At 39.3% G+C, this 85,426-nt stretch carries 76 protein-coding genes and 1 other RNA gene; 25 read left to right on the forward strand and 52 right to left on the reverse strand.

Annotated features, from left to right (window positions below):
* Positions 1-98: 98 nt before the first annotated feature.
* Both gcvH and gcvT read right to left on the reverse strand, forming a co-directional pair.
* On the reverse strand, positions 99-491 hold the full coding sequence (gene gcvH, locus ACTH6U_RS13930; RefSeq protein ID WP_294102823.1) for a glycine cleavage system protein GcvH: 393 nt from the start codon (positions 489-491) through the stop codon (positions 99-101).
* A 50-nt stretch (positions 492-541) separates the two neighbouring features.
* Complete coding sequence (gene gcvT / locus ACTH6U_RS13935; protein WP_441829355.1) at positions 542-1,636, reverse strand: glycine cleavage system aminomethyltransferase GcvT; 1,095 nt, start codon at positions 1,634-1,636, stop codon at positions 542-544.
* A gap of 559 nt (positions 1,637-2,195) precedes the next feature.
* Here gcvT and ACTH6U_RS13940 point away from each other — a divergent pair.
* Entirely contained in the window at positions 2,196-2,765 is a 570-nt protein-coding gene (locus ACTH6U_RS13940; RefSeq protein WP_294102817.1) for an NleF caspase inhibitor, read from the forward strand.
* A gap of 90 nt (positions 2,766-2,855) precedes the next feature.
* On the opposite strand, the gene ubiI is transcribed toward ACTH6U_RS13940, so the two are convergent.
* The 4 genes from ubiI to ACTH6U_RS13960 form a co-directional block, all read right to left on the reverse strand.
* Positions 2,856-4,085, reverse strand: coding sequence for an FAD-dependent 2-octaprenylphenol hydroxylase (ubiI, locus tag ACTH6U_RS13945; RefSeq protein ID WP_294102815.1), 1,230 nt, complete (start codon positions 4,083-4,085; stop codon positions 2,856-2,858).
* Between the two features lie 27 nt (positions 4,086-4,112).
* Complete coding sequence (ubiH, locus tag ACTH6U_RS13950; protein ID WP_441832455.1) at positions 4,113-5,291, reverse strand: 2-octaprenyl-6-methoxyphenyl hydroxylase; 1,179 nt, start codon at positions 5,289-5,291, stop codon at positions 4,113-4,115.
* A gap of 44 nt (positions 5,292-5,335) precedes the next feature.
* Positions 5,336-6,652, reverse strand: a complete 1,317-nt coding sequence (gene pepP / locus ACTH6U_RS13955) for a Xaa-Pro aminopeptidase (protein ID WP_294102807.1) — start codon at positions 6,650-6,652, stop codon at positions 5,336-5,338.
* Between the two features lie 144 nt (positions 6,653-6,796).
* A complete protein-coding gene (locus ACTH6U_RS13960) occupies positions 6,797-7,375 on the reverse strand; it encodes a YecA/YgfB family protein (protein ID WP_294102804.1) in 579 nt (192 codons plus the stop codon).
* A gap of 227 nt (positions 7,376-7,602) precedes the next feature.
* Between ACTH6U_RS13960 and zapA the strand changes: the two genes are divergently transcribed.
* The 3 genes from zapA to ACTH6U_RS13975 all read left to right on the forward strand — a co-directional run bounded on the left by zapA (position 7,603) and on the right by ACTH6U_RS13975 (position 8,965).
* The gene (zapA, locus tag ACTH6U_RS13965) at positions 7,603-7,932 is read left to right on the forward strand and encodes a cell division protein ZapA (protein WP_294102801.1); all 330 of its coding nucleotides are present in this window, start codon (positions 7,603-7,605) and stop codon (positions 7,930-7,932) included.
* A 112-nt stretch (positions 7,933-8,044) separates the two neighbouring features.
* A non-coding RNA gene (ssrS, locus tag ACTH6U_RS13970) (6S RNA) lies at positions 8,045-8,226 on the forward strand.
* A gap of 148 nt (positions 8,227-8,374) precedes the next feature.
* Entirely contained in the window at positions 8,375-8,965 is a 591-nt protein-coding gene (locus tag ACTH6U_RS13975; RefSeq protein ID WP_441832456.1) for a 5-formyltetrahydrofolate cyclo-ligase, read from the forward strand.
* Positions 8,966-9,020: 55 nt separating this feature from the next.
* Here the strand turns inward: ACTH6U_RS13975 and serA are convergent, their stop codons facing one another.
* Entirely contained in the window at positions 9,021-10,271 is a 1,251-nt protein-coding gene (serA, locus tag ACTH6U_RS13980; protein ID WP_294102795.1) for a phosphoglycerate dehydrogenase, read from the reverse strand.
* Positions 10,272-10,650: 379 nt separating this feature from the next.
* Complete coding sequence (gene rpiA / locus ACTH6U_RS13985; protein WP_294102792.1) at positions 10,651-11,310, reverse strand: ribose-5-phosphate isomerase RpiA; 660 nt, start codon at positions 11,308-11,310, stop codon at positions 10,651-10,653.
* Positions 11,311-11,512: 202 nt separating this feature from the next.
* On the opposite strand from rpiA, the gene ACTH6U_RS13990 reads away from it, so the two are divergent.
* Positions 11,513-12,427, forward strand: coding sequence for a LysR family transcriptional regulator ArgP (locus tag ACTH6U_RS13990; protein WP_294102789.1), 915 nt, complete (start codon positions 11,513-11,515; stop codon positions 12,425-12,427).
* Here ACTH6U_RS13990 and ACTH6U_RS13995 read toward each other — a convergent pair.
* From ACTH6U_RS13995 to ACTH6U_RS14010, 4 genes are all read right to left on the reverse strand, one after another.
* Positions 12,424-13,158 (reverse strand): oxidative stress defense protein, encoded by a 735-nt coding sequence (locus tag ACTH6U_RS13995; RefSeq protein WP_294102787.1) that lies wholly within the window; start codon positions 13,156-13,158, stop codon positions 12,424-12,426. The two genes, ACTH6U_RS13990 and ACTH6U_RS13995, sit on opposite strands and share 4 nt — an antisense overlap.
* 117 nt (positions 13,159-13,275) lie before the next feature.
* Positions 13,276-13,896, reverse strand: a complete 621-nt coding sequence (argO, locus tag ACTH6U_RS14000; RefSeq protein ID WP_294102784.1) for an arginine exporter ArgO — start codon at positions 13,894-13,896, stop codon at positions 13,276-13,278.
* A 261-nt stretch (positions 13,897-14,157) separates the two neighbouring features.
* The gene (gene mscS, locus ACTH6U_RS14005; RefSeq protein ID WP_441832457.1) at positions 14,158-15,030 is read right to left on the reverse strand and encodes a small-conductance mechanosensitive channel MscS; all 873 of its coding nucleotides are present in this window, start codon (positions 15,028-15,030) and stop codon (positions 14,158-14,160) included.
* 153 nt (positions 15,031-15,183) lie between these two features.
* Positions 15,184-15,549 (reverse strand): YacL family protein, encoded by a 366-nt coding sequence (locus ACTH6U_RS14010; protein ID WP_294102774.1) that lies wholly within the window; start codon positions 15,547-15,549, stop codon positions 15,184-15,186.
* Positions 15,550-15,735: 186 nt separating this feature from the next.
* Between ACTH6U_RS14010 and ACTH6U_RS14015 the strand changes: the two genes are divergently transcribed.
* The gene (locus ACTH6U_RS14015) at positions 15,736-16,113 is read left to right on the forward strand and encodes a VOC family protein (RefSeq protein ID WP_294102771.1); all 378 of its coding nucleotides are present in this window, start codon (positions 15,736-15,738) and stop codon (positions 16,111-16,113) included.
* 82 nt (positions 16,114-16,195) lie between these two features.
* Here the strand turns inward: ACTH6U_RS14015 and acnB are convergent, their stop codons facing one another.
* From acnB to ACTH6U_RS14030, 3 genes are all read right to left on the reverse strand, one after another.
* Positions 16,196-18,793, reverse strand: a complete 2,598-nt coding sequence (acnB, locus tag ACTH6U_RS14020) for a bifunctional aconitate hydratase 2/2-methylisocitrate dehydratase (protein WP_434719350.1) — start codon at positions 18,791-18,793, stop codon at positions 16,196-16,198.
* A gap of 440 nt (positions 18,794-19,233) precedes the next feature.
* Positions 19,234-19,587 (reverse strand): glyoxalase/bleomycin resistance/dioxygenase family protein, encoded by a 354-nt coding sequence (locus ACTH6U_RS14025; RefSeq protein WP_434719351.1) that lies wholly within the window; start codon positions 19,585-19,587, stop codon positions 19,234-19,236.
* A gap of 105 nt (positions 19,588-19,692) precedes the next feature.
* Positions 19,693-21,879 (reverse strand): extracellular solute-binding protein, encoded by a 2,187-nt coding sequence (locus ACTH6U_RS14030; RefSeq protein WP_441832458.1) that lies wholly within the window; start codon positions 21,877-21,879, stop codon positions 19,693-19,695.
* Positions 21,880-22,347: 468 nt separating this feature from the next.
* Between ACTH6U_RS14030 and ACTH6U_RS14035 the strand changes: the two genes are divergently transcribed.
* The 3 genes from ACTH6U_RS14035 to ACTH6U_RS14045 are packed head-to-tail and all read left to right on the forward strand — an operon-like array spanning position 22,348 to position 25,154.
* On the forward strand, positions 22,348-23,169 hold the full coding sequence (locus tag ACTH6U_RS14035; protein WP_294102761.1) for an MBL fold metallo-hydrolase: 822 nt from the start codon (positions 22,348-22,350) through the stop codon (positions 23,167-23,169).
* An 11-nt stretch (positions 23,170-23,180) separates the two neighbouring features.
* The gene (locus tag ACTH6U_RS14040; protein ID WP_294102759.1) at positions 23,181-24,404 is read left to right on the forward strand and encodes an MFS transporter; all 1,224 of its coding nucleotides are present in this window, start codon (positions 23,181-23,183) and stop codon (positions 24,402-24,404) included.
* Between the two features lie 36 nt (positions 24,405-24,440).
* Positions 24,441-25,154, forward strand: a complete 714-nt coding sequence (locus tag ACTH6U_RS14045; protein WP_441832459.1) for an MgtC/SapB family protein — start codon at positions 24,441-24,443, stop codon at positions 25,152-25,154.
* A 328-nt stretch (positions 25,155-25,482) separates the two neighbouring features.
* On the opposite strand, the gene ACTH6U_RS14050 is transcribed toward ACTH6U_RS14045, so the two are convergent.
* The 9 genes from ACTH6U_RS14050 to nadC form a co-directional block, all read right to left on the reverse strand.
* On the reverse strand, positions 25,483-25,767 hold the full coding sequence (locus ACTH6U_RS14050; RefSeq protein WP_441832460.1) for a hypothetical protein: 285 nt from the start codon (positions 25,765-25,767) through the stop codon (positions 25,483-25,485).
* A 175-nt stretch (positions 25,768-25,942) separates the two neighbouring features.
* Positions 25,943-26,245 (reverse strand): DUF3969 family protein, encoded by a 303-nt coding sequence (locus ACTH6U_RS14055; RefSeq protein ID WP_441832479.1) that lies wholly within the window; start codon positions 26,243-26,245, stop codon positions 25,943-25,945.
* Positions 26,246-26,511: 266 nt separating this feature from the next.
* Positions 26,512-26,835: a hypothetical protein gene (locus ACTH6U_RS14060; RefSeq protein ID WP_294102753.1), complete on the reverse strand. Its 324-nt coding sequence runs from the start codon at positions 26,833-26,835 to the stop codon at positions 26,512-26,514.
* A 16-nt stretch (positions 26,836-26,851) separates the two neighbouring features.
* The gene (locus ACTH6U_RS14065) at positions 26,852-27,286 is read right to left on the reverse strand and encodes a hypothetical protein (RefSeq protein ID WP_441832461.1); all 435 of its coding nucleotides are present in this window, start codon (positions 27,284-27,286) and stop codon (positions 26,852-26,854) included.
* Between the two features lie 278 nt (positions 27,287-27,564).
* The gene (gene lpdA, locus ACTH6U_RS14070; RefSeq protein WP_294102748.1) at positions 27,565-28,992 is read right to left on the reverse strand and encodes a dihydrolipoyl dehydrogenase; all 1,428 of its coding nucleotides are present in this window, start codon (positions 28,990-28,992) and stop codon (positions 27,565-27,567) included.
* Positions 28,993-29,197: 205 nt separating this feature from the next.
* Positions 29,198-31,060 carry a pyruvate dehydrogenase complex dihydrolipoyllysine-residue acetyltransferase gene (gene aceF / locus ACTH6U_RS14075; RefSeq protein ID WP_441832462.1) on the reverse strand — a complete coding sequence of 621 codons (1,863 nt, stop codon included), beginning with the start codon at positions 31,058-31,060 and terminating at the stop codon, positions 29,198-29,200.
* 13 nt (positions 31,061-31,073) lie between these two features.
* Positions 31,074-33,740 carry a pyruvate dehydrogenase (acetyl-transferring), homodimeric type gene (gene aceE / locus ACTH6U_RS14080; protein ID WP_294102744.1) on the reverse strand — a complete coding sequence of 889 codons (2,667 nt, stop codon included), beginning with the start codon at positions 33,738-33,740 and terminating at the stop codon, positions 31,074-31,076.
* Positions 33,741-33,913: 173 nt separating this feature from the next.
* On the reverse strand, positions 33,914-34,684 hold the full coding sequence (gene pdhR, locus ACTH6U_RS14085; RefSeq protein WP_294102742.1) for a pyruvate dehydrogenase complex transcriptional repressor PdhR: 771 nt from the start codon (positions 34,682-34,684) through the stop codon (positions 33,914-33,916).
* Positions 34,685-35,237: 553 nt separating this feature from the next.
* The gene (gene nadC, locus ACTH6U_RS14090; protein WP_441832463.1) at positions 35,238-36,137 is read right to left on the reverse strand and encodes a carboxylating nicotinate-nucleotide diphosphorylase; all 900 of its coding nucleotides are present in this window, start codon (positions 36,135-36,137) and stop codon (positions 35,238-35,240) included.
* A gap of 106 nt (positions 36,138-36,243) precedes the next feature.
* Here nadC and ampD point away from each other — a divergent pair, with 106 nt between their 5' ends.
* From ampD to yacG, 7 genes are all read left to right on the forward strand, one after another.
* Positions 36,244-36,792, forward strand: coding sequence for a 1,6-anhydro-N-acetylmuramyl-L-alanine amidase AmpD (gene ampD / locus ACTH6U_RS14095; protein WP_294102734.1), 549 nt, complete (start codon positions 36,244-36,246; stop codon positions 36,790-36,792).
* Between the two features lie 259 nt (positions 36,793-37,051).
* Positions 37,052-37,477 (forward strand): prepilin peptidase-dependent pilin, encoded by a 426-nt coding sequence (gene ppdD / locus ACTH6U_RS14100; protein WP_441832464.1) that lies wholly within the window; start codon positions 37,052-37,054, stop codon positions 37,475-37,477.
* 12 nt (positions 37,478-37,489) lie between these two features.
* Entirely contained in the window at positions 37,490-38,887 is a 1,398-nt protein-coding gene (locus ACTH6U_RS14105; RefSeq protein ID WP_441832465.1) for an ATPase, T2SS/T4P/T4SS family, read from the forward strand.
* Positions 38,888-38,889: 2 nt separating this feature from the next.
* The gene (locus ACTH6U_RS14110) at positions 38,890-40,077 is read left to right on the forward strand and encodes a type II secretion system F family protein (protein ID WP_441832466.1); all 1,188 of its coding nucleotides are present in this window, start codon (positions 38,890-38,892) and stop codon (positions 40,075-40,077) included.
* Positions 40,078-40,257: 180 nt separating this feature from the next.
* Positions 40,258-40,863 (forward strand): dephospho-CoA kinase, encoded by a 606-nt coding sequence (gene coaE, locus ACTH6U_RS14115; RefSeq protein ID WP_441829368.1) that lies wholly within the window; start codon positions 40,258-40,260, stop codon positions 40,861-40,863.
* Between the two features lie 8 nt (positions 40,864-40,871).
* Positions 40,872-41,630, forward strand: coding sequence for a cell division protein ZapD (zapD, locus tag ACTH6U_RS14120; RefSeq protein ID WP_434719362.1), 759 nt, complete (start codon positions 40,872-40,874; stop codon positions 41,628-41,630).
* 32 nt (positions 41,631-41,662) lie between these two features.
* Positions 41,663-41,866, forward strand: coding sequence for a DNA gyrase inhibitor YacG (gene yacG, locus ACTH6U_RS14125; protein ID WP_294102718.1), 204 nt, complete (start codon positions 41,663-41,665; stop codon positions 41,864-41,866).
* Between the two features lie 105 nt (positions 41,867-41,971).
* Here the strand turns inward: yacG and mutT are convergent, their stop codons facing one another.
* The 3 genes from mutT to secM form a co-directional block, all read right to left on the reverse strand.
* On the reverse strand, positions 41,972-42,364 hold the full coding sequence (gene mutT, locus ACTH6U_RS14130; RefSeq protein WP_441832467.1) for an 8-oxo-dGTP diphosphatase MutT: 393 nt from the start codon (positions 42,362-42,364) through the stop codon (positions 41,972-41,974).
* A gap of 98 nt (positions 42,365-42,462) precedes the next feature.
* Positions 42,463-45,174 (reverse strand): preprotein translocase subunit SecA, encoded by a 2,712-nt coding sequence (gene secA / locus ACTH6U_RS14135; RefSeq protein ID WP_441832468.1) that lies wholly within the window; start codon positions 45,172-45,174, stop codon positions 42,463-42,465.
* Positions 45,175-45,268: 94 nt separating this feature from the next.
* Entirely contained in the window at positions 45,269-45,796 is a 528-nt protein-coding gene (gene secM / locus ACTH6U_RS14140) for a secA translation cis-regulator SecM (RefSeq protein WP_294102711.1), read from the reverse strand.
* Positions 45,797-45,880: 84 nt separating this feature from the next.
* Between secM and ACTH6U_RS14145 the strand changes: the two genes are divergently transcribed.
* Positions 45,881-46,414, forward strand: coding sequence for a DUF721 domain-containing protein (locus ACTH6U_RS14145; protein WP_294102704.1), 534 nt, complete (start codon positions 45,881-45,883; stop codon positions 46,412-46,414).
* 42 nt (positions 46,415-46,456) lie between these two features.
* On the opposite strand, the gene lpxC is transcribed toward ACTH6U_RS14145, so the two are convergent.
* The 21 genes from lpxC to leuO form a co-directional block, all read right to left on the reverse strand.
* Entirely contained in the window at positions 46,457-47,374 is a 918-nt protein-coding gene (gene lpxC, locus ACTH6U_RS14150; protein WP_441832469.1) for a UDP-3-O-acyl-N-acetylglucosamine deacetylase, read from the reverse strand.
* 100 nt (positions 47,375-47,474) lie between these two features.
* Positions 47,475-48,632 carry a cell division protein FtsZ gene (gene ftsZ, locus ACTH6U_RS14155; RefSeq protein ID WP_042845111.1) on the reverse strand — a complete coding sequence of 386 codons (1,158 nt, stop codon included), beginning with the start codon at positions 48,630-48,632 and terminating at the stop codon, positions 47,475-47,477.
* A 56-nt stretch (positions 48,633-48,688) separates the two neighbouring features.
* A complete protein-coding gene (gene ftsA / locus ACTH6U_RS14160; RefSeq protein WP_294102643.1) occupies positions 48,689-49,945 on the reverse strand; it encodes a cell division protein FtsA in 1,257 nt (418 codons plus the stop codon).
* A 36-nt stretch (positions 49,946-49,981) separates the two neighbouring features.
* Positions 49,982-50,794 (reverse strand): cell division protein FtsQ, encoded by an 813-nt coding sequence (gene ftsQ, locus ACTH6U_RS14165; RefSeq protein ID WP_294102641.1) that lies wholly within the window; start codon positions 50,792-50,794, stop codon positions 49,982-49,984.
* A 1-nt stretch (position 50,795) separates the two neighbouring features.
* On the reverse strand, positions 50,796-51,716 hold the full coding sequence (locus ACTH6U_RS14170) for a D-alanine--D-alanine ligase (protein WP_441832470.1): 921 nt from the start codon (positions 51,714-51,716) through the stop codon (positions 50,796-50,798).
* 2 nt (positions 51,717-51,718) lie between these two features.
* Positions 51,719-53,137, reverse strand: a complete 1,419-nt coding sequence (gene murC, locus ACTH6U_RS14175; protein ID WP_434719650.1) for a UDP-N-acetylmuramate--L-alanine ligase — start codon at positions 53,135-53,137, stop codon at positions 51,719-51,721.
* A gap of 104 nt (positions 53,138-53,241) precedes the next feature.
* Positions 53,242-54,321 (reverse strand): undecaprenyldiphospho-muramoylpentapeptide beta-N-acetylglucosaminyltransferase, encoded by a 1,080-nt coding sequence (murG, locus tag ACTH6U_RS14180; protein ID WP_441832471.1) that lies wholly within the window; start codon positions 54,319-54,321, stop codon positions 53,242-53,244.
* On the reverse strand, positions 54,318-55,511 hold the full coding sequence (ftsW, locus tag ACTH6U_RS14185) for a cell division protein FtsW (RefSeq protein WP_336428707.1): 1,194 nt from the start codon (positions 55,509-55,511) through the stop codon (positions 54,318-54,320). The genes murG and ftsW overlap by 4 nt, the downstream gene beginning before the upstream one ends.
* Positions 55,511-56,851, reverse strand: a complete 1,341-nt coding sequence (gene murD / locus ACTH6U_RS14190; protein WP_441832472.1) for a UDP-N-acetylmuramoyl-L-alanine--D-glutamate ligase — start codon at positions 56,849-56,851, stop codon at positions 55,511-55,513. The genes ftsW and murD overlap by 1 nt, the downstream gene beginning before the upstream one ends.
* 1 nt (position 56,852) lies before the next feature.
* On the reverse strand, positions 56,853-57,935 hold the full coding sequence (mraY, locus tag ACTH6U_RS14195; protein WP_294102627.1) for a phospho-N-acetylmuramoyl-pentapeptide-transferase: 1,083 nt from the start codon (positions 57,933-57,935) through the stop codon (positions 56,853-56,855).
* A complete protein-coding gene (murF, locus tag ACTH6U_RS14200; protein WP_441832473.1) occupies positions 57,929-59,293 on the reverse strand; it encodes a UDP-N-acetylmuramoyl-tripeptide--D-alanyl-D-alanine ligase in 1,365 nt (454 codons plus the stop codon). The genes mraY and murF overlap by 7 nt, the downstream gene beginning before the upstream one ends.
* The gene (gene murE / locus ACTH6U_RS14205; protein ID WP_441832474.1) at positions 59,290-60,777 is read right to left on the reverse strand and encodes a UDP-N-acetylmuramoyl-L-alanyl-D-glutamate--2,6-diaminopimelate ligase; all 1,488 of its coding nucleotides are present in this window, start codon (positions 60,775-60,777) and stop codon (positions 59,290-59,292) included. Before murE ends, murF begins: the two co-directional genes overlap by 4 nt.
* Positions 60,764-62,530 carry a peptidoglycan glycosyltransferase FtsI gene (gene ftsI, locus ACTH6U_RS14210; RefSeq protein WP_294102619.1) on the reverse strand — a complete coding sequence of 589 codons (1,767 nt, stop codon included), beginning with the start codon at positions 62,528-62,530 and terminating at the stop codon, positions 60,764-60,766. Before ftsI ends, murE begins: the two co-directional genes overlap by 14 nt.
* A gap of 13 nt (positions 62,531-62,543) precedes the next feature.
* The gene (ftsL, locus tag ACTH6U_RS14215; RefSeq protein WP_294102617.1) at positions 62,544-62,864 is read right to left on the reverse strand and encodes a cell division protein FtsL; all 321 of its coding nucleotides are present in this window, start codon (positions 62,862-62,864) and stop codon (positions 62,544-62,546) included.
* On the reverse strand, positions 62,864-63,817 hold the full coding sequence (gene rsmH, locus ACTH6U_RS14220; RefSeq protein ID WP_294102616.1) for a 16S rRNA (cytosine(1402)-N(4))-methyltransferase RsmH: 954 nt from the start codon (positions 63,815-63,817) through the stop codon (positions 62,864-62,866). Before rsmH ends, ftsL begins: the two co-directional genes overlap by 1 nt.
* Positions 63,818-63,819: 2 nt before the next feature.
* Positions 63,820-64,278: a division/cell wall cluster transcriptional repressor MraZ gene (gene mraZ, locus ACTH6U_RS14225; protein ID WP_294102614.1), complete on the reverse strand. Its 459-nt coding sequence runs from the start codon at positions 64,276-64,278 to the stop codon at positions 63,820-63,822.
* A 697-nt stretch (positions 64,279-64,975) separates the two neighbouring features.
* Positions 64,976-65,986, reverse strand: a complete 1,011-nt coding sequence (gene cra / locus ACTH6U_RS14230; RefSeq protein ID WP_434719371.1) for a catabolite repressor/activator — start codon at positions 65,984-65,986, stop codon at positions 64,976-64,978.
* A gap of 84 nt (positions 65,987-66,070) precedes the next feature.
* Positions 66,071-66,562, reverse strand: a complete 492-nt coding sequence (ilvN, locus tag ACTH6U_RS14235) for an acetolactate synthase small subunit (RefSeq protein WP_336428699.1) — start codon at positions 66,560-66,562, stop codon at positions 66,071-66,073.
* A gap of 2 nt (positions 66,563-66,564) precedes the next feature.
* A complete protein-coding gene (gene ilvI / locus ACTH6U_RS14240) occupies positions 66,565-68,292 on the reverse strand; it encodes an acetolactate synthase 3 large subunit (RefSeq protein WP_441832475.1) in 1,728 nt (575 codons plus the stop codon).
* A gap of 290 nt (positions 68,293-68,582) precedes the next feature.
* Positions 68,583-70,415, reverse strand: coding sequence for an AMP-dependent synthetase/ligase (locus tag ACTH6U_RS14245; RefSeq protein WP_441832476.1), 1,833 nt, complete (start codon positions 70,413-70,415; stop codon positions 68,583-68,585).
* A 208-nt stretch (positions 70,416-70,623) separates the two neighbouring features.
* Positions 70,624-71,583 carry a transcriptional regulator LeuO gene (gene leuO / locus ACTH6U_RS14250; protein ID WP_294102608.1) on the reverse strand — a complete coding sequence of 320 codons (960 nt, stop codon included), beginning with the start codon at positions 71,581-71,583 and terminating at the stop codon, positions 70,624-70,626.
* A gap of 916 nt (positions 71,584-72,499) precedes the next feature.
* Here leuO and leuA point away from each other — a divergent pair.
* The 7 genes from leuA to ACTH6U_RS14285 all read left to right on the forward strand — a co-directional run bounded on the left by leuA (position 72,500) and on the right by ACTH6U_RS14285 (position 81,456).
* Positions 72,500-74,080 (forward strand): 2-isopropylmalate synthase, encoded by a 1,581-nt coding sequence (leuA, locus tag ACTH6U_RS14255; protein WP_294102605.1) that lies wholly within the window; start codon positions 72,500-72,502, stop codon positions 74,078-74,080.
* 2 nt (positions 74,081-74,082) lie between these two features.
* Positions 74,083-75,174 carry a 3-isopropylmalate dehydrogenase gene (leuB, locus tag ACTH6U_RS14260; protein ID WP_294102603.1) on the forward strand — a complete coding sequence of 364 codons (1,092 nt, stop codon included), beginning with the start codon at positions 74,083-74,085 and terminating at the stop codon, positions 75,172-75,174.
* Position 75,175: 1 nt separating this feature from the next.
* Positions 75,176-76,579, forward strand: a complete 1,404-nt coding sequence (gene leuC / locus ACTH6U_RS14265; protein ID WP_294102601.1) for a 3-isopropylmalate dehydratase large subunit — start codon at positions 75,176-75,178, stop codon at positions 76,577-76,579.
* Positions 76,580-76,591: 12 nt separating this feature from the next.
* Complete coding sequence (gene leuD / locus ACTH6U_RS14270; RefSeq protein ID WP_294102598.1) at positions 76,592-77,194, forward strand: 3-isopropylmalate dehydratase small subunit; 603 nt, start codon at positions 76,592-76,594, stop codon at positions 77,192-77,194.
* Between the two features lie 496 nt (positions 77,195-77,690).
* The gene (sgrR, locus tag ACTH6U_RS14275) at positions 77,691-79,358 is read left to right on the forward strand and encodes an HTH-type transcriptional regulator SgrR (protein WP_294102596.1); all 1,668 of its coding nucleotides are present in this window, start codon (positions 77,691-77,693) and stop codon (positions 79,356-79,358) included.
* Positions 79,359-79,968: 610 nt separating this feature from the next.
* On the forward strand, positions 79,969-80,652 hold the full coding sequence (mutH, locus tag ACTH6U_RS14280; protein ID WP_294102595.1) for a DNA mismatch repair endonuclease MutH: 684 nt from the start codon (positions 79,969-79,971) through the stop codon (positions 80,650-80,652).
* Between the two features lie 84 nt (positions 80,653-80,736).
* Positions 80,737-81,456, forward strand: coding sequence for a TerC family protein (locus ACTH6U_RS14285; RefSeq protein WP_294102592.1), 720 nt, complete (start codon positions 80,737-80,739; stop codon positions 81,454-81,456).
* Positions 81,457-81,472: 16 nt separating this feature from the next.
* On the opposite strand, the gene ACTH6U_RS14290 is transcribed toward ACTH6U_RS14285, so the two are convergent.
* On the reverse strand, positions 81,473-81,712 hold the full coding sequence (locus tag ACTH6U_RS14290) for a helix-hairpin-helix domain-containing protein (protein ID WP_294102591.1): 240 nt from the start codon (positions 81,710-81,712) through the stop codon (positions 81,473-81,475).
* Between the two features lie 189 nt (positions 81,713-81,901).
* Here ACTH6U_RS14290 and ACTH6U_RS14295 point away from each other — a divergent pair, with 189 nt between their 5' ends.
* On the forward strand, positions 81,902-82,771 hold the full coding sequence (locus tag ACTH6U_RS14295) for an alpha/beta fold hydrolase (RefSeq protein WP_294102588.1): 870 nt from the start codon (positions 81,902-81,904) through the stop codon (positions 82,769-82,771).
* Positions 82,772-82,907: 136 nt separating this feature from the next.
* On the opposite strand, the gene ACTH6U_RS14300 is transcribed toward ACTH6U_RS14295, so the two are convergent.
* The 3 genes from ACTH6U_RS14300 to ACTH6U_RS14310 all read right to left on the reverse strand — a co-directional run.
* On the reverse strand, positions 82,908-83,687 hold the full coding sequence (locus tag ACTH6U_RS14300; RefSeq protein WP_441832477.1) for an acetoin reductase: 780 nt from the start codon (positions 83,685-83,687) through the stop codon (positions 82,908-82,910).
* Positions 83,688-84,025: 338 nt separating this feature from the next.
* Complete coding sequence (gene speB / locus ACTH6U_RS14305) at positions 84,026-84,955, reverse strand: agmatinase (protein WP_294102583.1); 930 nt, start codon at positions 84,953-84,955, stop codon at positions 84,026-84,028.
* A 269-nt stretch (positions 84,956-85,224) separates the two neighbouring features.
* Positions 85,225-85,426 (reverse strand): hypothetical protein (locus ACTH6U_RS14310; protein ID WP_441832478.1); only part of this gene is annotated, 202 nt, incomplete at its 5' end.

Raw genomic sequence — 85,426 nt, forward strand, 5'->3', positions numbered from 1 at the left:
ACGGATATGTGAAGCTAAGCCCTAGGAGCATACATAAGTATGTGACTAGGGTTAGTGAACGCAGCCAACAACGCTGCAGCTCGCAATATAACGAATATTTAGTCTTCTTCAGTAATCAACGCAATATAAGCATCAGCATCAATCAAATCCGCCAGCTCCGCTTCATCCGAAATCTTAATGCGGAAAATCCAACCATCTTGATATGGCTGTTCGTTTACCAGTTCTGGTGAATCATTAAGATCTTCATTTACTGCAATAATTTCACCACTTAACGGTGCATAAATATCTGATGCCGCTTTCACTGATTCAACAACCGCGCAATCATCACCCGCATCTACCACGTTACCGACGTCAGGCAAATCAACAAAAACCATATCACCTAATGTTTCTTGTGCATGCTCTGTAATACCCACAGTATATTCGCCATTACCTTCGTCACGCACCCATTCATGTTCACGGGTATATTTTAATTCTGCTGGTGTATTACTCATCATTAGCCTCTCTATTATTTTGAATATTTATTAATATAATTAAATCGAAATTAAACCAAACGTTGACCTTCACGAACAAAACCGGGTTTTACGACTTCCACTGGCATTTCGCGATGGCGAATTTCAACGATTGCTTTGTCTTGTATGCTATTAGGTACTCGAGCTAGTGCAATACTGAAACCTAAGGTTGGCGAGAATGAACCACTTGTAATGACCCCTTCTTGTAGTTTCCCTAACTCATCAGTAAAACGAATAACTTGCTCAGCACGCAGTATACCTTTATCGCGCATCACAATACCGACGAGTTTTTCGGTTCCTTGCTCACGCAGTTTTTCTAACGCTTCGCGCCCAATAAATTGACGATCTTCGGGCTTCCAAGCAATCGTCCACCCCATATTAGCGGCAAGAGGAGAGATAGTCTCATCCATATCTTGTCCATAGAGATTCATGCCCGCTTCTAGGCGCAAAGTATCCCTCGCACCAAGTCCGGCTGGATGAACACCCGCTTTTAGTAACTTGTGCCAAAAATCAACCACCTGCGTTTTTGGCATTGCAATTTCATAACCTTTTTCACCCGTGTAACCTGTAGTCGCAATAAACAAATCTCCCGTTTGGACACCATAGAATGGCTTCATATCTTTGATAGCCAAACATTGTTCATCACTTAGCAGTGAATGTACTTTTTGTGTCGCTTGTGGGCCTTGCACGGCAAGTAACGCCAGGTCATCACGAACTTGAATATCGACAGCATAGCCTTTGGCGTGTTGTTCCATCCAAGCTATATCTTTATCGCGAGTTGCCGAGTTAACCACTAAACGATAAAAATCATCTTCGAGGTAATAAACAATTAAGTCATCAATAACACCACCAGATGCATTAAGCATCCCTGTATACAGGGCTTTACCTTTATCTGTTAATTTTGCGATATCATTGGCGAGTAGATAACGAAGAAAATCACGACAACCTTCCCCATGAAAATCAACAATTGTCATATGGGAAACATCAAACATCCCTGCATCGGTTCTCACGAAATTATGTTCATTGATTTGCGAACCATAATGCAGTGGCATCATCCATCCATGAAAATCCACCATCTTTGCACCACAGGCTATATGTTCTTCATATAGTGTTGTTTGCTTTACCATGAATCCCCTCTTTGCATCATTGATATGGCAAAATTATGCCATAGGGTGATTGCGTGATTAAAAATACCCATTGGTAATAAGTCTGTTGGTACTTTTCACCTGACGCAAACGATAATATTGTTAAAAACCTACCATTGTTTATGGTTCGATTCTATAAAAAAAAATAGGGCAACTATTCTTCTGTATTACTAATTACGCTCTGACTTTACCAGTGCTTTTTGTTAAAAAATTGAGAATGATCACTCAAAAGCCGTACATCAGAGGTAGAACAGACTAAAAATTCATCAGTAGCTACTGATCACTAATAAAATGCCTAATAAAATTCAAACCTACAATATAAGTAAAACTAATGCGAAAAGTGCATGTAATTAGTTTTTCTCAGTTATAAATGAAATTTATTTTTTAGATGCCAATGAGCTTGAGGAAATTAAGATTTTAAAAAGAAAGGAATAAAGATGACGGTTTAATCCATCGAAATATGATATTTAAAAACAAAAAAATCAGCATAATTAACTAAGGATAAATACCTAATCGGTATATTAAACAATAGGAAGTTAATATGTATTCTATCAGTACAAGTTCAAATTCTTATGTAGCAAGACACAACAATCCTCAAAACATAGAAACTCAAAAGCAACGCAGTTCACTCCATCAAAACTCGTATGTAGTAGAACTAAGTGCGAATCACATCCCTACAGAAATACAAGAAAAACCAATGCTGCTATTAATTGATAATTTAAAAACTACAGATTCAAAATCAAAATCAGAATCATTAATTGATAAAATAAAAGTTAAATCCAAAGAACTAGCTAATAATATCGAATGGATGAGAGACACTTATTTTACCATAGAAAATAATGGCACAGATGACGTTTATGGGAGGATGTCCGACGGTTATACTGACACTGACCGTGATGCTTACATTCGAGCCTTAGTTCACTATCAACAGTGTGATAATAAATTAAAATCACTAATAAATGACCCTAATTTTTCTATGAAAAAAGAACTCACCCCACATCATAGTGGTCAAGTCCATGGTGATTGGGTAGCTCTTGAAAAGCTGATTGAAGGTAAAAAAGCGAAACTGCCTGATTTAACCTATAACTGTAGTGATCTCCAGTGTGGTTAATAAAATATATGGAAGCCCTAAAGTAACAAGATAAACACACTTAACAATATAAAGGGCTGCATTTGCAGCCCTTTAGCAAAAGATAGTGTATTAATTAGTCACTTCCACTTGTAGCTGCTCTAGCCATTTAGGCATATCCAAAAGCCCCATAGCATGGTTCAATAGCTGAGGTTTAACGCCCGGTAAACTATCTGCAAGCACTAATCCAATATCACGTAATAATTTCTTAGCTGGATTATTACCTTCAAACAATTCACGGAACCCCTGCATACCCGCGAGCATCACTGCTGCGCTGTGCTTGCGACTGCGTTCAAAATCACGTAGATAAAGGTATTGACCAAAATCTTTACCTTCACGATGTAACCTTTTGATTTCGCCTAGCAACATTGCCACATCCATGAAGCCAAGATTGACGCCTTGACCTGCTAATGGATGAATGGTGTGAGCTGCATCGCCCAGTAAAGCCAGACGTTGCGCTGCGAATTGCCGTGCATAGCGACCTGTCAGCGCAATCGTGAGTCTATCACTTTCAAGTTGGCATAAGCCTAAGCTCATATCCAATGCTACCGCTAATTCTTTTTCAAAACTGGCTTTATCAAGTGCTTGACGCCTTGCAGCTTCAGTTGCGGGCTGAGACCAAACAATAGAACAAAGGTGCGGATCGCTTAATGGTAAGAAAGCTAAAATACCTTCGCCATTAAATGCCTGACGAGCAATACCATCATGCGGAAATTCAGTCCTAATGGTAGCCACCAAGGCTGTATGTTCATAATCCCAAAAAGTTAATGGGATATCTGCATGATTTCGTAACCATGAATTAGCCCCATCAGCACCCACAATCAAGCGAGCCGTTAGCATGTTCTCATCATCAAGAGTGACAAACACATCATTTTCACCCCATACCACCTTTTTAATGGTGGCAGGCGACAATAAAGTGACATCGCGTAGCTCAGAAGCCTTTTGCCATAAGGCATCTCGTACCACATTATTTTCAATAATATGGCCTAAATGAGTAAGATTTCGCTCTTTTGCTGAAAAAGAAATGCGCCCGAAACTAGCGTTATCCCACACTTCCATTCCATTATAGGCAGACGCTCGCATAGACTTGATAGCAGACCAAACACCTAAATGGGTTAATAGTTTTTCACTCGCCGCATTAATTGCAGAGACTCTCAATGAATAAGGTTCACTGACTGAAAATGGCATTTTAGGGGGGTAATTTTCAATCACTGCAACGCGCAAACCACTACCTTCAAGGCCACAAGCAAGTGCAAGTCCCACCATACCACCACCGGCGATAACCACATCAAACGATTGCATATTTTTTTATTCCTCTTTGTTTCGTGGTTATTGGTGCGCAACCCAACCCAATGTCTGGCGAGCTAAAATATCACGTACTGGTGGCAATATTTCCATTGCCATTAAGCCCAAATTTCGGCTGACAACTAGCGGTAAACAACGGTTAGCAAATAGGCGAACCAAACCATCCGTCATGGTGACCGTTTTATCTCTATCAATTGCACGAGCTTGCTGATACTGACTCAATAATGAGTAACTACCAATATCTTGTTTGTTAGCATGAGCATTAACCACAATCTCAGCTAATTGCATCACATCGCGGATACCAAGATTAAAACCTTGTCCAGCGATAGGGTGTAAGGTTTGAGCCGCATTACCCACCAGCACCACACGGTGACTGACTGGATTCAATGCTTTCCTTAAGACTAAGGGGTAACAATTACGTTTACCAGTAAGTAAGATTTGGCCTAATCGCCAACCAAACGCCTGCTGTAATTTTTGAATAAAAGTCTCATCATTCCATTGATTAATAACATCTACGTGTTCTTGTTGATGACACCAAACTAATGAACTACGACCTTGAGACATTGGCAATAAAGCTAATGGTCCGAACTCGGTAAAACGCTCAAAAGCTTGGCCTTTCGGATCAATTGCTGTTTTTACATTGGCAATAATAGCTACTTGACCATAATCATCTTGCTGCCATTGCATATTACAGGCTTGACCGATTGCTGAATGGCTACCATCAGCGGCAACCAACAAGTCACCCGTGATGAGTTCACCATTATCTAATGTAACAGTGACACCTTCTTGAAAGCGATGAACATTTACCACTTTAGCTGGACAATGCAGGCTCACACCCGGCGCCTTACGCAGTAATGAGAACAAACGACTACCTGCATTATGTAGCTCGATAACATTACCTAATTCAGGAATATTATAATCACTGGTATCAATGTTAACGAAACCTGCATGGCCTCGGTCAGAGACATGAACGTGATTAATCGGCGTGACACAATCGGCGAACGCAGGCCAAATATTGATAGAAGACAAATATTGGCAAGTACCCTGTGCCAATGCGATTGCCCGTGCATCAAAACCCGGATGTTTTCCTTCCGGCAAAGCCGCTTCAATGAGCGAAACCGATAATTTTCCTTGGCTAAGTGATGATATGGCTAAAGCTAGTGTCGCTCCCGCCATTCCACCACCAACAATAATCACATTCATGCGCTATCTATTACCTTTTGAGATGGCATTTCACGATTGACTTACTAAGCCTTTTTCGCTTCAGCCATCAGTGATTCAATTTCGTCGGCATCTTTAACCACTAGAGCCGTCAGGTTTTCATTGCCGTTTTCTGTGATCACAATGTCATCTTCAATACGAATACCAATACCACGATATTGTTGCGGCACATCCGCATCCGGTGCGATATAAAGCCCTGGTTCTATAGTTAAAACCATTCCGACTTCTAAAATTCGGTCTCGTTCTATACCATAGGCTCCGACATCATGCACATCTAATCCCAACCAATGACTTAAACCATGCATAAAGAATGGATGATATGCTTTGTCTTCGATCAACTGATCGATATCTCCTTGCAAAATTCCTAATGCAACAAGCCCTTCAACTTTAATTCGTAGAATTTGGCGGGTCACTTCATGAATACTTGTTCCGGGACGGTATAACTCTAATGCGGTATTTAATGACTTTAATACAATGTCATAAATCTCACGTTGAGCAGGACTAAACTTACCATTTACAGGAAAAGTTCGAGTGATATCACCCGCGTAGCCTTCAAATTCGGCACCTGCATCAATTAATACCAATTCGCCATCTTTCATTTGGCTCTCATTCTCGGTGTAATGCAAAATACAAGCATTTTCACCACTACCGACAATCGAGTTATAAGAAGGGAAGCGTGCACCGTGACGTGTAAATTCATACTCAACTTCACCACATAGCTGGTATTCATACATATTCGGCTGGCAAGTTTTCATTGCTCGGATATGCGCGAGTGCTGAAATTTCTCCCGCTTTTCGCATAGCGGTAATCTCAGCATCTGATTTAAACAGTCGCATCTCATGAACAATAGGACGCCAATCAATGATTGTTTGTGGGGCGCGTAGATTACGACGACTACCACGACGTAAAATATCCAATGCATCAAAGACTAATTTATCCGCATAAGGAAATTCACCTTGCGCATGATAAATCACATCAAGTCCATTAAGCAGTTGATAAAGCTGATCCTCTATTTCGTCAAAAGGAAGTGCTTTATTGATACCTAATGCCTCAGGAGCGGCTTCTTGACCAAGACGACGACCAAACCAAATTTCAGCAGTTAAATCACGAATACGGTTAAAAATAACAGTATGACTATGTTTTTCATCACTTTTAATTAACACTAATACAGCTTCTGGTTCACTAAATCCAGTCAGATAAAGAAAATCACTATTCTGACGATATGGGTATTCACAGTCAGCATTACGCTGTGCTGGTGGCGCAGAAAAAATAACAGCGGCACTTGCTGGCTTCATTTGAGCCAATAGTGCGTTACGACGAGAAACAAATTCCTGTTTATTCATACCGTTTTTGCCTTATTATCTGAGCTAAATAGGTTAATTACACATTTCATTGCATATTATTTTAATCAAACTGAATTCACGCAACAAAATACAGCAAAGTCATGATAGTAATTTTTAAAATTACATTGGTTAATAAAGATTTGACTAGTGAAGAATAGGCTTAGTAACCTCAACCGCAGTTGGCCCATTTTTCGGCTCAACTAATGCTATATAGCACAACTGAACAGCAACTCTAACGTATTCAATAACTTCCTCAAGTGCTTGTTCGAGTTCTTCCTGATCTTCATCTTCATCGTAGCCAAGCATGCCAATATTTCGTAAATCAGTAATAACCTCAGTAATTTCTTTTTTATCAGCAAGTTTTGGCTGAGTAACACCTATACCAAGTAAAAAATGGTTAACCCAACCCGCTAAAGCGTCCGCATGATCAAAAATAGATGCATTTTCATCAGGAGACAGCATAGCAAAATTAAACTCGGTATCATCAAGTGCTTCAAAAGTTGTATCAAACAGCTCACGCAATGGTTGAGCAACTGCTTGAGGGAATGCTAACCCGTCGTTAGCAAGGTCATGTACTAGCGCTTGCCAGCCTTGGTCGCGACTTCCACCGCAAATCAACCCTGTAATTAGACCATGGATCTCGGCTGCGGTAAGTGCTATTGAGTGCTGTTGGAGCAGTTTGTCCAACGCGTCATAATTTGGTAAAGTTTTTTGTATAGACATCTGAATTCGTCATGTTAGCTTTTGATTCATGATATGCTACCATCAAGTCTAGCCGCTAGACCAGTATGCTTTTTATCTTAGCTATCAATAGTGCTTTTTAACTTAACTATCATAATGATTAAGTTAACGCCAATATCGCCCCTAATAGCATAAGCGAAGCAAAAATTAATAACTTTGCGCCAAACATAATTTATTTTATGGCGAGATCTATTCAGTATGGAGGTATCATGTCCGCACAACCTGTCGATATTCAGATTTTTGGGCGCTCAATGCGAGTTAACTGCCCAACAGAACAAAGAGAAGCACTGTTAGAATCCGCTAAAGAGCTTGAACAACGCTTGAGAAATCTAAAAGATAAAAGCGGTGTAACGAATACTGAACAGCTTATTTTTATTGTTGCATTAAACGTTTGTCACGAATTAGCACAAGAAAAGACAAAGACGCGCGATTATGCATATAATATGGAAGAAAAAATAAAAATGTTGCAGCAGACAATAGAGCAAGCATTACATGATCAGGTGAAAATCACTGAGAGAGTCGTATTGCCTATAGAGTAAATTAGCTTATTAATCATACACTAGAGAAAAAAATAAATAAATTTTTAGGGTTGCATTTTAAATTCAGTTTCGTACAATGAAATCACTGAGTCACGATAAGTACTCAAACCAAATTTCTCTGAGATGTTTGCAAGTGGGCGAGTCCCCTGAGCCGATATTTCGACTAAATAGAATGCGGTTGTTGCGCTGGTGAGCATGCCTGATTCGTCAGGAAGCCTAAAGGTTAGCTAAGCTGCGTTCACCTTGAACCAAGGGTTCAAGGGTTACAGCCTACAGCGGCATCTCGGAGATCCCCAATTTCATTTAATGAAATTATCTTATTATCTATTTTTACCCTACCGTTTTATCCTACTTAAATTACAATATACATCGTATACATAAGCATCCTATAATAATCATCTCTAACTAATATTTTCATATTGAGCCTATGAAGGGTTTTGTTATGCAAGATAAACTTTCCATCATGCGCCAACAGATACGAAAATCAGTTCGTTCCGCCCGAAAACAACTCAGTCGTGATGAGCAACACATTGCTGCGCAGCAAGTCATGCATAATGCACTACAGCAACCCGAAATCATTCAAGCAAAAAATATTGCTTTATTTCTCTCTTTTGATGGTGAAATTGATACAAGACCGCTCATCAATGCCTTGTGGCGGCAACAGAAAAATGTCTATCTTCCTGTATTACACCCTTTCAATGCGCATAATTTACTCTTTTTACAATATGCCCCTGAGACGCCTCTCGTTAAAAATCGTTTTAATATTGAAGAACCCCCTTTAGATGTTCGCTATGTTTTACCTCTTGAGCAGCTCGATATTATGATGATCCCGTTGGTTGCTTTTGATAATAAAGGTCAAAGATTGGGAATGGGAGGCGGGTTTTACGACAGAACGCTGGTGAATTGGCAAAAGAAAGGTTTTATCCCCATAGGACTTGCTCACGATTGCCAGCAAGTTGAAACGCTTCCCGTAGCACACTGGGATATACCGTTGCCGGAAATTATCACACCCCAAAAAATATGGCGCTGGTAATTTAGCGCCATATTCATTTCAAACTCATCAGTATTTATTAATACTATTACCGATACTAGAACAACAAACGTGCACGAATAGTACCCGGCAGTTCTTTTAATCTAATTAATACATCATCAGCTTGATTCGGTTTCTGAGTTAGAACATCAATGACGACATAGCCGACGTTACCTGTTGTGCGCAAGTATTGTCCGACAACATTAATATTATTATCCGTAAACACTTGGTTTATGCTATTCATCATACCAGGACGGTTTTCATGAATATGCAGTAAACGGTTAGTATCATCAGTGTGTACTGGCAGCGATACTTCAGGGAAATTAACCGCTGAAAGCGTTGAGCCGTTGTCAGAGTATTTTGCTAATTTGCTAGCAACTTCTAATCCAATATTTTCTTGAGCTTCTTCCGTTGAACCACCGATATGTGGCGTCAGAATCACATTGTCGAACTTAATCAGTTCAGACAAGAATGGGTCATTAGGATCTTTATTAGTCGCAGGTTCTGTTGGGAAAACATCCACAGCGGCACCTGATAAATGTTTACTTTCTAAAGCAGCGGCGAGAGCAGGGATATCAACGACCGTACCGCGAGCGGCATTAATAAAAATTGCGCCCGGCTTCATTCGATCAAACTGCTCTTTACCAATCATATTTTTAGTGCTTTGTGTTTCTGGCACATGCAAACTAACTACATCACTCATATTGAGTAACTCAGTTAATGAGCGCACTTGAGTGGCATTGCCTAAAGGTAACTTGTTTTCGATATCATAAAAATAGACATCCATCCCAATACCTTCGGCCAATATCCCCAATTGAGTACCAATATGACCATAACCGATAATACCTAAGCGCTTGCCACGTGCTTCAAAACAGCCTTTTGCTTGCTTGTCCCAAATACCGCGATGAGCTTGCATATTCGCTTCTGGAATACGACGTAACAAGAGCAGTAATTGCCCCAACACCATTTCAGCTACAGAACGTGTATTTGAAAACGGTGCGTTGAAAACAGGAATACCGCGTTTAGCCGCCGCATCTAATTCAACTTGGTTTGTTCCAATACAGAAACAACCCACTGCGACTAATTTTTCAGCTGCAGCAAAAATTTCTTCTGTTAAGTGAGTACGAGAACGAATACCAACAAAACGCGCATCTTTGATCGCTTCTTTTAATTCTTCGTCTGACAATGCGCCTTTATGATATTCGATGTTGGTGTAGCCTGCTGCCTTTAGATTATCAACTGCGCTTTGATGAACACCTTCTAGCAGTAAAAATTTAATTTTGTCTTTATGCAAAGATACCTTAACCATTTCCCCTACCCTATCGTGCTTAAAATTTATAACAGATGAATCTTCCGTGTACCAACATAACAAAAAACGGCGCAGTATCAATACAATCGTTTGCCTTGTACTCTCTAAAAAGTGCGAGGAAAAAGAAGTTAAACCACAGAAAATCAGGAGGGGTAACACAATATAAGGATTTTGCCTAAGTAATGCCCATTACTGTGACATATCTCACCAAAATAGGTTGTTATAAAAAAAATTAAAATAAATTTTAACTAGGTCATATCGATAAAACTAATTAGTAGTTTGATTTTCAAACGATAAAAAAATAAGCCAACTAATAAATTCATTAGCTGGCTTACATATTATTAGTTGATTTATATAATTTTATTTCAATAATTTGAAATTATAATTTAATAGTTTTCACGCCTTCTGAAGTACCCATTAAAACAACATCAGCACCACGATTTGCAAATAAACCTACTGTTACCACCCCTGCAATACCGTTAATTTTATTTTCTAACGCAACAGGATTAACAATATTTAAATTGTAAACATCTAAAATAACATTGCCGTTATCAGTTATTACGTTCTGGCGATATTCAGGTGTTCCGCCCATTTTAACGAGTTCACGCGCAACATAACTACGTGCCATCGGTATCACTTCAATAGGTAATGGAAATTTACCTAGCACATCAACTAATTTGGATTGATCAACAATACACACAAACGTTTTTGCGATAGCAGAAACAATTTTCTCACGAGTCAATGCCGCGCCACCGCCTTTGATCATATTCATATGATGGTCAACTTCATCTGCGCCATCAACGTATACATCCAATGAATCCACTTCATTGCAATCAAACACAGGAATACCCAGTGATTTTAATTTCTGTGTTGATGCCTCAGAACTGGATACTGCGCCTTCAATTTTATCTTTCATTGTTGCCAACGCATCAATGAAATGAGATGCCGTTGAACCTGTACCAACACCAACAATAGTGCCCGGTTTGACATATTCCAATGCTGCCCAGCCTACCGCTTTTTTCAATTCTTCCTGAGTCATGCTAGTACCTTTTGCTATTTAATTAAGTCGTCATTAAGTTCTATCAAACAATAGTATATACCGGACATGTTGTCAGTTGCAGTTTTGTTAGTGATGTTTGTGCTCTAGTTCTTGTGTTTTATCGAGTGTGGATAATAATTTCAGGTGTTATATGTAAAACTATGGCATAGTGCGCAATAGAATAACAAAAGGAGATTTCTCGATGAAGCGCCCTGATTACCGCGCGTTGCAAGCACTGGATGCCGTCATTCGTGAACGAGGTTTTGAACGTGCAGCCCAAAAACTTTGTATCACTCAATCTGCTGTTTCACAACGGATCAAACAGTTAGAGAACCTATTTGGGCAGCCACTGCTTGTTCGAACAGTACCGCCGCATCCAACGGAGCAAGGGCAAAAGCTATTAGCACTACTTCATCAAGTTGAATTATTAGAAGAACAATGGCTCGGAGATGAAAACGGTGGCTCAACCCCATTACTTTTATCACTTGCAGTCAACGCCGATAGTTTAGCAACTTGGTTTTTACCTGCACTGAATCCTGTATTAATCAATAGCCCTGTACGATTGAATATCCAAGTGGAAGATGAAACTCGCACTCAGGAACGATTAAGACGTGGTGAAGTTGTTGGCGCTATCAGTATCCAACCACAAGCGCTGCCAGGATGCTTAGTTGATAAGCTCGGCGCATTAGATTATATCTTTGTGGCCTCCCCAGGTTTTGCTGCGCAATATTTCCCCGAGGGTGTAACTCGCGCTTCCCTACTTAAAGCGCCGGCAGTAGCTTTTGACCATTTAGATGATATGCATCAGGCCTTCGTACAGCAAAACTTTGGTTTATCTCCAGGCAGTGTTCCATGCCATATTGTTAATTCATCAGAGGCATTTGTGCAGCTAGCCAAACAAGGTTCAACTTGCTGTATGATCCCACACCTACAAATTGCGAATGAATTAAAAAATGGTGAATTGGTCGATTTAACGCCAGGCTTATGTCAAAGACGTATGCTGTATTGGCATCGTTTTGCCCCTGAAAGCAGAACAATGAAGAAAGTGACTGACGCCCTACTCAAAACCGGGCGCCAGATGTTAAAACAAGATGATGATATGGCTATTGAAAACTAACGTTTCAGTTCAAATACAACGTCAACTTGATCATTAAAATCAATGCTTTCTTGCTCATAGGTCTCATTAACATTGAGATCTTGAGCACCTGCTGCATTCATTTTAGCACTAAGATTTCTTGGTGATATTGGGAACGGCACTGCGTTTGGCGCATTATAGTTAATGCTATAAACAGGTCCTAATTGCACATTGAACCCTTTCGCTAACGCATTCGCTTGCTCTATTGCGTTTTGCATCGCTTTAGTGCGCGCTTCATCACGATATTGCTGCGGGTTAATAACACCAAATTGAACCGAACTAATTTCATTCAGCCCTGATGCAAGTGCACCATCAAGCAGTGTATTAAGTTGATCTAATTTATTCACTTTAACTTCAACGCTACGCACTGCGGTATAACCGACAATAGTCGATTTTTGCGTTTCATTATTATATTCATATTTAGGTTGAGTTCGCACATTAGCAGCATTGATATCTTTCTTTTCAATACCATTTTTCTTTAAGAACTCAAAATATTCAGCAACACGCTTATCTACGCCAGCTTTAGCCGCGGCGGCATCTTTTTCGGTCACTTCAACGTTAATATTAAGTGTTGCCATATCAGGAGACGCTTTAATAATTGCATTGCCTGATGTTGTAATATGAGCCCCTGATGGAAGTGCATCAGCAAGGGACAAGGTAGGAACCGCAATACCTGCCATCATGGCAGCAAGAACTAAAGATTTTAATTTCACAGAACCTCCCAATTGGATTTTTACACTCTAAAAAGAGAGAATTCACCATAAACTCTCCCTTATACTTATTTTACATTACCACATTCACTAGAAAGTGCGATTCAGAATAAGGCTAAATTACAAATATTCTATTCCCTGCTTTGCCAGTTGAAAGGCAATAAACCACATGACCGTTCCCACAAATACATTAATAATGCGTTGTGAACGGGGTTTATTTAACACCGGCGAAAACCATGCGGCCAAAGCCGCTAGCGCAAAAAACCAAACAAAAGATGCCGTCAATGCTCCCGCCGTAAACCATGGGCGAAATGTGTCTTCTAATTGACTTCCTACACTTCCTAACACTACAAAGGTATCGAGATAAACATGCGGATTTAACCATGTAACTGCAAATAATGTCAGAATCACTTTCCAACGGGTCAAATTTTTCTTTTCAACTTGAAGAATAATATCATCTGGACTCATTGCGGTACGAAATGCACCATAACCATACCAAAGCAAAAAGACCACACCAGCCCAAGTAATCAACTGCATGAGAATTTCAGATTGGCTCAATAACGCACTGCCACCAAACACGCCGGCAATAATTAATAACGTATCACTTAAAGCGCATAGTAATGCACTCATCAAATGAAACTGCTTTCGACTGCCCTGTTGTAGAACAAATGCATTTTGCGGGCCTAACGGCAATATCATTGCAGCGCCGAGTAAAACACCCTGTAAATAAATCGTAAACATGCACTATTTCCAAATAATTATTCAATTAATATGAAATGAATATTATCGACAAAAGGCCATTAGTTAAAATTATTAAATCTAATAGCTCATAAGCAATACTTATTCATTTCAAGGGAAATAGTTATTAGGAAGATAACGAGACAACAGAGAAAGGGGTACAATTTAAGCGATTAAACTAGGTTACAATCATAAAGCTATTAAAAATTGGCATTACCCAAAGATAACACCAATTTTTTTAGTCATAATCAGCAGTAATAAAATTTACTCTGCTGAGATCTTTGATGCTTCTGAATTTTGCTTATGGACATGAACATCCATTTGCGGAAATGGGATACCAATATTATGTTTATCTAAAGCACGCTTAAATTCTTCCATTAAATCCCAATAAACTGGCCATGCATCGCCATTGGTTGTCCAAAAACGGACTAAATAATTTAATGAAGATGGCGCCATTTCATGTAAGCGAATAGTTACACCTTTATCATGCTGAATACGGCTATCAGCGGCAACAATGTCACCCAACACTTTTTTCACAACATCAATATCGGAATTGTAATCGACACCGACAGTGATGTCAGTACGGCGATTCGGTTCACGAGAAACGTTAATAATATTATCAGCAATGATTTTACCATTTGGGATAACAATAATACGATCATCCCCAGTTTTTAACGTGGTAGAGAAAATCTGTACGTTTTGAACCGTCCCTTCTACTGCACCAATAGTGACGTATTCACCCGCTTTTAATGGTCTAAAAATCACCAATAACACGCCCGCAGCAAAGTTACCCAATGAATTTTGTAATGCAAGACCAACGGCCAATCCCGCCGCACCCATCACTGCAATAACAGATGCAGTTTGAACACCAATCTTACCGAGTACAGCAATTAAGGTAAATGCGACAATGGTATAGCGTACGATAGCGGAAAGAAAATCACTAACAGTTGTGTCGATACCTTTCATCGTCATTATACGATGCAGACCGCGCCCAACCGCTTTTGCGATCACCATACCGACGATCAAAATAAGAAGCGCTGAAACTATATTCACGACATACTGGACTAACAGATCTTGGTTGGCCGCAAACCAATTCGTTGCATCATTCAACGCGCCTGTAACATCATCAGTATTCATATATTTGTTCCTTCGAATTAAATTATTTTATGGGTATAAATTTCAATTTTAAACACATTACTCAGCGATAATGAGTAAGCATTTGAGTTATCTTAGTCAAAGAATAACGAAAATGTATTAAAACATAAAATAAATCAATGAAAAAAAGTTATCTTATTTATTTTCAATTACAAATTCTCGATAATCTTTGAGCATTAAAATGAAATCATCAACACCACAAAACGCAATACTTTCATTATCATAATAGCTCATGCCTTCTTCTAGGCCTTCCGTTTCAAATGATAATAAATTTGCACGGATCATCACTTCTTCATCATCTAACAGTAAAGTATATTCATGACCAATCAGTTCCCACTGTTTTTCACTTCCTTTTAAGCGCTCATAATTTTCTTCGATAGTATCGAGCAAACTTAAATCACCTTTTACCTCTTCATTGAGCCAATATCCAACAGCTTCATGATCCATTGAAAAGCTTGCACTGACACTTCCTGCCATATCATGCGAAAATTGGTAGTCCATATACTCTCTCCTACTCGTTACTTCGTTATGATTAATTATAACGTGAGAAAAGCAATATTGTTGAGAGGTATTCACTACACAATAGATAAAACCCGCTATCATTGATTAAAAACAGAACTAGTCTCACTAAAAAACAATCACCAAGTTAATATCACGCACCAAATTATAATTATTGGAAATATCACTATGCTTGAACGCTTAGATCACCTAGTCCTCACTACAATGAATGTAGATTCTTGCCTAGATTTTTATCAAAGAGTCTTAAATATGAAGGTTATTACCTTTGGTGAACAACGCTACGCATTACAATTTGGTCAACAAAAAATTAATATTCATCAATATGGTAAAGAGTTTGAGCCAAAAGCACACTTACCTGTACCGGGCTCATTAGATTTATGTTTTATCAGCCAGTGGCCCCTAGAACAATTCCAAGCCCACATTCTGCAACAAGGTGTTGATATTATAGAAGGCCCTATTAAACGTACTGGAGCGGTAGGCGCAATTATCTCTATTTATATTCGCGATCCTGATTTAAATTTAATTGAGATATCAGAATATATTTAATATAGCGTCTAAAATAAAAAAGCACCCCTTTATGGAGAGGTGCTTTTAGATACCAAGTATTAAAAAGTTACTTGAATATCAATTAAACCGCTGTTTGGAAAATAACAGCATCTGCTTTTTCAGTGTACTGAGCTAATTGATCAAAGTTCAGATAACGGTAGGTATCTTCCGCCGTTTCATCCACTTTATTCATATACTGTAAATACTCTTCTGGCGTCGGTAGACGACCCAATAGAGAAGCCACAGCAGCTAGCTCAGCAGAAGCGAGGTAAACATTCGCACCCGTGCCTAAGCGGTTAGGGAAGTTACGAGTTGAAGTCGAAACAACCGTTGCACCATCGGCAACACGCGCTTGGTTACCCATACACAGTGAACAGCCAGGCACTTCAATACGTGCTCCGCTCTTACCAAAGACGCTATAATAGCCTTCTTCAGTTAACTGCGCTGCATCCATCTTCGTTGGAGGAGCAACCCATAAACGTGTTGGTAATTGGCCTTTATGTGAATCTAATAACTTACCAGCGGCACGGAAGTGACCGATGTTGGTCATACAAGAACCAATAAACACTTCATCGATTTTCGCATTTTGTACATCAGACAGTAAGCGCGCATCATCTGGATCATTAGGCGCACACAAAATAGGTTGTTTGATATCATTCAAATCGATTTCAATCACAGCCGCATATTCTGCATCTGCGTCACCTTCGAGCAGTTGCGGGTCAGCTAACCAGCTTTCCATGCCTTTAATTCGACGCTCTATGGTACGGCGATCGCCATAACCTTCCGATATCATCCATTTCAAAAGAACAATGTTTGATTGTAGATATTCAGTAATCGGCGCTTTATCTAACTTAATAGTACAGCCAGCAGCAGAACGCTCAGCAGAAGCATCCGCTAATTCAAATGCTTGCTCAACTTTGAGCTCAGGTAAACCTTCAATTTCCAAGATGCGACCTGAGAAAATGTTTTTCTTACCTTTTTTCTCAACAGTCAGTAAACCATCTTTAATTGCATACAATGGAATGGCATGAACAAGGTCACGTAAAGTAATACCTGGTTGCATTTCGCCCTTAAAGCGGACCAATACCGATTCAGGCATATCTAATGGCATAACGCCCGTTGCCGCAGCAAATGCGACTAAACCGGAGCCTGCAGGGAAAGAGATACCAATAGGGAAGCGAGTATGTGAATCGCCACCAGTACCTACAGTGTCAGGCAACAGCATACGGTTTAACCAAGAGTGAATAATACCATCTCCCGGACGTAGAGAAACACCACCGCGATTCATAATGAAATCAGGCAAAGTATGGTGAGTTGTAACATCAACAGGTTTTGGATAAGCAGCAGTATGGCAGAAAGACTGCATCACTAAATCGGCAGAAAACCCAAGACAGGCCAAATCTTTTAGCTCATCACGAGTCATCGGACCCGTAGTATCTTGAGAACCCACAGACGTCATCTTAGGTTCACAATATTCACCAGGACGAATACCCGCATGGCCACAAGCTCGACCAACCATTTTTTGAGCCAATGAATAGCCACGATTACTTTGTGCAACTGTTTTAGCATGACGGAAAATATCAGAAATCGCTAAACCTAATGACTCGCGTGCTTTTGCCGTTAGTCCACGACCGATAATCAGAGGAATACGACCGCCTGCACGAACTTCATCAATTAGAACATCCGTTTTCAGTTCAAATTTCTCAAGTAACTCGCCAGTTTCGTGGTTACGGACTTCACCTTTAAATGGATAGATATCAATTACATCACCCATATTTAGTTTCGATACTTCCACTTCAATCGGTAACGCGCCTGCATCTTCCATAGTATTAAAGAAGATTGGTGCGATTTTACTACCGAGAACGACACCACCGCCGCGTTTATTTGGTACGAATGGAATATCATCACCCATAAACCATAAAACGGAGTTAGTTGCAGATTTACGTGAAGAACCGGTACCCACTACGTCACCAACGTAAGCTAATGGGAAACCTTTTTTATTTAATGCTTCAATCTGTTTAATTGGGCCAACATTACCGGCCTCATCAGGCACAATACCTTCACGCTCATTCTTCAGCATTGCTAATGCATGCAGAGGAATATCTGGGCGCGACCATGCATCAGGTGCAGGCGATAAATCATCAGTATTGGTTTCTCCTGTCACTTTAAATACAGTGACAGTTATTTTCTCTGCTAGCGCGGGACGTTGAGTGAACCACTCAGCGTTTGCCCATGATTCAATAACTTGTTTTGCATGCACATTCCCAGCTTTCGCTTTTTCTTCTACATCATAGAAGTTATCGAACATTAATAAGGTATGGGAAAGTGCTTTCGCAGCGATTGGGGCTAATTTGGTATCATCCAAAGCATCAATCAATGCATGAATATTATATCCACCCTGCATAGTACCGAGTAGTTCGATTGCTTTTTCAGGGGAGATTAAAGGGGAGGCAGTTTCGCCTTTTGCAATTGCAGCTAAAAATCCAGCTTTTACGTACGCTGCTTCATCAACACCTGGAGGGACGCGGTTGGTTAGCAGATCTAACAAGAAATCTTCTTCACCTTTGGGTGGGTTTTTTAGTAACTCGACTAGTGCAGCTACTTGTGACGCATCTAATGGCTTAGGGACAATCCCTTGTGCGGCACGCTCGGCTACGTGCTTACGGTATTCTTCTAGCACGACGTTCTCCTCGCTTCATTGTAATTTATATACCCGGCTGTCCGCACCATGCTGAAAAATAATCATCCGGTGCCAGGTCAGAGGAATTTGCTCGCATAATCTCAATGGCGTTAAAATTATGTCCAGCTTCGGGCTCACAGCATAGCAGAATTTAAATAAAATGTTAATTCATTCACAAGAAAGCAACATTCATCTACTAACTTCAAGCCTTAACACTTAATTACAGGTCATTTTTTAGCTTAAGGTACTATAAATAATCATAAAAAGCCTAAAAGACCATACTTTTTATAATGCATTTTGACATTTAAATCACCCTATTTTGTCGCTTTTTTCCTCTGATCTCACAAATTATATTTATTATCGTAATTATATTTACATTGCTAATTGATAAAGCAAATCATTGCGATTGGTTTTAATTTTTTTAATGAATTTAATTGATTTTATTGGCCTTTTAGGCCGATTAAATTACCAAATGGATCCACAAGCTGGCACATTCTATTGTTACCATCGATTAACATTGGCCCACGGTACAATTTTGCCCCAATTGATGTTAAATACTCAAGAGCAGCATCTAGCGATTTCACTTGCCAATATAAAACGGTACCTTTTTTACCTTCACTCACTTTTTCATCAGCTTGAACAACTTCAATCGTGAAGTCTCCGACATGTAATAAGGTAAAATCGAATTCAGGCAAATACTCAGCCCTAGCTTGTGGAAAGGCTTGCTGATACCAAACCACCCCTTCAGCAACATTGGGAACATGAATTAAAATCGCGGTAGGTTTTATTAACATAATATTTTCAATTGATTCAATTTAATTATTAAAACATTCAAATCGGGATGAGCACTCATAAATGATTACATTCCACAAGAATGTCTTAAGTAAATACACCAGGTACTAGCTAAATTGCAGCCTCAACATTTTATTAATATTTTCAATCGCCTCATCAATAGACATAATTTTATACACAGCATTCATAATGCCTTGTCCGATAATATGTTCCACTTTTCGCAAATCAATCGTTTCTCCTGCCACGGTCACATTTTCTCTAATACCTTTACTTAACTCATTATAAGCAAGAGACAACCAAGGATAGCGATAACAAATAGGTTGGTTATCTTTTAAATCTTGATAAACACTATTTCCACCTAACATCACTAAATGATCCATTACATCAGGAGAATATAGCCATCGATAGAATTGTTCGGCAATATTGCCTTTTTGACTTTGTTTAGATAAACCAATGACCCCGCCCCCAATTTGTGGAATTTCACCTGGTACGGATGCGAAACCGATATTGGGTGACAGTTTGCTATGGGCTACATCATTAAATAAATTCATATAGGTTATCAACATAGCCAGTTCACTATTTTCAAAGCTTTTAACGGGTTCATCCCACCACATACCCTGAAAATTTTTATTAAATCGCAGTTGGTTAATATAAGCTTGCAATGATGCTACCGCTATTTCATCATTTAATTGTGGAGTTGATTTTGTTGATAATAATCGCCCACCATTTGCGTAATAGCGCTGTAGAAATTCAGTGGCAATTAACCGAGCACCGCCGATTGAAGAAGATGCACCTTCCGGTCTTTGCGGATCATCTGTACGATGAATTTCATTAAAAAATCGAGCAATTAAATCAAATTCATCAAAGGTTTTAGGAACACTAAGCTCTTTATTATTTTTCTCATAAAACATTCTTTTTAAGATTGGCGAATCGAAAATATCTTTTCGATAAAATAATAGTTGAATGCTGGTATCAAACGGTGTGGCATAGGCAAGATTATTGACATAACTAAATTTTAATTTGACCGCATCTGAAAAATAATTAAGTAAGTCATCGATTCCGTTACCAATTTGGTTTAATGGCGTGAGTATTTTTTCCGCCAGCCATGGAAAACTCGCTATATCAATACGCACTAAATCGAAATAACTGTATTGTTCTATATTATTGAGAATGTCTAAAACTTCCTCATAGGGCCGAATACTAACATTAAGCGTAATACCCGTTTGCTTATAAAAATGAGGTAGTAACTTAATTAAGGCATTGGTCGAAGGACTTGGTAATGTTAATAAATTCAGAGTCTGATTAGCATTTCTATCAAAGGTAATCAGTGAATGACGTTCAACAGAAACATTCAGGTTAGAAATTTCGACGATTTCTGTTTTACCGTCTGTCGAAGAAGAAAGTAATTGTTCAACAACCTCTTTACCTAATTGCGCATAATTAACAGGATAATCGAGTATTCCATTCGCAATAAATGATGCGCTATCAGACAAATAGATGACCTCAGGGCAAGAGTTTAACCCACCATAAAAACTTGCTTGCGTGATGCATTTTGCTCTCTCAGTATCCTGAGCAATAATGACATCCAATGCTGTTGAATCGGTGAAAAAATTGAACGCCTCTTTATACACTTCATTATCTGAGGAATATTGCATCGTAATTTTAGCATTCGATATTTGCTTTCTAATTTTCTCTTCTAACTTAGTAGCAAAGCTTTGATTTCCTACCCAATGATTTTCTTCTGCAATAACACCTATATTTGTTAGTCGTTTATCAAAAAGATACTCAACAATAGAGTCGATAGGTTGGTCATAATTTAAGGTAAAAAAACGTTGTGCATCAATCGGCTTTCGGTAAACAAAAATAATATCATCAGGCGATACCTGTAATGCATCGAAATAAATATTGGCATTATCCAAGCAGGTCACAGTAATAACTTGCTTATATTCTCCCGCCTGTACACGCTCTAATACTTTTAACTCGTTAAATTCTAAGCCATCGGTGATGAATAAATCATAAGTGATATCTGGATAATTAAGTAGCGTTTGTCTGATTGCATTAAAAAGCACGGTATATTTTTCAGACACTAACTGTGGCAATATAACAGCAATTTTATGATCATTTGACGATCGTAACTGCTGCCCTTTTACGCTTAATTGATACCCCATCTGCTTTGCCGCAGCCAAAACTGCTTCCATCTTTTTAACACTCACATTTCCTTTGTTATTTAACACATTAGAAACTGTGCCATGGGCAACACCAGCAAGCTTAGCGATATCTTTTATATTTGCCATCGATACATCCACCTCATGAAGTCGTCTGCAACAGAATACCGAATATTATAGATTCATCAATAATAATGAATGATTCGATCCAATCTCAATTCACAATGACATTTTTTCAAATCTTTTATTAAAATCACCATTAGCATTAAAAACTTACTTTGGCTTTATAAAACAATCAATTAAATAGACACCCCCACCATCACACCGCCTAAAAAATAGCATTTAAAAATCAAACAAATAAAAATTGGAACGATTCATTTTGAATGAAAAAAATATCACTTATAATCATATAAAAACAATTACAAAAATAATTCATATATTACAGTTAGTTATAATTCTCATTAAATAAGATCATGATCTTCATCACTCTTTTAAAATGATTCTCTTGGGATTATTAAACAACAAGATTAAATTGGAACGATTCAATTTACCAAAATTGTGCTATTTCCAGATTCAAAAAAGAGATGATTATAAAATATGAAAATAAAATTCTTAGGGACGGCAGCATCCGAAAGTGTTCCAAACCCATTTTGTCGATGTGAACATTGTCAAATGGCAAGAAGTGTTGGTGGGAAAGAGATACGAACACACTCGTCGGCAATCATTGACGATGTCATGTTAATTGATTTGTCGCCTACATTTACTCTTCAATTACTTATGCAACAAATGGATGCAACAAGTATTGAAAGTTTATTATTCACTCACACACATGCAGATCACTTTAATGCAGGTGAGTTATACAGTCGCATGGAAGGCTTTAGCCATACCGCTAATCATCCTCTGCATATTTTTGGTAATGATAAAGCGATTAGCGGGTGCATTTCATTATTACCTGGCTACACGCCAGAGCGCTTCGCTTTTCATTGCTTAGTGCCTTTTGTAACTGTTCAACACCAGGGCTATAACATCACACCATTGCTTGCAAACCATGCCAAGTGGGAGCATTGCTACGTTTATCATATTGAAAAAGAGGGTCACAGTTTGTTTTATGGCCATGATTCTGGATGGTTTCCAGAACTGACTTGGCAATGGCTATCAGGTAAACAATTAGATTTGATCGTATTGGAATGCACTTACGGCTTTAACGGTAATTCCCGCTCAGATAACCATATGAGTTTTGAAACTATCTTTGATGCTCAACAGCGCCTCATCGATATGGGTTGTATCAATCAAGATACCCAACTCGCACTTTCCCATATTTCACATACGAGTAATTTATCTCATAGTGCAATGGAAGAGTTTTGTACTCCAAAAAATATCCGCGTTGCATACGACGGATATACAATGACGTCACAATAGAGGGCGAAAGCATGGACTTTAAAACAACACCTAGATTACTTATCATGATGTTCGTCCAATATTTTATGCAAGGTGCATGGAATATGACGATGGGCTTAGTTCTTAGCACCTATGGAATGGCTGCAATCATTGGTGATGCCTATGCACTTTTAGGTGTCGCAACACTTATCTCGCCATTATTGATAGGTATGATTGCCGACCGTTTCTTTGCTTCACAAAAAGTCATGGCAATTCTTCACTTAATTAACGCTGCCGTGATCCTCTGCGTCCCTCAATTTGTTGAAGCGCAAAATACGACAATGACCCTCTTTATGATCTTTATTGTCGGCCTACTATTTTATCCAACAACTGCATTATCAAATAGCATCAGCTTCACCCATATAAATGGTGTTAAATACTTCCCTATTATTCGCGTATTTGGCACATTTGGCTTTATGACGATTGGCTTTATTTTAGGCGAAATGGGTTTTTCAGGCAGCACAATGACTTGGTATATTGCCTCCGGTGCCGCTGTGATCTTAGGCCTTTACTGTTTTACACTGCCAAATACACCACCAAAAGCAAAAGGCAAACCGTTCTCTATACGTGATTTACTGTTCCTTGATGCACTCTCATTATTTAAAGATAAATATTTTACTATTTTGATGTTAAGTATCTTTGTGTTAATGATCCCTAAAACTGCATATTCGGCGTATATCCCTGTATTTATCAAAGCTCTTGGCTTTAACAATGCAGCTTCTATTATGCAAATCGGTGTTGCATTTGAAGTCATGTTTATGTTTGTTTTATCATTTTTCTTATTAAAATTTGGCTTTAAATTTACCTTATTGCTCGGTGCAGTCTCTTGGATTATACGCTCACTATTCTTTGCTCATGCCGCTGTTGATGCCAGCTTAGTATATATTGTGATTGGTTTGGTACTGCAAGGTTTATGTTGGGATTTCTTCTTCACAGCAGGCGATATTTATGTGGACCGCAAAGCTAAACCAGAAATTCGCGCACAAGCTCAAGGACTGAGATTCATTGTTTCCAATGGTATTGGTTTGCTCTTTGCCTCTACTGTTTGCGGTGCAATTTTCAATAATACAGTCACTGAAACAGGTTCTGCTGCATTACCGCAATGGCAGTCATTCTGGTACATTCCGGCAGGTATTGCCGCTGTAGTTGCCGTTTTCTTCTTCATTTTCTTTAAAGATGATGTCAGCAAGAAATTAAAAGAAGTCAAAAACATATAACCCATATTTATTCCCAGAGGCAACGAGATATTTAATATGATAACAATGATGAGCTATTTAAATGGCACTAATTTAGTTTCTGTCTCCATTATCATAAAACTCGTTGCCTCATTTATATTGGGTGGATTACTTGGCTTAGAAAGAGAATCTAAAGGTAAACCAGTAGGATTCACGACCTGTGTCATCATTTCTGTTGCAAGCTGTCTTTTAACTATTGTTTCTATCCAATCTGCGGAGTACTACGCCGGAATTTCTGACAATATACGCAGTGACCCAATGCGTTTAGCTGCACAAATTGTCAGTGGAATCGGCTTTTTAGGCGCTGGCGTCATCATGCACAGAAGTGATGATGCTATCTCAGGACTAACAACCGCCGCAATTGTCTGGGCTTCAGCTGGGATAGGAATCGCTTGTGGTAACGGGTTTTATCTACAAGCTGTAATTGTCACCGTACTATTTTTTATTGCCATTATGATAAGGCCACAAATTGTGTTATTTCAATTTAAAAGGCAACGATTAGGGAAATTAAAGGTAAGAATGCTATTTGACAGTGATGAAGGTGTCCCTATATTAATAGACCATCTAAAGCTCACTCGAGATATAATTGATAATCTTAATATTCGTGATGTTAAAAAACAGCGTGTTGAAGTCAGTTTAAAACTGACTATCAGACAACGAATCACTCTACCTGAATTTTACCTTTCACTAAAAAATCTTGCTCACGTGCATTCTGTTTCTATTGAGCACTAATTATTTTCAAGGTGAGGTTAATTGAAATTATTAAAAATGTTCCTAAATTATAACTAAGATGGTTAAAATCAAAAAAACAATATTTATACTTTTTGTATATCTCTGTTTAAATTTTAACATTTCTATTAATTTAATAATCTACACTTCTAGTCAGGTAGAGATTCAGCCACTGCATACGTGATGCAAAGCTAACCCTTCAACAAAATTGGAAACATAAATTAAAATAGCGATAGAGATCAGCTTAGTTAGCAATTAAAAACCAGTTAATCAGTGTGTAAATAATGACCTAAATTGTCATGGCTTACACACTTAAGGTTATCAATTCAGATTATGCTGAATCTTTCTCAGCTAAATACCGAAAGATTATAGATATATTTTTTAAGTTATACTTTACTAGGAGCTCTTTTTCTTTAGCTTTGCATAAAGTTTCATAATCATCTTCCAACTGCCCAATGTCTAATCGAGGAGGCTCATTATAAACATCATAAATAAACTCTGAAGATACGTTCCAATAAAAATCTGAATCTAGGTCAATATCATCTACTCCCTGCTCTTTCATTTCTTTGAAAATGGTTACTACAGCCTCTTCCAGTAAACTAAGTTCTATTTTCATGTTTTAACCTTTACCATTTCCAATTTCATTTATATTATTTTCAAATATTTTAAATTTCTTCTTTAATGTTTAATACGCCCATCAATAACTCGCTTCCTAACTGTATTATGGGCTGTATTTTTAAGATAACCTTGACTATCAAAAATCCTGATTACGTCTATAAACTACTATAAAATCAATCTTCGACGATTTTAATTTCCCTATCAATTAACCGGCCAAAATTCTCACTCTGCGAAATTACTGTTAGTGATTTACTTAATAAGTCTTCAATTTGTGCTTGAAGATTTTCTGGATATAAACTTTCTACATCTTCAAGTTCACAAACTAGATTGATTATCTCAATCAATTTTTTCGTAGAACCAGCTTGCTCTAATAACTTGGCTAAATAAGGTTTAAAAATATCCCCCTCAGCTTCATCAATTGAAATTAGTTTTTTTCTAATGCCGTTAAAACACCCAGCACCAAAAAGCTGATAAATTTATCTGCATGTTTATCATTAATACTGTAGCAAATTTTCATCAAATATTACTCCAACCGGATTTTACTTTTACATTAATAACTCTACCGCTTTGACTCTGAAAATAATGAACTAATACTCGATTTCCAGACGCATCAAATCTATTCTTAGTTCGAGGAGGAAAGCAACTATAGCTTACCTCTAAGCCGGACAACTGATATCCGGCTGGAATAAGGGGAGTAAGACAGTTAAAGGTCCCCTAGAGCAGGGCTGGGATCTTTTAATTTTTAAAAATCAGACCACTCTGCATAACTAATGTCATCTTCTGTTAATTCAGTAAAACCATCTTGACTTAGCATTTTATTAAAATAGAGGATAGTGTCTTCTAGTGCCTCTTCAATAGTATCTCCATATCCAATAGCACATTCGGGAGAACCATCAAATTTTCTTTTTATTGCCAAGTCAGTCATTCCAGTAAAATTTCCGGATTGACTTTCATAAATTTTTACTTTCATTTTTGAATAAGGCAAAATAGGGATCATCGTAATCGTGAATTCAGCAACTGTTTTCTCTATACGGCCCACATTTTTAATGTTTAAATCATGCCACATAACGTATTCCTCTCTATTATTTTTTTCCAAACGATATTATCTTTCCTTCGGCTGTTTTAGAATGAAATTTCCATTGATATGTACAGGGGTATTTTTGAGGATCTGTTAAAACCTTCCATTCATGTGAGCTTTCAATACTACGAACTGTCCCTTTCAATGTTTCAATCTTATCTTCAAGTAATTCTTGGTTTGACCTTCGCGTGTTTTTATTTAAGTTTATCCCAACTTGTGAAGGTTCGGTCTTATGGTAGTAAATACGTTCATCACTCGATGCTGATTCTTTTTCATCATAATTATCATGTAAAATATTTTTCAAATTATCATAGTTATCAGTCAAATATGTTTCATCATGAATATCATCAGAAAAATTATTAAAATATGAATAGTCATTACTAGGCCGAGAATTACTTCCAACTACCGTCATCGATTCTACATGTTCCATTATTCCCATAAACTAATTTCCTTATTAGCTATAAATAAAAAGCAGAATAAGCAAATTAGAATTTAAAACTGTTATAGTCAACTAACCGTTGTTTTCATAATAGTTATAAACTTAAAAATTAAATAATTATTTTCAATTGATTAATTTAAATGAAATTATAAAGATGAATTTATCTTTTTTATTGCTATAAATACAAAAAAGCCAATGTGTTTCCACATTGGCTTCTATTCACTTTATAAATAAACAACACACTAGAGATGCTGTTTACTATTCGCTAATAAAGAAAATTACTTTTTCTTTTTCGCTTTAGCGTTTGGTAAATCAGTAATGCTACCTTCATAAATTTCAGCAGCCATACCAATTGACTCATATAATGTTGGGTGAGCGTGAATCGTCAATGCTAAATCTTCAGCATCACAACCCATTTCAATTGCTAGGCCGATTTCGCCCAGTAATTCTCCACCGTTAACACCAACAACAGCACCACCGATAACACGGTTAGTTTGTTTGTCGAAAATTAACTTAGTCATACCTTCAGCACAATCTGATGCTATCGCACGGCCAGATGCAGCCCATGGGAATGTTGCAACTTCATAGCTGATATTCTTTTCTTTAGCTTCTTTTTCAGTCAAACCAACCCAAGCGACTTCTGGCTCAGTGTAAGCAATTGATGGAATAACTTTAGGGTCGAAATAATGTTTCAGACCAGAAATAACTTCTGCTGCAACGTGACCTTCATGAACACCTTTGTGAGCCAACATTGGTTGACCGACGATATCGCCGATAGCAAAGATATGAGGTACGTTAGTGCGCATTTGTTTGTCAACATGGATAAATCCACGATCGTCAACTTCAACGCCTGCTTGACCCGCATCTAAGTTTTTACCATTAGGTACACGACCGATAGCGACTAATACAGCGTCATAACGCTGTGGTTCTGCGGAGGCTTTTTTGCCTTCCATAGAAACATAAATGCCGTCTTCTTTTGCTTCAACAGCTGTTACTTTAGTTTCTAATAGCAGATTGAATTTCTTGCTGATTTGCTTGGTGAAGACTTTAACTACGTCTTTGTCAGCCGCAGGGATGACTTGATCAAACATTTCAACAACATCGATTTGAGAACCTAGAGCATGGTACACAGTCCCCATTTCTAGACCGATGATACCACCACCCATAACTAGCAGACGCTCTGGAACTTCTTTCAGTTCTAACGCATCGGTTGAGTCCCAAATGCGTGAATCTTCATGAGGAATGAATGGCAACTGAATAGGACGTGAGCCCGCAGCAATAATAGCATTATCAAAATTAATTGTTGTGCTGCCGTTTTCACCGTCAACTACCAGTGTGTTTGCACCTGTAAATTTACCAAAACCATTAACCACGGTAACTTTACGACCTTTAGCCATACCTGCTAAGCCGCCAGTTAACTGATTGATAACTTTTTCTTTCCACATACGAACTTTGGTAATGTCAGTTTTTGGCTCACCAAAAACGATACCATGTTCAGCTAAAGCTTTAGCTTCTTCGATCACTTTTGCAACATGCAACAAAGCTTTAGATGGGATACAACCCACGTTTAAACAAACTCCACCTAGAGTTGAATAACGCTCAACCAAAACAGTTTCTAAACCTAAGTCAGCGCAACGGAAAGCCGCAGAATATCCTGCAGGGCCTGCACCAAGTACGACTACTTGGGCTTTAATTTCAGTACTCATCATGACCTCATTTTGTTTTGTCCAGCGGGGCTGCCGAATAAACGAATTTTCCACTGGAAAAGTACACACCGAAAGCAGTTTACAGAATTGTTAACACCCTGAAAAGGCTCATTACGTGATGTAACTCCCAACCTGTGGCAGCAACAGCAAAAAACTCTGCCCCAGCCTAAATAAAACAGACCGGCCTATAAGCCGGTCTTATTATTTACATCACTAGACGGCGAATATCGCTCATCAATTGTCCAACCAAAGTGATGAATCGAGCGCCATCAGCGCCATCAATTACACGGTGGTCAAATGAAAGTGACATAGGCAGGATCAGGCGAGGAACAAACTCGCTACCATTCCACACTGGTTTCATTGCTGAACGTGATAGACCCATAATGGCAACTTCTGGTGCATTTACAATCGGAGCAAAACCGGTTGTACCAATGCCACCAAGACTCGAAATAGTGAAGCAACCACCTTGCATATCAGCGGCAGTCAATTTACCTGCACGAGCCTTCTTAGACACTTCACCTAACTCGCGAGATAACTCCATAATGCCTTTTTTGTTCACATCTTTGAAAACAGGAACAACTAGGCCATTAGGGGTATCAACTGCGATACCGATGTTAATATATTTCTTCAGGAACAAACGCTGTGCATCTTCAGAAATAGAGCTGTTGAAACGTGGCATCTCTTCAAGAGCACGGGCCACCGCTTTCATGATAAACACCAGTGGTGTGATTTTCACACCAAGCTGTTTCTTCTCAGCTTCTTTATTCTGTTGTTTACGGAACTCTTCAACTTCAGTGGTATCAACATCTTCCATCAGTGTAACGTGTGGGATCATGACCCAGTTACGGCTTAGGTTAGCACCAGAGATTTTTTGAATACGGCCCAGTTCAACTTCTTCAACTTCACCGAACTTGCTGTAATCAATTTTCGGCCATGGCAACATACCTGGTAAGCCGCCACCCGCTGCTGCTGGAGATTCTGCACGTTTAACAACATCTTTAACATAAGCTTGGACGTCTTCACGAAGAATACGACCTTTACGGCCCGTACCTTTAACTTTCGCTAAATTAACACCAAACTCACGCGCTAAACGACGAATAACCGGCGTTGCATGAATATAAGCGTCATTTTCAACGAAGTCGTTTTTGCTATCAGCCGCTTTCACTGGTGCTGATGCAACAGGTGCAGCCGATGGTGCTGGTGCAGAAGCCGCAACTACAGGAGCTGCTGCTGGTGCTGAGCCTGCAACTTCAAAAGTCATCACCAGTGAACCGGTTTTAACTTTGTCGCCAGTCGCGATTTTAATTTCTTTAACTGTACCAGCAAATGGTGCAGGCACTTCCATTGAAGCTTTATCGCCTTCAACAGTAATGATTGACTGTTCAGCAGCAACTTTATCGCCAACTTTAACCATAACCTCGGTAACTTCAACTTCATCACCGCCGATATCTGGAACGTTAACATCTTTGATTGCAGAAGCTGTCGCAGCAACTGGTGCCGCAGAAACTGCCGCCGGTGCCGCTGTAGGAGCCGCAGAACCTGCAACTTCAAATACCATAATCAAAGAACCAGTTTGAACTTTATCACCAGTTGCAATCTTAATTTCTTTAACTGTACCAGCAAATGGTGCAGGTACTTCCATTGAGGCTTTATCACCTTCAACAGTAATGATCGACTGTTCAGCTTCAACTTTATCGCCAACTTTGACCATGATTTCAGTAACTTCAACTTCATCGCCACCGATATCAGGTACAGCAACTTCTTTTGCTTCAGCTGTAGCTGGTGCTGCGGTAGCCGCAGGAGCAGAAGCTGCTGCAGTTGGCGCTGCTGCGTCTTCCGCTGCTTCAAAAATCATAATTAATTTGCCAGTAGTGACTTTATCACCCACTGCAATTTTAATTTCTTTAACCACACCCGCTTGTGGCGATGGGACTTCCATAGAAGCTTTATCACCTTCAACTGTGATAATTGATTGTTCTGCTTCTACTTTATCACCAACTTTAACCATCACTTCGGTGACTTCAACTTCATCAGCACCGATATCAGGCACTTGGATTTCAATAGACATTGATTCTTACCTCTTATGCCAAACGTGGGTTAACTTTATCTGGGTTGATGTTGTATTTTTTAATCGCTTCTTCAACGATTTGAACATCAATTTCACCACGTTTAGCCAATTCACCTAGCGCTGCAACTATCACATAAGTTGTGTCCACTTCAAAGTGGTGACGCAGGTTTTCACGGCTATCTGAACGACCGAAACCATCGGTTCCTAGTACACGATACTCACTAGCAGGTACATAGGTACGAATTTGCTCTGCGAACAGTTTCATGTAGTCAGTTGATGCAACAGCTGGTGCGTCATTCATGACTTGAGCAACATATGGAACACGTGGCGTAGCAGATGGATGTAGCATATTCCAACGCTCACAGTCTTGACCATCACGAGCCAATTCAGTGAATGAGGTTACGCTATAAACATCAGAACCAATTCCATATTCAGTTGACAGCACATTTGCAGCTTCACGTACGTGGCGCATCATTGAGCCAGAACCTAATAACTGAACTTTACCTTTGCTACCTTCAACAGAAGCCAGCTTGTAGATACCTTTACGGATACCTTCTTCAACGCCTTCTGGCATTGCATGCATATGGTAGTTTTCATTAAGAGTCGTGATGTAGTAATACACGTTCTCTTGTTTCTCGCCATACATACGCTCTAAACCGTCGTGCATTATGACAGCAACTTCATAAGCGTAAGCTGGGTCATAAGAAATACAGTTAGGAATAGTTAGTGACTGGATATGGCTATGACCATCTTCATGTTGTAAGCCTTCACCATTAAGTGTTGTACGACCTGAAGTACCACCAATCAGGAAGCCACGTGCTTGTTGGTCACCCGCTGCCCACATCAAGTCACCAATACGTTGGAAACCAAACATTGAGTAGTAGATATAGAATGGGATCATTGGTAGGTTATTGGTGCTATATGATGTCGCCGCAGCTAACCATGAAGAGCCCGCACCTAACTCATTGATACCTTCTTGCAGAATTTGACCTTTAGAATCTTCTTTATAGTAAGCAACTTGCTCACGATCCTGAGGGGTATATTGCTGCCCTTTCGCACTGTAAATACCGATTTGACGGAACAGACCTTCCATACCAAAGGTACGTGCTTCATCAGCGATAATTGGGACTAAACGTTCTTTAATAGAGCTGTTTTTCAACATAACATTCAGAACACGAACGAATGCAATTGTGGTTGAAATTTCTTTAGATTGCTCTTCAAGTAATTGGCTAAAGTCTGACAGTGCTGGAATTTCCAGTTTCTCTTCAAACTTAGCACGACGAGCTGGCAAATAACCACCAAGCGCTTGACGACGCTCATGTAGATATTTGTACTCTTCTGAATCTTTTTCAAATGTAATGTACGGCAGTTTTTCAATTTGGTCGTCGGCAACTGGCACATTGAATTGATCACGGAAGTAACGTACGCCATCCATGTTCATTTTCTTCACTTGGTGAGCGATGTTTTTACCTTCAGCCGTTTCACCCATACCATAACCTTTGATGGTTTGAGCTAAAATGACAGTTGGTTTACCTTTCGTTTCTTCTGCTTTTTTAAATGCTGCATAGACTTTCTTCGGATCGTGACCACCACGGTTCAACGCCCAAATTTCATCGTCAGTCATGTCTTTAACTAATGCAGCAGTTTCTGGGTAGCGATTAAAGAAATGTTCGCGAACATAAGCACCATCACGTGACTTAAATGTTTGATAGTCGCCATCCAGTGTTTCGTTCATCAGTTGAACTAATTTGCCGCTAGTATCTTTGCGCAGCAATTCATCCCAACGATCGCCCCACATAACTTTGATAACTTGCCAGCCAGCGCCATTAAAGATGCCTTCTAGCTCGTTAACAATTTTACCATTACCAGTTACTGGGCCATCTAAACGCTGTAAGTTACAGTTAATAACGAAAACTAAGTTATCTAACTTATCGCGAGTTGCGATAGTAATCGCACCTTTAGATTCTGGCTCATCCATCTCACCATCGCCTAAGAAAGCATATACCGTCTGTGCAGAGGTATTTTTCAGACCACGGTTATCCAAATATTTTAAGAATTTAGCTTGGTAGATAGCATTGATTGGTCCCAGACCCATTGAAACAGTTGGGAACTGCCAGAAATCAGGCATTAATTTAGGGTGTGGGTAAGAAGATAAACCTTTACCGCCAATTTCTTGACGGAAATTATTCATCTGCTCTTCAGTTAAGCGGCCTTCTAAGAAAGCACGAGCATAGATACCCGGGGAAATATGGCCTTGGAAAAATACCAAGTCGCCGCCATCATTATTATTATGAGCGCGGAAGAAGTGGTTAAAGCAAACTTCATATAAGGTTGCAGCAGATTGGAATGAGGCCATATGGCCACCCAACTCTAAATCCTTTTTAGAAGCACGCAGAACAGTCATAACTGCGTTCCAACGAATTGCAGAGCGAATACGGCGCTCTAAATCCATGTTACCAGGGTATGCAGGTTCATCTTCAACAGCAATTGTGTTGATGTAATCAAAATGACCGGATGCACCAGCAGCAATGTTAACACCGCCTTTACGTGCTTCGCTCAATACCTGTTCGATAATGAACTGTGCACGATCAACACCTTCTTCACGGATCACCGATTCAATCGCCTGTAACCAGTCGCGAGTTTCAATCGGATCCACGTCATTTTTTAACATATCTGACATGGTGTATTCCTTATCTGTTATCTATTTTATGATGTTTATGTGGAGCCTATCTTCCCGTTATTTTCCCATTTCATTAAAAATAGCGGGAAGATAGGCCCTAATGTAGTTGCTGCGTTTAGCGCTCAAATAGAGCATTCACAGTAATATAGATGCAGCAGTCAGGTTCTATATTACTACTTTAAATCAGGATGTTGCTGTAACCTACGTAACGAACGTTCTCGTCTTGTCTGCTCTCGGCCAATATCCAAAAGCAAGTCTTCAATAAAGGCTAAGTGGCGATGAGAAGCTTCTCGTGCTTTTTCAGGTTCTCTTGCCATTATAGCGGAGAAAATTTGAGCTCTATGTTCACTAACTGCTTTATACATATCTTTACGCGTGTATAAAAACTCAAAATTTTGCTTAATATTTTGTTCCAACATAGGAACCATGCAGCGCAACAGGTGCAATAAAACAACGTTATGAGCAGCTTCTGTTACAATCAGTTGATATTGTAATACCGCGTCTGATTCAGCTTCAAGCCCGCCATTTTGCTGTGCAACTTCAATTAGTTCATAACTTTGACGAATTCTCACTAAATCTTCTTCAGTACCACGAAGCGCAGCATAATAAGCGGCAATACCTTCGAGTGCATGACGCGTTTCAAGGAGATCAAATTGAGATTCAGGGTTACCAGCAAGTAATTCAGCAAGTGGGTCGCTAAAACTTTGCCACATTTTTTTTTGAACAAAGGTTCCACCACCTTGACGGCGAGATAAAAGACCTTTGGTTTCTAAAGTTTGAATTGCTTCACGTACTGATGGTCTGGACACGTCAAACTGTTTAGCCAGTTCGCGTTCAGGAGGCAGCTTTTCGCCGGGGCGTAAAGTCCCCTCGAAAATAAGATGTTCGAGTCGTTGCTCTATAACATCAGATAACTTTGGTTGGCGAATTTTACCGTAAGTCATAATCTGCCATGTTCATTAGTGAGTAATTATTGATTACGTATTACCCAGTGTTAATTGGTAATACCAATTTATTTATGGGTTAATAAAGTAACAAAGTATTCACTATCTGTCCATAAAGACCTTGTGCTAAATCATAAAATCCTGCAAATTTTAACAAAAAATTTTAATATTTAGCATAATTTGATAACCAAACACATTTATACGCATATTGATATTTAACATTTAAATCGATTTTTTATGCCAAAATAACGATAACTGAAGCGTTACAGTTACAAACTAAGGTAAATCAAAGTCAATTATAATGCATAATTATTCAATAAATATATCTAAGCGATTACTGAAATACAAAACGCCATCTTTAACATAAAAAAATCGTTAAAATATCCATTAAGTCAAACTTAAATCAAATTTCAATTTAAAAAATAGCACTGAACTAAACCAGACAGCCTCATCAGCATTTGACTTCAATTTAAAAACCAGCAGAGATTGTTCAAATTATGTCCTTCACTTTACAATCTCTGCTGTTTAATCGTAATAACTAGCAAAGCTTCCGTTATTTCTCATTCACAAATCGCATGGATAAATCCATTGCTTTAATATGTTTAGTCAATGCACCGACTGAGATAAAATCAATTCCAGTTTTAGCAAACTCTTTGATTGTACTTAAGGTTACGTTTCCTGATACCTCTAAAGCGGCCTTCTCGGCTGTTAATACCACAGCATCTTTCATCATTTTAGTCGTAAAATTATCTAACATGATGATATCTGCATCAGCCTTTATTGCTTGAAGTAGCTCATCCAAATTTTCAACTTCAACCTCTATAGGGACTTCAGAGTGAGCTTTACGAGCAAGGTTGACGGCTTGTTCTACGGAACCCGCTGAAATAATATGATTTTCTTTAATAAGATAGGCATCAGATAAACCAAGGCGATGATTAAACCCTCCGCCCATCAAAACGGCATATTTTAATGCTGTTCTTAGTCCAGGAATGGTTTTTCTTGTGTCCAGAAGCTTAGCTCTTGTCCCTTTGAGCTGTTCCACATATAGAGCTGTCACTGTCGAGACAGACGACAATGTTTGAATAAAATTAAGTGCTGTCCGTTCTCCGGTTAAAAGTACCTGAGATGGCCCAGACATTTCACAGAGAATTTGATTTGGTGCAACGGTATCACCGTCTCGTACTTGCCAATGAACTTTAACCTGACCACCTAATTGATGAAAAACTTCATCAAGCCATTGTTGCCCACAAAAAACACCCTGCTCTCTTGTAATAATTCGAGCTGTTGCAAGCGTATTTTCATTGAGCAATTGCCCAGTAATATCTTGTTTATAATCAACCAACTGGCCTAAATCTTCTTTCAATGCAACACTGACCATGAAGGGAATATCTACAGACAATCTTTCAAGAAGAACTTCACGTCTTTGTTTCTCATCGTAACGTCGTATAGCCATTAGTAAACTCCAAAAATATCCACCCGTGTCATATCATCTATGCTAATCTTTCTAGCTATAGATAACGAGAGCTTAAAAAAGAAAAGAGAATACTATGGATACCGGTATGAAAATACATAATGGTTGGCTAAAAAATGTGACTCATATCCCTTCTCCCCATTATGATGAAAGACCTGAAACTACGGTTCCTTCTCTTTTAGTTATACACAATATCAGCCTTCCTCCTGGACAATTTGGTGGCCCGTATATTAATCAGCTTTTTACAGGGACATTAAATCCTGATGAGCATCCATTTTTTGACGAGATAAAACACCTTCGAGTTTCTGCCCATTGTCTAATACGCCGTGATGGTGAAATAATACAATATGTTCCTTTTAATATGCGTGCTTGGCATGCAGGACAATCAAGTTATCAAGGCCGAGAAAAATGTAATGACTTTTCAATTGGTATTGAACTCGAAGGAACCGATTTCGAACCTTTTACAGAAGATCAATATTTAGCACTAGCTCAAATCACAAAATTACTTATCGCTCAATATCCGCTTATTGCACACAATATTACCGGCCACAGTGATATTGCACCTAATCGAAAAACAGATCCTGGCCCTTATTTCAATTGGTCACATTACAAAGAAAAATTAAAAACATTTAAATAATTCAATATTTATTAACCCTCGTAATTAAACTTTAAAATATGATTACGAGAATTTTAAATTAAGCCAAAAAAATCATATTCTCTCAAGATTATATAAAAATAAATTTATATTTTTTCGAGTACGCTCCAAATAAAAATGAAACCCCACTTATTATCATAAATATTTTTCAAGACCGCTCGCATATAATAATGCAATGACTAAATGTAACGTAAAAACTCGTTCATGATATTCACTCACCTCAACATAGAAGGATTTAATCATGAATCAAAAAGGATTTTCGTTAATTGAAATAATGGTTGTTATTGCAATAATTTCTATACTTAGTGCAATAGCCATTCCAGGCTATCAAGGATATATGCAAAAAGCCGCAATGACAGATGTACTACAAACTATACTTCCTTATAAAAATAGCGTTGAATTATGTAGTTTCAATCAAGGCGATTTAACTCAATGTGCTAGCGGAAAAGACAATATTCCTAATAATGTTAAAGGTAAGTACCTTAGTGCAATAGATGTAAAAGCTGGTGTCATTACTTTTACTGCTGATAAAGCACTCTCTGGCCTTTCTGCTACATTAACACCTTTAAATACAAATAATAATATGCCTTTTCAATGGACAATTGTTTGTGAAAGCGACAGTGATGATAATTTAAAATCACTCTGTGAAAAAACACTCAATTTTTAAATAAGGGCTAAAATGAATTACACCAGGGAAAGGCAATATATTTTTAAAGAACTTAAAAATGTATGTGATAAAAATTATATAATAATAATTGATTACAACCATAAAAGATTATCAATTGCCGTATCGCAAAAACCTAATGATAACGTTATTTCAACACTAAGATTTATTGCTAGTGTACCGGTCTGTTATGATATTTGGCCAAAGGAAAAAATAGACCATTATTTTAATCATGATATTCACGAAGTTCAGGAAGAAGAAAAAACCTATCAAACAAAAGAAACCGAATCATTAAATACATCCTCGCCAGCAATTGACTTTGTTGAGGAATTACTTAAGTCCGCAGTTCGTAAGCGTTCATCAGACATACATATAGAACCAACTAAGCAAGGCATTAAAATACGTATTAGGGTGGATGGGAAACTACATTTTATGCCATCTCCTCCTTATGAAATCAATAATGAGATTATTGCTCGAATTAAAATACTAGCAAAAATGAATATTGCAGAAAAAAGGCTTCCTCAAGATGGACAATTGAATTGGTATTTTGATGGATACAATTTCAGTATACGCTTATCAAGTATTCCCACCTTATATGGCGAAAAACTGGTTTTAAGACTACTCAATACTCAACTTAAATATTCCATAGAGCACATCGGGATGTGCTCTACCCTATTAAACGTATTAAAAGAAAACTTACATAAACCACAAGGATTAATATTAGTCACAGGACCAACGGGGAGTGGCAAAACAGTCACCCTATATAGCGCTCTAGAGTATTTAAATCAATCCTCAAGAAATATTTCAACCATTGAAGATCCTATAGAAATCCCTCTTCAAGGAATAAATCAAATTCAAGTTAACGAAAAATATGGATTAAGTTTTGCATTTATACTTAGAGCCTTATTAAGGCAGGATCCGGATATTATTATGGTTGGTGAAATACGAGATGAAGAAACAGCTCAAATTGCAACCAGAGCAGCACAAACCGGTCATTTAGTGCTTTCAACACTACATACAAATTGCACTGTGAGTGCAATAGAGCGTATGGAGCAATTAGGTGTCAATAAAGCACAATTGAGGTCTTGCTTAAAAATGGTTATTGCTCAACGACTTGTTAGAAAACTCTGCTCTAATTGCAAACAACCAACAACAAAACAAACGGAAATCGATGAAAATACCCATGTTAATGAATCGATATCATCAGGATGTGACCAATGTTTTGCCGGCTTTATGGGAAGAACTGCAATCTATGAATACCTTCATCATGATAATTTGAAAAATGTCTTTGCTAATCAAAAGATTTGTTCGAGTAATTTTATCAATTTATTTCAATCCGGTATTAAGCTCATAGAGTCTGGAAATACGAGCTTACAAGAAGTTTACGCCATAGTAGGCAAAGGGGACTATTAATTATGTTTATATACTCCTATACGGCAATCAATAGCCATAATGATTTAATAAAAGACACATTAATTGCTAAAAATAAAAAACAGGCGCTATTAATTATTATTGAAAATAATCTAATACCTTTAAAAATAAAGCTAAAAGCCATTTTCAATTTAAATAAATTAAATTTGAATTATCGAATTCATTTCTTTCATCAATTAAGTATATTGACATCTTCAGGAATAAACTTACTTCAATGTTTGAGTATTTTAAAATCAAACTGTCAACTACCACTTTGGAACTATATTATTTCATGTTCAATCAATAACTTGAAAAAAGGTGAAAGTTTCGCTAAAAACCTAAAACAACATCCGACTATCTTTGACAGCACCACTTTAAGCCTAATAATAATTGCTGAAAAAACAGGACAGTATGAAAATAGTTTTACTATTATAACGACTATGTTAGAGCATAACATTGAAACAACGCAAATCATTAAGAAAGCCTTGAGATACCCAATTACTCTCATAATATTTTCAATTATTCTTTTATCAATTATGTTACTGTATGTTATTCCTCAATTTGAAAATATTTATTCGACATTTCAACATGAACTTCCATTCTTAACACAAATTATGATAGCTATATCTAACCGAATTAGAGATGAGTTTTATCTATTCTTTATATTAATCTCACTCGTTATATTATGTGTAATCAAATTTAGAATAGAATTTAAGAAATACCTCCATCAGCTTTCAACAATCATTCCCTATTTTGGACAATTAATACAATTTCACAATTTATCTATCTATTTTTTAACATTATCATCAACATTAAAAGCAGGTTTACCATTGCCTGAATGCTTAAATTGTGCAATCGGAACTATCACTAATAATCACTATCATAAAGATAGCCAGTTCATCCATAGTACTGTAATTAAAGGCGAGTCATTATCCAGGGCGATGAACCAAACCCCTTTTTTTCCGAGTTTAGCAATTCAACTTATATCTATCGCCGAAGAAACAGATAAGCTTCAATACTTTACACAGTATTTATTCAAATATTATTCTAAACAATATGCAGATATAACAAAGCAAAGACTTAAAAATCTTGAACCAATTTTACTTGTTTTAATTTCAAGTCTTATCGGTGTGATAATGTTAGCGATGTATTTGCCAATATTTAATCTAGGTAATGTAATTACCGGTGTTTAATAACCTATTCTAGGGATAAAATTTTTACCTTTATGTTATAAACAGAATGTAATTTGTATATGTCCCCCACTCTTGTTATATGTTATAAATTGTATGTCATATATGTTACAGTGAGAGCAGACAAATTCGAAATTTCAGTGTAATCTATTTTTATTAACAATATATAAATGAATAAATATTATGTCCTATATAGTCGCTTTAACAGGTGGTATTGGAAGTGGTAAAACAACCGTTGCAAATGAATTTGCGGCGCTTGGCGTGCCTGTTGTCGATGCTGATATCATTGCACGACAAGTTGTGGAACCCGGTACTCCAGCCTTAGATGCTATTGCATTGCATTTTGGAAAGGCAATCCTTAATGTTGATGGCTCCCTGAATAGAAACTATCTACGAGAAATTATTTTTTCTAATATTGAACAAAAGAAATGGTTAAATGCATTACTTCATCCACTAATTCAGAAAGAAACAAAAAAACAATTACAGCAAGTTAATTATCCATATGTCATATGGGTTGTTCCCTTACTAATAGAAAATAATATTTCTCACTTAGCGGATCGAGTACTTGTAGTTGATGTAACTGAAGAAGAGCAAATATTAAGAACCATTGAAAGAGATAACATTAGCCGTGAACAAGCTATTAATATATTAAATGCACAAGTCAGTAGAGAAAAGCGCTTATCTTATGCAGATGATATAGTTACAAATCATACAAATGATCCCAGCATTGCCAATAAGGTTGCAGCACTTCACAAACAATATTTAACACAAGCAAAAACTAAAAAATAGGAATTTTAATGGGCGAACTAACTTCAACAAACTTCATCACCTATGAATATCCAATGAATGAAAAAATCCGCTCTTGGTTGCGCCTTGAAACCCTTTTAGCACAAGTTTATGAACTTAGTCATATTACCTCCTATTCTTCAGGTATTGCTTTTTTTCGTGCTATTTCTGAATTAATTGAAATACTTGATAGAGGTGAAGTCCGCTCCGAGCTTGTAAAAGAACTCGAAAAACAACGATCTCGTTTATTAACTTGGGCTGAGTCACCAAATGCTGATAATCAATTAATTAACTCTTTACTTAACGAGCTATCGGAAAAAATCAGCCGATTAATGTCAGCATCTCGATCTGGGCATCAGCTAAGATCTGATAAAATCATCAGTATGGTTCGTCAACGCCTAAGTATTCCAGGAGGATGCTGTAGCTTCGATTTACCAACATTACAGCTATGGTTAAATATCCCTCAATCTCAAAGAGATAACACAATTAAAGGCTGGCTTGATAGCATTGAACCATTAAAAGACATATTGCAAACCATTCTAACCTTAATTCGCCAATCCGGAACTTTCGAAACTAAAGCATCACATAATGGATTTTATCAAGATAGCGTGGAAGGAAAAGAACTCCTTCGAATTAAGTTATCTGCAGAACATCTTATTTATCCTCAAATTTCAGGCCATAAAACACGTTTTGCTCTTCGTTTTCTCCACATAGATAGTGAGAATGGTATACTACCCGAAGTCATCACCTTTGAACTATCTTGCTGCTGATGAAAGCAAACATTTACGAGTGAAAAATTTTTATGAATGAATATATTGAAGTAAATTGTCCAACCTGCCAAAAAACAGTTGTTTGGAATGAAGATAGTCCCTTTCGTCCATTTTGCAGTAAACGCTGTCAATTGATTGATCTTGGAGAATGGGCAAGCGAAGAAAAATATATTGAAAGCCAAGGCGAGATATCAGACAGCGATAATTGGAGTGAACTACCAGAGAATAATGGTTAATTGCCTACTTATCTTTAAATTTAAAGTGGGAAGCATAAGTTGATACGATATGCTTTCCACTTACCATTATTTATTAAAATTTTTCAATATCATTGGTAGATGAAATTATTGAGTCAGCATTTCCACAATAATACGATTAGCAGGCGGAAATTCACTTGCGATCAAATCTTGCTGCTCTACCCAACGTGATTTTTGCCCTTCTTTTCCATAAGGCTCATTATGCCAGACCGATACGATAAAAAAGTAAAGTGTTATAAACCTATCGTCTAGTTCATGCTCAACCCGGTGAAATAATTGGCTTTCTGTAACTATAATACCAACTTCTTCCTCAAGTTCCCTAATTAAAGCATCTTCAGGCTGTTCACCTTGCTCTAACTTTCCTCCGGGAAACTCCCAAAATCCGGCCATATGAGTACCTTCTGGGCGCTCAGTTATGAATATTTGCTGCTTTGTATTACGAATAATACCTGCAGCGATATGCAGATGTTTTTTTTCCATAATTTCTTCGTTAAAAAGGCGGGAAGTCCCGCCTTTCTTATTTTTTATAATTGATCGTTTTACGATTTAATCGTTCAACTTAATCAGTAGATTGAACATTAATTCAATCGGCCATGACACTGTTTATATTTCTTACCTGAACCGCAAGGGCATGGATCATTACGACCTATTTTATGACCTTGTGTTGCAATCCTAGCTTCCGTTTCTGTCATTAAAGATTCAGCACTAGAATCATGACTTAGCTGTTGTTTTTTCGCTAAACGTTCAGCTTCTTCTCTGCGCTGTTGCTCTAATGCTTCAACTTCTTCAGGTAAGCGAACTTGAACTTTAGATAACGTGCTTATCACTTCATATTTTAAAGTTTCAAGCATATTAGCAAACATGCTAAACGATTCGCGTTTGTACTCTTGCTTAGGATCTTTTTGTGCATAACCACGTAAATGGATACCTTGGCGCAGGTAGTCCATTGATGCTAAATGTTCTTTCCATAAGGTATCTAAAGTTTGTAGCATGATACCTTTTTCGAAATTACGCATAGCTTCAACGCCAACAATTTCTTCTTTACGTTGATAAATTTCAACTGCTTTTTCCATAATGCGCTCACGAAGTGTTTCTTCATGCAGCTCTGGCTCTTTATCAAGCCACTCTTTCATTGGTAAATCTAAATCGAAATCGTTAACAAGACGCTGATGCAATCCGTCGATATCCCACATTTCTTCTAACGATTGTGGTGGGATATAGGCATCCATTGTCGTAGTAAAGACATCTTCACGAATACTATCAACGGTTTCTTTAATATCACCGCCATCAAGTAATTCATTACGCTGTGAATAGATTGCACGACGCTGGTCACTCGCAACATCATCGTACTCAAGTAGCTGCTTACGAATATCAAAGTTACGGCTTTCAACTTTACGCTGAGCATTAGCAATTGCTTTGGTAACCCAAGGATGTTCAATCGCTTCCCCTGGTTTCATACCTAATTTTTTCATCATCCCAGTAACACGGTCTGATGCGAAAATACGCATTAATGCATCTTCCATTGAAAGATAGAAACGAGATGAACCCGCATCCCCTTGACGACCGGCACGACCACGTAACTGGTTATCAATACGACGAGATTCATGGCGCTCTGTACCAATAATATGTAAACCACCCGATGCTAATACTGCATCATGGCGAATTTTCCATTGCGCTTTAATTTCATCAATTTGTTCTTGGGTCGGTTCTTCTAATGCGGCAACTTCTGTCTGCCAGCTACCGCCAAGCACGATATCGGTACCACGACCAGCCATGTTAGTTGCAATTGTTACCGCAGCAGATTGACCTGCGTTTGCAATAATTTCCGCTTCCATTGCGTGGAATTTTGCATTCAAAACGTTATGCGCAATTTTAGCTTTTTTCAGTGCATTAGAAATAAGCTCTGATTTTTCGATTGAAATTGTACCAACCAGAACCGGTTGACCATTAGCCGTTCTTTCACGAATATCTTCAATGATAGCCTCAAATTTATCTGCTTCGTTCATATAAACTAAGTCAGGTAAATCTTTACGTACCATAGGGCGGTTAGTTGGAATAACAATGGTATCAAGCTTATAGATTGAGCTAAACTCGAATGCTTCTGTATCAGCAGTACCTGTCATACCCGCTAATTTTTCATATAAACGGAAATAGTTCTGGAATGTTATCGAAGCCAGTGTTTGGTTTTCATTTTGAATTTCAACACCTTCTTTCGCTTCTACTGCTTGATGCAGACCATCAGACCAACGACGGCCTTCCATTGTACGACCTGTATGCTCATCGACAATAACAACTTGGCCATCTTTAACAATGTAGTCAACATCAAGGGTAAACAATGCATGAGCCCGCAGACCGGCCATAACATGATGCATTAACATAATGTTCGCAGGCGAATACAGCGACTCACCCTCAGTCATCAAGCCCTCTTCGGCCAATAACTCTTCAACCAATACTAAACCACGCTCTGTAATCGTAACTTGACGCGCTTTTTCATCAACAGAAAAGTGACCTTCACCATGGAAAGTATCTGAATCTTCTTTCTCTTGGCGAATAAGCTTTGGTATTAATTTATCAACTTTTTGATACAGTTCAGAGCTATCTTCCGCAGGCCCTGAAATGATAAGTGGTGTACGCGCCTCATCGATTAAGATTGAGTCAACTTCATCCACCAATGCATAGTGTAGTTTGCGTTGAACGCGCTCTTCAGGACTAAATGCCATGTTGTCGCGTAAATAGTCAAAACCGAATTCGTTATTGGTACCGTAAGTAATGTCTTCTGCATAAGCTTGACGCTTAGCAGGAGGAGCCATACCTGATAAGTTAATACCGATAGTTAAACCGAGAAATTCAAATAATGGACGGTTATTTTCCGCATCTCGCTTAGCCAAATAGTCATTCACGGTTACTACGTGAACGCCCTTACCAGTCAATGCATTGAGGTAAGCGGGCAAAGTTGCCGTCAGCGTTTTACCTTCACCTGTACGCATTTCTGCGATACAGCGTTCATTCAAAACCATACCACCGATTAACTGAACATCGAAGTGACGCATACCAAAAACACGTCGGCTAGCTTCACGTACTGTTGCAAACGCCTCTGGAATAAGACTGTCTAAACTTTCATTTTTGCTTAAACGCTCACGAAACTCAGCCGTTTTTGCTTTTAATTCTTCGTCAGTGAGTTTTTCATATTCAGGCTCAAGGCGATTAATTTTTTCAACTTCTTTACGTAAACGACGCAGCGTACGATCGTTACGGCTACCAAAAACTTTCGTTAATAATTTTGTTAACATATTTTATATCTCAGGAAAATCAATTAGTTATTTAATAATAAATTTGAACGACGATATACCACACGAACAAGTGATGTAATCGCGTTAATAGTAACTAGGCAATAACAGGGCCAGCCCTGATGCCATGAACCTGAGCAATCCATATCGCGGGTTGATATGTAATAAAGAGAGGATAAACATAACTGCTTGTTTGAGCTACATTTTCATGCAATTGAAGTGAACGCTGCCCCAACATGGCATATAGCGTATCTAACATTAACTGAGGCGCAAGTAATGGTTCTTTTTGAGCTTCTTGTTTATTTGAATCGTCATCTTCTTGAGTGGAGAAAGCAAATGTAAGCTGTCTAATCACATTTCTGACTGCATGCTGCTGCCAGTAATTAACAGAATAAGAAGAAGATGAGGAAGAACGCTGGGAATTCTGTTGTGCAAATAGATTATCGAAAGCATTAACCGCTTGGCTTTGACGATTAACAGGCGAAGAGTTGATTTGAGTATGTTGTGATTCAGATAGCGCATTTAAAATCGTAGGCAAGCCGACACCTGTAGCCACCACACCAAGTAAAAGGTGGGACCAAAAGTATCTTCTTCCTAATTGTCGCCAAAAATTTAAAATACCCATCGAACTCTTATATAATTTATCTGTTACAGTAGCATGATTCGCACATAGATTTTAATCATCATCACTCGGAAGTCGGAGCTAACAATGAGAGATAGTCAACCACAAGCACTTTTTGATGTTCTCGAAGGCTCATTAGCGAAAACGTCGAGCCCCTTACAAATTATTCAGCAAAATGCAAAAGCCATTATCAAACTGAATCGCATTGTGGGTGATTTACTACCGACTGAACTTAAACCCATGTGCCGAGTTGCTAACTATCGTAATAATATTATGGTTATCGAAGTAGCTAATGCCAGTTGGATGACCCGACTTAATTACGAAAAAATAAATCTACTTTCTGCATTAAGAACTTCTATTCTACCATCTTTATCTTCAATCGACATCAGAATCAACCCAGATCTAATGCGAAAAACAAGGCAAAATAGCTCATTCAATAAGCAAACAGCACCATTTAAGCAAAAAAAGAATGAAAGAAAAATAAGTTTAGAGACCGCTGATCAGCTATTAAAACTGGCAAAAAGAAGCCCTAAGGGATTGAAAGAGAAATTTGAGCGGTTGGCTGCACTAGCCGGAGAGAGTACTAGTGCAGCCAACAGAGGAAAGACTAACTCTGATTAAATCATTTCAGAGATAGCAATAGCACTGCTGTATAAGCTTAATTTATGCGTATACAGCTGAAGGTGCTTTGAATGCCACTGGCAATTCAGCTTCATCTTCAAAAGTAACCAGATCCCAAGCCGATTCTTTTGCAAGAACAGCTTGTAGAAGTTTGTTATTCAATGCGTGACCTGATTTGAATGCAGTAAATGCACCAATAATATTATGGCCACACATGAATAGGTCACCAATTGCATCAAGCATTTTGTGGCGAACAAATTCATCTTCAAAACGTAAACCATCTTCATTGAGGACTTTATAGTCATCAACAACAATGGCGCAGTCAAAACTACCGCCTAAGCATAAGCCCTTCGATTGCAGATATTCGATATCACGCATAAAACCAAAAGTACGTGCACGGCTAATTTGATTAACAAATGATTCAGCTGAAAAATCAAGCGAATAACTTTGAGTACTGCTATCAATTGCCGGATGTTGGAAGTCGATAGTAAAATCAAGGCTAAAACCATTATAAGGTTTCATTTCTGCCCATTTATCGCCATCTTCAACACGTATAGTTTCTTTAATACGCAAAAATTTCTTTGCACAATTTAATTCTTCAATGCCACCATCAAGTAGCAAGAAAACAAAAGGTGCTGCACTGCCATCCATGATAGGGATTTCAGGCGCATTGACTTCAATAACAATGTTATCGATACCTAATCCAGCTAAAGCAGCATTCAAATGTTCAACAGTTGAGATACGCACGTTATCTTCATTGACTAAGCAAGTACATAACATGGTATCGCGAACTGATTTCGCATCTGCCGGAAAATCAACCGGTGGATTAAGGTCAGTACGACGGTAGATGACCCCGGTATTCGCCGGCGCTGGACGTAAAGTAAGCGTAACTTTCTTGCCGGTATGTAAACCAACACCAGTCGCATTAATAATACGTTTAAGTGTCCTTTGTTTGATCATCGTATATTTCTCGCAATGTTATAAGTCCTACTGATTATCATACAGGACAATCAGTAGGAAATTTTAGCACAAAAAGCGGAGAATCCAATATAATTAAAAATTAATCGGCTTGCTTACGCAAGAACGCAGGAATATCAAGATAATCCGGTTCTTTATTTGTTTGCGTATTTTGGTCATTGACCGCTTTAGCCGCTGGTTTCTCTTCTGTTAATGAAGACATGCTATTTTGCATTTGCTGATAGCGTTGCTCCATTGATGTTTGCTGAGACATTTTATTGCTTACTAAAGTAATTTCTGGACGTTTGTCCATGCCAATACCTGTAGCAACAACAGTCACACGCAGCTCTTCGTGCATTTCTGGGTCTAGAGAAGTACCAATTACAACCGTTGCATTATCAGATGCGAATGCACGAATAGTGTTACCTACCGTTTCAAACTCATCCAAACGCAGGTCAAAACCAGCCGTAATGTTAACCAACACACCACGCGCACCAGACAAGTCGATATCTTCTAGCAGTGGGCTAGAAATTGCCATTTCAGCAGCTTCTTCAGCTCTATCTTCACCACGAGCGACACCGGAACCCATCATCGCATAGCCCATTTCTGACATAACAGTACGCACGTCAGCAAAGTCTACGTTCATTAAACCTGGGCGAGTAATTAGTTCTGCGATACCTTGAACTGCACCTTTAAGTACGTCATTTGCCGCACCGAAAGCATCAAGTAAAGAGATACCACGACCAAGTACTTTTAATAATTTATCATTAGGAATGGTGATCAATGAGTCAACATGCTTTGACAACTCAGTGATACCAGCCTCTGCAAATGCCATACGTTTTTTGCCTTCAAAATTGAATGGCTTTGTCACGACAGCAACAGTCAAAATACCTAATTCTTTGGCAACTTCAGCAACCACTGGCGCTGCACCTGTACCAGTACCACCACCCATACCAGCTGCGATGAATACCATATCGGCACCATCGAGGGCATTACGTAATGCTTCGCGGTCTTCTTCAGCAGCATTGCGGCCAACTTCAGGATTTGCGCCAGCGCCCAGACCTTTAGTAATACCCGTACCTATCTGGATGGTTTGCCCTACTGCTGTTTTGCGCAAGGCTTGTGCGTCAGTGTTCACAGCGAAGAATTCAACGCCTTCGATACGCTCACGCACCATGTGTTCTACGGCATTACCGCCGCCGCCACCAACACCGATGACTTTAATCACCGCATCATTGGTTAGCTCCATTGGTTCAAACATAATTTCTCTCCGTTTTGTGCTTACTTCGAAGCTAATAATATGCTTCTGAATAAAAATTAAAATTCTTTTCTCAACCAGCTCGTGATTTTACTAAACCAATTGCTAACTGAAGCACGTTTTTCCGTCTCGGTATCATCGCCAAGATGGCTTTCTTTGCCGTAATGTAGAAGCCCTACTGCTGTTGAGTAGTATGGCTCCTGCGCATAATCTGTTAATCCAGTGATATTAAGTGGAGCACCAATTCTGACTTGTGTATGGAAGACTTTCTGTGCACATTCGACTAATCCGTCGATTTGTGCCGCGCCGCCCGTCAAAACAATACCCGCTGCCAGATGGTGTTTGACACCTTGTTGGCGTAACTGTTCCTGTAAATTTAATATTTCTTCATTTACTAGATTTAATAACTCAGTATAACGCGGCTCAATAACTTCCGCTAAGGTTTGCCGCTGTAAGCTTCTTGGTGGACGTCCGCCCACACTCGGTACTTCAACGGTTTCATCTTTACTCACAATAGAGCCGACCGCACAACCATGACGAACCTTGATGGCCTCTGCGTCACTCGGTGGTGTACCAAAAGCATACGCGATGTCACTCGTTACCACATTACCTGCGTAAGGAATAACCTTAGTATGACGTAAAGCACCACCAGTATAAACAGCCATATCCATTGTGCCGCCACCAATATCGACAACACAAACACCTAATTCACGTTCATCTTCAGTTAAAACGGCGTAACTCGCGGCTAGACCTGCAAATATAAGCTGATCAACTTTTAAACCACAACGCTCTACCGCTTTAACAATATTCTTTGCCATATCATTATGACAGGTGATTAAATGGACTTTTGCTTGCATACGAACACCGGACAGTCCAACCGGATTTTTAATGCCTTCTTGATAGTCAATCGCAAACTCTTGCGGGATCACATGCAAAATACGGTGTTCATCGCGTACTCTAACTGATTTTGCGGTATGAACGACACTATCAACATCTTCTTGAGTGACTTCTTCTTCTGAAATTGGCACCATTCCAATTTCATTCTGGCAGCTAACATGTTTACCCGATAACCCAAGGTAGACAGAGGATATTTGGCAATCGGCCATTAATTCAGCCTGATCAATTGCTCTTTGCACGCATTTCACAACCGATTCAAGGTCGTTCACGCCGCCTTTATCCATGCCACGAGATGGGCAACTTCCCACCCCGATAATATTAACCATACCATCGGGCAGAATTTCGCCTACAAGGGCCGATACCTTGGAAGTTCCAATCTCAAGGCCTACCACTAATTTTCTGTCCGTTGCTTTTATCATTTGCTTCTGCCTAATTTGAGTTCTTAGCAATATTTATTATTGAAACCCCGGAGGGGCATCGACCAATAAAGGCGCCCACCCCACCGCAGCACCACTGGTATAACGAAGATCAACATAATCAACTCGTTTATCCGTTGTTTGCTGTAAAAGCGGATAAAGTTCAAGGAATCTATTTAACCGCTCTAATACTTCTTTTTTACCTAGCTCAATTCTTACGTCATTATCTAAGATTATCTGCCATGCATTTCGCGCTGTCATTGAAATCGATTTTAACTTCAAGTCGTGCTTCGCCAGAATATCTTTTAAAATGACATATTCTTTAAGTACTTCTTTCTGGCTTCCTTGAGGTCCATACAGTAAGACGTAATCGCCTTTACCATTTTCTGTTACGGGAAGGCTAAACACTCGACCTTCCCCATCCACCATGTTTTGATCATTCCATCTGGCAAACGGCACATACTCAGCAATATGGATCTTTAATTCATCTGGCCACTGTTTTCGCACTGTGACTTGGCGTATCCATGGCATCATACTAATTTGATTTTGAATGGCATTCACATCAACAGTCATAAAAGTACCTGGCTGCCCAAGGGATAAAATCGCCTTTCTGACATCATCGTTCTTTGTGTAGTGGCGCTCACCTGTCAACACTAACTTGGACATTGGTAGCCTATCCGCATCCTTCATCCAAGTCATCACGGTCCAACCACTCCAAACAATTGTACTCACAACCACTAAGAAAAAGAACAATCCACTCAAAAATGAACCATTACTTGGCCCCGAATAGGGGTCTTCATCATTCCCATTATTATGTTTATGATGCTTAACGTTTAACGCTGCCTGCGACATATTAGCGAGCCAATTCCAAAATACGCACAACTAACTGCGAAAAATTCAATCCCGCTTGATTAGCGGCCATTGGCACTAAGCTATGGCTAGTCATACCTGGCGAGGTATTCACTTCTAACAGGTAAAATTGACCATCACTATCTTGCATTACGTCAACTCGACCCCAACCACGGCAACCAACAGTTTTATATGCATTTATTGCCAATTCTGACAATGCCGACTCCAATTGTGCATTTAAGCCACTTGGGCAAAAATACTGCGTTTCGTCAGAAAGATATTTTGCTTCATAGTCATAAAAAATACCCGGTGGTTGGATACGGATTGAAGGTAATGTTTCATCACCTAGCACTGCAACCGTATATTCAGGGCCACTAAGCCATTTTTCAATCAATAATGTTTCATCAAAACGAAACGCGAGCTCAAGGGCAGCAGGCAGAGCTTCTAAGCTATCAACCTTGCTCATGCCAACACTCGAACCTTCTAAACTTGGTTTAACAATCAGTGGAAGACCCAAATGCATCGCTTGTTCTGCGATTTGCTGTTTGGTTTTTTCTGCATATTGTTGTTTTGTTAATGAAATATAAGGCGAAACACTCAGTCCGGCACCTTGCCACAACTGTTTAGTCCGCAGTTTATCCATACTCAAAGCCGATGCCATCACACCACTACCGGTATAAGGAAGTTCTAAAAACTCAAGCATGCCTTGGATTGTACCGTCTTCACCACCACGGCCATGTAGGGCAATGAAAACTTTATCAAATCCTGCTTCTTTTAACGTCACCACAGGGAAGTCTTTGGTATCAATAGGATACGCATCAATGCCTGCTTGGCGAAGACCAGCCAATACAGCACTTCCTGACTGAAGTGAAACTTCACGTTCAGCGGACGTTCCTCCTAATAGAACCGCAACTTTCTCTGTCATGCTTACTCCTCAACCATCGGTGGTTGTAATTTCGTATCTGCGAGGTTTTTCGCTATTTTACCAATATTTCCTGCGCCTTGAACTAAAATTAAATCGTTATCGTTAAGTGCTTTAGCCAAAATTTGACTAACTTGTTCTGAATCAGCGATAAATATTGGATCTACCAGCCCACGACCACGAATTGTTCGACATAATGAACGGCTATCTGCTCCCGGCACATGCTTCTCACCAGCCGCATAAACTTCTAACATTAACAATACATCGACCTGACTCAGTACATGCGCAAAATCATCATATAAATCACGAGTACGCGTATAGCGATGTGGTTGAAATATCATCACAATACGTTTATCAGGCCATCCGGCTCTCGCCGCTTTTATTGTTGCGTCCACTTCTGTTGGGTGATGACCATAATCATCAACTAGCATCACCTCACCTTCTTTACCATTCACATGTCGAAGAGCGTAATTACCTAGGAAATCAAAACGACGCCCCGTTCCTTGGAACTCAACTAATGCAGTCAAAATATGAAGGTCATCAATCCCTTCTTCTGTTGCAACGGCGACCGCTGCTGTTGCATTAAGGGCATTGTGGCGACCCGGCGCATTAAGTACCACGGTCAATTCAGGCATACCTTCACGCGCTATCGTAAAGAATCCTTGATTTCCTTTTTGCTCATACTGCGTAATTCTTACATCTGCATCTTCGCTAAAACCATAAGTGGTGATATAACGACCGACTCGTGGCAATAATGAACGGATCACGGGATCATCAATACACATCACTGCGCGGCCATAAAATGGCAAGTTATGCAGAAAATTAATGAAGGTATCTGTCAGGTTATCAAAATTACCCTGATAGGTATCCATATGATCGGCTTCAATATTTGTAATAACCGCCACTAAAGGTTGTAAATGCAAAAACGATGCATCACTTTCATCAGCTTCAGCAATTAAATAGCGGCTACTACCTAAACGTGCATGTGTGCCTGCTGATTTAACAAGTCCACCGTTAACAAAAGTTGGGTCTAACCCTGCTTGCGCATAAATGCCCGAAATCATAGCTGTTGTTGTCGTTTTACCGTGAGTGCCTGCAACCGCAATACCATGGCGGTAACGCATTAGTTCAGCTAACATTTCAGCACGACGTATAACAGGTATACGCAATTCATTTGCCGCTTTAATTTCTGGGTTTTCTGCAGAAATAGCGGTTGAAACAACCACAACACTCGCATTTTCAACATTTTCAGGGCGATGATTAAAATAAATTGTTGCGCCTAAATCCGTTAATTGCTGAGTGACTGCGTTTGGTGCCAAATCTGATCCACTAATTTCATAACCTTCATTAGCCAACACTTCAGCGATACCACCCATGCCAGCACCACCGATGCCAACAAAATGGATGTGCCTGACTCTTCTCATTTCTGGCACTGATGTTCTTAATTTCGCTAATTGTTGTGTATTCACTATATGTCTTCGCTTCTTATATAAATTCTGTATCGGTTTTAACTCATGATGGCTGCATTTTATTTAGCATTAGCCACTTCGCAAATCACAGCTGCTACACGCTCCGTCGCATCTGTAATGGCGCAGCTATACGCTTTTTCTGCCATCGATAATAATTCTACTCTATCCCACTGTTCTAGTAAGCTAGCAACAGCTTCTGCCGTAAATTGTGGCTGCTCGATAATTTTTGCAGCACCAGCCTTTTCTAATGGCAAAGCATTCCAATATTGCTGACGGTCTTTATGCTGAAAAGGAACAAAAATCGCAGGTAAACCTGCTGCTGCAACTTCGCTAACCGTTAGGGCACCTGAACGACAGATAACAAGATCCGCCCATGCATAAGCTTGCGCCATATCGTCAATAAATTCAGTAACTTTATGTTCAGAATTGCCTGAAACTTGCAAATGTTCATTATACAACGCTTCAGTCGATTCCTTACTTCCTTTTCCAGCTTGATGCCATATATTTAACTGCTTGTTCGTTTTTTCGACAACTTTGGGCATAACTTGATTTAAAATACGCGCACCTTGGCTACCGCCGACAACCAAAATTCGCATAGCCCCTTCCCTACCAGCAAATCGTGCTTGCGGGGCAGGTAAAGCTAATACATCATCACGTACCGGATTACCCACTATAGGCGCATTTGGAAATGCGCCCGGAAATGCCTGTAATACTCTTTTTGCAATTCTTGATAACCATTTATTGGTTAAGCCTGCAATACCGTTTTGTTCATGCAATACAACTGGTACGCCACACTGCCATGCCGCAATGCCACCGGGACCTGATACATATCCGCCCATACCCAATACTGCATCTGGCTGATAGCGCTCAATGATGGCCTTAGCTTGACGAATAGCTTTATAAATACGCCAAGGTGCACCAATCATTGCTGCAATACCTTTGCCTCTTAAACCTGATATCTGAATAAATTCAATCTCAATTCCATGCTTCGGTACTAAGGTTGCTTCCATACGGTCTGCTGTGCCCAACCAACGAATTTCCCAGCCTTGAGCCTGCAAATAATGTGCTACCGCTAGGCCAGGAAAAACATGTCCACCTGTTCCGCCAGCCATGACGAGTAATTTTTTTGCCTGACTCATTTGGTACTCCTTACAAAGGCCTGAGCTTTTTCTAAACGTGTTTCATAATCGATCCGCAGTAATACTGCTATCGCAGCCGACATGACTAATAAACTTGAACCACCGTAACTGATTAAAGGTAAAGTTAATCCTTTAGTTGGCAGCATGCCCGCAGCAGCACCAACATTAACCAACGCTTGGAAGGTAAACCAGATACCAATGGCACAAGCAAGGTATCCGCCAAATAATTGATTAGAAAGTAATGCACGTCGACCGATCATCATTGCTCTAAATGCCAACATGAAAACCATAATCAGAACAAGTACAACACCTATATAACCAAGCTCTTCAGCGAGTATTGAAAAAATAAAGTCCGTGTGCGCTTCGGGTAAATATTCTAGTTTTTGAACTGAATTACCTAAGCCTTGACCGAATAATTCCCCTCGACCAAATGCCATTAATGATTGGGTTAATTGATAACCACTCCCAAAGGGATCATCCCATGGATTCAAAAATGATGTCACACGACGCAAACGATACGGCTCAAACCAAATCAATGCGAGCACGCCGACAACACAAGCAGTAATACCAATAATAAAAGGAGCTAACCGAGCACCGGCTAAAAAAAGTAGTCCTAACGTCGTAACGACTAATACAATTGCAGTACCTAAATCAGGTTGTAACAACAACAAAAATGCCATTGCTATCAAAATACACATGGGTTTTACAAACCCAAGGAAACGTGTGCGTACTTCTTCTGATTTACGGACTAAGTAACTAGAAACATAACAAAAGAGCGCAAACTTTGAAATTTCAGCAGGCTGGATTTTAACAATACCAATATCAATCCAACGCGAGGCACCATTAACGGAACTTCCCGCAACTAATACCACACCTAACATTGCTAATGAGAGCATCAATAAAATGTAATTATACTTTTCCCACATCGCCATCGAAATTCGCATCACACCTAAAGCCAGTATGAAGGCTACCACAAGGTACATGACGTCGCGTTTAGCAAAGTAAAAAGGATCATTAGTCAGTCGCTGGCCAACAGGCATCGATGCCGACGTTACCATAATGAAACCCACTGTCGCCAAACCAAACGCTAACCATACCAAAGTACGATCGTACAATGTCGTGCCTGAAATTACGCCAAGCTTTTCGCCAATAACCCAACCTTTTAAGCGCGCTGCACCCGGTATCATCATTAACCTAACTCCTTGGCTAGCTGAGCAAATATATCGCCACGTTGCTCAAAGCTTTTGAACTGATCCAAACTTGCACAAGCTGGCGACAACAACACCATATCGCCATTCTTCAAACTTGGGGCTAATTGACGCAAGCTTTGTTCCATAGTGTCAGTTAATACTGATTTTTCAGGTGCTAATTGCGCTAATGCTTTACCATCGCGACCAAAGCAATAAAGACGATAATTATCCGCAGATACATAATTTTTCAATGATGAGAAATCAGCTGATTTACCATCACCGCCGAGCAATAAATAAATAGTGCCATCAACATGTAAGCCATTTAATGCCGCTTCGGTGCTACCTACATTTGTTGCTTTAGAGTCGTTTATCCAACGAACGCCTTTATTAAATAAGACTAATTGAAAACGATGGACTAAACCTGCATATGTTTTGAGCACCTGAATACTTGCGCTACGCGCTATACCCGCAGTATCTGCGAGCGCAAGCGCGGCCAATGCATTCAGATAATTATGTTGCCCTGTCATGTGCATTTGCGCTACATCCAACACGGCTTCCCCTTTAGCGACTAAAACTCGCTTTTGGGTATCAAAGAAATAATCACCGCTATTGAGACCAAAACTAATACATTCATTCACGGAATAGTTTTGCGGTAATGTTAGCGGGTCTTGTGCATTCACAATGCAGTTCAGTGCATTATGATAAATTTTTAATTTAGCTTCACGATACTGTTGCAGACCTAATGGATATCTATCCATATGATCTTCACTGATATTAAGTACCGTTGCTGCGATCGCTTTTAAGCTTGAGGTCGTTTCGAGTTGAAAACTTGATAACTCTAAAACATATAATTCATGACCTGAATTCAGTAATGATAGGGCTGGAATACCTATATTGCCGCCGACACCGACAGAAATACCGGCAGTTTTTGCCATTTCGCCAACGAGAGATGTCACTGTGCTTTTACCATTTGACCCAGTAATAGCAATAATAGGCGCATCTGCCTCACGACAAAACAATTCGATGTCACCAACAATTTCAATACCCTGACTAGCGGCTTGCTGTAATTGTTTGGTTGCCAACGCAATACCCGGGCTTGCCACAATTAAATCAGCTTCTTGCAGCCATTCATCATTTAAGCTACCGCAATGACATTCAACATTTTCAGGGAGTTTATCTACACCAGGTGGAACAGCGCGAGTATCCATAACGCGAGGCACGACACCTCGAGTAAGAAAAAAGTGAACACAAGATAGGCCTGTTAATCCTAAGCCTATAATGATGACTTTTTTACCCAGATATTTTTCATCTGGCTGTTTACTTCCCTGATAAATGCTCATGTTAACGCACCTTCAATGTTGCCAGTCCAATAAGGACCAACATTAAAGAGATGATCCAGAAACGTACAATGACGCGTGGTTCTGGCCAGCCTTTCAATTCATAGTGATGGTGAATTGGTGCCATACGAAATATTCTTTGCCCACGTAATTTGAATGAGCCAACTTGCAAAATCACCGACAATGTTTCGACAACAAATACACCGCCCATGATAACTAATAAGAATTCTTGGCGCAGTAATACGGCAATCGTTCCAAGTGCGCCACCTAATGCTAACGACCCCACATCGCCCATAAAAACTTGCGCTGGATAAGTGTTAAACCATAAAAACCCAAGCCCCGCGCCCACAATAGCGGTACAGACAATAACTAGCTCACCCGCATGAGGTATGAATGGGATATGCAAATAACTAGCAAAGTTGACGTTACCTGTTGCCCAAGCCACCAATGCAAAACCAGCAGCGACAAATACGGTTGGCATGATAGCAAGGCCATCTAAGCCATCAGTGAGGTTAACCGCATTACTGGTTCCAACGATCACGAAATAAGCCAGTAAAATATAAAGCATACCTAATTGCGGCATGACATCTTTGAAGAAAGGCACGACTAGCTGGGTAGCAGGAGTATCTTTACCTATAGCATACATAGTGAACGCGATGACTAAAGCGATAACTGACTGCCAAAAATATTTCCAACGAGCGATTAATCCACGGGTATCTTTTCTGACGACTTTACGATAATCATCGATAAACCCGACTACGCCATATCCAATTAGGACAAAAAGAACGCACCAAACATAAGGGTTATCTAAACGCGCCCAAAGTAAGGTGGAAACTGTGATAGAAAATAGGATGAGCAAGCCCCCCATAGTCGGGGTTCCGCGTTTACTAAAGTGAGACTCAGGACCTTCACTGCGCACAACTTGACCGATTTGCATTTTTTGCAAGTAAGCAATCAGGTGTGGCCCCATCCATAATGCGATAGCGAGTGCTGTCAGCAAACCGACAATGGCTCTGAACGTCAAATAAGAAAAGACGTTCAGGACAGAAAACTTATGTACCAATATCTCGGCAAGCCAGACTAACATTTGAAGCACTCCTTCAATGCATTCACAACATCTTCCATCGCGGAGCTGCGTGAACCTTTCACTAAAATAGAAACAACATCATTTCCCTGCACTAGAGGAATGAGTCGAGTTAATAACGCGTCTTTAAGAGCGAAGTGCTCACCACACTCACTAAATTGACTGATAATTTCACTGAGTTCACCCACACTCAGCACTTTATCTAATCCAGCTTGTTTAGCCGCTAAGCCAACACGCTGATGGCATGCATGAGCGTAATCACCTAACTCTCCCATATCACCAACGACTAATACACGATAGCCCGGCATTTTAGCCAATACATTAACCGCTGCAATCATTGAGCCATCGTTAGCATTGTAAGTGTCATCTAAGACCACTTTATTTTCACTTAACCGTACTGGATACAAGCGTCCGGGCACTGCTTGCGTCTGCGCGATACCACTTTGGATATCAGCCAGTGTGGCACCCACAGAAATAGCCAGTGCACTTGCTGCTAAAACATTGGCAATATTATGTACACCCGGGAGTGGCAAGGTAATTTCAACCTGCCCAACAGGGGTATGCAGAGTAAAATCTGTCGTGAGTTGTTTGATTTGAATATTAGATGGGTAGAAATCCGCTTTAGCTTGCGCTGTCAGTGAGTAATACCAAACCGTCTGACGTGGTTGGAATTGCCATAATTCACTGTAGCTATCAAGGTTAACAATCGCCGTACCTTCATCAGGCAATCCTTGATATATCTCGCCTTTAGCTCTCGCCACTCCTTCTGGAGAACCAAAGCCTGCCAGATGTGCTCCGAATAAATTATTGACCAATGCAGTTTCTGGTTTAACGATATTTGTCGTATACGCAATTTCATTTGGATGATTAGCACCCATTTCAATCACTGCATAATCGAACTCATCAGTTAATCTAAATAGCGTTAATGGCACACCTATATCATTGTTCAGATTTCCCGAGGTATACAGGGTATTTCCGCGTTCAGACAAAATTGACGCGGTCATTTCTTTGACCGATGTTTTACCAGAAGAACCGGTTAAACCAACAATTTTTGCTTTACTTGCTTGGCGAACCCAAGCGGCTAACTGCCCCATGGCAATTCGCGTATCTTCAACAATCACTTGAGGGCAATCTACCGCTAAAAGCCTTTCAACTAATAATGCTTTTGCGCCAGCAAGGACAACTTGTTCAGCGAAATTATGTGCATCAAAACGCTCGCCTTTCAACGCAATAAATAAGCAATCTTGCCCAATATTACGGCTATCCGTACTGACATTATGAAGCTGCAACTCATTATTAGCCGCTTTTTCAATACGCCCCTGAGTCACTTGCGCTAGCTGGGTTAATGTAATTGGGATCATGCGATTACCCCCAGTAACCTTGCCACCGTTAAGCGATCTGAATAATCTAACTTACGATGACCAATAATTTGATAGTCTTCATGACCTTTACCCGCGATGAGGATCACGTCATCAGGTGCCGCTTGTAAGATTGTGCTTGTAACCGCTTCAGGGCGACCCGGTATCGCTAATACGCGACTTGAGTCCAGAATACCCGCCATGATGTCATTAATAATGTCTAATGGATCTTCACTGCGAGGGTTGTCATCCGTGATGACAACTTTATCAGCCCACTCTTCTGCGGCTGCGCCCATCAATGGACGTTTGCCTTTATCTCTATCACCACCGCAACCAAATACACACCATAATTGGCCTGTACAATGTAAACGTGCGGCTGCAAGGGCTTTTTCCAATGCATCTGGTGTATGAGCATAATCAACCACAACGGTAGGCTTGCCTTGCGCATTAAACACTTCCATGCGCCCACAAACAGGCTCAAGGGACGATGTCGCTGCAAGTAATTGTTCCAATGGATAATCCATCATTAACAATGTCGCCATTGCTAAAAGTAAATTACTGACATTGAATGCTCCCATTAAAGGGCTTTCAAATGAACCATTTCCCCATGAAGAATCAAAGTGAATAGTCGCGCCTTTATCGTGGTATTCAACATCAGTTGCTTGTAACCAAGGCCCTTGCCAATGGCTTGGAAGGCGATTTTCCATTGAAACTGCACAAGCTTGTGGTAAACGTTGTAACCATTTCAATCCAACGGCATCATCTGCATTTATAATTTGAGTTTTTGCATTATGCGTTGAAAATAAAAGCCACTTAGCGGCTTCATAGTTCTCCATGTCACCATGGTAATCAAGGTGATCACGGCTTAGATTGGTAAATATGGCAGCATCAAATGACAGTGCAGCAACACGACCTTGCACTAAACCATGGGAAGAAACTTCCATTGCCGTCAAGGTCGCTTTTTTGTTCAGTAGTTGAGTTAACTCAAGTTGAATATCGACCGCTGAACCCGTGGTATTCTCACTTGGCGACACTTGTCCTAATAGCCCATTACCCACGGTTCCCATCACCGCGCTGACTTCGCCTAGACCTTTCGCCCATTGAGCAATTAGCTGCGTTGTGGTTGTTTTGCCATTAGTTCCCGTCACACCGATTAATTTCATTTGTGCAGAAGGATGATGATAAAATTCGCCAGCCAAAGCCGATAAACGATTATTCAAATCATTCAAATAAATAACGGGTACACCGTGGCTGAAACGTATTTCACCTTCTGACGCTTCACCCTGCGCTTCAGCGATGACAGCAGAAACACCCTGAGCAATCGCTTGAGGGATATAATGTCTGCCATCTGACTCATGGCCCTTTATTGCAATAAACAGATCACCCGCGGCAGCCTTTCGACTGTCTAGCGTCATCTCACGCAGTGAGATATTTTCCGTGCTCACACCAAAAGGTGAGAGAAGCTCACAAAGATTACGATCTGCCACTTTTAACCTCTTTTTGACTGTTCACTATTTCGTTTTTGTCACCTGACGGTAATGCATCTGGTTCAATATTCGTGAGCCTTAAAACACCGCCCATAATGGCTCCAAATACCGGTGCAGATACCGCACCACCATAATATTTCCCTGCACTTGGCTCATTGATAAGCACCACAAGTGCATAACGAGGATTACTTGCTGGAGCAACACCTGCGGCATATGCGATATATTTATCAATATAACGGCCTTCAGGTCCGACTTTTTTCGCGGTCCCTGTTTTAATTGCAATCCGATAGCCTTTAATTGCTGCACGTGTTCCCCCGCCTCCCGGTAGAGCAACACTTTCCATCATATGAACAACCGTTCTCATTATCGGCTCAGGAAAAACGCGCGTTCCAGCAACAGGTGGGTCAACTTTAGTAATTGACAGTGGACGATAGATACCGAAACTGCCAATCGTTGCATAGGCACGCGCTAATTGTAATGGTGTTACCATTTGCCCGTACCCGAAAGAAAAGGTGGCCCTTTCTAAATCAGACCACCGTGTTTTTTTACTTGGAAAGATACCACTACTTTCCCCGACTAACCCCAGATTGGTCGGTTTGCCAAACCCAAAGCGGCCATACACATCCACCAACTCTGTAGCAGGCATCGCTAACGCCAGTTTAGAAACACCAACGTTACTCGATTTCTGTAAAATACCGGTAATAGATAGCTCTGCATAACGTGCAACGTCTTTAATTTCATGACCGCTGATACGATATGGATAGGTATTTAATACGGTATTCTCTGTCACTATCTTATTGTGTAACGCACTCATCACCACCATCGGTTTTACTGTCGAACCAGGTTCAAAAATATCGGTAATAGCGCGGTTACGCATGAACTCCATCGGCGTGCCAGCAAGATTATTTGGATTATATGACGGGCTATTGGCTATCGCTAAAATCTCTCCCGTATGCACATCAACTAAGATGGCCACGCCTGACTCAGCTTTATTTTCCTGAACACCGCGAGTGAGCTCTCGGTATACAATTGATTGAATTCTTTCATCAATACTCAATGTAAGATTATGCGCCGCTTGGCTATCGACGGAAGAAACTGTTTCAATCACTCGTCCGTTGCGGTCTTTACGCACAATGCGCTCACCCGGCAATCCTTTTAACCAACGATCAAAGCTTTTTTCAACCCCTTCAATACCTTCCCCATCAATATTAGTCACACCGAGTAAGTGGGCAGTCACGGGACCTGATGGGTAATAACGACGCGATTCTTTACGTAAATAAATACCCGGTATTTTTAGCTTGCGAACGTAATCACCGATCGTTGGATTAACCTGACGAGCGATATAAACAAAGCGACCTCTTGGGTTCGCAGATATTTTGGTGGTAATTTGTTCTAATGGAATATCAAGTGCTTCAGCAAGCGCTTTCCAGTGTTCATCGTGGCTAATGCCGCCTTTTTCAAAAATTTCTTTTGGATCAGCCCAAATTGCATTAACTGGTACGCTCACCGCTAATTGACGACCTTCCCTATCACTTATCATGCCACGAGCGGTTGCCACTTCTTGTACACGTAAGGAGCGCATATCCCCTTCTTTAACTAATTTTTCAGGGGCGATAATTTGTAAGTAAGCTACTCGGGTCAGTAGACCGACTAAAGCTAAGACAATGCATCCGCACAGCAAAACAAAGCGCCAGCGAACAAAGCTGGTGGTTTCTTCTTGTTTCTTGTTTTTAGCTGTTTTAGGTGCTTTCATTAGGACCCTTTTATTATTGTTTCGAAACAATAATATTTTCTTGAGATGGTTCAACATGAACCATCTGTAATTTTTCAACTGATAAACGCTCTACACGGCTATGATTCGCTAGCGCATTCTCTTCCAAAATCAAGTTTCGCCATTCTATATCTAACGAATCTTTTTCTTCGTATAACTTGTCTTTTGCCGCCGTCAATAAGCGCGTTTCATGGGCTGTCGTCACCACAAATACCGCGCTTATTGTAATTGCGGTAAGCAAAAGTAATGGAATAATGCCGTAACGAAATAAATCACGCCCAATCACTTTTGCCAGACTGTGTCTTTCAGGAGTCATTATTCTACTGCTCTTGCGGCAAAGCGTAGAACAGAGCTACGAGCGCGTGGATTTTCTTCAATTTCACGCTCTGATGGCTTCATTTTGCCAAGGTCACGCAATTTTGCCGCGCCAAGTAGTTTAATTTGCGCTTCAGTCAATGGAATACCCGCTGGCACACTGGGCCCTTTACTGTTTTGACGAATAAATCTTTTCACTAATCTATCTTCCAAAGAGTGAAAACTGATCACCGACAAACGCCCCTCAGGTGCTAAGACTGACATCGCCCCATTAAGTGCTTTTTCTATCTCTTCCAATTCGCTATTAATGTAAATTCGAATAGCTTGGAAACTTCGAGTTGCAGGATGCTTATGTCTATCTTTCACTGGGCTCACTTTCGCAATAAGTTCTGCAAGGTGGCGCGTGCGCGTTAATGGCTCAGCTTCAGCATCATGATTACGTTCGACAATTGCGCGAGCAATACGTCTTGCAAATCGCTCTTCACCAAACGTTTTTAACACCCAAGCAATATCATCGGCTTCTGCTGTCATCAGCCATTGCTGGGCTGATTGACCTTTCGTCGGGTCCATACGCATATCTAATGGACCATCACGCATGAATGAAAACCCTCTTTCTGGATCATCTAATTGCGGTGAAGACACGCCTAAATCCAGTAAAACTCCATCAATTTTGCCAACCAAGCCTTCTTCTTCAACATAGTTAGCGATATCAGAAAATGGGCCATGCTTAATCATAAAACGAGGGTCATCAATAGCCTGAGCAGCTTTAATCGCTTCAGGATCGCGGTCTATTGCGATAAGTTTTCCATGCTCATTTAATTGGCTTAAAATAAGGCGAGAGTGACCGCCGCGTCCAAATGTGCCATCTATATAGATACCATTTGGTTTAATATTCAGACCGTTAACTGCTTCATCGAGCAGAACTGTTACATGTTTAAATTGTGGCTGTGTCATTATTAAAGTGATAAATCCTGTAAACGGGCTGATAGTGGCTCTTCCGTAAGACGCTCAGCGGCAATGTCATTTTCCACCTGCTGATACCACATTTGTTCATCCCAAAGTTCAAACTTATTGATTTGGCCTACCAGCATGACCTCTTTTGTTAGCCCTGCATGTTGACGCAGTGTGTTAGCTAGCAAAAGACGTCCGGCGTTATCTATCTGACATTCACTGGCGTGACCAAGTAAGAGGCGCTGTACTCGTCGTTCTGCTGGATTCATTGTTGAGAGCTTTGATAGTTTTTCTTCAATGATTTCCCACTCAGGTAAGGTGTATAGCAATAGGCATGGCTGGTGAAGGTCAATGGTGCATACCATTTGCCCTTTCGATTCCTCGCTCAGCATTCCTCGATAACGAGTCGGCACGGTTAGTCGCCCTTTGCTGTCGAGATTAACCAGTGTAGCCCCACGAAACATACCCGATTTTACCCCTTAATTTCCTAGCTACCCACTTTACCCCACAATTCACCACTTATAAAGTTTACGAAGTGTATGAAAACGTTGTCAAGCCAGACGCTCTCAGCTTTAGCTTTATTTACAGAACAATTTTGAAAAGATAAAATCGGGTAATATTCAATTAGAGCGTAAAATAAGAAATAACAAGTTGATATAATTAACTTATTTATTAAGTGCCATTAAAATTACTCCAAATATATTTAAACGCTCAAAAAACACACAAACCAGCCTAAATGTTATATAAGTCTCATTTTTAATTCGCTTATTTCATCGGGGTCCTGAACATTTAACGTATCAACTAACTACACTTAATTAACTATAATAATCAAAAACACCACACAGAAAAATAAACTCAATAAATTTCAATTGATTAACTAACTGTTTTAATAGACAGTATTATATGGATTATTAGTTATCTATTTTATTTTTCACGTAAGTCAAATAAACTTAAATTAAATTTATTTATTCATTTAGTTTTTTTTAAAAAATTACAGATAAACATATTAAGATAATTCCTAAAGTTAAATATTTACCTATTTTTAGCATGAAAAAAAAAGACCCCTACTCAGTAGGGGCCGATATATTACTAATAATCGTGATCAACATCACTAATTATTCAACGTGTTTTTTTTGAATGCACAAAGTTACGTCGATTTTTTTATTGTTTTCGACCTAAACTTCCGCGGCGGCATAAATCTCGACGAATGCGAGTAATACCCGGTTCTGGTTTTTGTTTCTCATCAAGACTTGCTAAAACCAATTCTAAAATGCGCTCAGCAATATCACGATGACGTTGTGCCAGAGAAAGGACAGGACAACCTAAGAAATCAAGTAGCTCATTATCGCCAAAGGTTGCTATTACCATATGTTCAGGCAAACGCCCATTGCGCTTCAAGGCAACATCGAGTACACCTTGTAATAAAGAAAATGAGGTCGTAAATAATGCATCCGGCATTTCATTGCCTTTATCCAGCCAATTTGCGAACACATCAGCAGCTGAATTACGCTCATAACTATTAGCATAAATGTAATCGACTTCCCGCGGATCACCTTTCCATCCATTACGAAAACCTTGTTCACGTAAATAACTGACTGACAACTCAGGTAACGCACCAAGATACAATACAGATTCAGCTGGAAATTTACGCAACTCAGTTGAAATCATAAATCCATCTTCTTGGTCATCACCCACAACACTAATAAAGTGTTCTTTTTCAAGTGCTCTATCAAGTGCAATGATAGGTAATGAACGATTGGCCCAGCGCTGATAAAACGGATGTTCAGGAGGCAATGCAGTGGAAACAATAATCGCGTCAACTTGACGCTGAAGAAGATGTTCAACGCAGCGAATTTCGTTATCAGGTTGGTCTTCTGAACAAGCAATCAAAAGCTGATAGCCACGCTGACGCGCTTGTCTTTCAAGGTAATTCGCTATGCGGGTATAGCTTGTATTTTCAAGATCGGGAATAACTAACCCAATAGAACGAGTTCGGCCCGCGCGCAACCCAGCAGCTACTGCATTTGGATGGTAATTGTGTTCTCTGACGACCGCCATCACTTTTTCAACAGTTTTATCGCTGACTCGATACTGCTTGGCTTTGCCATTGATCACATAACTAGCCGTTGTGCGGGAAACACCTGCTAAACGGGCTATTTCATCCAGTTTCACGTTAACCTCTTTACCATATTGGGGATAGCCCCGAGTCATTCGGGGCTTTACACAACTGTATTCTACCTTTGGATGATAAATTTTTCATCGCATAATTTTATCACCACGAGAAACACCGACGATCCCTGAGCGGACAACTTCAACAATTTCAGCAACGCCACGAACAGCTTCAAGGAAAGCATCCAGTTTATCGCTTGTACCCGCTAGCTGAACGGTATAAAGCGTGGGCGTCACATCAACGATTTGTCCACGAAAAATATCAGCACAGCGTTTTATCTCATCACGACCATAACCTGAAGCTTGTAACTTCACTAACATAATCTCACGCTCAATGTGCGCAGAGGCTGTTAGTTCGCTCACGCGCAGTACATCGACCAATTTATGCAATTGCTTTTCAATTTGCTCAAGAACCTTAGCATCACCTTTGGTTTGGATGGTCATTCGTGACAATGTTGGATCATCTGTCGGTGCTACCGTCAGGCTTTCAATATTGTAACCTCGTTGAGAAAACAGGCCAATAACACGAGACAATGCACCTGATTCATTTTCTAATAGTACGGATAAAATACGACGCATGATCAGGTCCTCTGTGTTTTGCTCAACCACATTTCATCCATTGCACCACCGCGGATTTGCATTGGATAAACATGTTCTGTTTCATCAATATTGACATCAACAAATACCAAACGTTGATTTTCGTTCACTTCAACCAAAGCTTGTTTTAGTTTTTCCTCAAGCTCATCAGGAGATTGAATTGAAATCCCTACATGACCATAAGCCTCGGCAAGTTTAATAAAGTTAGGCAAAGATTGCATATAAGATTGAGAGTGACGGCCTTGATAAATCATATCTTGCCATTGTTTTACCATGCCAAGAAAACCGTTGTTCAAGTTAAGCACTACCACTGGCAAACCATATTGCAATGCGGTTGAGAGCTCTTGAATATTCATTTGGATACTGCCATCGCCCGTCACGCAAATGACCGTTGATTCTGGGTGTGCTAATTTAACCCCAAGCGCAGCGGGTAGTCCAAACCCCATCGTACCTAACCCCCCTGAATTAATCCAACGACGCGGTTTATCAAAAGAATAGTAAAGTGCGGCAAACATTTGATGTTGACCAACATCGGAGGTGACATAGGCCTCCCCCTTCGTTAAACGATAAATAGTTTCTATCGCTTGCTGAGGCTTAACTTTGGTTGGATTTGTTTCATAGCTCAAACACTTTTGGCGACGCCAATCTTCAATATCTTTCCACCAATCTGCCAACGCTTGCAGATCTTGTGAAGACGACGATTGATCCAACTGACCAATCATTTGTTTTAATGCTAATTTAGCATCACCAACAATCGGAATATCCGCATTAACTGTTTTCGAAATTGACGTTGGGTCGACATCAATTTGAATGACAGTTGCATTTGGGCAGTATTTCTCTAGGTTGTTAGTGGTGCGATCATCAAAGCGCACGCCTACCGCGAAAATCACATCCGAATTATGCATGACCTTATTTGCTTCAAAAGTACCATGCATACCTAACATACCGACGGACTGCTTATGGGTTTCAGGAAAAGCGCCAAGTCCCATTAAAGTTGAAACAACAGGTAATTGTAATTTTTCCGCTAGTTCAATGATTTCAGCAGTACAACTTGCATTAATCGCACCGCCACCAATATAAAATACCGGTTTTTTTGCCGCGACTAATTTAGATAACGCTTTTTTGATCTGTCCTTTATGTCCCTGTAAGGTCGGGTTATAAGAACGCAAAGAAATAGATTCAGGGTAACGATAAGGAAATTTAAACGCAGGATTAACCGTATCCTTTGGGAAATCGATAACCACAGGTCCTGGGCGACCACTCGCCGCAATATAAAATGCCTTTTTAATAGTTTCAGGGATTTCTTCAGCACTTTTAATTAAAAAACTGTGTTTAACAATCGGTCGAGATATTCCCACCATATCGCATTCTTGGAATGCATCATTGCCAATTAAAGAACTTGCAACCTGCCCAGATAAGATAACCAATGGAATTGAATCCATGTAGGCTGTAGCAATACCGGTAATTGCGTTTGTTGCACCAGGGCCCGATGTGACCAGTACTACACCAACATCTCCCGTTGAACGAGCATAGCCATCTGCCATATGTACAGCAGCTTGCTCATGGCGCACTAAAATATGTTCTACGCCACCAACAGTATGAAGTGCATCATAGATATCTAATACCGCACCGCCTGGATAACCAAACACGTGCTTTACTCCTTGGTCAATCAAAGACTTGATGACCATTTCAGCTCCCGACAACATCTCCATGAGTTTGTCTCCAGACTAGTTTTGCAAGTTAACAGAGGTATGAATTTCCTCTTTAATTTTTATCATTTAAACACAGTAATTAAGGCTATTAACATATCGCTCTGGCTGAAACGACGCAAACATCATTTCTGTACAAAGTGTGTTAATTTTTCACATTGTCTTTATCATTAATAATAAATGGATTTATTGACTAAACATCAAGTAAAAGGAAGGGTAAATCACTATTAAAAGGCCAAAAATAGCACAAATAAAAGCCGGATAAGTGGTGATATCCGGCTTTTATAATGCAATTACTCTCGATACATTGACTCAATTTCAGTTTGATAACGCTCAGAAATGATTTTCCGGCGCAATTTCAGCGTTGGTGTCAGCTCACCTTTTTCCATAGAGAAGTTAACTGGAAGCAACGTAAAACGTTTCACTTGATGAAAATTTTCAACATTTTTTTGTAATTCTTTTAAACGACTTTCAAATAATGCGACAATATTCGAATCTTTTAGTAACTCAAGACGATCGCGATATTTCAAGTTAATTGAGTTTGCATACTCTTCAAGACTTTCATAACACGGCACAATCAATGCAGAAACAAATTTACGTGCATCCGCAATAACGGCTATGTGTTCAATAAATTTATCTTGACCTAATACGCCTTCAATAACCTGTGGCGCAATATATTTACCGTTAGAGGTTTTCATCAGATCCTTGAGCCTATCAGTAATATATAAATTACCATTTGCATCAATTTTACCGGCATCCCCTGTTTTCAGCCAACCGTCAGCAGTAAAAGTATCAAGCGTTTCCTGTGGACGATTATAATAGCCTTTCATTACAACAGGCCCTTTCACTTGAATTTCATCGTCTTTACCAATACGGACAGAAATTGCCGAAAGCGGTGTCCCAATAGAACCTAATGGATATTGCCCCTCTTCCCAGCAAGAAACTGTCGCACAGGTTTCAGTCATGCCGTAGCCGTACTTTATGTTCACGCCAGCCGCAAGGAAAAAAGCTATCACATCATCATCAAGGCGAGCGCCAGCCGCTGGCATGAAACGAATCCGCCCACCGAGACCTTGGCGAATTTTACTCAAAACTAACTTATCAGCAATGGGGTAAAAAGCACGGTTAAGTAATGATGGAGAATGCCCCTTAGAAAGGGCTTTAATTTTGTTCTTCCCTACAGATATTGCCCATTGAAATAATGTTCTGCGCAATAATGAGGCTTTTGAGACTTTATTTTGTACTGCGCTGAACACTTTTTCATAAAAACGAGGAACCGCACACATCACTGTCGGTTTAACATCAAGTAAAGCTTCTTTAACTAAATTGGTATCAGTTAGAAAAACGTTCAATGCCCCAGTATGCATGACATAGAAACTCCATGCCCGTTCAAAAACATGGGACAACGGAAGAAAGCTTAAGGAAATATCAGCAGGCGTTAATTTTAGTCGATGATCATGAAGGTAAAGCTGTGCGGCCATGTTGTAATAATCAAGCATGACACCTTTAGGTTCACCTGTTGTGCCTGATGTATAGATGATGGTAAATAAATCGCTAAGATTATGCGCTGCGATGCGTTCATCAAATTCAGCTTGATATTGATTTTCAGCCAAGGACATAAATGTTGATAAATGCATTGAGGTAATCGCACTATCTATAAGTTCAACATCATCATTTAATACAACAATAGTCGTCAGCTGTGGACATAAAGGCTGTAACTGGCAAGCAACGCTATATTGTTCTTGCGCGCCAACAAACAGAACTTTAATGTTTGCATCATTAATAATGTACGCAGACTGTTCAACCCCACTCGTTGCATATAGCGGAACGGTAACGGCTCTAATTTGTAAAGCAGCCAAATCCACTAAAGACCAATTCATGCTGTTTTGAGCAAAAAGTCCTATATTTTCTTGAGTCGCGATATTCAAAGCAAGAAGATGACGGGCAATAGCGGATGTCTGTACGCCCACTTCTTCCCAAGTCAGTTCGCTCTGAGTTCCTTTATCCCATTGACTGAAAGCTATCCTGATCGCTGACTCTTTCGCATCAATTCTGCTACGTAAGCGATTAACCAAGTGGTATGGATATAGATTTTCAGTAATCAAAGTATATTTCCTATAGGTCATTATTGACTTAAGCCATTCGGTGCACTCACAAATAACTTAACCAGCTAATTATTTCAGCTTACATGTGTTAGCTGAATATCCGGAGTGTATCCATTTAAGAGAACCTAGGAAAGAAATAATATGTAAATTTTGTGCAAATGTTATGTCAGTTACAAAACTCACCATGATCGTCACCATGATGAGTAACTTATTGCAAATCTAAGCAGCGTTATTGTTGTTCAGAAAGTGCGGAAATCATCAGACAAAACTGTGTTTTCATCCACTGATGACCTTTGTCACGCGCCGTTGACTCATGCCACGTCAAGTAACATGGGCGCGTATTATCTTGCCAAGGTAAATCAATTGATCGCAACTGAAGTTGGTTTGCATGATGGTCAACAAGCCATTTAGGTGCGATTGCCATTAAATCAGTTTGGGCGACAATATTTAAGACACTACTTAAATCAGTGCCTTGATAACTGACTGTATGTGATAGTTCCGTATTATAATAATAAGGTTTACTAAAAGATCCCATATTATCCATTGACATGATTGCATGCCTTTCATTAATTAATTCATCTTGCGTTATAGTATTTCCAATTCGAGGATGATTATCTGCCACCACAAGTACCAACTCATCATTAAATAAAACATTATGTTGATACTCGGATTTTTCGAATTGATTATAGCCAAGAAAAAAATCTATCTCTTGGTATTTTAATTGATGAGCAATATTGTTATCTAAGAATGAATGAATAAAAACATTAATATTCGGCGATACTATTTTAAATTTATCAACAATAATAGCCGCCAAACGAATATCTAATGGTGAACAAATTGATAAATTAAATGCTCTTTCACTTTGTTTTGGGTCAAAACCGGCCCCCGGTAATTCATTATGAACTAATTGAAGTGCTTGCCTAACGGGCCCAAAAAGTTGTTTAGCGCGGGAAGTTGGCTGAATTCCTCGGCCATAACGTACAAATAGTTCGTCATTAAACATGGATTTCAAACGTGATACCGCATTACTTACGGCTGGTTGTGACATTCCCAACACTTGTGCTGCTCTTGTCACATTTTGCATTTGCATGACAACATCAAAAACCGTTAATAAATTTAAATCAACATTACGCAGATGAATATCGCTACTTTCTTTTTTTGCTGTTGAAATCGTTTCAAAATCAGTCATTTCATACTCCACTAAATATATTTATCATTTTTGATTAATAAAAAATAATTCATCAATACAGCATTGACGAATTGATAAATTCATTAAATATTATTCTTGAGATAGCTTATCGATGATAAGCTATTTCGCTTTCCCTGCATTTATTAAAACGACGTTTATATTATTTTATCCATTAATTAGATTCACAGTATAGATACCATCGTAAAACGAAAACATTCATCAGTGTAATGAGTTATAATAACGTATTTAAGCCATAACAACTCACTGTAAAATAATAAAACAATTTAAGAAATAAATCATAATAAATATCTTTCTAGCTTGCTAAACATACTCATTATCGGATTAATTTTTAATTATTCATTTATTAGATAATTAACTTAATTGAAGCCATTACCTAAATTAATCTATAGAGACCTTTCATCAACTTCCCAAAGAACCAAATCAAATAAAACACAATAAAATCAATAGATTAAATAAATACATAACGTGTACTACTTCACTAAAAGAATTTTACCCTTATTTTCACCGTTAAATATAGATGAAAACAGCATTAAAATTATGAAAATCAGTCACAATCGCTAAGCTAAGGGCGTCATTCATGTTCTGTAAAATTATGATGAAAATCTAAGATTGACATTAATATTAAGATCACGTATCTATAAATACAGATTAATTAAACGTTAAGTGAGAGACAGTTAAAATGACATTTTCTATCCGCCTACTAAGCCTACTACTACTCGCATCCAATATGCGCGGTATGCTTATGGACAGAAAATAACAGACACTGTCCACAAACATTAAAACCCGCGCAAAACGCGGGTTTTTTTATGCCTGCGGATTAGAAGGGAAAATAAATACCAAACTCGATACATACCAGATTCAATAAAAATAATATTCAGTCTATGAGGGACACAATATGAGCAACCAAGTCATCATCTTCGATACCACATTACGCGACGGCGAGCAGGCATTACAGGCAAGTTTATCAGTTAAAGAAAAATTACAAATTGCATTTGCTTTGGAGCGCCTCGGTGTTGATGTTATTGAAGCAGGTTTCCCTGTTTCCTCTCCTGGCGATTTTGAATCTGTACAAACCATAGCTCGTGAAATCAAAAATAGCCGTATTTGCGCACTGTCTCGTTGTGTTATCAATGATATCGATGTTGCTGCTGAATCTTTAAAAGTTGCAGAAGCCTTCCGTTTACATATGGTATTAGCGACATCTGCTTTACACGTTGAAAAGAAATTACGCAAAACTTTTGATGATATTGTTGAGATGGCAGTAGGCTCTATCAAACATGCACGCCGCTTTACAGATGATGTTGAGTTTTCTTGTGAAGATGCCGGACGTACTGATCCAGACCATTTATGCCGCATTGTTGAAGCGGCAATTAAAGCAGGTGCAACCACTGTAAATATTCCAGATACTGTTGGTTATACAACACCTTATCAATTTGGTGGCATTATCAAAGATTTGTTTAATCGCGTGCCCAATATTGATAAAGCCGTTATTTCAGTACACTGCCATGATGACTTAGGTATGTCAGTCGCTAACTCAATTAGCGCAGTCCAAGCAGGCGCACGCCAGGTTGAGGGGACAATTAACGGTTTAGGTGAACGAGCAGGTAATACGGCATTAGAAGAAGTGATTATGGCAATTAAATTGCGCGAACAAATGTTAGGCGTACATACCAATATCAATCACAAAGAAATTTACCGTACCAGCCAATTAGTTAGCCAATTATGTAATACCCCAATCCCTGCTAATAAAGCAGTTGTCGGCAGTAACGCCTTTACTCACTCATCGGGTATCCACCAAGATGGTGTGTTAAAAAATCGTGAAACTTACGAAATAATGACCCCTGAATCCATTGGCTTAAAAGAAGCTCAATTGAATTTAACTTCACGCTCAGGTCGCGCAGCAGTTAAACATCGTATGGAAGAAATGGGCTACAGCGAAGGCAAAGATTTCAAATTGGATGAATTGTATACTGCATTCTTAAGCTTAGCAGATAAGAAAGGCCAAGTTTTTGACTATGACTTAGAAGCCTTGGCATTCTTCGCTAAACAGCAAGATGAAACTGACCATTTTGTGATGGATTACTTCAGCACGCAATCAGGCTCAAGTATTGTTGCCACGGCTACAGTTAAAATGCACTGTGGCGAAAAAGAGATCTCCGAAGCGGCTACCGGTAATGGTCCTGTAGATGCGATTTATCAAGCCATCAGCAAAATAACCAATTACCCAATGAAATTAGTTTCTTATCAATTGTCTGCCAAAGGCCACGGTGAGAATGCATTAGGTCAAGTAGATATCGTTGTAGAATGCTTTAACCGTCGTTTCCATGGGATGGGTTTAGCAACAGATATCGTTGAATCTTCAGCAAAAGCGATGGTACATGTATTAAATAGTATCTGGCGCTCAGAACAAGTCGAAAAACAAAAACAAAAAATAAACCAACAAGAATCACAATCAATTACAAAGGAAGCTGTTTAACAATGTCTAAGAGCTATCAAATCGCCGTATTACCGGGAGATGGAATTGGTCCTGAAGTTATGGCACAAGCGAGCAAAGTACTAGATGCTATTAGCAAGCGTTTTGCTATATCTATTGAAACGAAAGAATATGATGTTGGCGGAGCCGCTATCGACCGCCATGGCAAACCTTTACCAGAAGAAACAGTAACAGGTTGCGAAAACGCCGATGCAGTATTGTTTGGTTCAGTAGGTGGTCCTAAATGGGAACATTTACCCCCAGATAGCCAGCCAGAACGTGGCGCATTATTGCCTTTACGTAAACATTTTAAATTATTTAGTAACCTGCGCCCTGCTCGTCTATATAAAGCGTTGGAAGCATTTTGTCCATTGCGCGCCGACATTGCTGCACAAGGTTTTGATATCCTTTGTGTTCGTGAATTAACTGGCGGGATCTATTTCGGACAACCGAAAGGTCGTAAAGGCGAAGGTGACGATGAATATGCTTTTGATACTGAAATTTATCATCGCTATGAAATTGAACGTATTGCACGTATTGCCTTTGAATCAGCTCGCAAACGCAGCAATAAAGTTACCTCAATTGATAAAGCAAACGTATTACAAAGCTCGGTTTTATGGCGCGAAGTTGTTAATACAATCGCAAAAGAATATCCAGATGTTGAAGTTAATCATATGTATATCGACAACGCAGCAATGCAAATGATTAAAGCACCTTCTCAGTTTGACGTGGTTTTATGTTCAAACTTATTTGGTGACATTATTTCAGATGAGTGCGCCATGATCACAGGTTCTATGGGAATGTTACCTTCTGCAAGTTTAAATGCTGACGGTTTCGGTTTGTATGAACCCGCAGGTGGCTCAGCACCGGATATTGCAGGCAAAAACATCGCTAACCCTATTGCACAAATTTTATCTGCATCCATGTTATTAAGATTTAGTTTAAATCAAACAGATGCTGCTGATGCAATTGAAAGAGCGGTAAATAAAGCTTTAGAGAATGGCTATCGCACCGGTGATTTAGCGGGAGATGGTGTTTCAATCAGTACCAGTGAAATGGGTGATATCATTGCCCGCTATATTGCAGAAGAGGTGTAACATGGCCAAAACTTTATATCAGAAATTATATGATGCCCACGTTATTCGTGAAGTTGATAATGAAATTCCACTGATTTATATCGACCGTCATTTGGTTCATGAAGTTACATCCCCTCAGGCATTTGATGGGTTAAGAACTAAAAATCGTCCATTACATCAACCGGGCAAGACTTTTGCCACCATGGATCATAACGTATCGACGCAAACTAAAGATATTAATGCATGTGGTGATATGGCACGTATTCAAATGCAAGAGTTGATGAAAAACTGCCAAGAATTCGGTGTTACCTTATATGATTTAAATCATGAATTTCAAGGTATTGTGCATGTTATGGGGCCGGAACAAGGTATCACTTTGCCGGGTATGACAATTGTCTGTGGTGATTCCCACACAGCAACGCACGGTGCATTCGGCTCATTAGCATTTGGTATCGGCACTTCTGAAGTCGAGCACGTAATGGCAACGCAAACGCTGAAACAAGCGCGTGCTAAAACAATGAAAATTGAAGTTGTCGGTAAAACCGCGGTTGGCATTACCGCGAAAGATATTGTTCTGGCGATCATTGGGACAACAGGTAGTGCAGGTGGTACGGGCTATATTGTTGAATTTTGTGGTGAAGCGATTACAAATTTAAGCATGGAAGGCCGTATGACTGTCTGTAACATGGCCATCGAATTAGGTGCAAAAGCGGGTATTATTGCGCCCGACGAAACAACTTTCAATTATATGAAAGGTCGTCAATTTGCACCAAAAGATCAGCTATGGGATGACGCAATCACATACTGGAAAACGTTAAAAACCGATGATGATGCCCAATTTGATAAAACCATTACTATCCAAGCGAATAGTATTGCCCCGCAAGTTACTTGGGGTACAAATCCAGGACAAGTGATTGCCATTGACCAATTGATTCCGGCTCCTGAATCGTTTACCGATCCAGTAGAACGTGCTTCAGCAGAAAAAGCATTAGCTTATATGGGATTAGAATCAGGTATTAAATTATCTGACGTGAAAATTGATAAAGTTTTCATCGGTTCATGTACTAACTCACGTATTGAAGATTTACGTGCCGCTGCGGTCATTGCCAAAGGGCAAAAAGTCGCATCAGGGGTTCAGGCGATAGTTGTTCCGGGATCAGGCCCTGTTAAAGCCCAAGCAGAACAGGAAGGTTTGGACAAAATATTTATCGATGCAGGTTTTGAATGGCGCTTACCAGGCTGCTCAATGTGCTTAGCGATGAATAATGACCGTTTAAATCCGGGTGAACGCTGCGCATCAACGAGTAATCGTAACTTTGAAGGTCGACAAGGCCGCGCTGGTCGAACACACTTAGTCAGCCCTGCAATGGCAGCCGCGGCAGCTATTAATGGCCATTTTGCTGACGTTCGTGATATTCAGGTTTAAAGGAGATAAATAATGGAAAAGTTAATTACCCATGTCGGCATTGTGGTTCCTTTAGACGCAGCTAACGTTGATACTGATGCGATTATTCCAAAGCAATTTTTACAAAAAGTTACCCGTACCGGTTTTGGTCAACACCTGTTTAATGACTGGCGTTTTCTTGATGAAGCAGGTCAAAAACCTAACCCTGATTTTGTACTGAATAAACCAGTTTTCAAAGGCGCGAGTATTTTATTAGCCCGTGAAAACTTTGGTTGTGGCTCCTCTCGCGAACATGCGCCTTGGGCTTTAACCGATTTTGGGATTCAAGTCGTTATTGCACCCAGTTTTGCTGATATTTTCTATGGTAACTCATTTAATAATCAATTATTGCCGATTAAATTAAACGAGCAACAAGTTGATGAAATGTTCAATTATGTCAACCACCATGAAGGTTGCCAGTTCACCGTTGATTTGGAAGCACAAACTGTCACCGCCGGTGATAAAACCTATCATTTTGAAATTGATAGCTTCCGCCGCCACTGCATGATGAATGGTTTAGATAGCATTGGTTTGACTCTGCAACATGTCGAACAGATTAAAGAATATGAGCAGAAGATCCCTACTTTTATGAATTAATACATCCCAAATATAAGCGTTCATACTCAATGGACGCTTTTTACTTCCCTATAATACCTAGCTATTACGTAGTTAATTGCGTTTTCGCTTCAAAAATGCGGAATTAATCACGATTTAGATATTCCCAACTCAACAATCACTTCCTCATTAATTTCTTCGTGTATAATTGTCCCTACCTAACAAAAACAAAAAACAAATAATACGAAACTTATCCCCTAAATAGTTCAAGTTACAGCAAGGCGGCAAGTAAAGTCATCCCAATGAGCATACTGGAGTATGTGATTTGGGATGGCTTTATGAAGCCAACACAGCTGTAGCTTGAAATATAACGGGGAATAAAAAAAACCGGCTATCGCCGGCTTGGTAATATATACCATTACTCATAAAGGGGGAGTTGCCTACAAGTTGTAGACCAATCGAGCTACTTACTGGAACCTATTATCACCCGATTCTAGGAAATTAATATTGATGTAATACTTGTCGGAGTTCCTCTTTTATGTCTAGCCCACGTTTACAGACACAATTTATTCGCCTTTGGCAAAATTTTCAGGGGCAAAATAGTGAGACCACATTGCAGCATATTGCGGACACTTTATTTTGCTCTAGGCGCCATGTTCGTACCTTGCTTAATAATATGCAGCGACAAGGCTGGCTGAGCTGGCAAGCGGAATCGGGGCGAGGAAAACGCTCAGCATTACTTTTTCATGTCAATGGATTAGAACTACAACAAGCCCAAGCAGAACGTTTATTAAAAGATGAAAGTATTGATAAATTAGTTGCATTAGTCGGCGATAAAGAGACTATTCGTCAACTGGTTTTATCTGAGTTAGAGCGTAGTTATCGACAAGGTAAAAACCTGCTGCGTATTATTTATTATCGTGATTTCCCTATTTTACTGCCTGGAATACCGATTAGACGCTCTGAAATTCATTTAATCAGCCAAATTTTTAATGGTTTAATTCATATAAATGAGGAAAAAGGGGAAGTTGAAGATGGCTTAGCGCATCATTGGCAAAATCATAATGACAGTGAATGGCGTTTTTATTTACGTCCTGCTATCTACTTTCATCATGGTCGTGAAATGCTAGTCGATGATGTTATCCACTCATTGCTACGTTTGAAAAACGGTTGGCCGTTGTTTTCACATATTGAATCAGTGACTTCCCCACAACCTTATGTCATTGATATCAAACTGAGTCAGCCTGATAAACAATTTCTTTGGCTATTAGGTAGCCCCCACGCTGCTATTTTGCCAAAAGAATGGGAAAGTATAGAGAACTTCAGTCAATATCCCATTGGTACAGGGCCTTATCAAGTCGAAAAAAATCTCCCTCAAAAGTTGTCGATCACCGCCTTTGACCGCTATTTTGGCTACCGCGCCTTACTCGATGAAGTCACTATTTGGGTTGTGCCTGAACTTGCAGAACAAATGGTTTGTTCCACATTAAAAATGGATAGTGATAAAAACAATAATAATTCGTTAGAAAGTCGCATGGAAGAAGGTTGTTATTTTTTACTCATGGATAAACGTTCTAAATTATTTCCACGAGAGGATATTCGCCAATGGTTATGTAGTTTTTTAACTCCAGTAAATTTATTGGCGCACTGTGAGCCTTATTATCAACGTCACTGGGCTCCAGCTTATGGATTACTACTGCATTGGCATCACAGTAAAATGCTCACGGCCCTTCCTAAACCTACCGATTTAACCGAGCTTACCGTTACGTTTTATAGCCATCATCATGAATTTATTGCGATCAGCCAAATAATGAAGCGAGTTTTGTACACTCAAGGCGTCGAACTCAAAATTAACATCATCGATTATAATGATTGGTTCAATGGTAATGCTGATAGTGATATCTGGCTGACAACCGCTAATTTTTTCAAGCCACTTGAGTTTTCCATTTTTGCGACTTTGTATGAAATGCCCTTGTTACGTAAGTGCCTTGGGGAAACATTAGAAAATGAACTAAACCAATGGCGTAACAAAAAATTGGATATTGAATCATGGTGTAAAAGCTTAATTGATACGCACGTTTTTCACCCTATTTTTCATCACTGGCTAGAACTTCAAGGTCAACGCACAATGCGGGGCGTGAGAATGAATACTTTTGGCTGGTTTGACTTTAAATCAGCATGGTTTAAGCCCTCTGAGGATAATTAACAGAAATAGCAATAGTTATAAACAATAAAAGAGCGTAACAAGGATGTTATTCACTTTTTCTGTGGATATCTATGTTAACAACCAGATAGTAATCAGGGTATATCCCAATCCTCTATTTTTAGTACAGATACAAATAATAAAATTAATAATTAAAATTCAATAAGATATAACAAAAAAATCTTTTTTATCCACTGTTAGTTTTATCCTGAATTTTCTCCAAGACTTGAACTGAACAAAGATCAAACAATGTCTGATTTATCCACAACTAATGGGTTTAACTTAATCAAATTATGTGACAAAGTTCAAATAACCGCATCCGTCAAGCCTGTAAATGCACACAGTAATCACTGCTTTTGACAGTTATCCAGAAATCCTGTGGATAACCTAGTGCATGACCCTGTGATTATCTCGGGATGAAGTTGAATAACCCGAAAAATAATAAAATTTTCATTAACAAAATAAAGATTATATTCATATAAATCATGCCATTAAAAATAATAATGAAAAAGTGTTATACTCTATCCACATCGTTAATTATTTTTGATTAATTTTCATACAAAAATGATTCACAAAAAATAACTATCCCTAAAACATAACACTTAAAAATATTATGCAATTTACGTCACCACTACCGCCTGAAAATGAATCTATCCTAATGGATAGAGCGCGAGCGCTTGCTGGATATACATTAGGAGAATTAGCTCAAATGGCAGGGCTTCCTATCCCACCTAATTTAAAGCGCGATAAAGGCTGGGTTGGTATGCTCATTGAATATTTTTTAGGAGCGACGGCGGGCAGTAAAGCAGAACAAGACTTTGCCAATATTGGCATTGAACTAAAAACAATTCCCATTGACAGCCAAGGCATTCCACTTGAAACGACGTTTGTTTCTGTCGCTCCTTTAACAGGAAATAGCGGTTTAACATGGGAAAATAGTCATGTAAGGCGTAAACTATCTCGCGTTCTTTGGTTTCCCATCGAAGGAGAACGGCAAATTCCCTTAGCACTACGACGGGTAGCTAACCCATTAATTTGGAGCCCATCACCACTTGAGGAACAATTACTGCGACAAGACTGGGAAGAACTGATGGATCTAATTGTGCTAGGTAAAGTTGAAGCAATTACAGCGCGTCATGGTCAGGTACTACAAATTCGCCCAAAAGCAGCGAATAACAAAGCATTAACGGAGGCAATTGGTGAATTTGGCCAACCGATTTTGACCCTACCCCGCGGTTTTTATTTGAAAAAAGATTTTACAGCACCATTATTAGCAAGGCATTTTAATTTAAATTAACGAATCTAATTACCGCCTGTACCAAAACAGACGATAATATATCGCTATCACTGTTTAAAAATACTTAATTTTAAAGGTACAAAGATGTTTGAGTGGCTTCTTGATCCTCATGCTTGGATGGCATTAGCAACCTTAACTATTCTCGAAATTGTATTAGGTATCGATAATATTATTTTTTTAAGTATTGTCGTCAGTAAACTCCCCGCCCATCAACAGCACAGCGCTAGACGCATAGGACTGATTGCAGCAATGGCAATGCGCCTTGCTTTACTTGCCTCTATTGCTTGGCTGGCACGTTTAACAACACCATTATTTACCATCGCAGAACACATGGTTTCTGCTCGTGATTTAATTTTATGTGCCGGAGGCATCTTTCTTATCTGGAAGGCTAGTCAGGAAATTTTTGACACCATCGAAGGAGAAGAAGATAACTTTATACAAAAACCAATAAGCTCATTTTGGGCGGCTATTTTCCAAATTGCGCTGCTCGATATTATTTTTAGTTTAGACTCCGTCATCACTGCCGTTGGGTTGTCTGACCATCTATTCATCATGATGGCCGCAGTGATCATTTCGGTTTTAATTATGATGTTTGCCGCCAAATCAATTGGGGATTTTGTCGATCGCTACCCTTCTATTAAAATATTGGCATTATCATTTTTAATTTTAGTTGGTTTTACGTTGATATTAGAAAGCGTACAAGTTCATGTTTCTAAGGGCTACATTTATTTTGCTATGTTCTTCTCGATGGCAGTCCAAGTGCTTAACATTTTGCGCAGTAAAAAATGGAAAACCAGAGATTAAGTGTCAAAAAATAAAACTAATTAGCGGAAAGCTTAGCTGCTGCAATAGCACCTTCTACCGCTTTTTTAGCTTGAGGGCTATTTTTCCAACAACTTGAGCCTGTTAATGCTGCGCCTGAGATTAAAATCTCATCATACGAAGCCTCACTCAGCTGTTGCAATGAACTAAATCCCATTTGCTCAAGACGGCTAATAACCATGGGACCTACCCCTTTTACGGCTAATAAAATTTGCTTTTCAGATTCTGAGAATGCCATAGCACCACCTTTATCTATAAAATATTACTATTATGAAGATTAGATTTTGCATTTTACTTCTTTATTAATTTAAAATCGCTACTATCAACTTATCATTTGGATAAATGATAAGACTTACATTTTTCGCGACATTTAGAAAATAAAACTCATCGTGATGAAAGTGTGTTATCCCATTTTTAGGAATGTACAATGTATAAAAATAAACTCACGAATACACGACAACTATCGATGAGTCTTCCAGATGGACGTAATTTGTCTTGGTATGAGTCTGGCCCTAAAAAAGGTTTCCCTGTTATCTTCTGCACAGGTGCAGGTATGAGTGGCTCCCTAGGGTTCGGCATTGATTTGCTTGAAGCTCTTAACCTTCGTCTTATTGTTCCTGAACGAGCAGGATTAGGCTATTCAACACAAGATCCACAAAAATCACTGAAAAGTTTTGCTGATGAAATTCAACTCTTATTAGCCGCTCAGCACATTCAAGACTTTTCAGTAATCGGTTTTTCACAAGGGGCGGTCTTTGCAATGGCATTGGCCCATTATGCTGCACCGGTTTCCCTTTCGCTTGTTTCGGGTCAAGACCAATTTGAATATCCGGCCACTAAGGCGTTACTTAGATCTGATATCATTAATATGCAAGAGCAAGCAATTAATACCCCTGAAGCTTTATCTGATTGGCTACTTAGAAATGTCACATCTCAATGGTTATTAGCTTTTATTCTTAATTGTAGTGCTGAAGTTGACCAAAATATTTATAGCGAAGATAGCTTTCTTCCTGCATACAGCCAATGTATGGAACATGCATTTAACCAAGGTAATCAAGGTTATATACAAGATTTATTGATCACACTTCAACCTTGGCAATTTGATCCTGAAGATATTCACTGCCCAGTTTCTCTATGGTATGGCAAATTAGATGTCAGCTCGGTTCATTCACCCGATTTTGGCCAAACACTGGCAAAACGCTTCCCTAATTGTGAATACCATTTATTCGCCGATGAAGGCGGTTCATTACTTTGGACACAAGCCAACGCTATTTTGCAATCGTTAATTTCGCGATAATGATTAACAATAAATTTAGTATATCGATATCAGATATCACACATACATATTATTAAAGATAGCCTGCAATAATATAGCCGTATCTTATCTATTTGATACGGCTATTAACATTAACCAAAATAAATATTCGTCTTAATTAACGGTAAACTATACCGCCATCCGTTAAGATTGATTGCCCTGTAATATAGTCTGAATCATCACTAGCTAAGAATGTAACCAGACCCGCAACATCTTCTGGTGTCTGCGCACGTCCTAATGCAATCCCTTCAACATATTTTTTATAGGTTTCACCTTTTGGTGTTCCGGTGATCTCAGAGAAGCGTTCATCAATCTCAACCCACATATCTGTCCCAACAATACCTGGGCAATAGGAGTTGACAGTAATACCTGCGCTTGCGTACTCTTTTGCAGCAGCTTGGGTTAATGCACGGACAGCAAATTTAGTTGCTGAGTAAACGCCAAGCATCGCAAAACCATCATGACCCGCAATCGAGGATGCGTTAATGATTTTACCTTTTTGCTTTCGCTGTATGAATTTTTCACTAGCCGCTTGGATCCCCCACAGGGTGCCATCGACATTAATTCTAAAAATCAAATCCATATCTTCTTGGCGAACATCTGTGATAGGTTTTACTTGCGCAATCCCTGCGTTGTTGATCATCACATCAAAACCACCTAGTTGTGCCTCTGCATGAGCAACCGCAGCAAAAACCTCATCTCGTTGACTGATGTCGGCGGTAAATGTTGTCACTTTACGGCCTAGTGCTTCAATTTCTTTAGCTACATCACTGAGTTTGTCTTTATTCAGATCGACTAACGCAATATCCGCACCCTCTTTAGCCAAACGTAAGGCAATACCACGGCCAATACCCTGTGCAGCACCAGTCACTAAAATCACTTTATTCTTTAATCTCATCTCTCTCTCCACCTGAGCGATAGCCAAAACGGCTGATTAATACTTAATAATAAGTTAACAATAATGACAACAAGTTACAAAATAATAATTTTAAACCATAATTATTAATTAAAATGAAACATTAAACTAAATTAATTTTAATCTCTGTTTAATCACGATAGAAAAACAGTATCTGAGCGGAATGAGAAGAATTTAACGTTAATAATTAAGGTGATATAAACAAGCAAAAAGTGCGATTTATTTTATTTGGTAGATTAATTGTACTAATAGGCAGGACATCAGAAGATATTTAAAACAAAGGCCATCGGATTAAGACGGCCTTTACGTTATAAATAATATTATTTTGCTATTTTTTTAGCTGCTTGAATGTATAACATTTCTAATGCGATAGTTGCAGCTGCCAACGCTGTAATTTCAGATTGGTCATAAGCTGGTGCAACTTCCACTAAATCCATTCCAACGATATTCAATGATTGTATGCCACGCAACAATTTTAGTGCTCTGTCGGTAGTCAACCCACCAATAACTGGCGTTCCAGTTCCCGGTGCAAATGCAGGATCAAGGCAATCTATATCAAATGTCAGATAAACAGGCATATCACCGACGATTTGCTTGATTTGTGCAATCATGTCTTCAACGCCACGATCGTTAACCTGAGCAGCATCCAGTACAGTGAAACCATTATCAGTATCATGTTCTGTACGAATACCAATTTGAACAGAATGCTTTGGATCAATCAGACCTTCATTCGGTGCATGAAAAAACATAGTTCCGTGGTCAAATTTGCTACCGTTGCCGTAAGTATCGGTATGTGCATCAAAGTGGACTAATGCCATTTTACCAAAGTGTTTAGCATGAGCACGTAACAAAGGTAGAGTAACAAAGTGGTCACCACCAAATGTTAAGCATTGTTTACCTGATTCCAGTAATTTTTCGATATGTGCTTGCAGTTTATTACACATATCTTGTGCATCACCAAATGCAAATACTACATCACCGCAGTCTGCCACTTTCAAATAATCTGTTACAGAAAAATCCCACGGCCAACGTTTCTCTTCCCAAGCAAGATTGGTGGAAACTTGACGGATAGCAGCAGGACCATGACGGCTCCCCGCGCGTCCTGAAGTTGCCATATCAAATGGCACACCAGTAATGACCCAATCAGCATCTGAGCTGTATGGCTGAAAATTCAGAGGGAAACGCATAAAACCAAAAGCGTTAGAAACCAATGAATTATCGAACTGATTATCTAATGTACTATTAATCATTTCTGTTCCTCAAAGTGGACCTACCCGTTAGCAAGCCCTTTTAATATTTGGTTCGAGTAGTTTTACCTAATCAATTTCATTCAGTACAAATAACAAACAAACTATGTTTTTTTGCATAACCTTAGCTCTAAATAGTTCGAACTGTAGCTAGGCGGCAATTGAGGGCACCCGATGAGCATACATAAAGTATGTGATTCGGGTAACCGAGTGAAGCCAACAACGCTATAGTGCGAAATATAACGAGATTATCTGTTCACTATCATAATGCTCTAATGTTCACTATCATAATGCTCTAAATAGTTCGGACTGTAGCTAGGCGGCAAGTGAGGGTGCCCGATGAGCATACATAAAGTATGTGATTCGGGTAACCGAGTGCAGCCAACAACGCTATAGTGCGAAATATAACGAGCATTTATTCGTCTTCGAGTACTATCAGTACTGGATCCTAATCCAAAAAAATTAGTTATTACA

This window comes from Providencia sp. (assembly GCF_052096715.1).
Classification (GTDB): domain Bacteria; phylum Pseudomonadota; class Gammaproteobacteria; order Enterobacterales; family Enterobacteriaceae; genus Providencia.

Bases quoted from the DNA above. Each gene is read 5' to 3' on its own strand.
- leuO (WP_294102608.1), bottom strand. From the start codon at position 71,583: ATGACTGATTTTGAAACGATTTCAACAGCAAAAAAAGAAAGTAGCGAT.
- pdhR (WP_294102742.1), bottom strand. From the start codon at position 34,684: ATGACTTACGGTAAAATTCGCCAACCAAAGTTATCTGATGTTATAGAG.
- ACTH6U_RS14290 (WP_294102591.1), bottom strand. From the start codon at position 81,712: ATGGCATTCTCAGAATCTGAAAAGCAAATTTTATTAGCCGTAAAAGGG.
- ACTH6U_RS14015 (WP_294102771.1), top strand. From the start codon at position 15,736: ATGCTTGAACGCTTAGATCACCTAGTCCTCACTACAATGAATGTAGAT.
- ACTH6U_RS14050 (WP_441832460.1), bottom strand. From the start codon at position 25,767: ATGAAAATAGAACTTAGTTTACTGGAAGAGGCTGTAGTAACCATTTTC.
- aceE (WP_294102744.1), bottom strand. From the start codon at position 33,740: ATGTCAGATATGTTAAAAAATGACGTGGATCCGATTGAAACTCGCGAC.
- leuD (WP_294102598.1), top strand. From the start codon at position 76,592: ATGGAAAAGTTAATTACCCATGTCGGCATTGTGGTTCCTTTAGACGCA.
- coaE (WP_441829368.1), top strand. From the start codon at position 40,258: ATGTCCTATATAGTCGCTTTAACAGGTGGTATTGGAAGTGGTAAAACA.
- ubiH (WP_441832455.1), bottom strand. From the start codon at position 5,291: ATGAATGTGATTATTGTTGGTGGTGGAATGGCGGGAGCGACACTAGCT.
- murC (WP_434719650.1), bottom strand. From the start codon at position 53,137: ATGAGAAGAGTCAGGCACATCCATTTTGTTGGCATCGGTGGTGCTGGC.
- ftsA (WP_294102643.1), bottom strand. From the start codon at position 49,945: ATGATAAAAGCAACGGACAGAAAATTAGTGGTAGGCCTTGAGATTGGA.
- secM (WP_294102711.1), bottom strand. From the start codon at position 45,796: ATGGGTATTTTAAATTTTTGGCGACAATTAGGAAGAAGATACTTTTGG.
- ACTH6U_RS14035 (WP_294102761.1), top strand. From the start codon at position 22,348: ATGAAAATAAAATTCTTAGGGACGGCAGCATCCGAAAGTGTTCCAAAC.
- ACTH6U_RS14110 (WP_441832466.1), top strand. From the start codon at position 38,890: ATGTTTATATACTCCTATACGGCAATCAATAGCCATAATGATTTAATA.
- lpdA (WP_294102748.1), bottom strand. From the start codon at position 28,992: ATGAGTACTGAAATTAAAGCCCAAGTAGTCGTACTTGGTGCAGGCCCT.
- lpxC (WP_441832469.1), bottom strand. From the start codon at position 47,374: ATGATCAAACAAAGGACACTTAAACGTATTATTAATGCGACTGGTGTT.
- secA (WP_441832468.1), bottom strand. From the start codon at position 45,174: ATGTTAACAAAATTATTAACGAAAGTTTTTGGTAGCCGTAACGATCGT.
- ACTH6U_RS14295 (WP_294102588.1), top strand. From the start codon at position 81,902: ATGTATAAAAATAAACTCACGAATACACGACAACTATCGATGAGTCTT.
- ACTH6U_RS14170 (WP_441832470.1), bottom strand. From the start codon at position 51,716: ATGACAGAGAAAGTTGCGGTTCTATTAGGAGGAACGTCCGCTGAACGT.
- murD (WP_441832472.1), bottom strand. From the start codon at position 56,851: ATGAGCATTTATCAGGGAAGTAAACAGCCAGATGAAAAATATCTGGGT.
- ACTH6U_RS14105 (WP_441832465.1), top strand. From the start codon at position 37,490: ATGAATTACACCAGGGAAAGGCAATATATTTTTAAAGAACTTAAAAAT.
- leuA (WP_294102605.1), top strand. From the start codon at position 72,500: ATGAGCAACCAAGTCATCATCTTCGATACCACATTACGCGACGGCGAG.
- leuB (WP_294102603.1), top strand. From the start codon at position 74,083: ATGTCTAAGAGCTATCAAATCGCCGTATTACCGGGAGATGGAATTGGT.
- murG (WP_441832471.1), bottom strand. From the start codon at position 54,321: ATGAGTCAGGCAAAAAAATTACTCGTCATGGCTGGCGGAACAGGTGGA.
- ACTH6U_RS14065 (WP_441832461.1), bottom strand. From the start codon at position 27,286: ATGGGAATAATGGAACATGTAGAATCGATGACGGTAGTTGGAAGTAAT.
- zapA (WP_294102801.1), top strand. From the start codon at position 7,603: ATGTCCGCACAACCTGTCGATATTCAGATTTTTGGGCGCTCAATGCGA.
- serA (WP_294102795.1), bottom strand. From the start codon at position 10,271: ATGGTTAAGGTATCTTTGCATAAAGACAAAATTAAATTTTTACTGCTA.
- sgrR (WP_294102596.1), top strand. From the start codon at position 77,691: ATGTCTAGCCCACGTTTACAGACACAATTTATTCGCCTTTGGCAAAAT.
- ACTH6U_RS14030 (WP_441832458.1), bottom strand. From the start codon at position 21,879: ATGGCAAATATAAAAGATATCGCTAAGCTTGCTGGTGTTGCCCATGGC.
- ACTH6U_RS14145 (WP_294102704.1), top strand. From the start codon at position 45,881: ATGAGAGATAGTCAACCACAAGCACTTTTTGATGTTCTCGAAGGCTCA.
- ilvN (WP_336428699.1), bottom strand. From the start codon at position 66,562: ATGCGTCGTATTTTATCCGTACTATTAGAAAATGAATCAGGTGCATTG.
- yacG (WP_294102718.1), top strand. From the start codon at position 41,663: ATGAATGAATATATTGAAGTAAATTGTCCAACCTGCCAAAAAACAGTT.
- ACTH6U_RS14025 (WP_434719351.1), bottom strand. From the start codon at position 19,587: ATGTTAATAAAACCTACCGCGATTTTAATTCATGTTCCCAATGTTGCT.
- ftsQ (WP_294102641.1), bottom strand. From the start codon at position 50,794: ATGTCGCAGGCAGCGTTAAACGTTAAGCATCATAAACATAATAATGGG.
- ACTH6U_RS14010 (WP_294102774.1), bottom strand. From the start codon at position 15,549: ATGGACTACCAATTTTCGCATGATATGGCAGGAAGTGTCAGTGCAAGC.
- pepP (WP_294102807.1), bottom strand. From the start codon at position 6,652: ATGAATAAACAGGAATTTGTTTCTCGTCGTAACGCACTATTGGCTCAA.
- ftsL (WP_294102617.1), bottom strand. From the start codon at position 62,864: ATGACTCCTGAAAGACACAGTCTGGCAAAAGTGATTGGGCGTGATTTA.
- ppdD (WP_441832464.1), top strand. From the start codon at position 37,052: ATGAATCAAAAAGGATTTTCGTTAATTGAAATAATGGTTGTTATTGCA.
- zapD (WP_434719362.1), top strand. From the start codon at position 40,872: ATGGGCGAACTAACTTCAACAAACTTCATCACCTATGAATATCCAATG.
- rpiA (WP_294102792.1), bottom strand. From the start codon at position 11,310: ATGACTCAGGAAGAATTGAAAAAAGCGGTAGGCTGGGCAGCATTGGAA.
- rsmH (WP_294102616.1), bottom strand. From the start codon at position 63,817: ATGACACAGCCACAATTTAAACATGTAACAGTTCTGCTCGATGAAGCA.
- ACTH6U_RS13960 (WP_294102804.1), bottom strand. From the start codon at position 7,375: ATGTCTATACAAAAAACTTTACCAAATTATGACGCGTTGGACAAACTG.
- ftsW (WP_336428707.1), bottom strand. From the start codon at position 55,511: ATGATGATACCGGGTGCAGCGCGCTTAAAAGGTTGGGTTATTGGCGAA.
- ftsZ (WP_042845111.1), bottom strand. From the start codon at position 48,632: ATGTTTGAACCAATGGAGCTAACCAATGATGCGGTGATTAAAGTCATC.
- mutT (WP_441832467.1), bottom strand. From the start codon at position 42,364: ATGGAAAAAAAACATCTGCATATCGCTGCAGGTATTATTCGTAATACA.
- mraZ (WP_294102614.1), bottom strand. From the start codon at position 64,278: ATGTTTCGTGGGGCTACACTGGTTAATCTCGACAGCAAAGGGCGACTA.
- ACTH6U_RS13975 (WP_441832456.1), top strand. From the start codon at position 8,375: ATGCAAGATAAACTTTCCATCATGCGCCAACAGATACGAAAATCAGTT.
- ACTH6U_RS14040 (WP_294102759.1), top strand. From the start codon at position 23,181: ATGGACTTTAAAACAACACCTAGATTACTTATCATGATGTTCGTCCAA.
- gcvH (WP_294102823.1), bottom strand. From the start codon at position 491: ATGAGTAATACACCAGCAGAATTAAAATATACCCGTGAACATGAATGG.
- ACTH6U_RS14045 (WP_441832459.1), top strand. From the start codon at position 24,441: ATGATAACAATGATGAGCTATTTAAATGGCACTAATTTAGTTTCTGTC.
- ubiI (WP_294102815.1), bottom strand. From the start codon at position 4,085: ATGCAATCGTTTGATGTGGTTATCGCCGGTGGTGGTATGGTGGGACTT.
- mscS (WP_441832457.1), bottom strand. From the start codon at position 15,030: ATGAATACTGATGATGTTACAGGCGCGTTGAATGATGCAACGAATTGG.
- argO (WP_294102784.1), bottom strand. From the start codon at position 13,896: ATGTTTACGATTTATTTACAGGGTGTTTTACTCGGCGCTGCAATGATA.
- ACTH6U_RS14285 (WP_294102592.1), top strand. From the start codon at position 80,737: ATGTTTGAGTGGCTTCTTGATCCTCATGCTTGGATGGCATTAGCAACC.
- ACTH6U_RS14245 (WP_441832476.1), bottom strand. From the start codon at position 70,415: ATGACCTATAGGAAATATACTTTGATTACTGAAAATCTATATCCATAC.
- ACTH6U_RS13990 (WP_294102789.1), top strand. From the start codon at position 11,513: ATGAAGCGCCCTGATTACCGCGCGTTGCAAGCACTGGATGCCGTCATT.
- ACTH6U_RS13940 (WP_294102817.1), top strand. From the start codon at position 2,196: ATGTATTCTATCAGTACAAGTTCAAATTCTTATGTAGCAAGACACAAC.
- murF (WP_441832473.1), bottom strand. From the start codon at position 59,293: ATGATCCCAATTACATTAACCCAGCTAGCGCAAGTGACTCAGGGGCGT.
- ilvI (WP_441832475.1), bottom strand. From the start codon at position 68,292: ATGGAGATGTTGTCGGGAGCTGAAATGGTCATCAAGTCTTTGATTGAC.
- ACTH6U_RS14060 (WP_294102753.1), bottom strand. From the start codon at position 26,835: ATGTGGCATGATTTAAACATTAAAAATGTGGGCCGTATAGAGAAAACA.
- ampD (WP_294102734.1), top strand. From the start codon at position 36,244: ATGAAAATACATAATGGTTGGCTAAAAAATGTGACTCATATCCCTTCT.
- ftsI (WP_294102619.1), bottom strand. From the start codon at position 62,530: ATGAAAGCACCTAAAACAGCTAAAAACAAGAAACAAGAAGAAACCACC.
- gcvT (WP_441829355.1), bottom strand. From the start codon at position 1,636: ATGGTAAAGCAAACAACACTATATGAAGAACATATAGCCTGTGGTGCA.
- speB (WP_294102583.1), bottom strand. From the start codon at position 84,955: ATGATTAATAGTACATTAGATAATCAGTTCGATAATTCATTGGTTTCT.
- mraY (WP_294102627.1), bottom strand. From the start codon at position 57,935: ATGTTAGTCTGGCTTGCCGAGATATTGGTACATAAGTTTTCTGTCCTG.
- nadC (WP_441832463.1), bottom strand. From the start codon at position 36,137: ATGGCTATACGACGTTACGATGAGAAACAAAGACGTGAAGTTCTTCTT.
- mutH (WP_294102595.1), top strand. From the start codon at position 79,969: ATGCAATTTACGTCACCACTACCGCCTGAAAATGAATCTATCCTAATG.
- aceF (WP_441832462.1), bottom strand. From the start codon at position 31,060: ATGTCTATTGAAATCCAAGTGCCTGATATCGGTGCTGATGAAGTTGAA.
- ACTH6U_RS14300 (WP_441832477.1), bottom strand. From the start codon at position 83,687: ATGAGATTAAAGAATAAAGTGATTTTAGTGACTGGTGCTGCACAGGGT.
- leuC (WP_294102601.1), top strand. From the start codon at position 75,176: ATGGCCAAAACTTTATATCAGAAATTATATGATGCCCACGTTATTCGT.